This is a genomic window from Paenibacillus wenxiniae, assembly GCF_039822605.1.
Lineage (GTDB): Bacteria > Bacillota > Bacilli > Paenibacillales > Paenibacillaceae > Saccharibacillus > Saccharibacillus wenxiniae.
Genome location: NZ_JBCGUH010000004.1, coordinates 308,827 through 405,827, shown reverse-complemented (window position 1 = coordinate 405,827; position 97,001 = coordinate 308,827). Strand labels below are relative to the sequence as shown.

General features: G+C 43.6%; 70 protein-coding genes and 6 tRNA genes (1 of these 76 running past the window's edge). 21 read left to right on the top strand and 55 right to left on the bottom strand.

The window, feature by feature from the left end; translation table 11 throughout:
* Together AAHF22_RS10470 and AAHF22_RS10465 are read right to left on the bottom strand one after the other, a co-directional pair.
* The coding region (locus AAHF22_RS10470; RefSeq protein WP_347324925.1) for a TadA family conjugal transfer-associated ATPase at positions 1-784 on the bottom strand (784 nt) is incomplete at its 3' end.
* Positions 781-1,932, bottom strand: coding sequence for a CpaE/TadZ family protein (locus tag AAHF22_RS10465; protein WP_347324924.1), 1,152 nt, complete (start codon positions 1,930-1,932; stop codon positions 781-783). The genes AAHF22_RS10470 and AAHF22_RS10465, both read right to left, overlap by 4 nt.
* A gap of 432 nt (positions 1,933-2,364) precedes the next feature.
* Here AAHF22_RS10465 and AAHF22_RS10460 point away from each other — a divergent pair, with 432 nt between their 5' ends.
* Both AAHF22_RS10460 and AAHF22_RS10455 read left to right on the top strand, forming a co-directional pair.
* Complete coding sequence (locus AAHF22_RS10460) at positions 2,365-3,618, top strand: outer membrane protein assembly factor BamB family protein (protein WP_347324923.1); 1,254 nt, start codon at positions 2,365-2,367, stop codon at positions 3,616-3,618.
* Between the two features lie 352 nt (positions 3,619-3,970).
* On the top strand, positions 3,971-5,215 hold the full coding sequence (locus tag AAHF22_RS10455) for a hypothetical protein (protein WP_347324922.1): 1,245 nt from the start codon (positions 3,971-3,973) through the stop codon (positions 5,213-5,215).
* 286 nt (positions 5,216-5,501) lie between these two features.
* Here the strand turns inward: AAHF22_RS10455 and AAHF22_RS10450 are convergent, their stop codons facing one another.
* The 3 genes from AAHF22_RS10450 to AAHF22_RS10440 form a co-directional block, all read right to left on the bottom strand.
* Positions 5,502-5,981, bottom strand: coding sequence for a thiol-disulfide oxidoreductase DCC family protein (locus tag AAHF22_RS10450; protein ID WP_347324921.1), 480 nt, complete (start codon positions 5,979-5,981; stop codon positions 5,502-5,504).
* A 326-nt stretch (positions 5,982-6,307) separates the two neighbouring features.
* Positions 6,308-6,583 (bottom strand): hypothetical protein, encoded by a 276-nt coding sequence (locus AAHF22_RS10445; protein WP_188773620.1) that lies wholly within the window; start codon positions 6,581-6,583, stop codon positions 6,308-6,310.
* A gap of 763 nt (positions 6,584-7,346) precedes the next feature.
* Complete coding sequence (locus tag AAHF22_RS10440; RefSeq protein ID WP_347325012.1) at positions 7,347-7,766, bottom strand: organic hydroperoxide resistance protein; 420 nt, start codon at positions 7,764-7,766, stop codon at positions 7,347-7,349.
* A 173-nt stretch (positions 7,767-7,939) separates the two neighbouring features.
* Between AAHF22_RS10440 and AAHF22_RS10435 the strand changes: the two genes are divergently transcribed.
* Complete coding sequence (locus AAHF22_RS10435; protein WP_347324920.1) at positions 7,940-8,416, top strand: glutathione peroxidase; 477 nt, start codon at positions 7,940-7,942, stop codon at positions 8,414-8,416.
* A gap of 345 nt (positions 8,417-8,761) precedes the next feature.
* Here the strand turns inward: AAHF22_RS10435 and AAHF22_RS10430 are convergent.
* Positions 8,762-8,844 (bottom strand) — tRNA-Leu (locus AAHF22_RS10430).
* A 384-nt stretch (positions 8,845-9,228) separates the two neighbouring features.
* On the opposite strand from AAHF22_RS10430, the gene AAHF22_RS10425 reads away from it, so the two are divergent.
* Entirely contained in the window at positions 9,229-9,897 is a 669-nt protein-coding gene (locus AAHF22_RS10425; protein ID WP_347324919.1) for an urease accessory protein UreF, read from the top strand.
* 435 nt (positions 9,898-10,332) lie between these two features.
* Here the strand turns inward: AAHF22_RS10425 and AAHF22_RS10420 are convergent, their stop codons facing one another.
* A complete protein-coding gene (locus tag AAHF22_RS10420; protein WP_347324918.1) occupies positions 10,333-10,707 on the bottom strand; it encodes a helix-turn-helix domain-containing protein in 375 nt (124 codons plus the stop codon).
* 223 nt (positions 10,708-10,930) lie between these two features.
* Between AAHF22_RS10420 and AAHF22_RS10415 the strand changes: the two genes are divergently transcribed.
* Positions 10,931-11,134: a helix-turn-helix domain-containing protein gene (locus AAHF22_RS10415; protein WP_347324917.1), complete on the top strand. Its 204-nt coding sequence runs from the start codon at positions 10,931-10,933 to the stop codon at positions 11,132-11,134.
* Between the two features lie 295 nt (positions 11,135-11,429).
* Here AAHF22_RS10415 and AAHF22_RS10410 read toward each other — a convergent pair.
* The 3 genes from AAHF22_RS10410 to AAHF22_RS10400 all read right to left on the bottom strand — a co-directional run bounded on the left by AAHF22_RS10410 (position 11,430) and on the right by AAHF22_RS10400 (position 11,691).
* Positions 11,430-11,512: transfer RNA gene (locus AAHF22_RS10410), tRNA-Leu, on the bottom strand.
* 15 nt (positions 11,513-11,527) lie between these two features.
* Positions 11,528-11,600 (bottom strand) — tRNA-Lys (locus AAHF22_RS10405).
* A 19-nt stretch (positions 11,601-11,619) separates the two neighbouring features.
* A tRNA-Glu gene (locus AAHF22_RS10400) sits at positions 11,620-11,691 on the bottom strand.
* A 337-nt stretch (positions 11,692-12,028) separates the two neighbouring features.
* On the opposite strand from AAHF22_RS10400, the gene AAHF22_RS10395 reads away from it, so the two are divergent.
* The 3 genes from AAHF22_RS10395 (at position 12,029) to AAHF22_RS10385 (ending at position 15,375) form a co-directional block, all read left to right on the top strand.
* The gene (locus tag AAHF22_RS10395; RefSeq protein ID WP_347324916.1) at positions 12,029-12,814 is read left to right on the top strand and encodes a DeoR/GlpR family DNA-binding transcription regulator; all 786 of its coding nucleotides are present in this window, start codon (positions 12,029-12,031) and stop codon (positions 12,812-12,814) included.
* Positions 12,811-13,686 (top strand): Cof-type HAD-IIB family hydrolase, encoded by an 876-nt coding sequence (locus AAHF22_RS10390; protein WP_347324915.1) that lies wholly within the window; start codon positions 12,811-12,813, stop codon positions 13,684-13,686. Before AAHF22_RS10395 ends, AAHF22_RS10390 begins: the two co-directional genes overlap by 4 nt.
* Positions 13,687-13,881: 195 nt before the next feature.
* Entirely contained in the window at positions 13,882-15,375 is a 1,494-nt protein-coding gene (locus tag AAHF22_RS10385) for a cohesin domain-containing protein (protein ID WP_347324914.1), read from the top strand.
* Between the two features lie 327 nt (positions 15,376-15,702).
* On the opposite strand, the gene AAHF22_RS10380 is transcribed toward AAHF22_RS10385, so the two are convergent.
* From AAHF22_RS10380 to AAHF22_RS10370, 3 genes are all read right to left on the bottom strand, one after another.
* A tRNA-Ser gene (locus tag AAHF22_RS10380) sits at positions 15,703-15,794 on the bottom strand.
* Positions 15,795-15,800: 6 nt separating this feature from the next.
* Positions 15,801-15,876, bottom strand: a tRNA-Asn gene (locus tag AAHF22_RS10375).
* Positions 15,877-15,900: 24 nt separating this feature from the next.
* Positions 15,901-16,386: a SprT family protein gene (locus AAHF22_RS10370; RefSeq protein WP_347324913.1), complete on the bottom strand. Its 486-nt coding sequence runs from the start codon at positions 16,384-16,386 to the stop codon at positions 15,901-15,903.
* Between the two features lie 641 nt (positions 16,387-17,027).
* Between AAHF22_RS10370 and AAHF22_RS10365 the strand changes: the two genes are divergently transcribed.
* A complete protein-coding gene (locus AAHF22_RS10365; protein WP_347324912.1) occupies positions 17,028-17,390 on the top strand; it encodes a hydrolase/acyltransferase in 363 nt (120 codons plus the stop codon).
* A gap of 292 nt (positions 17,391-17,682) precedes the next feature.
* Here AAHF22_RS10365 and AAHF22_RS10360 read toward each other — a convergent pair whose 3' ends face one another.
* From AAHF22_RS10360 to AAHF22_RS10335, 6 genes are all read right to left on the bottom strand, one after another.
* On the bottom strand, positions 17,683-19,908 hold the full coding sequence (locus AAHF22_RS10360) for a Tex family protein (protein WP_347324911.1): 2,226 nt from the start codon (positions 19,906-19,908) through the stop codon (positions 17,683-17,685).
* 159 nt (positions 19,909-20,067) lie between these two features.
* Entirely contained in the window at positions 20,068-20,418 is a 351-nt protein-coding gene (locus AAHF22_RS10355) for a type II toxin-antitoxin system PemK/MazF family toxin (protein ID WP_017812889.1), read from the bottom strand.
* Positions 20,419-20,421: 3 nt separating this feature from the next.
* The gene (locus AAHF22_RS10350; protein WP_322903037.1) at positions 20,422-20,703 is read right to left on the bottom strand and encodes a CopG family ribbon-helix-helix protein; all 282 of its coding nucleotides are present in this window, start codon (positions 20,701-20,703) and stop codon (positions 20,422-20,424) included.
* A 225-nt stretch (positions 20,704-20,928) separates the two neighbouring features.
* Entirely contained in the window at positions 20,929-22,110 is a 1,182-nt protein-coding gene (alr, locus tag AAHF22_RS10345; RefSeq protein ID WP_347324910.1) for an alanine racemase, read from the bottom strand.
* A gap of 640 nt (positions 22,111-22,750) precedes the next feature.
* Entirely contained in the window at positions 22,751-23,242 is a 492-nt protein-coding gene (fur, locus tag AAHF22_RS10340) for a ferric iron uptake transcriptional regulator (RefSeq protein ID WP_371834050.1), read from the bottom strand.
* A 672-nt stretch (positions 23,243-23,914) separates the two neighbouring features.
* Positions 23,915-24,526, bottom strand: a complete 612-nt coding sequence (locus AAHF22_RS10335; protein ID WP_347324909.1) for a hypothetical protein — start codon at positions 24,524-24,526, stop codon at positions 23,915-23,917.
* Between the two features lie 428 nt (positions 24,527-24,954).
* On the opposite strand from AAHF22_RS10335, the gene arfA reads away from it, so the two are divergent.
* The gene (gene arfA, locus AAHF22_RS10330; protein ID WP_371834046.1) at positions 24,955-26,478 is read left to right on the top strand and encodes an arabinosylfuranosidase ArfA; all 1,524 of its coding nucleotides are present in this window, start codon (positions 24,955-24,957) and stop codon (positions 26,476-26,478) included.
* Positions 26,479-26,776: 298 nt separating this feature from the next.
* Here the strand turns inward: arfA and AAHF22_RS10325 are convergent, their stop codons facing one another.
* Complete coding sequence (locus AAHF22_RS10325; protein ID WP_347324907.1) at positions 26,777-27,742, bottom strand: ArsR/SmtB family transcription factor; 966 nt, start codon at positions 27,740-27,742, stop codon at positions 26,777-26,779.
* A gap of 169 nt (positions 27,743-27,911) precedes the next feature.
* On the opposite strand from AAHF22_RS10325, the gene AAHF22_RS10320 reads away from it, so the two are divergent.
* From AAHF22_RS10320 to AAHF22_RS10310, 3 genes are all read left to right on the top strand, one after another.
* Positions 27,912-29,390: an alpha-N-arabinofuranosidase gene (locus AAHF22_RS10320; RefSeq protein ID WP_347324906.1), complete on the top strand. Its 1,479-nt coding sequence runs from the start codon at positions 27,912-27,914 to the stop codon at positions 29,388-29,390.
* Between the two features lie 335 nt (positions 29,391-29,725).
* Positions 29,726-30,028, top strand: coding sequence for a hypothetical protein (locus AAHF22_RS10315; protein WP_347324905.1), 303 nt, complete (start codon positions 29,726-29,728; stop codon positions 30,026-30,028).
* A 139-nt stretch (positions 30,029-30,167) separates the two neighbouring features.
* Positions 30,168-30,698: a hypothetical protein gene (locus tag AAHF22_RS10310; protein WP_347324904.1), complete on the top strand. Its 531-nt coding sequence runs from the start codon at positions 30,168-30,170 to the stop codon at positions 30,696-30,698.
* Between the two features lie 433 nt (positions 30,699-31,131).
* Here AAHF22_RS10310 and AAHF22_RS10305 read toward each other — a convergent pair whose 3' ends face one another.
* From AAHF22_RS10305 to AAHF22_RS10295, 3 genes are all read right to left on the bottom strand, one after another.
* Entirely contained in the window at positions 31,132-34,437 is a 3,306-nt protein-coding gene (locus AAHF22_RS10305) for a S8 family serine peptidase (RefSeq protein WP_347324903.1), read from the bottom strand.
* A 696-nt stretch (positions 34,438-35,133) separates the two neighbouring features.
* Positions 35,134-38,403, bottom strand: a complete 3,270-nt coding sequence (locus AAHF22_RS10300; protein ID WP_347324902.1) for a S8 family serine peptidase — start codon at positions 38,401-38,403, stop codon at positions 35,134-35,136.
* A 368-nt stretch (positions 38,404-38,771) separates the two neighbouring features.
* The gene (locus AAHF22_RS10295) at positions 38,772-39,323 is read right to left on the bottom strand and encodes a GbsR/MarR family transcriptional regulator (protein WP_347324901.1); all 552 of its coding nucleotides are present in this window, start codon (positions 39,321-39,323) and stop codon (positions 38,772-38,774) included.
* Positions 39,324-39,823: 500 nt separating this feature from the next.
* Between AAHF22_RS10295 and AAHF22_RS10290 the strand changes: the two genes are divergently transcribed.
* From AAHF22_RS10290 to AAHF22_RS10280, 3 genes are all read left to right on the top strand, one after another.
* Positions 39,824-41,029 carry a quaternary amine ABC transporter ATP-binding protein gene (locus tag AAHF22_RS10290; RefSeq protein ID WP_347324900.1) on the top strand — a complete coding sequence of 402 codons (1,206 nt, stop codon included), beginning with the start codon at positions 39,824-39,826 and terminating at the stop codon, positions 41,027-41,029.
* On the top strand, positions 41,022-41,858 hold the full coding sequence (locus AAHF22_RS10285; RefSeq protein ID WP_371834045.1) for an ABC transporter permease: 837 nt from the start codon (positions 41,022-41,024) through the stop codon (positions 41,856-41,858). The genes AAHF22_RS10290 and AAHF22_RS10285 overlap by 8 nt, the downstream gene beginning before the upstream one ends.
* A 251-nt stretch (positions 41,859-42,109) precedes the next feature.
* Positions 42,110-43,051, top strand: coding sequence for a glycine betaine ABC transporter substrate-binding protein (locus AAHF22_RS10280; RefSeq protein ID WP_371834044.1), 942 nt, complete (start codon positions 42,110-42,112; stop codon positions 43,049-43,051).
* Between the two features lie 121 nt (positions 43,052-43,172).
* Here AAHF22_RS10280 and AAHF22_RS10275 read toward each other — a convergent pair whose 3' ends face one another.
* The 3 genes from AAHF22_RS10275 to AAHF22_RS10265 all read right to left on the bottom strand — a co-directional run bounded on the left by AAHF22_RS10275 (position 43,173) and on the right by AAHF22_RS10265 (position 45,740).
* Positions 43,173-43,337 carry a hypothetical protein gene (locus AAHF22_RS10275; RefSeq protein ID WP_347324899.1) on the bottom strand — a complete coding sequence of 55 codons (165 nt, stop codon included), beginning with the start codon at positions 43,335-43,337 and terminating at the stop codon, positions 43,173-43,175.
* Between the two features lie 55 nt (positions 43,338-43,392).
* On the bottom strand, positions 43,393-43,860 hold the full coding sequence (locus tag AAHF22_RS10270) for a NucA/NucB deoxyribonuclease domain-containing protein (RefSeq protein WP_347324898.1): 468 nt from the start codon (positions 43,858-43,860) through the stop codon (positions 43,393-43,395).
* 197 nt (positions 43,861-44,057) lie between these two features.
* Positions 44,058-45,740, bottom strand: a complete 1,683-nt coding sequence (locus AAHF22_RS10265; RefSeq protein WP_347324897.1) for a methyl-accepting chemotaxis protein — start codon at positions 45,738-45,740, stop codon at positions 44,058-44,060.
* Between the two features lie 303 nt (positions 45,741-46,043).
* Here AAHF22_RS10265 and AAHF22_RS10260 point away from each other — a divergent pair, with 303 nt between their 5' ends.
* From AAHF22_RS10260 to AAHF22_RS10250, 3 genes are all read left to right on the top strand, one after another.
* The gene (locus AAHF22_RS10260; protein WP_347324896.1) at positions 46,044-46,820 is read left to right on the top strand and encodes a sporulation protein; all 777 of its coding nucleotides are present in this window, start codon (positions 46,044-46,046) and stop codon (positions 46,818-46,820) included.
* Positions 46,821-47,604: 784 nt separating this feature from the next.
* On the top strand, positions 47,605-48,027 hold the full coding sequence (locus AAHF22_RS10255; RefSeq protein WP_347324895.1) for a LysM peptidoglycan-binding domain-containing protein: 423 nt from the start codon (positions 47,605-47,607) through the stop codon (positions 48,025-48,027).
* 560 nt (positions 48,028-48,587) lie between these two features.
* Complete coding sequence (locus tag AAHF22_RS10250; protein WP_347324894.1) at positions 48,588-49,424, top strand: HNH endonuclease; 837 nt, start codon at positions 48,588-48,590, stop codon at positions 49,422-49,424.
* A 187-nt stretch (positions 49,425-49,611) separates the two neighbouring features.
* Here AAHF22_RS10250 and AAHF22_RS10245 read toward each other — a convergent pair whose 3' ends face one another.
* The 15 genes from AAHF22_RS10245 to AAHF22_RS10175 all read right to left on the bottom strand — a co-directional run bounded on the left by AAHF22_RS10245 (position 49,612) and on the right by AAHF22_RS10175 (position 73,301).
* On the bottom strand, positions 49,612-50,904 hold the full coding sequence (locus AAHF22_RS10245; RefSeq protein ID WP_347324893.1) for a DNA cytosine methyltransferase: 1,293 nt from the start codon (positions 50,902-50,904) through the stop codon (positions 49,612-49,614).
* Between the two features lie 264 nt (positions 50,905-51,168).
* A complete protein-coding gene (locus tag AAHF22_RS10240; RefSeq protein ID WP_347324892.1) occupies positions 51,169-52,116 on the bottom strand; it encodes a HaeIII family restriction endonuclease in 948 nt (315 codons plus the stop codon).
* A gap of 94 nt (positions 52,117-52,210) precedes the next feature.
* Positions 52,211-54,148 carry a DrmB family protein gene (gene drmB / locus AAHF22_RS10235; RefSeq protein WP_347324891.1) on the bottom strand — a complete coding sequence of 646 codons (1,938 nt, stop codon included), beginning with the start codon at positions 54,146-54,148 and terminating at the stop codon, positions 52,211-52,213.
* Entirely contained in the window at positions 54,145-57,669 is a 3,525-nt protein-coding gene (locus AAHF22_RS10230) for a helicase-related protein (RefSeq protein WP_347324890.1), read from the bottom strand. The genes drmB and AAHF22_RS10230 overlap by 4 nt, the downstream gene beginning before the upstream one ends.
* Positions 57,659-59,206, bottom strand: coding sequence for a DrmE family protein (locus AAHF22_RS10225; RefSeq protein ID WP_347324889.1), 1,548 nt, complete (start codon positions 59,204-59,206; stop codon positions 57,659-57,661). The genes AAHF22_RS10230 and AAHF22_RS10225 overlap by 11 nt, the downstream gene beginning before the upstream one ends.
* Positions 59,203-60,207 (bottom strand): hypothetical protein, encoded by a 1,005-nt coding sequence (locus AAHF22_RS10220; RefSeq protein WP_347324888.1) that lies wholly within the window; start codon positions 60,205-60,207, stop codon positions 59,203-59,205. Before AAHF22_RS10220 ends, AAHF22_RS10225 begins: the two co-directional genes overlap by 4 nt.
* A gap of 375 nt (positions 60,208-60,582) precedes the next feature.
* Positions 60,583-62,211, bottom strand: coding sequence for a chaperonin GroEL (gene groL, locus AAHF22_RS10215; RefSeq protein ID WP_347324887.1), 1,629 nt, complete (start codon positions 62,209-62,211; stop codon positions 60,583-60,585).
* 96 nt (positions 62,212-62,307) lie between these two features.
* Positions 62,308-62,589: a co-chaperone GroES gene (gene groES / locus AAHF22_RS10210; protein ID WP_347324886.1), complete on the bottom strand. Its 282-nt coding sequence runs from the start codon at positions 62,587-62,589 to the stop codon at positions 62,308-62,310.
* Between the two features lie 259 nt (positions 62,590-62,848).
* Entirely contained in the window at positions 62,849-68,263 is a 5,415-nt protein-coding gene (locus AAHF22_RS10205; protein WP_347324885.1) for a diguanylate cyclase, read from the bottom strand.
* A 10-nt stretch (positions 68,264-68,273) separates the two neighbouring features.
* Entirely contained in the window at positions 68,274-69,476 is a 1,203-nt protein-coding gene (locus tag AAHF22_RS10200) for a small-conductance mechanosensitive channel (RefSeq protein ID WP_347324884.1), read from the bottom strand.
* 554 nt (positions 69,477-70,030) lie between these two features.
* Complete coding sequence (gene tatC, locus AAHF22_RS10195; RefSeq protein WP_347324883.1) at positions 70,031-70,780, bottom strand: twin-arginine translocase subunit TatC; 750 nt, start codon at positions 70,778-70,780, stop codon at positions 70,031-70,033.
* A 177-nt stretch (positions 70,781-70,957) separates the two neighbouring features.
* Positions 70,958-71,197, bottom strand: coding sequence for a twin-arginine translocase TatA/TatE family subunit (tatA, locus tag AAHF22_RS10190; RefSeq protein WP_347324882.1), 240 nt, complete (start codon positions 71,195-71,197; stop codon positions 70,958-70,960).
* Between the two features lie 318 nt (positions 71,198-71,515).
* The gene (locus AAHF22_RS10185) at positions 71,516-72,013 is read right to left on the bottom strand and encodes a MogA/MoaB family molybdenum cofactor biosynthesis protein (protein WP_347324881.1); all 498 of its coding nucleotides are present in this window, start codon (positions 72,011-72,013) and stop codon (positions 71,516-71,518) included.
* A gap of 94 nt (positions 72,014-72,107) precedes the next feature.
* Positions 72,108-72,644 carry a cyclic pyranopterin monophosphate synthase MoaC gene (gene moaC, locus AAHF22_RS10180; protein ID WP_347324880.1) on the bottom strand — a complete coding sequence of 179 codons (537 nt, stop codon included), beginning with the start codon at positions 72,642-72,644 and terminating at the stop codon, positions 72,108-72,110.
* A gap of 33 nt (positions 72,645-72,677) precedes the next feature.
* Positions 72,678-73,301, bottom strand: coding sequence for a 5-formyltetrahydrofolate cyclo-ligase (locus AAHF22_RS10175; RefSeq protein WP_347324879.1), 624 nt, complete (start codon positions 73,299-73,301; stop codon positions 72,678-72,680).
* Positions 73,302-73,756: 455 nt separating this feature from the next.
* Between AAHF22_RS10175 and AAHF22_RS10170 the strand changes: the two genes are divergently transcribed.
* Positions 73,757-75,703 (top strand): ABC-F family ATP-binding cassette domain-containing protein, encoded by a 1,947-nt coding sequence (locus AAHF22_RS10170; protein WP_347324878.1) that lies wholly within the window; start codon positions 73,757-73,759, stop codon positions 75,701-75,703.
* A 637-nt stretch (positions 75,704-76,340) separates the two neighbouring features.
* On the opposite strand, the gene tsaD is transcribed toward AAHF22_RS10170, so the two are convergent.
* From tsaD to thpR, 14 genes are all read right to left on the bottom strand, one after another.
* Positions 76,341-77,393, bottom strand: coding sequence for a tRNA (adenosine(37)-N6)-threonylcarbamoyltransferase complex transferase subunit TsaD (gene tsaD / locus AAHF22_RS10165; RefSeq protein ID WP_347324877.1), 1,053 nt, complete (start codon positions 77,391-77,393; stop codon positions 76,341-76,343).
* 7 nt (positions 77,394-77,400) lie between these two features.
* Positions 77,401-77,901: a ribosomal protein S18-alanine N-acetyltransferase gene (rimI, locus tag AAHF22_RS10160; RefSeq protein ID WP_347325010.1), complete on the bottom strand. Its 501-nt coding sequence runs from the start codon at positions 77,899-77,901 to the stop codon at positions 77,401-77,403.
* 23 nt (positions 77,902-77,924) lie between these two features.
* On the bottom strand, positions 77,925-78,899 hold the full coding sequence (gene tsaB, locus AAHF22_RS10155) for a tRNA (adenosine(37)-N6)-threonylcarbamoyltransferase complex dimerization subunit type 1 TsaB (RefSeq protein ID WP_347324876.1): 975 nt from the start codon (positions 78,897-78,899) through the stop codon (positions 77,925-77,927).
* Positions 78,896-79,393, bottom strand: coding sequence for a tRNA (adenosine(37)-N6)-threonylcarbamoyltransferase complex ATPase subunit type 1 TsaE (tsaE, locus tag AAHF22_RS10150; RefSeq protein ID WP_347324875.1), 498 nt, complete (start codon positions 79,391-79,393; stop codon positions 78,896-78,898). Before tsaE ends, tsaB begins: the two co-directional genes overlap by 4 nt.
* A gap of 114 nt (positions 79,394-79,507) precedes the next feature.
* Positions 79,508-80,938, bottom strand: coding sequence for a cardiolipin synthase (gene cls, locus AAHF22_RS10145; protein WP_347325009.1), 1,431 nt, complete (start codon positions 80,936-80,938; stop codon positions 79,508-79,510).
* Between the two features lie 1,099 nt (positions 80,939-82,037).
* On the bottom strand, positions 82,038-83,027 hold the full coding sequence (locus AAHF22_RS10140) for an endo-1,4-beta-xylanase (RefSeq protein ID WP_347325008.1): 990 nt from the start codon (positions 83,025-83,027) through the stop codon (positions 82,038-82,040).
* Positions 83,028-83,610: 583 nt separating this feature from the next.
* Positions 83,611-84,162 carry a DUF2812 domain-containing protein gene (locus AAHF22_RS10135; RefSeq protein WP_347324874.1) on the bottom strand — a complete coding sequence of 184 codons (552 nt, stop codon included), beginning with the start codon at positions 84,160-84,162 and terminating at the stop codon, positions 83,611-83,613.
* Positions 84,149-84,481: a PadR family transcriptional regulator gene (locus AAHF22_RS10130; protein WP_347324873.1), complete on the bottom strand. Its 333-nt coding sequence runs from the start codon at positions 84,479-84,481 to the stop codon at positions 84,149-84,151. The genes AAHF22_RS10135 and AAHF22_RS10130 overlap by 14 nt, the downstream gene beginning before the upstream one ends.
* 856 nt (positions 84,482-85,337) lie before the next feature.
* Positions 85,338-86,126: an ABC transporter permease gene (locus AAHF22_RS10125; protein ID WP_347324872.1), complete on the bottom strand. Its 789-nt coding sequence runs from the start codon at positions 86,124-86,126 to the stop codon at positions 85,338-85,340.
* On the bottom strand, positions 86,119-87,054 hold the full coding sequence (locus tag AAHF22_RS10120) for an ABC transporter ATP-binding protein (protein WP_347325007.1): 936 nt from the start codon (positions 87,052-87,054) through the stop codon (positions 86,119-86,121). Before AAHF22_RS10120 ends, AAHF22_RS10125 begins: the two co-directional genes overlap by 8 nt.
* Before the next feature lie 882 nt (positions 87,055-87,936).
* Complete coding sequence (gltB, locus tag AAHF22_RS10115) at positions 87,937-92,538, bottom strand: glutamate synthase large subunit (RefSeq protein ID WP_347324871.1); 4,602 nt, start codon at positions 92,536-92,538, stop codon at positions 87,937-87,939.
* Between the two features lie 933 nt (positions 92,539-93,471).
* On the bottom strand, positions 93,472-94,158 hold the full coding sequence (locus tag AAHF22_RS10110; protein WP_347324870.1) for a metal-dependent hydrolase: 687 nt from the start codon (positions 94,156-94,158) through the stop codon (positions 93,472-93,474).
* A 326-nt stretch (positions 94,159-94,484) separates the two neighbouring features.
* On the bottom strand, positions 94,485-95,303 hold the full coding sequence (locus AAHF22_RS10105; RefSeq protein WP_347324869.1) for a cell wall hydrolase: 819 nt from the start codon (positions 95,301-95,303) through the stop codon (positions 94,485-94,487).
* 299 nt (positions 95,304-95,602) lie between these two features.
* A complete protein-coding gene (thpR, locus tag AAHF22_RS10100; protein ID WP_347324868.1) occupies positions 95,603-96,187 on the bottom strand; it encodes an RNA 2',3'-cyclic phosphodiesterase in 585 nt (194 codons plus the stop codon).
* 326 nt (positions 96,188-96,513) lie between these two features.
* On the opposite strand from thpR, the gene AAHF22_RS10095 reads away from it, so the two are divergent.
* Positions 96,514-97,001, top strand: partial view of a D-2-hydroxyacid dehydrogenase gene (locus tag AAHF22_RS10095; protein WP_347324867.1) — the 5' portion only. Its footprint extends 466 nt past the window's final position; only the first 488 of its 954 coding nucleotides appear in the window; the start codon lies at positions 96,514-96,516; the stop codon falls past the right edge of the window.

Here is a 97,001-nt window from a genome sequence, read left to right as displayed (position 1 = left end):
AAGAGCGAATTAGATCGCGAATACCGATCTCTCCTTTTCCCTCCGTATTGGCATTACGAGTTTCCAGCGATACCAGATTCGGTACGGTGCGAATTTGTAACTCCGCTGAATCCTCAATCGTAATGACGCGCTCGTCCGGCGGAATATACTGGGATAATGCATTCAGAAATGTCGTTTTGCCAGAGCCTGTTCCTCCACCGATAAAAATATTGAATTTACTGCGTACTAGCGTTTGCAGCAAACTGGATGCTGCTGAATCAAGCGCGCCGATACGTACCAGATCGTCCATCGTCATCGGATGGTCAGGGAATTTACGAATGGTCATGGTCGGTCCTTTGAGCGCTACAGGTGGCAATACGACATTGACACGAGAACCATCCGGCAGACGCGCATCGACGATTGGCGACGATTCATTGACAACACGGTTCACACCTGACACAATCGTCTGAATAATATCCTCTAATCGCTCTGGCGACTCAAATACAGATTCACTTCGCAACACCTGACCATAACGCTCAATAAAAATATCCTTATGACTGTTAATCATAATTTCCGTCACGCTACGATCATCCACAAGTGGCTGCAAAATATCGAGTCCGCGAAAAGAATCAAACACCTGTCGTACCAATCTCCGCCGCTCTCCAGCCGTTAACCCAGGATAACGCGCTTCATGGAGTACCTTCGATTCAATCCTGTTCATTAATTCGCGATCATCCACTGCAAAAGTAACATCCAGCCCTGAACGAACTTCATTACGCAGTGTAATAAATACATCTTCGGTCACACACTCACCCCACCACTAGCTCGGACACCGTCATAAATACGCTCCCCTTCCAGATGACAAAGCTTCAAAATATCACGCTGAAAAATCGGTGAGCACCATAATAGCTCACTACTGGTAACCTGTTTCCATGAAGGCACATAAGGCAGCGTCGATGCTGGATATATCCCTGACGGCAATGCATTCATCACACTGCCGTTATATCGATTGATGACAAAAGAAAGCTTTGGTTCCAGCTGCTCCAGCCAGTCGCTATAATACGATTTCCAGTACGATATCCATTGCTCCGTTCTCTTCATACATGGCAGATCATCGGTAAGCAGCCAGATTACACGATCACTGCTGTTCAAAGCAGCCTGTACACGCTCTGCCCAGCCGGATTCACTATCGATAATGACATGATCGTATTGTCCACTATCCGCAATATAATCAATAAGCCGTGCCATCTCCTCGACAGTCATACGTAGCCATTCATTCAAATTCGCGGGTGGAATAAACGTCTCTGCCCGAATCTCTTCCGCATAGACGGTATAATCTGTAACGATACTGGAAAGCGCTTGTTTTTGCTCCGCAGCGGCTTGCAGATCATACAACAATCGCGATAACTCCGGCATATTCCGATCTGCTTCAAGCTGTAGCAGACTCACACTGCTTGCCGGCTCCAGATTCAGATAAAATACAGATTTCCCTTTCACCCCAAGCTGCTTCGCCATATTCATCGCAGTCACCGACTTACCACTCCCTGCCACAGCTGAATACACACAGGTGACCCAGGCTCTTCCTGCCTCACGTGGTGATTCGATCCCCGTTCTACCGATAAAATGGCATAACTGCTCCATTAAATGAGGTAACGGTTGATATTTAGCAATCGTATGTCCATCCGCTTGCTGCTCCTCCTGATCGCCCAGGCGTACCCAGCGCACGGAAGTGAACGTGCTCTGTTCGTTCACAAGCCATGACTGCAAAAATATATCCTCTGCAACGACCAATCCCCTATATCGACCCTCCTCCATCTCATTCAAAAACATTTGTACATCCGAAAATGCACGAATCGTCACACGAGCTGCATATTCGCTGGAACGGATGTAGCGCAGCAACAACTCAATATATTCTTGATCCTCAACGCATAGTATCATCTGTATAGGAGCCATCGATTTTCCCCTTTCTTGAACAACAAAAAAAGCACCGTTTAAATCGCGCACTTGAGGTGCGTAACTTAAACGGTGCTTCCGTTGTAAAAGCTATAATTTAACGTAAGGATAGCATAGAAATTATAGGTCTGCAATACTAATTTTCTGATTTTGCATAAAACCAACGAACATAGCAAACGATCCATTGTTATCCCTCACTCCATCAACCTCCCCTCTATAAAACGATGACATTTCATTCATCTTTGTTGCGTTGTTCCCCATTCAGGTTAAAAAGTATAAGGTAATCTCTACCCATCCATTTATCGTTTTCCAACCCCAAGCCGGTAAGCTTTAACCCTATGTATCCTGCATATTCGATAGCATGTCACCATGCTTGTTATACAGCTATAATCAGCTCCACTATTCTATTTAACCGAAAGGCGGAATTCACGTATGAACTCTTCCCAGCGCTCCCATCGCAGCCATGCCTGGACGTCAGCACTACTTGCAGGCGTACTCGGTATGTCTATTGCTCTGCCTGCATTTGCCGCAGAGACAGTCACCCGGCTTAACCCGGCCTCCTGGTCATCCCCACCACTACTCGCAGATGGAGTCGACAATGCGCTTGCCTCCAGAGTGACCGATGTACATGCTGTCCCATCCAAATCGCTAGTCTATGTACATACCCAGCAAGATATCCCGAACACAACTGGCAAAACGCAATATAGCTGGTATCTGGATACATTGAAGGCGTATAGCTCCACAACAGGCAAGCTACAATGGAGTTATAGCTTGCACAAACCAGCAGGCGCATACACATTGTCCACACAGTCGGTATATACTAACTACGGCACAGTGTATATGTATGCTGAATACTCAGACGGCACGTATCGATTATATTCGATCCATTCTTCTGGCAAACTAAACTGGGAAAAGCCACTTAGCGATGCAGCAACGATCACACTGATGAAAGATGGCTCACTGCTTGTAGCCAGTCGCGGCACAGTGAATACAGAGGGTGTTATCCGCTCAACACTCAGTCGTTATGATAACAACGGCAAGCTACTCAACCAGCAACCAATTCAAGGCTCTTTGCTCAAAGCAGAAGGTGACCGCATTCTGATTGCAGCTAGTAAATTAAACAAAAATACAAACGGCTGGGAAATGGTGCCCAACCCACAGGTCGATGTATACGGATTAGAACTCAAACGCCTGTACCGTTACCAGTTCCCGGCGAAGTCGAATATTTATGGTGATGGAAGCGACTCGATGTTTGTACTCAAAGACGGTACGGTATTAATCCGTGCGAATATCGATGATGTCGGCAATAAACTGTTTGGCTTTGATCCAAAAGGGAAACTCCTGTGGGGGCGTGTCATTCCAGGCGGTTCAATTACTCAATCGACTGGAACTGGCTACATTACGTATGAAAATAATAAACTACAGTTATATAACACATCATCTGGCAAAGCGCTTGCTTCCATCACACTGGAAGGCACACCAGCAGATTACACCTGGGTACTTCGCACAAGCGATGGCAATCTGATGATCAATATGGACGATCGGACATATATTATTTATCCATCTACACTTGCAATCGTAGAAACGATCGATACGACCAACTTAGGTTCGCCGATCGATTATGTGAACCGTACCGTCTACTCCGTCAAGGAGGGTACGTTGTACAAATACGCCATCAAAAAGTAATTCGACGTGCTCCTACATGAATATATAATCTAACAAAAAAGCCTGACCGTTTCATATCGTATAAGATCTATTTATGCTTGCACATTTAGCATAGATGGATCTTATACGATGATACGGTCAGGCTTTTCAGGTATATATTTAAAATTCGGTTACAGCCTGTTACGTATTTCACCTTATTATTTGCAGCGATTATCCTATAATAAATGCAGATTCACATCAACGTACATAAATAATTTCGGAAATCATCTCATGCTACTTGATTTTATTCATTACGGTTTGTCGATAAACCTACTGATATGGAATAGCGTAGTACATGAATGAGCAATCTAACGACGAAAGGTGTAATTTAATCATGAAAAGCAAAAATCGCCGTAATCCGTGGGCTATAGGACTACTTACAGCTATACTTGGTCTCTCCATGACTATGCCTGCATTCGCAGCACCAGCAGACACCGTAGCTACACTTCATTCCGCTTCCTGGTCCACATCCCTATTTGCAGCTCCAATCAACAATCCCGAGTCATCAGAAGTGGATGCTATCCAAGTTATACCGTCCCGCTCTCTTGTCTATGTCAAAGCATCGCATATAGAGCAAAATGATACACGCTCCGCCGGTCAGACTAATAATAAATGGGTGGACACTTTTCAAGCTTACAGTACGAAAGATGGCAAGCTGCAATGGAGCTATACCAATCTGGGCGAACCAGGAGATATGGGTGTCACTCAATATGCTAGTGACGGTAGCGTTTATTTTTGCAACCGATATGCAGACGATCATTATAGACTCACCTCGATCAATACATCTGGAAAAGTCAATTGGACGATCAAGCTACCACGAATGGCCAATGCTTTTCCATATGAGCTACATTTAATGCAAGATGGATCGCTACTCGTATCGGTAGCTGTTCATACAGATGAATCAGGTAATGTTCAATCGATGCTGAAGCGATACGATCCAAAAGGAAATTTGCTGCAACAGAAAATAGTAAAAGGCTACGTTATGGCTGCCAGTGGCAACCGAATTGTTATCGATTCCAGCCTCTATAAAAAGAATGAAGCTACCTTAAAAAATGCAAAAGTCGATGTGTATGGACTTCAACTAAACCCGTTATATAGCCATCCTTCTCTACTGGAGTTTGATCATTATGATGATCAGATCGCGATACTGAATGATGGTACAGTGCTAATTGGCACCTATGGAACGGATGCAGACAATCTCCTATTTCGTTTCGATCCGAAAGGAAAAATAACATCAAAGCAGGCAGTTTCAGACGACTATCGTATCCAATCCACAGGCGCAGATTATGTACTGTATGATCATAATCTGTTCAAATGGTATCATGCTAGCTCTCCAAAGCCTTTCGCTTCGGTTACATTAAAAGGTAGTGCAGGCGATGCGAACTGGATACAACGTACATTCAACGGTAATCTGATGATCAATATGCTGGATCGGACATATATTTTGGATCAAGCTAAACATACGGTCATTTCGGCATGGCATCGAAATGCTGATGATGTTACTTTTGATTACGATCATCATGCGGTTTATACGAATCAAGGTAAAGGTACGCTGTCCAAATATGTGCTGCATCCATAAACGTTTCACTTGAAATCGTTATATTAAAACACCAAAAGCCTGCACGCATTCCAGATCGTCACTACACCGTATTTGCTAGGACAGCATAAGTAACGGATTAGCGATATGCGACAGGCTTTTGTATATGTTCCATACGTAAATGGGAGTATGAATAAAACAAATGTTCATCCCACACCAATGCGGGTATACTCACATAAACCAATACATAAAAATGATTATTTTAACGTAGCTATTACATCTCTAACGTAGTCATCACATCGTTAACTCTACATCCGTTTAGCGACAATCACTCTATAAAACGCTCACGAATCTCTGGTGTTGGCAGCATACATTGATCGGACTTACCGAACCAGCGATAACGATTACGCGCGATCACATTGTATACACTATCGCGTAGCATACGCGGAATAATAATGAACGCATACAGTAGCGGCCAGGCAAAACGCAATTTGCGCGCAATATGCAGTGCAGCTGTAGAACGAGTATAAAACGTTCCCTTTTCAATCAATACAAACGTATCCATCTGATCGGTTCGCATGCCGCCTTTTTCAAGCAACTTCTGCCCTACCTCAGACTGCAAAGAAGCAAAATGGAAAATTCCCTTTGGATCACGTTTGATGATAAACTTGGTTGCTCCCTGACAAAAATGACAAACTCCATCTACCAGTACAATCGGATGATCACCTTGAATTAAAGCTTCAATCTGTTGATCCGTCAGTTCGGTTGGTTCGCCCGGTCTGGATACCGGTGCATGTGCAGTTACCATTCTCGCCACTCTCCTTTATACAAGTCGTTTGCGATCATCTATCTTCACACAATCGAAAGGTTCAAAACTATTGCTTCCTACAGTTACGATGACCTATAACTTCACTCTCTTTATTTTTATAACCTAAATTGATCTCGTTATTCAAAAAACGTAATATTTCGTTCAAAAAACGATGTGGATATTCGTAAAATGGTAGCAAAAACAACTATAGCTATACCTCAATCTATCGCTGAATGACTTCGATACACTTCTAAAAATAGCAAAAAAGCACGAAGGCCATCCTTCGCGCTCTGCATATCATCGTTATGGCATTATGACAAAATAGTTTATGCCAGTGCTTCGTCAATCAATTGACGATCTTTAATTTGCTGATCAATTTCACCTGCAAACGCATTGAAACAGTTGCAAATAAAGTCTTTGCGGCATACAGGACATGGCTTGGTCAGCAGTCGATTAATATAAGTCATTTTCCACTCTGGAAAACGATTGTAGAACATGCGGCACTCTGTTCCATCTACCAGTGTTGCCGTAAATTCGTACAGTCCTTCTTTTTCATTGATACCGGCTTTTTTGAGCGTCGTAATCGTCGGTCTATATGCCATTTTATCATCACCCGTTATCCTTAAAATTTCGTAACAAATTACAAATCACCTATGACATCTTAAAGAATTTTATGGTATGTGTCAACTCCGTACTTGTGCGGAGAAGCACAAATAAGGAATCGAACGGTTCATTGTTTCGTTGATTGTCACGATCTGCCACATCAACTATTGGAGTTTACTGTACAGGAAGAACGCTAGTTTTACAACTAGAATATGTTGGACGGAGTGCTCTGTTATGTTAACCTTACCCGTGTCGTATCCATTTAATCGAGTTTTGGACAAAAAGTTGAACGATAGATGTAATCTGACATTAAACTTCGTTCCTCAAAGTTCCTCAAAAAAGCTAAACTACGGCGTGTACGCAAACTTTTTTGCTGGCACAGACACCACTCCGGCAAGCAATAAAGGGACAAACTTCAGTATCGCACAGAAATCTAGGGAGTGAGGCTACAATGTAGATTACTGTGCTCAAAGCTCGTCCTTTTCCCTTATTTTCCTTCATCCGTTCCGTATGGCTTACATGTATACAGGTTTACGTACACATTAGATTGCAGCATCGTAAGGTATATATTCCCGTATACTATACCTACTTCTTTACAGCATACACAGCCATAAAAATACCCCCTTTGCCTAGACAAAAGGGGTATCAATTCGCATCATTCATACAGCAACTGCACCGGCTATCACTTTATATTCGTGCACAACATAATACACATATAAAGCACTAAACAGCTAAAGCACTATACAGCGCCAGTCGCTAGCATTAGACGATATTCAATTCTACATCGATATTGCCGCGCGTCGCTTTGGAATACGGGCAAAATTCATGCGCTTTTTTTGCAATTTCCAGTGCTTCATCATGCGATAAGCCTGGAATGCTTACATCCAGACGTACCGATAGCTTAAAGCCATCGTCTGTCGGATCTTTATCGATCATGACGTTACTTGTAACGAGTGTATCGGTTACGTTCACTTTTGCTTTACGTGCCACATTCGCCAGCGCGCTCTGATAACATGCGCCATATCCAGCAGCGAACAGCTCCTCTGGATTGGTGCCATTACCGCCACCGCCGCCGAGTTCTTTCGGCATCACCAGATTCACATCTACAGCACCTGTGCTGGATTCTACTTTACCTTGACGTCCACCATGAACTTTCGCTATTGCAGTATATAATGCCATTATCATTCAGCTCCTTCATACGTCATATATTTTGAACCAACACTATATTTGTAAAGCACTCTCTTTTAATTGAAACGCCATTCTTTAAATTACATAGGTAAACTAAAATTGACTTTATCACTTTAATTTCCTAAAATTAAGTTGATATCATTATAATAAAGGGGGCTGTGTAACGAATGAATGTGTATGATTTTAAAGCGACTACGATGCGTGGCGAAGAGGTATCACTGGATCAATACGAAGGTAAAACACTGCTTATCGTCAATACAGCGAGTAAATGCGGATTAACGCCACAATTCTCCGGTCTGCAAGAACTGTACGACAAATTTAAAGATCAGAACTTTGAAATTTTAGGCTTTCCGAGCAATCAGTTTGCCAATCAAGATCCTGATAGTAATGAAGAAATCTCTGAATTTTGTCAGCTTAATTACGGAGTTAGCTTTCCGATGTTTGAAAAGATTAATGTGAACGGTTCGGATGCACATCCCCTTTTTAAATATTTAGCAGAACAAGCGCCCGGTATTTTAGGTTCTAAAGCAATCAAATGGAATTTCACTAAATTTTTGATTAGCCCTGACGGTACACCGGTGAAGCGTTATTCTCCGCAAACGACACCGGATAAGATTGAAGATGACATTCGCAAACAACTGTAAAAATTATCTTCGCAGGCGATCTCAATATGCTTTTCCCTGGGATTATACTATGCATTATTTTAAATCTAATAAATGGACCGAATCGATAGTCAAGTCACTCCAGCCCGTGTAAAATCCCGGCTTAAATCCAAATGCAAAACACCGTGATTGCGACGAGTTTAAACACCAGCACCTATAAAAACACGTATACAATGCCTATGACTATATGAAACAATAACAATACAAAAACAATGCTACATGCAAAAACAATGCTATATGCAAAAAAGCAAGCAACTGAAATCCTAATAGGATCAATTGCTTGCTTTTTCTTTTTACAGAAGTAAGTCTGTACGCTTGTTACATTAATGCGGTCGAGAGGACTCGAACCTCCACGGGTATACACCCACTACCCCCTCAAGATAGCGTGTCTGCCATTCCACCACGACCGCGCAGACAATATCAGCTGTTGAGTTGTTAATGGTGCTAACAATCCGCAACAACTTTTATAATATACCATCTTCTTTTGCAGTTGTAAATCCTTATTTTAAATCATAGTATAAACTATCATATATATTACATATCATGTTATATATAATCCTGAAAACCCAATTTACTTTAGCTCTTTTTATAGTTTCACCAGATAAAATTACATTTTTTAACTTAAATCATTTTAATTAGGTTAATATTATTGACATAGTGGCTACAATTATGTAACTATTATTAACAAAAACATTCCTATTCTTTATTCCAATGGCTATAATCACATTAGCTATGACAGATAAACAGACATATACACAAAAAGTTTAACCCTACCTTGCGGAGGAGGATTTAAAATGAAAAGCAATCAGAAGTTGCTTGTGTATGTGCAACTACTGGAAGCTAAGCTGCCAACAGCTAGCTTTACTCATGCTCATAATCTGGAACGGTATGTGCAGGAAGGTAAGATTACTAATGTAGCTGAGCTAGAGCATCATATTCACCATCATTTGCAGCCTCATTTGTTTCGCTGGGAAGCGCCGGCGATTTATAATGTCTATCATGCAGAAACAGAACAGGATGCTCATACTATTGCCCGTATGGATCGAGCAATTATGGAACAAATTATCGAGCCGGATCATATGGAAGAAGCAATCAAAACAGGGAAACGCTTACTGAAGCTAGCCCGCAATTTATATCCGTGGATGCGTTTTGAACTATTGGAACAGGCGATGAAACAGCATGGAGCCATTCTTTCTCTGACCGTCCTTCATGCCTGGATCAATATCCAGCTTGGCATGCAGCGCGAACAGGCCATCGAGTGTTACTTTTATACTTTATTGTCCTGTTGTATGGGCAGAGTCGCCCGTCCGCTTGGTTTAACGATACGAGAAGCTCAGCAGCTTACTGACCAATGGTCTTCTACGATGAATGAGCAATGGTTAGAGCAAGTTTATAAAGCACGTCCTAAACAGGAAAACGATCCGCTTGCTCATTCGTTTCCGCCCCCACTTCCATTATCGTGAAATATGGCAGGTGGCAGGTCATTGAGATCTCTTTTCCATCGTTATCATTCGTCATTCGCTGTACTCCATGCTTATCTATTCAATCGGTCATGATGATAGCAAATTTAGCCAAACAGGCAGGTACTCTCGTCTCGTTACTAAAGGAGAGTACCTGCCTGTTTTTATAAACGTACATGGACGTATGCCATACTACGATAAATCTGTGCCCGATCACTAGCGTGTAAAACACCACTAAATCCATCGTGATTCGAATTACACTTATTTATTGTAGGTTGCGTCATACTATGCCACTACTCGTTTATCGCCCTTCACAACCTGTATCCTATCAAAACATTCCCCAAGCTTGGCATCCACTTCATATCACCTTGATTGACTATAGTTACATGCTGCATGTCAATTCCGATTCAAGGCAAGCCGACGTTATAAACCTAGCAATTAGCGATTACTGCCCTGCTGCCTGGATTTACGATATACCGAAAACTCAATATATTCTTTAATAAAATCCTTTTCGCGTTCAGACAATATTTCATCCTGGCAATTCAATTGCCCCATAAGTTCAAAAAAATACGGGCTGGATTGCTCGTTCACTGTTTGTGTATAACGTTCTTTGCCTGTAAGCAACCAGTCCAGACTGACATCAAAATAAGCTGCAATTTCAATCAGCTTGTGTGTACCTGGTGTCGACTTGCCACGCTTCCAGTCTCCGAAGTTACCGGTACTGATTTTGAGTTGTTCACAAAAGGACTTTTTCGTAATGCCTTTATTTTTGATCAGTAATTCAATGCGTTCATAAATGGATTGCGACTGCATATGATTTCAACTCCCCGACCATGTCATCTAAAGCTTCTAATAACACTTTTATAAGTAATTTAATATTGATAAAAATCGCATTTAAGTATATACTTTATCTAACGACATTTTTTTACTTCTTTTCCTGAATCATTATACCATAGAGCCTATAGAAATCGGGAACCGGTACCGATGATATAGTCCTATAGTACGTTATACTTTTAGCAAGCAAGGGGTGATACCGTTGAACCGCAAGCAGCCTGTTACCTCCTTCGGTTGGGCTATTAAACAAAGGCTGGCAGAGCTACAAATGGATCAAAAGACGTTTTGCGAGTGTTACGGGATTCCGCCATCTCGTTTATCCAATCTGATCAATGGCACACGCAAGGCGACTCGATACCGTAAACAAGTCGCTGAACTACTCGATATTCCTGAGTATTTTCAATAAATGGCTGTCTACGTTCGATTAAGGGCGTACATAATCAAGCAACACAATCGGCTTCATAACTACCCATTCCAGCTTTTCGGATAAATACTGATATTCCGCCTGCCATGAGAATTATGTAGTCTGTCTAGCTTCAAACCAAAACACAATTATGATTACTAATATAGTATGGTTTGGAATGGAATTCAACAAGGTTATGCGCAAGATCACCTTATTTATTCAAATTATTCCATTTTATTCTACAAATTGCAAACAAAAAGTCCCTGTTATAAAACAGGGACTTTTACGTATTGCAGAATGCGGTCGAGAGGACTCGAACCTCCACGGGTATACACCCACTACCCCCTCAAGATAGCGTGTCTGCCATTCCACCACGACCGCATGGCATATAAAAAGTGAGCCATGAAGGACTCGAACCTTCGACACCCTGATTAAAAGTCAGGTGCTCTACCAACTGAGCTAATGGCTCTCACTCATAAAATAAGGGATGACCCGTAGGGGATTCGAACCCCTGTTACCTCCGTGAAAGGGAGGTGTCTTAACCCCTTGACCAACGGGCCACATTTTCTCAACAACAAAAATGATTATATCAAGTACAGAGTTATATTGCAAGCATTTTTTTATTGTTTTTTGATATGCTATGTTCCAGCCTGCTTGAAGCTGAATTTCTAATCATCACTTGTAGTTTCACTTACGAATACTTATAATAACTTATATAAACTTAAATATGCATGATAAATACTGCATTATACTTATTTCAACTTATTTCAACTTATCGAGTTGCTAAATCAATTGTTATCTGCTGTGTATCTACTTGTTGTGCTTACAATAACAAGTAACCTATACCTATGATCTCAGTTCGATTTAGTAAATCCCTTCTTCCAAAGGAGAATACTTATGTATCAGGAAGAACGTATGCTTCATATTTTGGAGTATCTGAGTAAACATCAACGAATTACAGTTGAAGATATCTGCCGTATATTTCAGGTGTCCCGTGATACTGCCAGACGTGATCTTGTACGGCTAGAAGAACAAAATGCGATCGTGCGTACTCGTGGCGGTGCCTTACTTTCAGCTGGCCCTATCGTCATCCCAAGTTATAATGATCGACTGAACACCGTATCCGCTGAGAAAAAGCTCATTGGTCGCCGTGCAGCACAGCTCGTTCAGAGCGGACAGCGCATTATCCTCGATTCTTCCACTACCGTTCAGGCATGCGCCGAATTTATTGAAGCACCTGGCTGCACGATCGTCACTAACTCGATCAATCAGGCAGATATTTTATCCAACAAGCAAGAGATTTCCGTTCATCTGCTCGGTGGGCAATTACAGTCACAGCATCGTTATGTGTACGGCTCGGCTGCCGTGGAAGCTTTATCGCATTATTTTGCGGAGCGCGCCTTTATCGGCGTAGGTAGTATTTCCAGCAAAGGGCTTACTTCGCTCACGGTGGAAGAAGGTCGAATCAAGCACAAAATGATGCAGCAGGCTGAGATGACGATCGTACTTGCCGATCATTCCAAGTTCGGACGTGAGTTATTTTACAAGTTTGCCGATCTATCAGAAGTCGATCTGATCATTACCGATCGCTCCCCTACTCCCGACATGCTGGAATTGTTAGATCAGCACGAAGTTGAGCTGTGGGTCGCCGATCTATCATTTTCTAAGGAGCTGAGTGTATGAGTATCAAATTAATCGCGATCGATCTGGATGGTACGCTACTGAGTGGCCATACGTATATTAATGATGTGAATAAAGCAGCGATTCGTGCTGCACAGGCAGAAGGTGTGATTGTCGCCATTGCTACAGGGCGCGAGCACAATAATGTACGTTCATTTTTGGAAACGGCTGAGCTGGTTACACCGGTAATTTCTTCGAATGGTTCGGTTATCCATAACGAAAACAAACAACCGATGTTCTCACTTCCATTGGAAAATCATCAAGCGATGGAAGTATTGGACTGGTTAGAAACGAATCAGTACTATTATCAGGCGCATACGAATAAAGGTATTTATACGATCAGTACCGGTCATCAAGTGCTCGCTGTAGAGGTGGATCGTCTGCTAAGCACCAATCCAGATCCAAGCTATCTGCAAATGTTAGAAGCTATGCAGGGCATGAGTGCCAAACTGAAAATGATTCGGGTGAATACGTATCAGGAGATTCCGAATGATACAGAGTTTTACAACATTCTCGCGCTGTCGTTTGAGCAGGAGAAGCTGGAAGTTGGACGTACTCATTTTGCCGATCGTGAAGATCTCACGATGGTCGTATCCGGTCATATGAACTTTGAGATTGAGCATAAGCAAGCGTCTAAAGGAACCGCACTCCAACATCTAGCCGAGCATTACAATATCCCACTGGAGCAAACGATGGCGATTGGTGATAATTTTAACGATGTGTCGATGATTCAGCTTGCTGGACTGGGTGTCGCGATGGGGAATGCAGAGCCGGAAGTGAAGGCGATTGCCGATGAGGTTACATTGACGAATGAGCAGGACGGTGTCGCTCATGCGATCTATAAGGCGCTGGGGTTGAATGTGCCGTTGGTGTGATTTTAATTCGTCAATAGAAATAGCTAGAAAGACTCCTTATTAGAAGGGAGTCTTTTTTGTTATGTCGTACACTAAATTAAATGTATATATTTTACATAAAATACTTTATATGTATATTTTTAACTGGATACGCTGTTTATTACTGTGTAGTATTCACTTTGTAAGAAAAATTCACTTTAAGGGAGTTATGAGAAAATGAGGAATTTAAGGTACATAAGTTTTCTACTGGTTTTAGTATTTTCAGTAATTGGCTTCAACAACGTTTCACACGCAGCAAATCTAATTACATGGGCAAGCAAAGGAAGTTTGACGTATCAAATTAGTGGATCTGCTGGAACAATTGAAAGAGCCACTGCTGGTAAAACTTCTGGTAAATGGTATTGGGAAGTAAAAGTTAACCAAGAAGGTGCAGGAGATGGCGTGAAATGGATAATCGGAATTACAAATTCAGATTCCTCAAAATATGCTGCATACTTTGGGTTCGACGGTCAGAAATATGATAGCAAAACGGGCATAACTAAATATGGAGCAGCTTATAGCGTAAATGATATCATCTCTGTTGCTTTAGATATCGACAATCATACAATTGAATGGTATAAAAATGGCGTAAGTCAGGGGAAAACTACTTATACAGCTAGCAACTTCCCAACCTCTACATTTGCAGCTCTAGTAAGTGGATCAGATAGTAATACACGAACAGCTACAGCAAACTTCGGCGCTTCACCTTTCAAATACAGTATTCCAGCCGGATACAAAGCTTACGATGAAGACAACTACGTCCCTGTTATCGGTCAATCCACATTGAAAGCTACTGCCGGAGATAGTCAGGTCAATCTGAGCTGGACTCCAGCCGATCAAGCAAAAAGCTATACGGTTAAACGTTCTACTACAGCAGGCGGTCCATATACTTCTATCGCACAAAGTGTTACTGCTAACGTATACAACGAGTTAACTTATACCGATACGAATGCAACAAACGGCACTACGTACTACTACACCGTAGCTGGAGTAGCCAATTCATCCGAAGGTCCCGCTTCCAACGAAGCTTCAGCTACACCGGTAGCAGCGATTAAGCCAAATGAACAAGCAGTGTTAGACGTAGCGATTGAGAAAGAAAAAGCAAAAGTCGGCGAGGAATTCACAGCAGATCTGTCACTCAAAAATGTGAATGATATCTATGCAGAAGACTTTGTTATCAATTACGACAGTAAGCTTATGCAGTATCTTGGTTATACCGAAATCGCGGGGTACAAAGTGTACAATGAAACGAACGATAATAAAGGTACGCTTCGCTTCATCGTGGCAAGCCAGGGTAAAAATCATGGCATCTCAACTGACACCCTGTTCTTGAAACTTAAATTTAAAGCGATCGCAGCAGGTGAAGGCAAAGTCGATTCACTCACAGGCAGAATCGCTGATACGAAGCAAGAGTATGATATTAGCGCAGCCAATGCATTGCAGGATACAATCCTTATTGAACAACCTGCTTTTTTGGACGTAAATAGATCTGGTGAATATACATTACTCGACCTTTCTATCGATGCATTCTACTTCGGATTAACAGCAGCAGATACAGATAAAACATTGTATGATGCTGACCAGACTGAAGATAGCAAAATTGGCGACGACGATCTGGTGTATATCGTGAATCAAATGCTTACAAACACAAACTACAATCCTCATAAATAAATAACAGCTGTACAAACCAACCACGAAGACGATCCTGTCTGGTGGTTGGTTTTTTTATTGATTTGTTTGTTTGTTTGTTTTGAAAACGATAATAAACTATTCATTAATAGCACATGGACAAGGGGCTGCTCTGTTTACACTATCATCTGCTCGATTATAAATAAGATTTCTAACCGTATATATGTCTTTTTCTAAACGCTATGTAAATTACCGCTCATTACACCAATTTAAAAGTCAGGATAACAATAAAAAAGAGCCGACTATGCCGACTCTTCACTTGCTTATGTATGCTGATTGCTAAAGTTGCTACATGAATATAAATTCATATGGCGGAGAGAGAGGGATTCGAACCCTCGCACCGCTTACGCAGTCTAACCCCTTAGCAGAGGGTCCCCTTATAGCCACTTGGGTATCTCTCCAAGAAATGGCTCCCCGAACAGGACTCGAACCTGTGACAACTCGATTAACAGTCGAGTGCTCTACCAACTGAGCTATCAGGGAACATTGATCAATCTAAAAAATAATTTACCATGTTTCTCTGGGCAAGTCAAGCGATTCCAATGTAAGTTTTCCTCCGCATTTGCCACAACGATATTTGCCAGGGTCCATACGACGTTTACGTAAATATTGTGTGCTGCAATCGTGGCAAACAAGTCGGTAACGGTATAGCTCTTTCGGCTTGCTTTTCAGCATATCCGGCGGAATCTGGCAGTACCGCCCCCCACCTACACGCTGAAGCCAGTATTTAAATTCGGCATCCTTATGCTGATAACCTTTACCTAAAATGTGAAGATGATAATGGCATAGTTCATGCTTAATAATTTTCTCTACCTCATCGCGACCAAAAGCAGCGAGCTGATGCGGGTTAATCTCGATATTATGGCTTTTGAGAAAATAACGTCCTCCTGTTGTGCGTAGGCGCGCATTAAATACGGCATGGTGCACAAATGGACGTTCAAAATGCTGTAAAGATAATTGTTCCACCCATGCCTGAAGTTCTTCGTTCGTCATGAAACCCGCTCTGCTCCTTTGACATGATTGTTCCGAATGTATACTGCTTTCCTATACGGCATAGCCCTTTTCTAAAAAGCAGCACAAGTCAGTATCTTCTAGTGTTAACCATTTTCTAACATGTGGTGCACCAAAAAAGATTCCTATGAGGCAAAATATCATTCTGCTTCTAGTGTTAGCGATCTTCTAACACGTGGTGCAACAAAAAAAGATTTTTGCAAAGCAAAATATCATACCTCTTCTAGTGTTAGCGATCTTCTAACACGTGGTGCAACAAAAAAGATTTTTGCAAAGCAAAATATCATACCTCTTCTAGTGTTAGCGATCTTCTAACACGTGGTGCAACAAAAAAGATTTTTGCAAAGCAAAATATCATACCTCTTCTAGTGTTAGCGATCTTCTAACACGTGGTGCAACAAAAAAGATTTTTGCAAAGCAAAATATCATACCGCTTCTAGTGTTAGCGAACTTCTAACACGCGGTTCAATAAAAAAGATTTTTGCAAAGCAAAATATCATTCTGCTTCTCTTGAATTTTAACTTTGTTATGCGCTACACTTCAAGTACAAACTGCATTTTCGATCATTTTTATGACGAACATGTATACCGGACTTCCGGCAATTCGACTGAAGGAGAATGATGATGAGTACCTCACCTATGCGCTATGTGATTTTACAGCAGGATACTGAGCTTCAATATGTGGAGATGCCTGCGGATTATGCTTACCAGCTCAGCGCGCTTCATTTACGATTACATAAGGAGATCGGCAAATTAACCGTCTCTGATGTGCCCAAGCTTCCCTATGCCGTTGCCGAATGCAACGATCTGGAGCTGCTACAGGATGGTGCACAAACGATTGGCGGATTGGATTATATTAATGCACTGGAGCAGTCGTTTGCACGTTTACAGGAGCAGGAGTACCCGTTAGTGTCCCTTCTGACCGAAATACGTGCGTTACAGGCGCAGCTTGAGCAATGGGTTGAAGAATATGCTGAGCAGCAATGAGCTTGTGTTATAGCGGATGTGGCTGTCTGAACTGAAGACCCCGTTCCCTTTACTCTAACTATCATCATATGCAAACAGCCCTGTAGATTACTTTACAGGGCTGTTTCTTTTTATTCTGCTGCTGACTTATTGTTTTGTTACGAGCCTATTCAGTACATATTGTTACATAGCAGACGACGATATCGCGTACATATACCATCATATGGTTCCCCGCCGAAACAATGTTATCACATTCGCACTACTCTACTAACGAGACTAGCGAGCCATTCATATTGACTTAGATACAGATCATTTAGTGGCCGGCTGCTTCCTGAGCAGACGATGGGCGCATCGTTAGTCCAACGCGACCTTTTTTCATATCTACATTCAGTACCCATACCGTTACATTATCGCCTACCGAAACGACATCCATCGGGTGCTTCACAAATTGCTCGCTCAGCTGGGAAATGTGCACAAGGCCATCGTTTTTGATGCCGATATCGACAAAGGCACCAAAGTCGATCACGTTGCGTACCGTTCCTTGCAGCTCCATCCCTGGCGTGAGATCTTCGAGCTTCAGCACATCGGTACGGAAAATTGGCAATGGCAGCTCATCACGCGGATCGCGTCCTGGACGCTGTAAACTGTCCAAAATGTCGCGCAGTGTGGGCACACCGATATCCAGCGCTGCGGCTGTCTGTTCGACGTCTACACCTGCAAGCGCAGATATGGCTTCCGCACTACCTAATTGTGCTGGCTGAATGCCGAGCGATTGCAAAAGCTTGGTCGTCGCCGCATACGATTCCGGGTGAATGCCAGTGTAATCAAGCGGATTGTCTCCACCTTTAATACGCAGGAAACCGACGCATTGCTGAAGCGTCTTCGCACCCAAACGCGGCACTTTTTGCAACTGCTTGCGGCTGATGAAGCGACCATGTTCTTCACGGTATTTGACGATGTTTTTGGCGATTGTTGCATTCACGCCTGCGACATAGGAGAGCAGCGATGGAGAAGCGGTATTCACATCGACGCCGACATGGTTAACTGCGGATTCGACAACGCCTTTCAGCGAGCTTTCCAGATGTTTTTGTGATACATCGTGCTGGTATTGTCCGACACCGATCGCTTTGGGGTCGATTTTGACCAGTTCAGCCAGCGGGTCCTGTATACGGCGTGCGATGGACGCTGCACTACGCTGTGCGACATCCAGATCAGGGAATTCCTCCTGCGCTAGCTTGGAAGCGGAATATACACTCGCTCCTGCTTCATTCACGATCAGGTACGCCAGCTTGCGATCCTGAATCTCCCCAATCAGATCGGCTACAAATTGCTCGGTTTCACGTGATGCGGTACCATTACCGATGACAATCAGCTCGATTCCATGCTCATTGATCATACGCTGGAAAATTTCAGCCGCTTCACGCTTTTTGTTGACCGGTGGTGTTGGATAAGTAACCGCCACTTCCAGCAGTTTGCCTGTCTCGTCGACAGCGGCCAGTTTGCAGCCTGTACGGAAAGCTGGGTCAACGCCGAGCACTCTCGTTTCCTTGATCGGTGCTTGCAATAGCAGATTGCGCAAATTACCAGCGAAGATCGAAATCGCCTGGCTATCGCCCTTTTCGGTCAGTTCTGTACGTACTTCACGTTCGATCGAAGGTGCGATCAGACGTTTGTAGGCATCCTCAATCACTTCACCTAGTAGCTTTTGCACGGCAGATGGACCTTGAATGAGTTGCTTTTCCATATAACGATAGATCGATTCTGGTGCGACTTCCAGCTGTACTTTGAGTACATTTTCGCGTTCACCGCGATTGATCGCTAGAATACGGTGAGGTGGCATTTTTTTCGCCAGCTCCCGATAGCTGTAATACATTTCGTATACTGATTCTTCATTCGCATTGCGTGCTTCAGTTACGAGCATGCCGTGATCGAAGGTGTAGCGTCTGATCCAGGTACGAATGGTCGCATCATCGGAAATATCTTCTGCAATGATGTCCATCGCTCCTTGTAGCGCCTGAGAAGCGTCTTCTACGCCTTTACTCTCGTCCACATACTTCGCAGCCTCGACAAGCGCTTCTGGCGCTTTCGGCCCACTGCGTATCCATTGTGCGAGTGGCTCCAATCCTTTTTCACGGGCAACGCTGGCACGTGTTTTACGCTTCTGACGGTAAGGACGATACAAATCCTCCACTTCCTGCAACTTGCTCGCCTGTTGAATCGACGCTGCCAGCTCCTCAGTCAGCTTGTCTTGCTCACTAATGATGCGCAGCACTTCTTCCTTACGTTCCTGTAAGTTACGCAAATACTGATGGCGCTCTTCAATATCACGAAGCTGGTTTTCATCCAGCTCTCCGGTCATCTCTTTACGGTAACGGGCAATAAACGGAATCGTATTGCCTTCAGACAACAGATCAATCGTCGTACGAATCTGCTTTTGTGAAATATGCAGTTCATCCGCAATTTGACGTACGATCCGCTCGCGTACCTGCTGCTCGCTATCTTTCGCTTGCGCTTCATGGATTACTTTTTGTTCAGACAATCTGATCCCTCTTTCCATTCTCTGTACATGCAGAGAACCTATATCAATAGCTATATTATCTCAAAAGTTGGGCATGATCTCAAACGATATTGCAAACCTTACCGATTAGACGCAAAAAACCCGGTGCAGTCACCGGGTCCACTTGCTCGCCGAAAGCCTTTAGAAGTCCACGAGGCCGAGGCTGATCTGGAGAGAATCATGCACCCTACGCATGGTCTCTTCATCCAGATGTGTGATTTTGTCAGTCAAACGTTGCTTATCAATGGTACGAATCTGCTCTAGTAAAATGACGGAGTCTCGGTCAAACCCATGAGACTTCGCGTCGATCTCCACGTGCGTCGGCAATTTGGCTTTTTGAATCTGTGCCGTAATCGCCGCCACAATGACCGTCGGACTGAAGCGATTACCGATATCGTTCTGGATCACCAGAACCGGTCTCACGCCACCCTGCTCAGAACCGACGACGGGCGATAAATCTGCAAAAAATACATCGCCACGCTTTACGATCAATGTCTACACCCCGCTAACTAAGCGGTCCAGAGTGATGTCCGCTTCTTCCTCCGCATAGAATGCTTCACAAGCGATTCTCAGATTGATCTTGGCCATTTCCATATATCCGCGCTGCATCGATTCACGGACAATCCGTTTCTTGCGCTCCGTCAGATACACTTTCGTTGCCTTTCTGATTAACTCGTTGCGGTCGGAATTATCCAAAGCTGCGATCCCATCGATTTCCTGCAAAAGCTGATCCGGTAAATGGACCATAATCCCTTGCACGTTCTGCATGTTGTCCAACTGTCCAGCACCCCCAAAACCTTTTCAGCTATACCCCTTAGCTGTTGTAACGGCATTTTTTCATAATGCGAATCCAAGTTTATGGTCTGACCTCATGCACAATACATGGAGCCACTTTGCTGCCCTCATTATAAACTACAACAACAGTATGAGTACAGACTTTTCATCACATTATGTAAGATTCGCTCAACATTTTCCGTTTCCTTCCACTTTGCGAAAAATATTTTACCGCAAAAGGGGGTTTAAACAGCTAACGATTTCGCCGTCACGGTAATAGAGACGAGGGACACGGGAAGCGATCATGCAGACCACTTCGTAATTGATAGTACCGAGCCAAGAAGCAAGCTCATCAGCCGGGATGAATTCATCCTGCTGACGGCCGATTAAGACAACCTCATCGCCGATTTGGATTTCTTCTGCCTCCTGGGCAAAAGATTTAAGTGATACCATACACTGATCCATACAGATCGTTCCAACGACAGGAACTCTACGTCCGCGAAGCAGCACTTCGGCTTTTCCGCTAAGTAAGCGTGAATATCCGTCGGCATAGCCGATTGGAAGCGTAACAATCACTTCCGGCTGCTCGGTCACATAACGAGTGCCATAACTTATACCCGAGCCTGCTGGCAACGTTTTGGTATAGACAACCTTCGTTTTTACAGCCATGACCGGGGCTAATGCTATCGCCTGCTGGTTCACTTCGGTCGAAGGATACAGCCCATACAGTGCAATTCCTACCCGAACCATCTGTGGAGACAATTCAGGAGCATCAATCGCGGCAGCACTGTTCCCCGTATGTATGACAGGGATAGTATAGCCCATGCTTCGCACTTCGCGGTTCACACGCTGGAAATTCTCGTATTGCATCAGTGTATAATCTTTATTGTGCTCATCCGCTCTTGCAAAATGGGTGAACATCCCTTCCACTTCCAATGTCGGTACCGCAAACGCCTTAGCGATCAATGCAGGTGCCTCATCTGGAAACAGACCCAGTCGTCCCATTCCGCTATCAATTTTGATATGAGCTTTGAGCTTGCGACCGGAAGGTTCCACAGACAGTCCGGCAATCGCTTCAAGCACTTCTTCTGTAAACACATTTAAAGTAACATCATACTCATAAGCTGCTGCTACCGCCTCTGGTCCTGTATAGCCCAGTACGAGAATCGGCAACGAAATACCGTGCTGACGCAGCTCAATCGCTTCGTCTAAAAAAGCCACGCTCAGATAATCCGCGCCAAGTTGTTCCAGCTCACGGGCTATCCCTACAGCACCATGTCCATACGCTCCTGCTTTTACACAAAGCATCAGTCTGGTTGTGTGCGGCAATGCACTCCGAAAAGCTTCATAATTCGCTCGCAGCGCATCCAGATCAATTTCCGCTCTTGTTGGTCGATATTGCTCTTGCAATTACAGTCACCTTCTATCCGTTTTTGCCCATCCGGGCAATACAACTATGTTAATGCGGAAGCCGGATAACTGTCAATTACAAGCGACCTGCAAGATGCTATCAAATGCGATGTCAAGGCTTCGGAACAGAACGATCCAGCGGACGAATCCACCGCTTTCCAGTGAAGAATATTCGGCATGGAATGACAGCCGACATCAACGACATCATCCTATTATATCTAATCTCACCCTAAAAAGGCGAATAGCCGTCCAGCATTGTCTGTTCGGTTTCGCCTTGTTTGTAGTATTTACCCTCTTCTTTCAAAATAGAAGCGGATCGATTGCAAATTAAGAAATTTACATTAAAGTGTTAAAGTGATCCTGAAATCATTTGTAAACTACTACCGTACCGCAATATTCGCATTCACGATTTTGCTGGGGTGCCAGCGTCTGGGGCGCACCACAACCTGTAGGATCTAATTTATAATGTCGGCTAATCGAGTCTGAAAAGTAACCCACACAACAAAAAAGAGCCTTTTCAGGCTCCTTAATGTCGCAGATTTCTAGCTACCCGTGCCCTGCATGGCTAATTTTTATTGCAGCAACTGAGCGCATATTCACGCTCAGCTTCTTAACGGAAAGGCTTCGCAGTCTTCAATGCTTAGGAAACTGCCTGGCAGTTCTTACCGCCTTTATTTTTCTCACGTTCTTTCGCCTGACACGCAGAGCACACACCTTGAAAATCCAGTCGGTGATCGGTCACTGTAAAGCCGTATTCACGTTCCACACGCTTTTCCAGAGCGAGCAACCAGTCTTCCATAATCTCTTCCACATTGCCGCAGCGTGTGCAGATGAGATGGTGATGCAAATGGGGGCTATTGGCTGCACGTAGATCAAAGCGTGCCGCTCCATCGCCAAAATTAACCTTTTGTACAATCTGTAGCTCATTCAGCAAATCCAGCACCCGGTACACGGTCGCCATACCGATTTCCGGAAATTTTTCTTTGACGAGCAAAAATACTTCCTCTGCGCTCAGATGATCCTTTTCATGCTCCAGCAATACCCGGATTGTCGTTTCACGCTGTGGCGTCAGCTTGTAGCCTTTGGATTTGAGACGTTCCTTAATCCGGTCTACCTGTTCCGTCAGCACCATCATGTTTTTCACACCTTCCGGTTAATTTGATTCTTCCTGTTCAAGTAACGTGTTCATATTGTCATTTCGGTGGAATCGTTCATCTTCGTCATCTATTCCAAATGGTACGGTGTAGCTAACATCTCGACACGACGTACACATTCATGTCTGCATCTACCGAGCATAATATAAATGGAGACCGATATCTGTATATTCACGCACACGGTACGATACCGTGTCTGACTGTAAGAGAGACCATCAACATACGTAACTTGTATTTATATTTAGAATAATTATAAATATATCATATCGGAACCGATTGTACTTGTAAATAGGAAGAAAAAAATTCGCTAACCGATGAAGCTATGGACTGGGATGATTCACATTTGAAGATGCCAGTGCATGTACACCAACTGTTTTACTAGGTAGACACTACTGCTGCTTACACGTATAGAAGTTTGCCTATACGCCCTAAACCGGATAATCCACATTTAAAATGATTACAAGATGGAGATTAGAGTTAGTCATTCCAGACAATAGGCGATGTGTTGTTGCCAATATGTGTATGTGTATGTGTATGTCTATGTCTATGTGTCCATGTCTATATTTATTACCGAGATCACTACCCCTGCCGTCTTACATAAGTATCTCAGTACAGCCCTGCTCCTCTACAGCATTACAACTATAATACGATCAATTGCTTTCCACTCGCTGCGCATAGATAACAAATTTACCTTCATCCGGTAACTCACTTCCAACCCAGCCCACTGGCATTCCCTGATTGCGATAAATGTGAAACATTTGTTCAAAGTAAGGATGTGGTTGTTTCATTAACAGCCGGGCTGTCGCACAATGATACAGGTCGCCACTAATAATATCAGCTACCTGATCAACATGTTCGCTCTCTATATGTAATTCAGTAGCAAGCGGAGTCATTCTTTCCTTAATAAGACGATAAAAATCATGTTCTTCTTCATACTCAATCAATGCACGTTGAAGTTGTCGCTGCTCATCATCCGTTGCTGCGGGAATATCGCCTAAAGCTTCTGCCGTAATATCCAACAAAAAATAATACGGAGGCTCCACATCTTCATCCCTGTAAAACTCCAGCGCTTCTTGCAGATCGGTAAACAAGTGGTTAGACGTATGGATTTCGATCATTTTGCCGTGACTCTCCTCTGGTAGCTGCGTAGCAACATGGATCGACTCTACAGCTGCCCTATACGTACCTGTCAGTACATCGCCTTTTTCAATAAAATCGATCACTTCTTGCACTTGTGGAGGAAACATATCTTTAGCAGGCATCCGCTATTCAACTCCTTATGTGTATAATGATCGCTGATCGCTCTACATCGTTATACAAGCGATTAAAGCGCGAATATGTTGAAAATTATAACAAATCTCCAAGCGGAAAAGGTTACGTTTACAGCAAATATAAACAGAGATGGAGCAACACAAAGTAAGCAGAGATGAAGCAACTAGAAGTGAATTGAAAAAGTGAGTAGCCAGCATGGATGAGATCATAACCGACGATAATTCAAACGGTCATTCCCTATAGTCATTTTTATATAGTTAACAAAAACATTAATTATTAATATTATAATTGACCTATCTATGAACGTTATGATACATTCAAACTATAAACGATAGCATCTTGCAGCTGCTTGTTTTGCTGTATACATATAGCTGCAACGTTTCCACTCTTGCATCAACTCTATTTTGAACATGAAAGGATGAACACTATGTCTCAAACAAGCATCAAAGCTAGAATGATTGTTGACAAATCCTTCCGTATCGCCGAGGTAGACAAACGAATTTACGGCTCTTTTATCGAACATCTGGGCCGGGCTGTATATGGTGGTATTTATGATCCAGGGCATCCGCTCGCCGATGAACATGGCTATCGCAATGATGTCAAACAATTGATTCAGGAGCTGCAAGTTCCGATTATTCGTTATCCTGGTGGTAATTTTGTATCCGGTTACAATTGGGAGGATGGTGTAGGTCCTGTCGACCTGCGTCCGAAGCGTCTGGAACTGGCATGGAGAACGATTGAGCCGAATGAAGTCGGTACAAATGAATTTGCACAATGGACGCGCGAAATTGGCTCCGAAGTCATGATGGCGGTCAATCTAGGTACGCGTGGCATTGATGCTGCACGGAATCTGGTCGAATATTGCAACCATCCCGGCGGTACATATTATAGCGATCTGCGTAAGCAGCATGGCTATGCCGATCCACATGGTATCAAAACATGGTGTCTTGGTAACGAGATGGATGGCCCGTGGCAGATCGGACACAAAAATGCAGAGGATTATGGCAAGCTGGCACTGGAAGCAGCCAAAGCGATGCGTCTGGTCGATTCATCGATTGAACTTGTAGCATGTGGCAGCTCCAATACTAGCATGGCGACATTCCCACAATGGGAAGCAACAACGCTTGATTATACGTATGATGAGGTTGATTTCATTTCCTTGCATCAATACTATGGCAATCAGGAAAATGACCCTGCCAACTATTTGGCTCGCTCGGTCGATATGGATCATTTTATTCATACCGTAATCTCAACCTGTGACTATATCAAAGCAAAGAAACGCAGCAAAAAAGATATGTATTTGAGCTTTGACGAGTGGAATGTATGGTATCACTCTAACGATGCCGATAGCAAAATGGACCCGTGGAGCATCGCGCCGCCACAGCTTGAAGATGTGTACAATTTTGAAGATGCACTGCTCGTTGGCAGTATGCTGCTCACGTTCCTACGTCGTGCAGATCGCGTGAAAATGGCTTGTATGGCACAGCTCGTGAACGTGATCGCACCGATTATGACCGAGACAGGCGGGCGTTCCTGGAAGCAAACGATCTTCTATCCGTATATGCATGCTTCGGTGTACGGTCGTGGCATATCGCTGAAGCCAGTTATCGATTCCCCAGTATATGATGCAAAAGATTACACTGATGTTCCTTATCTGGACAGCGCTGTGGTGCATGACGAAGAAAATGAACATCTGACGATCTTCGCGGTGAACCGCCATCTGACCGATGCGCTTGATCTGAACTGTGATGTTCGTTCCTTTGAAGGCTATGTGATCGAGGAGCATATCGTACTAGAAAATGATGATCTGAAAGCTGTAAACACAGCCGACAATGAGCAGGTTAAACCGCATAGCGGTGGTAACTCCACACTGGATGGCGGCATGCTGACTGCACGTCTGAGCAAAGCTTCATGGAATGTGATTCGTTTACGCAAAGCGTAATTCTGGCAGTAGTTTTTCATCCTGTTTATCTTGTCTATAAATAGCAAAAAGGGAGCGAAGCGATCCTTCGATCACCTCCTCCCTCCTGTTGCTATACTATTGCTCTAACTGAGCAATATCGTTGTTTACAGCATGCATACGCGAATACGCCAGCATCTATGTAGGCTGCGAAGCGATGCGTTGTCGCAATATTTGCAAGCGCTATCAGCATCGTCATAAACCGAATGATCGTGCAATCGAATCAGCAATAAATCATACGCGGATCATCCTGTTCAATGGTGCATCCCATTGGTCTTGCCTAATGCTGTTCTTGCTTTTCCGGCTTCGGTTGTTCAACCGATGGTGTTGTTGGGCGAACACGCTTGTCATAATACAAACGGAATACAATATCCTGATTGTAATTACCAAAGCCGCGTCCAAACAATGTCAGCCCACCCACATGCTCAGCCGAAGATTCAACAGCCAGCCGTAATGTCCATTGCCGATCACGCACATTCACTTGATCCAGCGTCACATCAGACAACTGAATACCGTCCATAAAGGTGCCCTGACGCGTCACTTGCAAATGTTTGAGTAGACCGTACTGGTTAATAATTTCTGGCCACCATGCCGGATTATACTTACCGCGCTTATCGCCATAGTCACCTGGACTTGTCCATGTGCCAAGCTTAACATCATTCAGGTAAAACGTAATATCAGACGGGAAACGATCATCTGTCATCGGAGCTTCCGAGGAAATTTCCATCGACATCATTAGCTCCAGCGGATTTTCAGTGGATAGCAGAAAATTCGGGATTTTATATTCAATAAAACCTTCGCTAAACCATAAAATTTTCGCCTGAAAACGCTCAGCATCGAAAAAGTAGCGTGTATCGTCAACCTGACCGATAAACTTTTCAGTTGAAGCCAGACCACAGGTCGGTTCAGCTGCCAGATCAGTATAATGTCCGATCGAAATCTCACTTTCGTGATAGTTGCGCACATGCTCTACTTTATTAGGGAAAGCGATATTCGCCTCTTCCACTTGAAGATAGCATACCTTTTGTACGCCGCCTTTACCAGGCTGCATATTGGTTGAAATGATGGCTGCTTTCTCCAGCTTTTTGACATGCATCGATACGATGGCGCTAGTCAATCCAACCGCTTCTGCCAGTTCGCGAATATTCATCGGTTTGTCGGCAAGCAGCTGAATAATTTTGTGCCGTACACTGCTGGCAAGGGCTTCATACACAGGCAATGATTTGTCCGAAATATCGAGATTCATGGGCAAGCTCCTTCATTAGCGAGTGTGTAACGTTTTTGTTTATATTTTCACTATATCCTTAGGTTAACAAAAATACAAACGTTTCCGCTTGAAATGTGGAAATATCCCCATTCTGTCAGGCAAAATCCCACTTTAACTTCGCTTTTACTATCAAAGGAGGCATTTTACTATGATTAATATGAATGTGAACACAACGGTAACAACAGGCACATTGAGCCGTCATCTGCATGGACAATTCGCTGAGCATCTCGGTCGCTGTATTTATGAAGGCATGTGGGTAGGTACCGATTCACCAATTCCGAATACAGACGGTATCCGCAATGATGTACTGGAAGCGCTGCGTGAGCTGAATATTCCCGTACTGCGCTGGCCGGGCGGCTGCTTTGCGGATGAATACCACTGGAAAGATGGCGTAGGCAAACCGGAAGAACGGGCACGGATGGTGAACAGTCACTGGGGCGGCGTTGAGGAAAATAACCATTTTGGTACACATGAATTTTTACGTCTGTGTGAACTGCTGGAAACGGAACCGTACATTAGCGGTAACGTAGGTAGCGGTACGGTACATGAGATGCAGCAATGGGTGGAATATATGACACAGGACGGTACGTCTCCAATGGCAGACTGGCGTCGCCAGAACGGTCGCGATGAGCCGTGGAATGTGACTTACTTCGGTGTTGGTAACGAAAACTGGGGTTGTGGCGGCAATATGCGTCCTGAATATTATGCAGATCTGTATCGTCATTATGCGACTTATGTGCGTAACTATGGCGATAATCAAGTGTACAAAATCGCCTGCGGTGCGAATACAGACGATTATAAATGGACCGAAGTGCTGATGCGCGAAGCAGGTCATCTGATGAACGGCTTGAGCTTGCACTACTATACGATTCCATCTGGTAATTTCTTTACCGGTAAAGGGGCTGCTACTGGCTTTACGACAGAAGAATGGTTCAGTACGCTGAAAAACACGCTGTTCATGGAAGAATTGATCGTGAAGCATTCTCAAATTATGGACAAATATGATCCAGAGAAAAAAGTCGGCATGATCATCGACGAGTGGGGCATCTGGACCGAAGTAGAACCAGGTACCAATCCAGGCTTCTTATTCCAGCAAAACACAGTGCGTGACGCGATCGTAGCTGGCGTGAACTTGAATCTGTTCTACAAATACGCAGATCGGATCAAAATGGCGAATATCGCGCAAATGGTTAACGTATTGCAAGCGATGGTATTGACCGAAGGCGATCAAATGCTGCTCACACCAACATACCATGTGTTCAATATGTATCAGGTGCATCAGGATAGCGAGCGTCTGGAACTGCACTGGGAAAGCCCGGAATACGTGCTGGGCGCACAATCGATTCCAAAAATCAGCGCTGCCGCATCGAAGGATGCACAGGGTCAGGTTCATATTACCGTATGTAATCTGAGCCACAATGAATCCGAAACATTCAGCTGTGCGATTGAAGGTGGCTCTTATACGGCTAACGGAATCGTACTGGCAGGCGATGCATTGGATGCACATAACACATTTGCACAGCCAGATCGTGTAGCACCAACTGAACTCAATTTGACGCTGTCAGCAGAAGGCGTGCTGAGCTTCGAGCTTCCACCTGCTTCGGTTGCGCGTATTACATTGTCTTAATCGCGAGTGTTATACACATGACATGGATGCGATATAGGCGGATAAATACAGGCGATGCACTGAAAGTAAGAAATCGAGCACGATGACTATAGCATTGATCAGCTTTAGCATTATAAATACCACAAAGTAAGTAGAAATAGGTTTAAGGAGTTATAGGTTTACGGGTTTACGGGTTTACGGGTTTACGGGTTTACGGGTTTACGGGTTTACGAAGTTACAGAGTTAGGGATTTATGAACCTGTCGTTCTATCAATATACGAAACAGATGAAGTTAATAAACAGCTATAATCAATGAAAACAAACAATCGTTTTACTTGCAGAAAGGGGCATGAACCATGAGCGCAATTCATCGGATGCAGCCTGCTGTCGATACTAGCAATGGCTGTAAAGGCTGCAATCGCAGTCCTGTACTGTCAGAGGAAAGAATCGAGCAGCTTGTTCAGCTCGCTATGGCAGGCAAGCAGGCGGATGAGCTTGCGTCCGAAACAGTGCAGCAGGAGCGGTTTCAGCGTTGCATGGTCTGCCCTTCTCTCCAATTCGGTACGACCTGTAAACATTGCGGCTGTCTCGTGCATATTCGAACGCGTTTACAGGCAAGCCATTGTCCTGCCCCTGCTGGATCGCATTGGGAGCTATAACGTTATACGGGATATGTATACGATCAAATAAAGCAAACAGCGGACAGCATCTCTGCATGTGGTGTATAATCGTTACGGATTGAAATCAACAACGGTGAGGCAGCCCCATAGCTGACAGCACCGAAACCGGAGGATAACGATGTCACCACATAAACTGGAACAATGGTTTGCCACAGGAACACTTTCAGAAGATACACTTATTGATATTTTGCATCAATGCTCTGTCGTACCGTTGCTTTATGATGAAGGCGGACAATTAAAATTACAGGATTTCCATGAGCAGTTAGAGACACCTTTGACAGGGGATCTCGCTGCTGCGGCAGATGCACTGTATACGATTGTCATTGCCGCTTTTCAGCGTTATAGCGAGCCGGAAGCGTATGAGCAGCTACAGGATGTTATCAGCTTGCAGGAAGATCTGTGTATGAGCGGCGTGCTTGCCGTTTCGGATTGGATCGACTGGATGACACGCTGTGCTGAGGGTGAACAATCTTTGCCAGAAGTCGACTTCCACAGTCTGTTTGAAGATTTGCCAGAAGGCTATATGGTACAGGATTTTCATGATGACCTGACATTTATTTTGCAGCAACCGGATCATGACAAATATGATGAAGCATTGCGACAGCAGTCTTTATTGTACGGTCAGCTCGGCGTGAAGCAGAGTCATTAATATGGGTTTGAGCAAAAAGGTTTGCATAGTTGCATGCAAACCTTTTTGTATGAATATGGATACCTGGCTGTGCATGGTTAGGCTGTTGAATGATTGACGCTTGTAGCTGTATACTTGTCATTATGCTGTTTTACGATTTGCTTTGTACTGCTACACGCTACACGATTGCCATTATACTTTTATAAAATCACCTTTTACTTGGGTACGATTCCATCTGGCGAACTATAATAAAGACAGCTTCCTATGTTCAAGGAAGCTGTCTCTTTGCGTTTGTATTTTCTTTTACACGGGTTGTGTTTCATTCATATTGTTGTACCTATCGTTGTGTGTATTTGTGTTTGCATCTCTATGACATGATACGAGTGCGTGCTGGAGCAGTTAGTTTACGATACAGCTACAACGTATCCTTCATCCACATGCACACATGCAAACACTACTTTTGACGTTGAATTTTGATTGATGCTGTAATCGTCGTCGATACCGAAGGATCGCTGATCGAACTAATTTGCAGTTGCAAACGCACGATGCGGTGTGAAGACTGTGGCAATTTTAACAGCTTACCAGTATTGTCTACGTATTCTGGATCGCTGCTGGACAATATGTTGTAAGTCAGACGATCACTTTGCGGTAGTGTGATGATCGGCTCGCCTACGACCGTATTGCCAGTTATCACTTTATGGAATGCACCCGCAGCAGCCTTGACACGATCCTGTTCGGTACCCGCGATACGATAAATACTATTGGCAATTTTCGTATCGCTCTGCACCACATTTCCATTCTCATCTAAATGATATGCACTCAGATGAAGCTGATAGGTGCCTGGCTGCAATACTTGAACTTTTGAGCTACCGTCATCCCCAAGGAAAGTGACGATATTGTCTAATCCGCTCAATGTATAATAGCCCGGTTTAAACGTGTCGGACGATGATTTGACCTGCTGCACCAGTGTACCCATATAATCACCATTAATCGTATACGCATCCAGCTCCAGCGCATTGATATTATCCGACATTAAGCGGAATTTCAGTGCTGCTGCGTCCTCCTTACCGTTTAAGCGTACAATTGGATTCTCAATCTGTACTTGCTGAATACCTAAGCCTGTATCAGGTTGATCTTTACCAATATGAAGCACAAACGGCAGATGGAGTGATGGATAACCGTCGGCTGTTAATTGCACATCGCCTTCATATACGCCATCTGCTGCCGCCGTAGAAGGTGTAACCGAAAGTGTAAACGTCGTCGCTTTATTCGGATCAGCCGTAATCGTTCCGTCCGCCCCGATACCTTGCAATACAGCCCCAATATTGTTCACATCTGGCGTTGCGATTGGTGCGCTTGGATCGGAGGTAACCGATGGATGCATATTGACCTTTGCATGATACGTTATAGCTGTGCCTGACGTATTTTTAAGTTGTAACAATTGATCATGAGGCGTTCCATCTGCCTCTATCACACCAAACGATGCAGACGGATTATAGTTCGTTACCGCTTTGGCGTTAAGTTTTTTGTCCAAAATAGTAATATTCTCGATCGCTTCCAGCACAGCTGGTGTATTTACAGCAGCACCGATATCTGCTCGTCCTGCTCCCTGCGAATACACATCATAACGCTGACCGGACTCATCTACTAATGGCACCGATGTATTGGCAAGCGCGGCTCGAATGTCAAATGGTGTCCAGTCTGGATGCTCTTGCTTGAGCAAAGCCGCCATCCCAGTCACATGTGGAGTTGCCATACTCGTACCACTTTCACGTGCGTACGCAGTAGCATAATTTGCGTCTTTACTATATTTTCCATACGCAGGGAATGTAGAACGAATCGACAATCCTGGTGCAACGAGATCCGGTTTGATACCAAGATCACCATCCAGATTCGGACCGCGTGAGCTGTAGGAGATCAGATGATCACCAGGCACATTTTGCGCTGGATAATTCGCCCCAAATGTAAATGTAATCGGCTGATCGGCATGTTGTAGTGCAGCACGGGCAAGCGCGCGGCCTTGCGCACCTTTCATATCAAAGGTCGGAATATAATCAAAGCTATCGCGCAGAAAAGCATTATAACCAATATATCCATCCCGACCGCTGATGCTGGTAGACAGATTGGCTTTGCTGGAATCGTTAGCATCTTCATTGCCATTAAAAATAATAAGCGCTACTGCTCCGTGTTCTTTTGCATTGGCAATCTTTTGTACAAATGTCAGTCCACCACGCGAAACAAGCACAACTTTGCCATTCACATTTTTACCATCATAATCCGTTTCCGCGCCTAAACCTGCATATACCCCTTGCAGCGGCTTCGTACCGAGAACCGAAGCGAACTGGTCATGAGCGGTCTCCCAGGCAAGCATATGCAGATCATATGCTTGGTCAACTGCATTCGTTGATTGGGCGGTAGTTGGTTCGCTGGTAGTTGGTTTGGTTACTGCTGTAGAATCCGTCCCATACGTATCGGTTGTTACACGAGCAGGCATTGTATTCGTCGCTGTATCCGTACCATACACATCTGCATGGACGGTAGCACTGTAATAGGTAACCGGTACAGTTGAGGCACCTACCGAGATCGCTAATGGTGATGTTGCTGGCTCACCGAGCGAATAATAATAAGAACCTGATGAAGCTGCATTCCCATTAGCAATGACAACGGTCGTTCCACTTAATACAGCGTTGTTAACCGCAATCGTTTCCGGGGCATTGATGTCTTTATCTTCATCGGTGCCGATCGACATGTTAATAATATCCATATGATCTTTGACCGCATGCTCGATACCATCAATGATCGTCGCTGTATCACCTGTATCCGCATTGGTCTCCGGGTCACGTCGCATCACACGATACATATACAGATCTGCTCCATAAGCTACACCCTTTTGCACCACATCACTTTGAGTGTTAGCTGCGCGTCCGGCGATCGTGCCGGATACATGCGTACCATGCCAGCTTCCGGCATAGCCTGTACCGTATACATCGTCTGCAACCGAGACAGGTGGGTTTTCATATGGATCGCGATCATGATCGACCGAGTCGTAACCGCCTTTGTAGGCGCCTTTCAGATCGGGATGATCGTAATCGATACCGCTATCCAGTACACCGACTCGAACTCCTTTTCCAGTCAATCCTTTCGCCCAAGCAATTTGTGCACCGATGACTGATAGGGGCACCGCATCATACGTAGCGCCGGTTACTGTTGTAGCCGTTTGAGGTGCTGGCAAAGTAGTATATGTTTTATTTTTATAAATCGATTTGACGCCTGGCAGCTTGGCAAGCTGTGGAATTTGATTCGCTGGCAGCGTCATCTCTACACCATTCAGTACGGTATTGTAGCGATAATTTACTTTATACGCAATATTTTGGTTGCTTGCCTGTAGTAAAACGTTGTTTTGCTGAGAAGCGACGTTGTTTTGCGAAGTTTCCAGTTTGCTATCGGAAAATAAATTAGACTGCGCTGAACTTGTTTGATCATCTTGCAATTGAATCGCCACAGGTTGATCGGTCATTTGTACGATAACGGATACCGGCTTGCTGGAGGAAGTATCAATATCCGGTGAAATCATATGCTCCTGTTGATGAATCAATCCTGACATGGAAGCCGTTAGATTACCACGTTGAATCACGTAAGGTGATTGTGCCGTGCCTGGAGTAGCAGCACGAGCGACAAAAGGATCGCCGACGATGCTAATGCTCAGAATTGTTGTAATAGACCAAATCCATAACCGATTTCGCTTGCTCCCTGTGTTCAATGTTCTCTCTCCATTCTATAGTTTTGTCATGAAGCAGTGCTATAGTACCACCGCTGCTAAATGACTGAATAGAGACTTTTTTCACAGATAGCATTTTTTTTGCGATACCTATTTATTGAAAAACGTTTTTTATTAAACAACATTAACTTATTAAAAATCACCTTTATTTATCCATTCAAAGTAATTTATATAGATGATATTTATTTTTTACAAACTTGATTATCTTTGAGAAAAAGACTTTAGAACTAGTTGAAAAACATATCAATAACATATTTATGCAAGTTATAACATCTAAAGTACTAAAATAAGAACATAATGATAAGCAAAGCACCCTTTGAGGTCAGTACACCAATCTATACATGCTTACCTTAAAGGGTGCTTCATCTTGTTGCTTGTTATCTTATTACATTTCATCTTGCTATGCTTTGTCTAACTGACAGCTATACTGTATATCTTCTTTAAGACCGAGATGGAAGAGACAGTGGTAATGACAAACACCCTTTGAATGGAGCTTCCCGTATAGGGGATTCGCTCTATTTCAAAGGGTGTTGTTCACTTTTTTTTATTCTGACGATACGTATACATACGTTTCATGCTGCATATGCGATCATACAGACATATAGAACATGGCATCAAGCCATATCGATGCATGATCCATTCTTCTTATCGCTTAGAGTATAAGGAATGAACGATCACTTATTTCTTCGGCTTCTCGATCTTCACCAGTGCATGTACGGTACGCTTCACAGTTGGATCATTCAACGAACTGATCTGTACTTGCAAACGAGCAATACGATAGCCTGCCGCTGGATATTTGATCAATGTACCAGCGTTGTCCACATATTTTACATCACTGCTGGACAGTACTTTATATTGTACGCGTCCATCCTGCGGCAGATTCAGTACCGACTGACCGATTACCGTATTGCCATCGAGAATGTAGTTAAATGCACGCGCTGCTGTATTCACGCGATCCTTCTCTGTTCCATCCACACGATAAGAAGAATACGCACGCTTGATGGAGCTTTCAGCTACACTACCATCAGCCGCCATATGATACGCGACCAATTCCAGTTTGTAAACGCCTTTATCCAGTACTTTGTAGGCCGGTTTACCATTAGCGTCCTTACCGATATAAATATTATCGATACCGCTGAACGCATAGTATCCTGGTGCAAATGCTGGATAACCGTTGTCACCTGGTGGCTGCACAATTTGTGCCAGTGTGCCTACATATTCATCATTCAAATCGTATGCGTATAACTCCAACACATTGGTATCGTTCATGAGCAAGCGGAAACGAACATCGGTAGAATCCTGCTTCCCATTGAGACGGACAGTCGGCTCAGTTACAGATATTTCTTGCAGACCGAGTCCGCTATCTGGATTGCTTTTACCGACCTGCGCTACGAATGGCAGATGCAATGTCGGATATCCAGCTGCCGTCAGTACCACTTCACCTTCATAAGGTCCTTCTATTGCATTTGCCGATGCTTTTACCGACAATGCAAATTTCGATGCTTTACCCGCTGTTGCCGTTACCGAGCCATCTGCCCCTATACCTTCTAGTACCGCCGTAATATTGCTCACATCCGGCGTAGCTACAGGATTGTATGGATCAGAAGTTACGGATGGATGCAGCTTCACGCTTGCTTTATACGTCACAGTCGAACCTGATCCATTTTTCAATTGGAGCTGTTTCGTTACCGCATCGCCACCAGCTGCGATCAAGCCGAAAGCAGCGGACGGATTGTAATTGGTTACTTTCGTTTTGTTCCAGTTTTTATCAAGAATCGTGATGTCTTCTACCGTTTGCAGTACAGCTGGTGTGTAGACCGCAGAACCTACATTGGCACGACCTGCACCTTGCGAATACACATCATACGGTGTGCCTTCCTGATCAGCAATCGTATCTGCTGTATTCGCCAGTGCTGCACGAATATCAAACGGTGTCCAGTTTGGATGCTCCTGCTTCAGCAAGGCAGCCATACCGGCAACATGCGGCGAAGCCATACTTGTACCATTTTCACGCTCGTAGGCTTGACTGTACGAAGCATCTTTAATGTATTTTCCATAGGCTGGAATAGAGGAACGAATGCCTACGCCCGGTGCAGCCAGGTCTGGCTTAATGCCCAGCAGACCATCCTGGTTCGGACCACGTGAGCTAAAGTCAGCCATATTGTCGCCTGCTACTACTGTTTTTGGATATTCACTACCGAATTTGAAGGTCAGCTCACCATTCGCACTGTCCAGTGCAGCACGTGCAAGGGCGCGTCCTTCTTTACCAGACATATCGAAGGTTGGTACATAATCATAGCCTTCTCCGATAAATGCAGATGGACCGATATGACCATCGCGTCCACTAATGCTCTCGGACAGATCAGCCTCGTTCGGGTTACTTGTCTTTGCATTACCATTGAAAATAATCGCTGCTTTCGTGCCATTTTTGCGAGCAATCGACATTTTATCTACGAATGCCAGATTACCACGAGAAATCAGCACCACTTTACCTTTAACATCCTTACCAGCATAATCTGCTTCTGTACCCAATCCTACATAGACACCTTGCTGTGCGGATGTACCGAGAATGGAAGCAAAATTCTCCTGCCCTACATACCAGCCCATCAAGCTCAGTCCATACGCTTGATCGCCGTACACATTATTACTCACCGTTGGTGTATTGTCATCCAGGTAACGTACAGACGATGCAGGCGCTGCTGTAGCACCACCATACACAGAAGCCGTTACACTTGCTTCATATAAATTGTACGGTGTGGACGAAGCGCCGACCGAGATGGCCAGCTGGGCGCTTGCTGGTGAACCCATTGAGTAGTAGTAATAACCAGCTTTGGCTGCATTACCGTTAGCGATCACTGCGGTTACTCCGCTCAATACCGCATTGTTGATCGCTACCGAATCAGGAGAGTTTACGTTTTTCTCCGCATCCGAGCCGAGCGACAGATTGATCACATCCATACCATCTTTGACCGCGTGTTCAATGCCGTCGATAACCTGTGCAGATGAACCGGAAGCACGACCTGTTTGTGGATTGCGTCCGAGTACACGATAGACGTACAGATCGGCATCATACGCGACCCCTTTTTGCACAACGTCACTCTGCTTGTTGGCAGCGCGACCGACAATCGTACCGGATACATGCGTACCATGAGATGTACCGGCAAAACCGATACCGTATGGATCATCCTGTACCGAGATTGGAGGTGCTTCATACGGATCATTGTCTTTATCAAACGAATCGTAGCCGCCTTTATACGCACCCTTCAGATCTGGATGATAATAATCGACACCGCTATCGATAACGCCCACTTTCACGCCTTTACCGGTCAAACCTTTTTGCCATGCCTTTTGCGCACCGATGAGTGACAATGGCGAAGCATCATATGTAGCCTGACTCGCCGTTAATGAAGGAGGGTCCTGTACCGGAACCGTGTAGTATGTATTATTTTCAAATACGGAGCGTACCCCTTCCAGTTCAGCCAGCTTGGGCACCTGGTTGGCAGGAATCGTAATTTCCAATCCATTCAGTACCGTATTGTAGCGATAATTAACATGCAGATTAATTCCTGCCGCCAGTGCGCGCGTAACAAAGTTATTTTGCTGGTTGTTAACCGCACTCTCTGTAGATTCAGCAGCAATCGACTGCAAACCGATTTGCGCTGCATATTCACCTACCGCTGCCGGTTGATTCGTCAGCTGTACGATAACACGAATATTCGATTTGCCACTTGTATTAATATTAGGCGAGATCACATGCTCCTGATCTGTACCCTGTAAACCGATCAGACGATCAGGCAATGTTTTCTGTTGCAAAATGTAAGGTGATTCTGCTGTTCCTTCATTTGCAGCATAAGCAGCACCGGGTGCCCAGATTGTTCCTGCGGTAAGCAATACAGCCAGAGAAGCGGTAGACAGCTTGCGTAAAACGTGAAATTTCGTTTTCGTCAAATTACGTCCCTCATTTCAAATAGTAGTGTATACTTCCGATCTTCATACCCCTGTTGTAAGCAAAAAAATATATATGTTAGTTTTATTAACCTCCTTCCCCATTCGTCATATGTTTAGGAAGATTTTGTTACATAGGATTATATTATCACCTGAATTAACCACTGGCTAGATATTTTATCCATCTATAGATTATTTTTGCGTTACGTATAAATTAAAAGTATATTTTTATCAATCCGTCCAAAACCTATCCCAAAAACGCCCTGTACCAGTCTTTTTACCTATACGGCCAAGCAAAAAAAGCATTCATCTGCCTGCATACTTATAAATGCAGTGAATGAATGCTCCATCATGATGCCGCTATTCCGTTCCTACTCTTCACGTGGTACAAGATCGAAAATGGTCCCGTCTTCCATTGTATCAATCAACCGATCCAGCCATATATAATACTTGATCGACTCCTGCATCTTCTCCTTGTCGCGAATCAACACGTCGCGGATCGGCGATTGCTGCTCATCAGCGATAAGCTTATCGATCTCCTTTACCGATTTGCGCAAAATTAACAGATTACTTTCCACCGCTTTGCGCCATTTGATGACGAAAAAGTCGGTAAACGTCTGATACCAATCGTACTCTACTTCATATAAATCTTTGCGCGAGCCTTTCTCCCATACTTTGTTGACCATATGAAGATCAAGCAAATTCCGTACCCCGGTGCTCATGCTTGTCTTACTCATCGCCATCTCGCGCCCCATATCATCAAGTGTCATCGGATGATCTGCGAAAAAAAGCAAGCCGTACAAATGACCGGTGGAATGTGAAATTCCATATAGATCCATATTACGACCGATCACCTCAATGACTCGCTTTCTTAGTTTTTGCACGATTTCCAGTTGATTTTCATCTAATTCATTCAAGCTCATGCTTGGCAACTCCATTCTATATATACAGTTTATCCAAAACGTTCTGAATATTATTTCAACTTTTTCCATTTTAAAAAAATTCTCACTAAATGTAAAGACGAGCATTTGGGAGTATCATTTAGGATATGGCAGTATTTACTTTATAAATATCGTACAGTTTTTTCTGTACAAACTTATTATACGGATTTTACGGTTGATTTGCAAAATCGGATTTGTTACAATTAATCCCGTTGTATTGAAAGTAATGAAAATTATTCATTCGCGTGAAAACAAATTTAGTTTTCATTTAGTGAACAACTGGTTAATAACCTTACTGTCAATAAAGCAAGCGAATGAGCAAATGCGCTGCTATGCTCCAGAGGCTTCCCATACTGCGGTACTATCGTCAACACATCGTTATATGGAAACTGTGCAGCACGGCAGACAGTATCACAATGTTTGAAGGACGAACGCTTGAAAGATGAATGATGTTTCTACTATTAATAAGGGGTGACAATAGAATGTCTACAATTTTGGAAATTAAAAATGTCAGCAAACTGTTTGGCCCAAACGCAGAGCAGGGCGTCAAACTCGTTGAACAGGGTTGGACAAAAGAAAAAATGGCGAAAGAAAAGCAAATTACTGTCGGTGTTAATCGTGTCAATATGGAGATCAAGGAAGGCGAAATTTTCGTCATTATGGGTTTGTCCGGTAGTGGTAAATCGACGCTGGTGCGTATGTTTAACCGTCTAATCGAACCAACATCCGGTGAAATTCTCGTACACGGTAAAGATCTTCGCAAAATGAACAAAGAACAATTACGCACCGTGCGCCGTAAAACGATCAGTATGGTGTTCCAAAAATTCGCACTGTTCCCTCACCGTACCGTACTCGACAATGTAGAGTATGGACTGGAAGTACAAAAAGTAGCTAAAGCACAACGCCGCGAGAAAGCATTACAATCACTCGAACTGGTGGGCCTGAAAGGCTGGGGTGACAAAATGCCGGATGAGCTGAGTGGTGGTATGCAGCAACGTGTTGGTCTGGCTCGTGCACTGGCGAATGATCCAGAAGTACTGCTGATGGACGAAGCATTCAGCGCACTTGACCCACTGATCCGCCGTGATATGCAGGATGAACTGCTAGAACTGCAAGAGAAAATGCGTAAAACGATTATTTTCATCACGCACGATCTGGATGAAGCATTGCGTATCGGTGATCGTATCGCTCTCATGAAAGACGGAGCTGTCGTACAAATCGGTACACCAGAGGAAATTATGATTCAGCCTGCTAACTCGTATGTGGAGCGCTTCGTAGAGGATGTCGATCTGTCCAAAGTATTGACAGCTGCCCATGTGATGCGCAGACCTGAAACGATTACGCTGGATCGCGGACCTCGTGTCGCACTGGAGCTAATGCGCGAACGTGGTATTTCGAATTTGTTCGTGATCGATCGCTCGAAAAAATTGCTCGGTATTATTACAGCTGAAGATGCTGCTAACGCTGTGCGTCAGCAACAAAAGCTTGACGATATTTTAATTAAAGATGTTCCGCATGTCGAACCTGAACGTATGCTGAACGATCTGTTCGAACTGGTAAGCACTGCTAAGTTGCCTGTTGCGGTTGTGGATGAGCGTGAACGTCTGACTGGCGTTATCGTACGCGGCGCACTGCTGGGCGCACTTGCCGGCGGAGTTGAAAATGAGGGGGTTGCTTTAAATGCCTAAGATTCCTGTAGCAAGCTGGGTTGACGTTATTGTAGAGTGGCTCAGCATTCACTGGGCAGCATTTTTCAAAGGAGTTTCTAACATTATTACTTACGTGGTAGACATTTTCACCTGGTTGTTTATGCTACCCCATCCGTTTCTATTCGTTATTATTGTCGCCCTACTCGGTTATATGGCAGGACGATGGACGATGGCGCTATTCTCTGCACTCGGTTTCCTGCTCATCTATAATCTCGGCTATTGGACTGAAACGATGAATACGCTCGGCCTGGTTGTCACATCGGCTCTAATTTCGATTATTATCGGTGTTCCACTCGGTATCTGGTGTGCTTCAAGCAAAATCGCTGCGCGTATCGTTACACCGGTGCTTGACTTTATGCAGACGATGCCTGCGTTCGTTTATTTGCTTCCAGCTGTAACGTTCTTCAGTCTGGGTGTTGTACCAGGGGTAGTCGCTTCGGTTATCTTCGCACTGCCACCAACGATTCGTCTGACTCATCTCGGGATTACTCAGGTGTCCAGTGAGCTGGTTGAGGCTGCGGATGCATTCGGTTCGACCGGTGGACAGAAGCTGTTCAAAGTACAGCTTCCACTCGCACTGCCATCCGTTATGGCGGGTGTGAACCAGACAATTATGCTGTCACTATCGATGGTCGTTATCGCGTCCATGATCGGTGCACAGGGGATCGGTGCAGTCGTATACCGCGCCGTAGGTCAGTTGAAAATCGGTGAAGGTTTTGAAGCCGGTCTGGCTGTCGTTGTCCTCGCGATCGTACTGGATCGTCTGTCCCAAAGCTTCTTTAATGGTAAAAGTAAAAAAGCGGCTTAATTCAGCCGCTTTCCCTTTGTCCGCATGTATGGTGCTAACCACAGGGTACTCACCATACGATGAGTACCCTGTGGTCAGCACATCCTACACCTGATCGCCTGACCACATCATCCGTATCAAAATATACATACGGATCGTTATCAATTAAACCGTATACCTACTTATTTAAAAGTAAACCTGAACCACATTGATTCATTTCCATTACGACTACACATGCAAATACTACGAAGGCAAAAGGAGCGAAATCACTCATGAAAAAATACAGAAACTGGCTTCTCTCTGGCTGTATCGTGCTGATTCTGATTATTTCGGCATGTAACCCGGAACGTCAGCCATTTCCATCATTCCCGGGTAGCGGCGAAGCTGCCACTAGCTCTGATCCGATCGGTGCACAGGTGAATCACCAGATTATCGGCATTGATGCGGGCGCCGGTATTATGAAGGCGACACGCAAAGCGATCGATGATTATGGTCTGAACGATTGGACGCTCGTTGAAGGTTCCAGTGCTGCCATGACCGCTACGCTTGCGAAAGCGATTCGTAATCAGGAGCCGATTATCGTAACCGGCTGGACACCACATTGGATGTTCAGTAAATACGATCTGAAATATCTCGCAGATCCGAAAAAATCATACGGTGATGCAGAAGAGATTCATACCCTGGCACGTAAAGGCTTAAAACAACAAGATCCAACCGCATATCAATTCCTCGACCGTTTCTCCTGGACTTCCGATGAAATGGGCGAGATGATGGTTGCGATTCAAGATGGTGCTGACCCGGCTGTTGCAGCCAAAAACTGGGCGGAAGCTCACCAGGATCGTGTTAATGAATGGACAAAAGGCTTGAGCAAATCAAGCGGCAAATCCCTAACACTGAGCTATGTCGCCTGGGATTCTGAGATTGCCAGCACAAATCTGATCAAATACATTTTGGAAAACAAGCTAGGCTACAAAGTAACCGCACTACAGGTTGAAGCCGGCCCAATGTTTACCGGTGTCGCTAATGGGGATGCAGATGCAACTGTAGCTGCATGGTTACCACTCACCCATGCGGACTACTGGGCAAAATACAAAAATAAACTGGAAGATTTAGGCCCGAATATGGAAGGTGTCAAAGTTGGCCTGGTCGTTCCATCCTATATGAATGTTAGCTCGATCGAAGAGCTAAAAGATCAGCAATCCGCAGCAAAATAACAGCCTTTCCTTATAAATAAAAGACGCTTCCTGCTTAGGAAGCGTCTTTTATCATTTACAAGATCGTCGATTAAAACGATCCTGTCGTATCATGTGGTGCACATACATATCGTTTGTTGAGTTACATGCCGCTGTTTGAATCGTCTTTGTGATCATTCAGCTTTTTGATCCAAATTCCGAACAAAATGGCCGCGCCTACGATCATGACCGCATACAACAAAATGTAAGGGGTATGTGCGTTAAACTCTGTAAATAAAGGCAGTAGAGCCGTCATCGCTGTTTCCACACTCGTTCCTCCTTCACCGATTTACATCATTTGATTATAAATAACCATACTCTAGCTATTTTACCTCAAATAATACGCGGGTGCCATCAGGATAATTGTCTAATTGGTTACTAATCCATGAACCAGCCCCCCGATTGTCGGCTGGAGTGACATATTTTATATCCGCGCCTGTTCCGCCCTCCTGACACATCGCCATCGGCCATTCATCACGGTCATAACCTTTACGCGTCGGTATCCCTTTGAGCGATGCTTTACGATTGGCTTCCGCACCGGAACGATCGATCGTGCACACCGCCGATTTGCCCGCAGCAATCGCTTCGCGAATATGCGCGCCTGTCTCTGGATAACGACTCAGCGGAAATTGCAGCGTGTAATCCGTATGCCCCTGTTGTTGTTTTACACTTCCTGTGTCGGTTTGAAGCTGCCCCAGCACATGGGATAGGTCCACCTTACCTGTAATTAGATAAATAAGGATTGCTGCGATCAATGCCGTGACCGCAGCCCATTTTTTTTTGGATGACATTCCATTTCCTCCCCCTCGTGTCTGGCTTTGCCCAAGCCGTGAATCAGACACTTCTATACTGTACAAGTATAAACGGGTTTGCATAAGATGGGAACATACGTTTAGTGTGCAATGGAATAATCGATGGGATAGGATGACATATTACATCATCTCACTACCATATCGTCACATGATTTTACTGTCATCCCATCCTATGATCAAATGCGGAATTTACGAATCTCTTCCTGTAGCTCAAGCGAGATTTGACTGAGCGAATCGGCTGCGGCGGAGATATCTTCCATCATGCTGACCTGCTGATTCGATGCATCTGTTGCTGTACGTGAGTTATCCATAATCGTATCTGCCATGCCAACGATCTGATTCTCGGCCTCCATAATGCTGGATGCAGAATGGGACAAAACATCAGACGCCTGCAATGCTTCCTGCACCTGAATAGAAACGATCTGTATCGTTTCCTGTACCGTATCGAAAATCGCCCCCATCTGCTGTACCGCTGCTGTTCCACTCTGTACCTGACGTGCGCCTTCTTCCATTTTAGACACAGTGTACGACATATTTTGAATCATATCTTCAATCTTGGTAGTGATCTGTCCAGCCGATTGACTTGAATAGTCGGCAAGCTTTTTCACTTCACTAGCCACAACGGCAAAGCCGTTACCATGCTCGCCTGCACGGGCAGCTTCAATCGAAGCATTAAGCGAGAGCAAGTTCGTTTGACTCGCGATATCACGAATGACCTGTACAATCGCAGCAATCTCCTGTGAATGCTCGGCAAGTTTATATAATGATGCTGCTGTTTCCTGTACGGTGTTATCAATGACGCTCATCTGCGTAACAGTATGCTGTACATTACGATTGCCCTGTTCTACCTCGCTTATAACTCGTTCGGAAGACTTGGACACCTGTGAAGTGGCAGTTACGATATTAGCAATACTACTAGCATTCTGATCCAGTCGCTGCTTGTTCTGATTAACCTGAGCACGCTGTTCTGTCGCTGAATCGGACATACCGCTCACAATAACGGCGGTATTGGATGAAAGGCTAATCCCTTCTTCCGCATTGGCAAACAATTGCTCTGAAGCTGCGGCCATCTGTTCCGAGCTGCTGGCAATCATATTCATCAGCTCACGCAGCTTATGTTTCATCGAATTAAATGAAGTTGCCATTTGCCCCAGTTCATCTTTGGACTTCAGTTCAATATCTGGAATAGTCAGATTGCCGCTAGCAATTTCACTGGCGGAATCGGCTACCAGTTTGATCGGTCTGGAGAACATACGTACAACGAATGTAGCAATAATAATACCGAGCAATACACCTATAATGCCAGCGATAATTAACGTCCAATGCACCACATTAACGGTATGAGCATTTTCTGCCCGCTCTTGCAATAGCTGCTGGCGCTCATAATCTTCCATTGCTTTTGCTTTTTCTGCCAGTTCCTGTGCCATTGGTACGCATTTGGTTGCTACTAATTCATTGTAGGTCGCTGCATCGCCTTGTTGCTTTAAAGCAACCAATTGCTCTGTCAGAGCCGCATAGTCCTTTTGTACAGCTTTGAATTCACCAAGTAGCTGTTCGCTGTTGCCAGATAAGATCTGCTCTAGCATCGCGATCTGCTTCGTTGTAGTCTGCTTAGCATCCTGCAATTGATTCAGTTGATCTTGCATACCTGTTAATAAATAGCCCCGCATATACTTCGTTTCGTCTGCCGCAAAGTATTTCAAATCTTTTATTTCTGAAATATTTTCGACATGGCCATTGAGCAACGTATCGTAACTATTATTCAAATAACGTGCAGCATAACTACTTACACCAGCCACAATGAGCACAATCAAAATCATAATCGAGAAAATGCTGTATAGCTTCATTTTAATATTCATGTGTGTGCCTCCTGGCCATGTTCATTCATAATTTAAGTTTCTATGTTAGCTATATCGGTTGGTTAGGTCATTTTGAATAGGTAATCGAGGTAAAATTCGACAATTTTCTACTAAATTTGCATCAAACATTTTTGTATATAAAATTTCTGGAAACGGATACCGTTTCTACTGCGTATATTCACCATAACAAGATGATCATGGCGCTGAAGAACAAGCTTTGATTTCACCTATACAGTTCGTTCTTAGCTGCTGTATGATCGTGTTTAATTGGAAAACATTATATGACTAAAGGGGAAATGGACAATGTCATTCTTCAACAAAATGCTTGCACGTGTCGGAGTAGGCGCGGCTAAAATTGATACTGTATTGGAGAAAAACGAATATGTGCCTACTGGCGAAGTACATGGAAAGGTTTATATTCAAGGTGGAAATGTCGATCAGGAAGTAGGTAGCATCTATATTGAAGTGATGACTCGTTACATTCGTGAACAGGATGACAAAAAGAATGAGGTCAATTACGCGATTGCTCGTCATCGTGTATCCGATAAGATGCTCATCCAAAGCGGCGCAAAAACCGAAGTTCCTTTTGCCTTCTTATTGCCAGCACAAACGCCGCTTACGATCAGCAATCAAAAAGTATGGTTACATACTGGACTCGATATCGAAATGAGTGTGGACCCGACCGATCAGGACTATATTTCAGTACAGCCACATCCATATATGAGCACAGTACTGGAAGCGGCTGAAATATTGGGCTTCCGCTTCAAGGCATCAACAGTCGAATATGCCTCCCGTGCTCCATTTGGCGTCCCATATGTGCAAGAAATTGAATTTCACCCAGGACCACAGTTTAGCGGTCGTGTAAGCGAGCTTGAGCTGATGATGGCTTTCAGTAGAGATGGCTTGCAAGTGCTAGTTGAGGTAGATCGTCGTGGACGGGGATTGGGCGGATTTTTCGCAAATGCCTTTGATATGGATGAGCGTCGTAGCTGGCTTGATCTGAGCAGTAGCGAGCTGCATCGTGGTTCGAATTATGTCGCAGATCGGCTGGCTGAATTGATTCATCAGAGCAGCCGTTAAGGATGATTGGCAGCATAGACTGGATGAACGTTGTGCAGTTGAACTGAAGATGTACAGTTAGATTATTGATGTATAGTTGTATGATCGAACTACAGCCTGATTTTTGATGTACAGTCGTATGATTGAACTACAGTCTGGTTCTTGATCGACAATCGTATGTTTGATCTATAGTCTGATTCTCGATCGACAATCGCATGTTTGAACTACAGTCTGATTCTTGTTCGACAATCACATGTTTGATCTATAGTCTGATTCTTGTTCGACAATCGCATGTTTGAACTACAGTCTGGTTCTTGTTCGACAATCGCATGTTTGAACTATAGTCTGGTTCTTGTTCGACAATCGCATGTTTGATCTATAGTCTGATTCTCGATCTACAGTTGCATTATCTAACTCATCATCTATCTATAAATGGGATGATTCAGCACGTCATTGTCGATAAATTAAGTACATTTATCTTATGTTGACATATGATCGACATATTACTTTTGTATCATGGGGATACACCGTTAAGCAGGAATCAGCAAGTGTGGACGATAAGCACCGGATATGTACACAGCCTGCACCTTTGATGATGAAGGTGCAGACTTTTTTTGTAATATATAGATATGATGTTTTACTAATAAATAGTGTATTAAATAAATAGTTTAGCATTTATTTAGATTTACTTTTATTTAGTATTGCAATCATCTTTAATCTATGTTATATTTAGTACATAAAGAACAGCACGGTATTACTACCATGAGAACAACAAAAATCATTTAACAAAGAGGAGCCATTACTCATGAACAACAAATTTACTAAAATCCTGATGTCCGCCACTTTAGCTGCAACCCTGGGTGCAGTTGCTATCGCCCCAATCGGAGGCAGCCACGCCTACGCTGCAACAAACGATCAATCGAACCACGAGAAACGTAAAGATAAAGAAGATCGTATCGCGAACAATGCCGCTTTCTTGGCTGCACAAGAAGCACAATTCCAAGCACTGTTCGGTACGGATGAAGAAGACAGCACAACAACAACACAGGAGCCTGCCAACTCCCAAACACCAGCTACCAATGCAACAAACAAAACGATCACTGTTGTCGTTCCACAAGGTGCCAGCCTGACTGATCTTGCTGCTCAATACGGTGTCACTGTAGACGAACTGGTTGCTGCCAACAACCTGCTGCCTGCTGGTTTTCAACTGACTGTTCCACAAAAATAAGCCGTTTGGTTTAAAGTATTGTCGTTGTATGTAAAGCAATCATGATTAAAATGATATAGATGGATTTAATGTAATACTCGATGTTATTCGTCCCAGCTTGCTCCCCATCAAGCTGGCATCCAAGGGCTAACATTCGAAATCGAAGTAACATGATCCAACACGATTGAAAGTCCCCCTTTCAAAATCGGCCGAATTTCATAGATCGGGTGCGTATCTGCCAAATATGCACCCAAAATAAAAAGCTGACATTCTCCCCTGAGTGTCAGCTTTTGTTTGATTATCTTTTTAAATCTTAAAATCTACTCAAGATATCTTTTTTCTCTATCTATTCAGTCTGCATCCTTACAAAAATAGAAGTATTAATGACTATTCATTTCTAATTGCTGCTAATTGCCAATAATTTATGGCGAGTCATCTTTTACTAAATACATAACATTATGTATATTTAATACAAATAAAGATCTACAAACTAATCACACTCACTAAATTAGTGTATAAAGGTATTGTAGAAAAGATGACCATCATTCAAAATTAAAAAGTAACAGAAAGGAAGTTAAACCGTGTTTCGCAAAATCCCAGCTACAGATGCTAAATACATTAAACTCAAAGAAAAGTACCAATATACTTATAATGATTTTCAGAAATTTGCCCAACACCTTACAGACCAAGCAGGGAGATCATTAAAAAGTAGTGGCAAAGCGAGTTCATACGCGCGTTACTTGATTAAATTACTAGTGCTGATTGAAGAAGAAGATGGCGATATTATTAATGAGTTAGTTTCAAATGAGAGCGTTATTCGACTCCAAGATTTAGGAAGACATAAAAATTTTGAAGTCTATAATAAAGATGAAGCACGATTTCCAAGTGCTACAATTCGTTGCTTTGTGGAGTATGTCAACTATAAATACAATGAAAAAACTGAACAATTAATTGATATAGAATTTAACAATAAACTAAATGAGGTAAAAGAAAATAGATCATACTATGGTAGCAGCGAATTGATACAAGGCCCACGACCAAGAAAAGAAAAAGAGATGAGCAGATATGGGGCAAGTTATCCGAGAAACCCTACAGAAAGCATAGAGGCTAAAAGACGAAACAATTGGACATGTGAAGTTGATGTTTCGCATGTTACCTTTCAGTCCGCAAGTGATAACAACCCCTATGTTGAAGCTCATCATCTTATTCCTATGGCAGCGCAAGACTTTTATGAAAACACAATAGATTTTGCTGATAATATTGTAGCATTATGCCCTAACTGCCATCGTAAAATTCATCATGCTATAGAAGAAGAGAAAAGAGACATGTTGATGATTTTATTTAATAAGCATAAGGCAATGTATCCTAGCTATGAAATTGAAATTGATTTTGACACTTTATGTGCTTATTACAGCTAATAATAAATTTTATAAAATCGTGACTGATTTTCTATATTTCAGTAATATTGTATATAGATAAATTAAAAAGCTGACGTTCTATCTATATAGCACGTCAGCCCTTTCTTTTTCTGAGTATCCTTAAATAAAAACCTCTTAGCGCTTTAAGATTTAGATTACAGTTCACTAAGTTATCACAGCAATTTTATTAGAAAAATTCTAATTGAAACTCTTCATTTTCTCTTCGAATATGCTCGTTAGGGTATTGTTTCAAATACTCTACAGCCCAATTCGCAATAGGCATTGCCACAGCTTTTGCCAGCAAAACAGGTACAGCATTTCCTATTTGCTTATATTGCTTATCCAGCTTATTATTCAGCGATGCTTTCTCGCTTGTTCCCATACTAAATTCAAACCAATCGGGAAATGTTTGGATTCTTGCTATTTCCTTTACAGACAGCCTTCGGTTCTTTTCTTCCCCATCTGTGAAGCTCCATTTGTCTGCTCCTTCTTTCTGCATTGGCAAACCGCTTGGATGAAGCGGAGCTTGTCTACCAGATGCCTGAATCGTAAAACTTTGGTCATCCCATCCCTTTTTTCTATTTCGAGACATGTAAATTGATGAGTACGAGCCTGTATAATACAGACCTGGATCTTCTTCTAAGTCACTGATAGCATCGCGCAATGTTTTAAAGGGGAGCAGGCTTTCTGCTTCTCCATGTGTAGGGTCAGAATATGCGTAAGTAAAATCTATATCTTTTCTTACTCCAACAATAATAACACGTTCACGCAACTGTGGAACACCGTAGTCCCTGGCATTTAACAGCTTAAACTGCACATTATAGCCTGCAGAAGCAAAGTCCTCTATAATTTGTTTTAAAACTTCCCCTTTACCCAATGTCATCATGCCCTTTACATTTTCTGCAACAAATATTTCGGGCTGCACTTGCACTAAACTTCTTATAAAATGTAAATATAAAAAATTGCGATCATCATCTATCAACCGCGGTCCAGCTTCACTAAATCCAGGGCAAGGAAATCCACCTAAAACCAAGTTGCATTTTGGAAAGTATTTAACTTTCCTTATATCTTTTTCAAGTTGGACAATATGAGAAGGAGCATTCATTTTATAAGATTGGTTAGCTTCTTTGAACATATCGTTAGTATATATTGTATGGAAAATGCTTTGTTCTCTTAATTGATTAAATCGGTCTCTATCTTTAAACGCTTCAAGAGCTTCTTCTTCACCTATAACAGCAGCCAATCCTGCTAATTCGAAACCAAGATCAAGACCTCCACAGCCTGAAAATAAACTAAGGACGTTTATTTTATCATTACGGAAATCTACTTTTTTAATAACTTCGAGATCTTCATGAGAGTCTATAATTCTAAAAGATTCCTCAAGTATTTTCTCCATGAGCACACTTTTTACATCATCTATAGAATAGTCTGGGGTTGGTTTGAATCTTCCTCTTCCTTTTATATCAAGTTTTACAGTCATAATTTAAATACCCTCCTATTACCTATTTTCTATAGTAACAAATTTAAAGCAAAAAGGCCAGCGCCAAATTCATATATTAACAGTATTATTTCAAAACGCTTAATAAAACTTATAACCCCTTAAAAAATCCTGTTATAGCATCTTAGATTTTAGCTTAGCTAAATTATATAGCACCTCATTAAAATAAAAGATTATTTAAGTTGAACTTATAAACTCGACAGAATAGACAAAAGAAAGAGAGTCCTCTAAGGACTCTCAACTTTTTTACCAAGCTAATGTCTGCCTAAATAAATTTGGCGGTAGTCCAACAAGTTGAACATCCAACTTGAGCGATCCTTCAACTGCTGAACTTGCATTGTGAATACGAGCAGAGATTGTCCAACCTTCGTCGCAAACGATAAGTATTGTGTTATCTGATCCAGATTTGAAGTGGATATCGTAAAATCTGGTTGGTAATCTAAATTGCTGCATTCTTAAAACTGGTCGTTTTCCTTGTGAAACTTGGTTTAGTGTTCCTTGTAAATTGAAACCTTGCAGTTCAGTTGTTTTTCGACCAGGTTTTAAAATAGCTTTATAAAAATCTGATCGTCCTAGCAAGTAGGTTAATAATCTTTGCGGAATTTGACCTGGATGCATTCTGTCAAGTCTCCATAACTCCTCAACAAGTGCATTTAAAACAGGAATATAATAACGTTCGGCTTTGTTAGAGATTTGATTCCATAATACTCCTGGACCTTTTAAATCACTTAATTCGCTAAAAATAGGAGTGATCTGACTAAAATAATCGACTGTTGAGTTATAACCAAACCAAGAATATCCTATATCAATAGTCGCTGATAAGCGGGAGTGCTTCAAAGCTGTATGATTATTCTTACATGAAATTCCCAATTGCCAACTTTGTGCGCTTCTTACAGCTAATACATCTCGTACATCTCCAGCTTGGCCTGCCGAATCGGGAAGTATTGAGAGCTGCAAAGTACCATTTCCATTTAACAGACATGGTTCTAATTGAATAATAGTATTAATACCTGCGTTAGCGCCTGCAATCATCTTTTGTTGAACTTCCTGGGAGAGTGATAGGTATGCATTTTTTGCTGTGTGCAGTTGTGGCGAATCAATCAACTGAACATTAGTTTGACCACTTAATGAATGGTTTAAAGATTGCAAAAAAGCAAACTCTAAAGCTTTTCCATTTACCGTTTGAGTTGCCATAGAATCACTACCTTTATTTTATCTATACTTTTTTTCTATATTATTTCATACCAAAGTTATTTCGTATACGAAGCATTGCTTTGTTCAATTCGCTTTAGGCCTCTGATATAAAAGCAACCTCCAAATCTTTGAAAAATCCAATTTTTTCATCTATTAAGAAAGTTCTATCCAGTAATAAGTTGTTATGCTCACAAGAGGTCTCTGGCAAATGCGAGCAGCTATGGCATGCTGCCCCGTTTAACCTCCTTAACCCTTGCCCTTCTTTTGTACCAATCTCAGTACAAACTGGGTCAGAGCTACACCAAAGAGCTTTATTCAGAGCAGCGTACAAAGTAGATGTAAAATTCTTAGTCTTTCCCATCCTCACAAGCCCCCCAAATGTTCCTTCCGAATCTCCAGAAGCTGTATATATAAGGACTCCTGATTGAATCGGCTCTAAATAAAGCCTCTCTTTAAGAGAGGTCGTATTGTAACCGCACTTTAAAGCCAGTTGATCAATCAAAAGATGGGATAATGTATGAAGAAGAATAGATCTTGGTAATAACTCCCTGCCTTCATTGTTAGTTGCCTTTTTGTATCTCTTAATATACTTTTTGAAATACTTATCGACATCTGAACAACTTTCCCATTCATCTAACTTTTCTTTGTTTAGCGTAAAAAAGATACCCTCACCAAAAACTTTAAAAGCTGGTAACCAATTGTTTTCAGGCGCCTTAAAATTCTTGAAAAGAAGCTCACGACCATTCCTTAGTTTTTGAAGATTTTTGTCATTATCCGAAAAAGGCTTAGAACGTGTGAAGCCTGTCAATACGACTGTTTCTTTTAATTTAGTTACGCGATGCAATAGACCTAAGTATGAAGAAAAGATTTCTTCTGCTTCTTCGCCGTCTCTATCTTTATCCCATTCTTTTACAACTTTTAAGCTTTCTGTATCAAGCTCTTTAATAAGAGTCTCATATTCTTTTTTCCTAAGCTCAATCTCTACGTTTTGATTCTTCTCTTGATTCTCCTTGTATTCGGCTCCTGATTGTAAATACAAAATAGCTTGCTCAATATCATCATCTAAAAAACTTTTGATTTCTGGCAGAGCGAGAAGCTTAACCATTTTAATTTTCCCATCTAGCTGATCGTGAGTATTAAGGATTTCGGTAGTTATTTTATATTTTTCAAACATATTAATAATTTCGTCTACTTGTTTGTTTTCTCCAGGCAAAAAAATAGCGCTTATAGTATTTGAATAATAAACATTAATTGAATTTTTAAGAGCTGCTATTGGATACGCATTGCAAATTTCTTTATCATTCATTGAACCAAACCAAGGTTTTGTACCAGGGCAAGTGTAATAATTCCCTTTTTTATCTTCCCTCGATTGATTCAGCGAACGACTTAACTCACTAACTCCATCATCGTCTTCTTTAAAATTCCTCCTACTCATAATGCCTCTCAAGCTCCGTTCGGCATTACATTCACAAACAACTTTAAGGGAATCAAGTGTAGCACCACCTGTAGACCTTAATGACATATCTTTTTCGCAGACTGCCTTCTCACTTTTATGCACCCATTCTCTCCAAGGAAAGTCTGAGATGTGTCCATTTTCGCAAATCATGACAAAGGGTACTTGAATCATTTTGACTGTTCTTTGGCATTTTTTGCAGTCAATATTATTTGTTTTTAAAGATAAGGATACTTGATACAAAGTCTTGCAATGCAAGCAATAGTGCCAAGATGGATACCTTAATAAAGGGATACAAATCTCTATATTATCTGGAGGTATACTAATCCCTTTATATGATGCGCTGTACATTTTTCTGAAATCTGGTGGGGCTAATAATTTATTAACATTAAGCAAGGATTGTAATCTTGGCTCGAAAATCTCATACTCTCCAAGCGATCTGAGAGGAATACCGTCTTGATCGTGATACCATTTATCTAAAGATCCAACTAGCATCGTTTCACCATCTGTACTTACGACAAGCGATCCTGGACCGAATGTAGTAATCAACTGGCTTCTTCTAAGTGGTATACCATTCATATAAATAGACCTCCCCAGCCATTGTTATCCTCTTTTTTCATTTCTTCTGCGTAAAGCGTTGAAATCATGCCACAGCACTGGGCATCCACATTTCTCATTGTATTTATCATAGGTTCAGGTTTTGGAGACATATGTTGCGGACTAGGCGAGCCCATAGGATACATAAACCCACCTGGATCTCTTCCTACTTTCCAAGAAGCATAATGACCATGCTCTAAGCTTTCTATTATTTTCTTGAAATGTTTTTTTACCGATTCCACTTGTTCTAGATCAATCAACTTGGTTCGTTGAATGATTCGTTCATAGAAAGGAACGATTTTAGAATTCAAATGTTTTTCAATATAGTCAGGTTTAGGAGCACGAGAAATATCTGCTGTCAATGCTTGACGTAAATAACCTATAATTATTGCCTTTAGTCCTCTTTCTAAACAAAAGTCAGAAAAAGGGGTAACACTGGTTGGCTCGACTTGCGCATATAATTTTTGATGATATTCTTGAAAATGCTCAAAGTGGGATTTATCCCTTGATCTTGTATTTAAGTATAAAGTGAAGATCACACCTGGTCGTTCCCACCATTTTCTCCCTACCCGACCACTAACTTGAATGTATTGAGCAGTCATTTTCGGCTGACCCACAATAGCCATAATAGAAAGTCGTTCAATATCAACACCAACTTCAATAATATTTGAAGCCAGACATAAATCTAGCGCTTCCTGCTTATTTTGATTCGGCTCAAATTTCACTTTCAAATTATCGATTATTTTAGAAATCTTGCCGCTTTGATCCCTTGAAGTGAGTTCAAGCACATTTCCAACATTACGAATAGAGTTTTGTGTCCCCTTCCGCTGTGTCATCGAAGTCATATATTGAGGAATATCTGTCTGGGTTAAGGTTAAGGCTGCTCCTAAATCGCGAAGGCTATTATAAAATGCTAGAAGAGTCCAGTATGGATCACGTTCCTCCCTTTCAATTTCTGCTGCAGACTGAATAATAGCTGAGAATGTCATAACTTGGCTCATCATGATTTTGACAGAATTAGTATACACTCCAACGTATTTTCTGCCTGGCATGAGTTTTTTATGCTCATTGTCTCGCGCAGGTTTAGCAAAATAAGAATCATCATGATCTAACCCTGGACTAGGGAAAAGGCGCGCTTTATCTTCTCCTCTCCCAAAAAGAGCTAAAATCTGTTCTTCAAACTGAGCAATTGTTGCCGTTGCCGCAATAATTTTAGGTCTAATTCGATGTCCTTCTATCTCCTTTGTGCATAGCTCTTCAATTAAAATTTCAAAAAGGCCTGATAGAGACCCAAGCGGACCAGATATAAGATGTAGTTCATCCTGAATAATTAGTGCCGGCGGGCTCGCAAATCGTCCTCCCTCTGAATCAATACCAAAAAGCGATCGGGCATGCGGCTCCCAGACTAGCTGGACAAACTTGTCAATTGTTCCAATCAAAAAAGTCGGCTGTTTTTTATAAATAGTCTCATCTACGATATAAATAGGAAGCTCACTATGAAAAACACAATGGGTATCAGGACAATAAATTCTTAAGTTTCCATTCTCATTTGCATATCCCAGATATAATTTATTTTTGCTGTCTTTGCCCTTTTTCGTAGAATAATATCCTAACTTAGCACCGCACCAAGAACAATTGCCAATAACGAAGTCCTTGGTTTTACTTTTGTTTTTTTGTAGTTGTAAAAGCTGAATATTTGCTGCCGAGTTATTGTTAGGCGTTGTTTCTCCTCCCACCCATATTCCAATAGAGTAAGGAACTGTTCCTAGTTCTATTTCTTTATCCTTCCGAATATACTCTAATGCACAAATTAATCGAGAAGACCTCTGAAATTGGTCGGCTGTTAAAAGCCTTAATGTATAACGCATAATGATGTCTACCCCTGCGTCTGACGGATCTTTTAACCTTCGCAGTAACATTTGAAAAGCAGCTACAGCTAGATAAGCTTCGGTTTTTCCACCACCGGTAGGGAAAAAGATTAAATCAACGATCTCTCTTGAATCGTCCATTTCGTCTACGAAAGAACCAATAGACATCAAGAAGAAAGCAATTTGAAACCCACGCCAAGCATTTTTCGCATCGTAAAGACTTTGAGGTTCTTTTACAATTTCTTTATATTTTAACTTGTAATAAATTTCGGTTTGCCCCTCATCCTGCTGAATAATTCCATCCCTTTTGACAGTCCCGTTTTCTTGCTGAAGTAGAATAGCTAAATTGGCAAGCTGAAATGCCCGCATTGCTTTTTCATCATTGAGTAATAAAAGACCATGTTCCATTCTAGCTAAGCTGGAGCGACATAAAGAAATATGTGTTTTTGCAGCAGTTTGAAGCTTAAGAGGAAGCTGTTCAACTTCGCTTTCTTTCTCACTTATCCATTTTTCATAGCCTGTTAACAAGGGTTGGAGAATTTCCTTTGGGTCACTTTGCGATGATAAGCCAGCAAGGTCACTCATCCTAATTTGCAAAGGGATACCGTCTTCTAGAACAATATCAGGTGTCATACTTTGTGTTTCAAATTCTGGAAGAAACGTTGATCTGATCGATTGCACAATTGAGTGAGGCGTCCAAGTTGCAGCACAACCATGTCCAAATGCAAATGTACCTTGATTTCTATATAGCAATTCTGTAGAAGCTTCTTTTGAGTTGAGTTCTCGTTTAAGCTGATAAGGTTTAGGATACGTTGAGAACTTGTAACCTTCTTCTGTTTTTATTTCGAGATCAGCTTGAAAAAGAGTCAATTCGTCTTTGGAGAATGAAGGAACAGAAGAACGGTTTGTAATACTAACCGTTACAATATAGAATCCCTGTACCTTACGGATTCTTGCCTGTAACTGTATAGAAATATAGCTATTTTTTTCTTTTTTAGAGTTTTTCAATTCCACTGTTTCTATAAAATATTTCTTTGAAAATAAATCGCTTACTTGAATTGTTATTAAACCTTCCATAGACTCTCGCATCCACCAGGTTTTTAGATGTCCGTCTGCGTTAATCTTTATTTTGTGGGGCGTATAGATCCCCCCCCGAACTATAGCGTTTATACTTGGAACTGATTTATCTAAGCAAAAGGTCAAGCCCATTGTGGATGGCTTATAATCGTCTCCTTGAGGTAGCAACTCCATCTCTCCATCTTCTTCTGTCTGCTCGCCTGCATCTTCAGGTTCAATAGGATCTGATTCTGTTTCTTCTTGAATAGACTTCAATACTTCTAAAGTCTCTGGATCATCTTCGATTTCGCTATCAAATGTAATAGGAAAAAGCTGTCCACTTACATAACGACGAGATGGGGTTTCACGTTGGAGAATCTCCTCTTTTTTATTTCCAACTTTCCAATAATAAGGCTTGTATAGATCTTCTTCCTTATCAAAAGCTGTATCCCCTTGGGCTTGAAATTCTATGAAATTATCTTTAATCTGTTGAGGACCTATCATTTCTTCTTTTACAGAGGCGATTACATATTCGCGATTTTTAAGCGATTTTTCTAGCACTTGATTCTTAATAGACATCTTTGCTGTCCTCCTTATATCTATTCGCATTAATAGGTTTCATCAAATCATAATAAAAGATAGAATACTTTGTATTATCAATAGAGATAACTCTTTCAATATTGAAGGATGCTCCGTTAAAAGTATTAGAGTTAAATGTGTAATATCCTTGTTCATTTAATTTTTCGAATATATCTTCCTTCAATTCGTTCATTAAGCTACGTGTAATGATTCTACCAGCCTGCCTATGGGCATTTTGTATTTCCTTCATTGCAGAGTATATATTCTCAATTTCATTATTTTTATATTTCAATGCTTTTAATAAAGCAGATATTTCTTGGGGACAGATACTTTCTTCAGTGCACCAATTGCGGACAGATACACTTGAAGCGGTTTTCATGTTATATTTCTGGCTGAGAATTTTACTTACTCGTTGTGCTCCTAATTTATTAACGTGATTCCGCAATCTTTTTTTCCAGTCTTCTTGTAATCCCCTGTATTGAGTTGCATTATCTTTTAATACTTTCTTATCTGCAACTTCTGCAATCAATTTTGTATCCCAGTCATTTCGAATAATAAGATAATCATCTTCCTGTAAATCTTTGAAATGAATTTGTTTCACAAATTCGTTCCTATCATGTAAGGATAAAATACGAACATTAGCATCCCTAGAAACAAACAAAAATCGATCACTCTCTATAAATATGATACTAGCAACCACTTGGCGGTGATTATCTTCTTGATCTATGTTTTCTTGTTCTTTTATGATGCTTTTTATTACTTGATGGATAGTATTTTCTTCTTTTATTTCAATAATTTCTTTATTAAATGTTTGATTATTAAAAATGATTCCTTTTTGAATAGTGTTAGTTAATTCTGTGGTAGGCAGATGTGGAAATGCGCTTGTTTTACGATTTTTATGAAGGAAAAAACTGTAAGAAATAAAAATAGTTTGATACGACTTAAATACTTGGCTAGAAAAAGAGCTAAAGAAGTTGCTGCTTCCTAAAAAGATTGTTTCATCAAATATCATTTGGGTTTTTCGATATCCATTTTCTGTGTAAAAGCTAATGTTTAATTCAGGGTTTATTCTGTGCAAAATATGTTCTTTTTCCGAATAGTTCAGAGAACGTTTTGTAATAATTGAGATTTTTTTACGTTTTTCAGGATTTTCATTTAAATAAGTGCATATAAAATCGTACAAAACATTCTCATCATCCCTTCTTAAAGCATCTACCGTTTTCACAATGGGGATTATCATTTTCTGGAATAAATCGGGATACCCAAGTTTTGCTTGTTTGAATTTATTCAATAACATATCAGAAAGATTTTTATCCAACAAACTAGAATAAGGCATGATGCTGTGGCACAAATTGAATAAAACTCTATTCACAGAGCTATATAAATCTAAAAGAAATTCTTCTTCTGCAAAATTCCGCGTTAAATCTAATTTGAAATCATATAATTGTTTAGCTAATTCGTCTACAAGCTTATACTCAACATGCCTAAATGAAATTTCTTTTCCCTCAAGTGTATATGAGAAGGTAATATTCTTCATTCTATCGTTTCCCTCCATGCAACAAGTTCAACTCCATCTGGCACCAAGCAACGGTATTGATTCTCTATAGAGTTTAGAAGATGATTTGTAAGATAACGTACATCCTTACCTTGTATAATTGATCTGGTGATTTCAGAAGTGACTTCATGTATTAAGTCCTCATAGTCGGAACGGCTGATTACTCCCAAAAATGGATTTTTTTTAAAATTAATCCCCTGCTTTCTAAAACTAAGAGCATCTGAATAGAGGACAGGCGTGTTTGGTAAAAGTCTGTTTTCTGATTTTCTCGCTAGGGAAGATATAAACTTACCATTGCTGTAACTACTATTGTTATTAAGCTCTTCTACAAATAGAAAATTACGAATAGATCCTTGGATTTCACCAGAAAAAAAAATCCTCTCATTCATTTGGTTAATTAATTTATTTTTATTACCTACCAATTGAAATGCTTCTATCGGAAAAAAAGTTGTACCCCTTAACTGTTGTTTAGTATAGAGACGGTTAAGTAAAGGACTGTCTATACCTATTTTCTCTCTATCGCTCATAATCCTAGTGCGTTTTATTACTTCATATTGTTCATTTAAAAGGAAAATTTTTTCTTGCCATTGACGCTCTGGGATTCCTTGGGTAAAGTTTTTATCTTGTATATGCAACATCATCTCGTTATTATCAATTGGGCTTTCGCCGATTGATACCACTGATACCTTTCTCGCTAAATTACCTGTTTTATAAATGATTCTATTTCCTTTTTTTAATTTCAATATATGTTCGCGCAATGAGCTACTATTGTTATTCGATGAATAGATTGTTTCAGCAATTCCCATAGCTGCAAATAATGCAAAATATTCATCATGAGGCACTGTAATAGCAATATTGGTTCTTTTTCCATTTTCTTTATTAGATTCAACTAAATAATAACCAATGGCAAAAGCAAACTTAATCCACATTGGAAGTGCGACAGCCTTTTCTGAATATATTATTTCTAAATTATATAAATGCATCTACAAACCTCTTTTAATCTCATATTTTTTATTTATTTGATCAAATTCCACATTATTGAATATAATTTAATTATATAACATATTTTTGCCATCTGCCTAAATCATCTAAATATATTCATCTTTTAGACCCAGAAAATCTTCTTGCTTTGATTATGTGATTTTAGATTATGCAATCATACCCTCTAATTAAAAGAAAAATTGATACTATGCTCATTTTTAATTTTCTTAAGTTAATATTTATACATATTATTTTAAAGTTAATTAATCGTAATAATAATTTGACAATCTAAATGCAATATTAAGTAACTATAAATTTCCAAAAAAAAGCGTCAAACCTTGGATTACCAAGGTTTGACGCTTTTTAGGGGGATGATCTTACATCATTCCGCCCATACCACCCATGCCGCCCATATCTGGAGCTGCTGGGGCTGCTGGTTCTGGTTTGTCTGCTACTACGGCTTCAGTAGTCAGGAACATTGCTGCTACGGAAGCTGCGTTTTGCAGTGCGGAACGTGTTACTTTAGCAGGGTCAACGATACCTGCTTCGAACATGTTTACCCATTCGCCGGAAGCGGCGTTGTAGCCGATGCCGACTTCTTCTTTTTTCAGGCGCTCAACGATAACAGAGCCTTCCTGACCTGCATTGGCTGCGATTGTGCGGATTGGCTCTTCCAGAGCACGCAGAACGATGTTAACGCCTGTTTTCTCGTCGCCATCTACCTCTACCGCTGCTACTGCGTGGTATACGTTCACGAGTGCAGTACCACCACCGGATACGATACCTTCTTCAACTGCTGCACGAGTTGCGTTCAGAGCATCTTCGATGCGCAGTTTGCGCTCTTTCAGTTCAGTTTCTGTTGCTGCACCGACTTTGATTACGGCTACGCCGCCAGCCAGTTTAGCCAGACGCTCTTGCAGTTTTTCTTTATCGAACTCGGAAGTCGTTTCTTCCAGTTGGGAACGAATTTGGCTAATACGTGCATCGATGTCAGCTTTGTCGCCAGCACCGTCTACAACGATTGTATTTTCTTTTGTTACGCGTACTTGACGTGCAGTACCCAGTTGATCGATTGTAGCGGATTTCAGATCCAGACCGAGTTCTTCTGTGATCACCTGTCCACCTGTCAGTGCAGCGATATCTTGCAGCATCGCTTTACGACGGTCACCAAAGCCAGGAGCTTTAACCGCTACTGCATTGAATGTACCGCGCAGTTTGTTCACTACGAGCATTGCCAGCGCTTCGCCTTCGATGTCTTCAGCGATCAGCACAAGCGGCTTGCTTTGTTGTACAACTTTTTCCAGCAGCGGCAGGATTTCTTGTGTGCTGCTGATCTTTTTGTCAGTGATCAGAATGTATGGGTTGTCCAGGACAGCTTCCATTTTATCTGTATCTGTGATCATGTATGGAGAGATGTAGCCACGGTCGAATTGCATACCTTCTACAACTTCCAGTTCAGTCGCGAATCCACGGGATTCTTCAACAGTGATCACACCGTCATTGCCGACTTTTTCCATAGCTTCAGCGATCAGTTGACCGACTTCATCGTCAGCTGCGGAGATGGCTGCAACTTGAGCGATCGATTGCTTGTCTTCCACATGACGGGAAATTTTTTGCAGTTCTTCTACCGCAGCGCGAACCGCTTTGTCGATCCCTTTACGTACGACCATCGGGTTAGCACCAGCCGTTACGTTTTTCAGACCTTCGCGAATCATCGCTTGAGCCAGAACGGTTGCTGTTGTTGTACCGTCACCGGCAACATCGTTTGTTTTGGTAGCTACTTCTTTAACGAGTTGTGCACCCATGTTTTCGAATGCATCTTCCAGTTCGATTTCTTTTGCGATGGTTACACCATCGTTTGTGATGAGTGGGCTACCGAATTTTTTCTCCAGTACCACATTGCGGCCTTTTGGTCCGAGTGTTACTTTTACTGCGTTTGCCAGTGCATCCACACCGCGCAGCATGGAACGACGAGCATCTTCACTGAATCTAATGTCTTTAGCCATTTGAAAAGTACCTCCTCAGTATGTTGGAAATTCATGTTTGGAACAGCGTTGCTTAGACGTTGAGCGTCCAGGCGATGTATGGGCAAGATCGCGGAATTAACCGATAATTGCGTGAATATCGCTTTCTTTCATAATCAGGTATTCTTTGCCTTCGAATTTGATTTCTGTACCGGCATATTTGGAGAACAGCACGCGATCGCCTTCTTTTACTTCCAGCGGAATACGAACTCCATCCTTCAGTTGTCCGCTACCCACAGCGATAATAGTACCTTCCTGTGGTTTTTCTTTGGCGGAATCCGGAAGCACGATACCGAATGCAGAGGTTTCCTCCTGCTGGCTCGCTTCTACCAATACACGTTCACCTAAAGGTTTGATCATGAAAAATAGCCTCCTTAATTTGAATAATTGCATCGTACAGATCATCTGCACGCTTGTGTTAGCACTCAACCACGTGTAGTGCTAACAACCAACTTTATGATACTCAACTTGGACGATGATTTCAAGTCCCTTTATGTAAAAATCGTACAGCAGTCATAGAAAAAGAGCAGAGAACCATTTCTCATGCAGTGAAACCGATAGACGGTCACTTCTGAAAAACACCTCTCTGCTCTTATGTTTGCACTCATACTAGCTGCTCTCAACGTTCTGCCTCAGAGTAATCTGCTTGCTCTGAGTATGATGTGTCTGCCTGGTACGTGTGAATGACGACACAGTTTCGTCGATTCGCTTTCGCTTGATACAGGGCTTCATCTGCCAAACGATACAGCTTCTCTTCTGAAAGATCAGCGATCGCCTGTTCAACAAAACCGACTCCAATCGACATCGTCACATAAGGCGCTGCATCACTCTGTGCGTGTGGAATTTGTAAAGCTTCAATACTTTGACGAATGCGCTCTGCATACTCACTAAGCTGATCATACGTACCGCCGATATGCAGAATGGCAAACTCTTCCCCACCCAGACGGAAAGCTTTACTCTTATAGCCTACCTGCTCCAGCAAAGTAGCGCCAATGATCCGAAGTACATTATCACCTTCGTAATGACCGTAGGCATCATTGTATTTTTTGTAATGGTCAATATCCAGCAAAATAAAAGTGATGCTCGCCTGCTGAATGACTGCCTGCTCCAACTTGTGTGGCATCTGGCTGTTAAAATAACGACGATTGTACAAACCCGTCAATTCGTCGGTAATCGATAAATGCTCAATCTGCTTTTTGTCTGTAATGTTGTGGCCGATACACGTATAACCTATCAGCTTATCCTGATCAAATTCCGGTTCAATGACCATATCGAGCCATAACTTACTCTGATCACGGCAAAATTGCACCAGCTCGCCATGCCATGTTCGATTTTCATTCATTGTAAAAGGTTCTACAATGTCTCCCTTTTGCGACGAAGGCGGCTTGAAAAATTGATGCGGCTTACCGATCAATTCCTCCCGTTTGTAACTTGTCAGAAAGCAAAACTCTTCGCTCACATGAATGATACGACCATACATATCGATATTGGCAATGATGACATTTTTATCGACGATATCCAGATACTTGAGCAATTGATCGTTTTTGATCTCCAGTTCCTCTGTACGCTGTGTGACCAGATTTTCCAGCTCGCTATACAAACTGGCATTTTCAATCGCATATACCATCTCGCGTGATAATAAATTGATCATATTCAATCGCTCACGTGTAAATGCGCCGGTAATAAGATTGTTTTCCAGATAGATCACCGCAATCACGCGTTCCTGATTCACAAGTGGCATACATAGCACCGACTTGGGCTGATGCTCAGTCATATAGCGTACATCTGATAACCGATTACTCAAACGTGCATCATTGTAAATGAGCGTCTCCTGTCCGGCGGATACTTCTTCCAGCGTCAACCATGGAAATTCAGTTCCCATCGTTTGCTGATCACGATGTACACGTACATGGACCTGATCGGTCGATTCATCATATTGACCTTCTGCCCATAGGCTCGGTCCGGACTTCATAATCATACAGCCACGCTGCGCTCCTGCATTAATGAGCACGACATTCATAATACTATGCAACAGCTGGTCGATTTCAATCTCACGCGAGAATGACTGCGAAGCTTTAAGCAGCAGATGGATATCGATATTTTCCGTCGAAATGCTCATCGTCTGATCGCCATGCAGCGGCAGCCATTGAATATGTCCCATTAATTCCTCGTACGCTTCCTGAAGCTGCACTACTTTCGCTTTGGCACCCCAGACGGAATAATAGTAGGAAGCCTGCTTCACATAGTAGGCGGCAATTTCCGGCAACTGGCGCTCCAGATAAAAGCGTCCGGCTAACTCGCTAGCAATGGCTTTGTAACGTGTAAATCGCCCCTGCTCACTATGACGCAATGCCCCATGATAATGCTTCTCTGCTTCACGATAATTCAGCCCAATACGATACCACTCCGCCTGCATCATCTCGTATTGAGACAGGAAATTATGCGGATGATAGGCAGCGAGCTTCTTCATTCTGCGCAGTTCACGCTTCATTCTCCGCCGTACTTTGCGCTTCTCATGAATACTGTACAGATCATAATCCGATGCCAGACACATGAATGTATAAAAGATCGCTTCTTCCATAAAAGCAGAGCCTGCCAGCGTCGGCATCACACGATCTGCCTGCTCCAACAGCTCTCTGGAACGACCGCGTTGTTCAAATAAGAAAGCAATCTGCAAATGGGTGACATAATAGATAGCGATGCCCGAGTAATACCGTGCATTCTCCAACAGATCAAGGTATTCCTTTTCGCTGAATACGCCTTCATCCAGTGAATCTGTATTGTCCAGCTTGCCTGCCAGCAGTCTGAATTTTTGCTGAGCTAAACGGGCGGTAGCGAGCGCAGGCATATAACGCGTATTTTCAATCTTATCCAGCATAAAGTCGCTCTCTTGCAAGTACGTTTCAATCTCCATGTCCGGATTCCACAGGTTCATATAATAACAGGCATGGGCTAAATACAGCATATCCCCGGATTGAAGGCTGTAATCCATCGTGCGGCTGTACTGCTCCTCCAGTGTCTCCCAATCATGGCTCCAGCTGTAACAAAACAGACTGTACAACACATGAATCTGGCTGCGCCACTGCAAGTCTTTATAATTGCGATTAAGCTCTACAGCCAGACGACCGTAGTCTTCAGCCCCTTTAAAATCGCCAAGTCCTGACAGTAACATCGCATAGCCCACATAAGCGCCTGCCGACTCTGGCGAGTTCCCATAACGAACAGAAAGTGCCGTTTGTCTAAGCACAGACCAGGCGAAAAGTTCCTTCTTTCCTGTAATAAAGGAGGGGGCTGCAAATCCGCGCAGAAGACGCATAATCATCTTCATTCTCGGGTCTTGAACTTCCGGTCCTTCCAGCAACTCCTGTGCTTTGCGTCTGCCCAGTTTAATTTTGACAGCGATCAATTCTTTACCGACTACCGCCATCGTTAATCGTTTCGGTACAGCAAAGTTCAGACAATGCAATCCCGCGACACCAGCAGCAATCGCTTCCTCCATCATACCCAGATACATATAATGGCTGGAGCGCATTTCATAAATGGTTGCACATTCCATGTCCGTATGCGCACGTTCCAACAGCAACATACTCATCTTATCGCCTTGATCTCGCTTTTGGATCAAATAGGCGCATTCGCTGTACAAGAAATGCAATTCGTACATACGTTCATACTGTTCAGACCAATGTCGATGATTACATAATTCCATCGCCGCTTCCAGAAACTTTAAAGCCGCGGCATAACCAAATGCCTTTTTCGCGCGTCGTCCAGCCTGCATATTCACATCGATCAGACGTTCTTGCTCGATCGGATTGGAAATTAACTTCATGCCTTTATTCAAATGGCCGGCGATATCCATAATATCCGTCTGAACATTCTGTTCACGCTGTTGATCCAGAAGCAGCCAACCGAGCTTTATATGCAGCTGCTGGCGTAATTCTGGTTCAATCATTTGATATAACGCCTGCTGAAGCTTATCATGCTGGAAGGCAAATTGAATATTTAGCCGTTCTAGCTCATCCTCAGACAGTGTCGAAGCATCAAGCAAATGGTAACTTGATTGCAGCGGTACTAAAATATCCTGCTCTACCGCCAGCAATAATGCAGACAATAGCTGATCTTTCTCCGCATACCCAATCAGTTTCAGTACGCGCCAGTGAAAACTGCGACCGATTAGTGCAGCAATACTTAAAATCAACTGCGTTTCTTGGGACAGGGTTTTCATTTTCTGGATCAAATAATCGATCAGATCTTCATTCGAGGTCAGTGCACGAATCTGCACCGCATTTAATGACCATTCTCCGTTCATATGATCAAAATAGATCGCACTCTGCTTGTACAAGTCTTTCAAAATCTCCTGTACGAAAAATGGATTGCCTCCCGTTTGACGATGAATTACCGGTGCAAGCCATTTCAATTGCTGTACATTCAAGTCGACCGTATCTTTAATGAACTGTCGAATAACCGGCTCACTCAGCGGCTGCAAATGCATCTGATGAATGAATTCCTGCTCATGCACACGCTCAATGGCTACTGTGAGTGGATGAACCTCGTTCACTTCATTAGGTCGATACGAAGCAATGATCATCACTCGCTTTAACGTCTTGCTTTCCAGCAATCGAGTGAATAGCTGTACGCTGGAACTATCTGCCCACTGCACATCATCCATAAACAATACAATCGGCTTTTGTTGACTTGCCAGCGTTTCCAATAATCGTAATACAGATTGGAAAAATCGGTTATTTTCCTCTACGGGTAGCAGCTCTTCAGGCTCGCGCTGTGATCCCATTAATTGTTCCAGCTCTGGTAGCCAGCGGGTCATCAGACCCGCATTGGTACCAAGATTGAGCTTTAATGCATGCTGTAAGCTGGTACGCTCTTCATCAGGGCTATTAAACCACTGACTCAGCAGTGCGCGTAATGCTTCGATAAACGCGCTATAGGGAATGTTCTTGTTATACTGCTCAAACTTGCCCTGTACAAGATAGCCTTTACGTGTAGATACGGTAGCCTGAAGCTCATTCACGAGTGCTGTTTTGCCCACTCCAGCCTCACCCGCAACTAGCACCAGCTGTACACGTTCCTGTATGCTGCGATCCAGTGCTTGCTCCAGCATACCCAGCTCTGCATCACGACCATACAATCGCTGTGGAATACGGAAAAAGGTCATCCGATCTTCCAAACCGACTTTAAATTGATAATTCATCGGCGAAGCGAGACACTTCTTCAGATCGGCCCGAATGCCGTAAGCACTGCGATAACGATCTTCCGGTGACTTTTCAAGCAGTTTCATGACGATATTCGATAGCGTTCGCGGGACTTTGCCACTTGTCTGATCATAGGGAGATACCGGTTTTCTGGCGATGATCGCATAGATCTGCTCCATCGTCGTATCTACAGGATGTGGACGACTACCTGTCAGCATTTCGTACAGCGTTACACCGAGCGAATAAAAGTCAGACCGATAGTCGATCGTTCGATTAATTCTGCCCGTTTGTTCTGGAGAAATGTAACCGAGACTCCCTTCCATCACACCGGTCGCCACATAATCTAGCTTCTCATTGCTCCAGCGTACAGACAGATCAAAGTCGATCAGGCGCAGCTCATCCGTTTCGCGGTTCCAGATCAGATTAGCCGGCTTGATATCTTTATGGATAATTTGCCGATCATGAATACTGCCGATAATATCGGTTAATTTGATCGCTAGCTGTAACACGGTTTGCGTATCAAGATGCTGCTGCTTCATGATGCTTTTCAGCGAATCCCCAGAGATATCCTCCAGCGTCAAAATCATATAACCGCCACGTTCCTCTAACTGGATCGGGCGAATAATGCCTGAGATGGTCGGACTCAGCTCTGACAATAGCTTATATTCTTTTTTGATACGCATAATTGATTCATACGTGGATACTTTAGCTCCAAGCACTTTAGCAATTACGCGTTCTCCGGAAAGATTATTAATGCAGCGATAGATGGCTTTATTGCCATGATCAGCAATTTCCTCTATCACGGTGTATTTCTGATCTTTCCATATCATTAGCGTCCCCTCATTTCATCCTGTCTACCTGCTTACCATCCAGCTCAAAGTTAGGGTTAAATTTGAAAATATACGCTGCGGTCAACCACAAGATCCAACAGTTTACACCAAAGAACAGATAGCCGAAATAGCCCAGAATCGGCATTTCCGAGAAAATATGGAACTTATCCAGGTAAGGAACAGAATACTTCCAGTAGTTCGGATTGGCAGGATAGCCTGATTTAAACCATTCACTACCGAAGTTCCACATTTCCCAGAAGAACCCATTCAACACCGTAGCAATCGCAATCAGTAACAGCGGTGACCAGTTTCCTTCACGAATCGGATGGAATGGCGTCCATAGACGAGATAAGCCCATTGCAGCCGATAATAACGGCACGAGCGCCACCCACAGCACCCAGAACAATTGATACGGAAAATAGCCCATTAACAATGAAAGTGCCAGCCCTAGAATATACAGTATAATGAGCCAGCTCTTATTCACCTTCAAGCGAGGTCCATTGCTGTACAGATCGCGCATGAGTGGGAATGTTTTGAGCAGTAAATACCACTCTACAATAGCAGGCAATACCGTCGTATACGATAGTGAGAACCAGAATACATTACCAAAGTCAGACATGACTTTATTGTTAGGATAATACCAGTTCTCCATCACGAAAAAGTTAAGATATTCAAAAGCAAACCAGCTATAACACGATACAACAGCTAAAATCTGCATCACACGTGGCTTTGTTGATAATAACGATACCGCGTTATTACGTTTATATACAATACCATCCAAAATACAAATAAATGACCACCATAGTGGCACAAAGGTATAACGTTCAAGAGAGAAAGAAATCGGGAGAGATGTAATGGATTCCAAATCAACTGGAATCTTAGCACGTGTCCACATAATGATCCAGCAAATGATCAATACAGGTAGCGCTCCCCAGAACCAGTATGGAAACTTCACGTTTTGACGCACAACCGGTTGTGGAGCCGGCTTTTTAAAACCAAATAAGCGTGGGAATAAAAGAAAAATTAAAATAAACGCAGCTACGACAGAAGCACAAATGAAATACGTTAAATTAAAGCCAGGATCTGTACCTGCTTCCTGTGCAGGAAATAGACCGTAGCCTTCTGGCAACCCTCCCCATCTTACAATACTACCAAGTGTAGGCAACAGGAAAATCAGAACGGATGTGATGATTAAAAAGACTATTTTTTTCAACGTCGTAACCCCTTTGTTTATATACTAAAAATGTTAGCTTATTCGCTTTGAGTCCATCCACTGCGAGTGGAATCATTTCATCACAAAGCTAATATTAAGAAGCTATCGTTTACAGGCTTACCTCTCTCTATCTTTGCATTCCTCCTATTTAACCGTTCAATTCCAGTAACCTGCGTTTGTCGTGTTTATTCTACAAACGGTCACGTTTAGTATCAGTCCTTATTTACTAGTTATAATCGGCTAGGCAAAAAAAAGATAGTGTTTTGGTAGATAATTAAGTAAAAAAAGTGCTTTTCCAGTCAGTACAGGCGTTGACCTGCACGATCCATTACAACTGGAAAAGCACTTTGAACGATTGGGGATATCGTTTACATAAAAAATTCATTAAAATATAATCTTATATTCTCGATTTTATTCTGTGAATTTATGGTATATACTATCTAAAATTCTTTACTTATTTGGCTTTGTCGACATTTTTTATCAAACATCTTAACTGTTAAACTAATTCGTGATGATGATCGATTATTCCTTCATTGTTTCCATAATTATTTGCTCTATTCTTCCAGTTTTTCCCGATCGCTTGCCTGCTGCTTACGGTAGACGATCGAGGACAGGAATACACTCAGCTCGTACAGACCAAGCAGTGGAATGGCAACGAGAATATCAGAGATAAAGTCGGGCGGTGTGACAACGACCGCAATAAATACTAGTACAAAATAGGCGATGCGCCGCATCTTGCGCAGTAAAGCAGGCGATAGGATACGAAGCGTGGTCAAAAACATAATGATCAGCGGTAGCTCGAACAGCGCCGCGACGGGAAAGACGATATTGGACATAAACGTAAAATATTGCACGACACCATACGTTTCTTCCAGCCCCATGCTTCTCGTCACCTGCGATGTGAACGTAAGTGCCATCGGAAAGACAATATAATAGGCAAATAACACACCGATCATAAACATCAAAAATACAAACGGAATATAACGCAGTGCAGCACGCCGTTCTTTCGGCAGCAAGCCCGGACTGACAAATGCCCATAACTGAAATAATGCACATGGCAACGTTAATGCTAAAGCGACGATCATCGCAATTTTCATATATAATCCAATGCCATCCCAGAAAGAAAAAACATGGAATACTAGATGACGCGCGGTTTCAGCCGACACGAGATATTGATAGACAGGCTGAGCCACGAATAGACCAAGAACCATGCCTAGAAATAGCACCGCAATAATTATAATGAGTCTACGCCGAAGCTCGGTCAGATGATCAAGCAACGACATTTCTTTTTCCAATTTATTCATGGATTCCCTCACTTCTGCATGCCCCTGATCGTGCACAGGACAGATTCCGACCGGCTACCTTTCGCCCTATACGAAAAGAATCCCTTCCGAAAGGAAGGGATTCGGAGACTTTTCAATATAGCCTCCGGCATAGTTGAACGGTGACAACGTTCTGTTGTAACGAAGCACCTGGTATCATTAACGTTTGTCTTCTAGCTTGGATTCCTGTGGCAGTGGAGTCGATTGAACAGGCTCTACTGGCGCTTTCGTCTTCTGATCTTCTTCTTTCATCATATCACGGGTACCTTCTTTAAATTCGCGGAATGTACGTCCTACCGCACGCCCAAGTTCAGGCAACTTGTTCGGTCCAAACAAAATAAGCGCCAATATAATGAGCAAAATGAAGCCAGTTGGGCCAATACCCATACCGTTTAACATTGGAACTCCTCCTTCATTGTACGACAGCATCCGTCTATCGTGCTCCTATCATAGCATAACTACGCACTTCGCTTCACTATTGGATCACGTAAAATGTTTTGTTATTCGCACACAAATACACACAATTCCTCCATTGGAAAAATTGCGCTGCACGATAAACGTTATACTGTATAACAGAAGTTATACTGCATAGCACACTTGTATACAGTCATTGTGTATAGGTTACGATCAGATGTCGTTTCCGCTCAACGGTGAATACGTCCAGCATATACGTACTATTGTGGAATCCGATCTTCCACAAGCCAGACCTGGCTGGAGTTAGCGCTCATCAACCGGACGATATTGTCCTGTAATCATAAGTAGCGCCTCAGGCAACTGATCCATAATCGCTGCCAGATGCTCATGTACCCCTTTTGGTGTGCCCGGCAAATTCACAATCAGACTGCGTTCACGAATGCCGCAAATTCCGCGGAATAACATAGCGGAGCGGTTTTTCTGCATAACGGTAGCACGCATCGCTTCTGCCATACCCGGTACTTCACGCTGAATGACGCGCCGCGTCGCTTCCGGTGTAACATCACGCTGGGCAAGCTCGGTTCCGCCAGTCGTCAAAATCAAATCTGCATTAAAATATTCGGTCATTTCAATTAGCGCAGCAATAATCTCATCCGGCTCATCCGGTACAACACGATATTCCACAATCTCGCCGCCAAGTTCCTCTTCTACTAGCTCACGGATGACTTGCGCGCTTGTATCCTCGCGTTCACCGCGAGCTCCTTTATCACTGGCGGTTAAAATAGCTGTTCTCCAAACCATACGCTCACCCTCCCATCTCTATGTCCTGTTTGTTTCGACTGTTACGTATATGATAGATTGCTTTGTCCTGATCTTGCTGATGGTATTGTTGTATTTAGCTTCTGGTGAAGTCTCCGCTTTTACCGCCACTTTTGGATTGCAGTAGCGTCGGGCCGATAACCATATCTTTTTGTAACGCTTTGCACATATCATAGATCGTCAAAGCTACGGCAGAGGCAGCGGTCAGTGCTTCCATTTCAACACCTGTCTTGCCTTCCGTCTTCACTTTCACTTCAATGTAAAGCTCATCTTCCCCATTATCATCAAAGGTAATGTTTACGCCAGTTAGCGGTAAAGGATGGCACATCGGAATCCAGTCGGATGTACGCTTGGCTGCCTGTATACCTGCCACCTGAGCGACTGCCAGCACATCTCCTTTACCTACTTCACCGGATCGAATCGCTTGCAGTGTCGAAGGCTGCATCGTTACCTGACTGGTAGCTACTGCGATACGCACGGTTTCTTCTTTGCCCGAAATATCGACCATACGTGCTCTACCCTGTTCATTAAAATGAGTAAGCGGCCCACTCACAGTCGGCAGCCCTTCATATTCATTATGCCGTTCATGGCTCAATGGAATCCCAACTTTCATCGCGTGCTTAATCTATAAGATGACGGTACACCGTCATTCATGCGTAATCACAACCCCGGAAGGTGTAAATAATAAATGAATCCGAAAATCATGCGGCTCCATCGGAATATGTGGCAGCAATTGCACATCAAATGCCGGTGCTGCCAGCAGTGGGGCAGTATCACCGGAAACGACGAGCTGTGCCATAAAGCGATCATAATAACCACCGCCATAGCCGATACGTCCCCCAAGTCGATCATAGCCAAGACCGGGCACGATGACCAGATCAATCTCATGCCAGCGTTCGACTGGATAATGCGGCGTATGTTCCTTCGGCTCAGGAATACCGTACATGCCCGGTTCCACATCATCAATGCCACCGATTTCATACAATTCAAAAATGCCCTGTTGCTCTCGCTGAATACGAGGCACCAGCACACGATCGCCGTGCTTCCAGCAATCCTCCAGCAAAGGTAATGTATCCGGCTCGTCCCGGTAAGCCAAATAACTGAACACCGTAAACGGCCGTTTGCGTGCCCGCTGTCGCAAGTGCTGAATATACGTTGTCGCAACCGCACACAGCTCTGCCGATTGCTGAACACGCAGCTCTGCAAGAAGCTGACGTCTTCGCTGCTGAAGCTGTTCACGAAGTAGCCGTTTATCGCTCTGGTGTTCCATCAAAAGCCTCCCGTACATCGACCCGGCGAATCATAAGCAAAAAGCACGAGTCATTCATATTGACAGTGTAACACTTTCCTGTCAAAAAACCAATTTCCCTTTCTCTTCTTATGTAACCTTCATATCAGGACTTGTATACGCTGGCACGGCACTATTTTGCAGACATTGTACCGGATTAAATCATGCAAAATAGCAGCATTTCATGTACACTAGACAGGATGGGCTAATTGCGGCAGAAGGGTTAGTTTCCCTCTCCGTATAACGTACAACGATAAACGACAACGCTGTAAATATAGGCGACACCATTTCGTTTTATAAAATGCTCCATACTGATCGTGAGCATGTTCCTGTCTAGCATGAACTGGCAGAGCACTATGGATCAGGATATGGCTCGTATACTAGGCAAATGAACCGGACAGCGACTGGCTGTTCATATAGGAAAGGATGGATTGACTGTGTTATTGCAAGCAAGCGGCATTACTAAATTATATGGCATTACTCCGGTGCTGGAAGGCATCAATTTACAGATTGAGGAACGCGAACGGATCGGTCTCGTTGGTGTGAATGGCGCCGGCAAATCGACATTGCTCAAAATTATCGCTGGCGAAATGTCGCATGATGGCGGACAAATTTTCCGTAGCAAGGAAGTGACCCTGGGCTATCTGGCACAAAATAGCGGGCTGCATCACGGCAATACGATCGGTGAGGAGATGCGTTCGGTATATGCCGAGCTGATTGAGACCGAGCGTGAACTGCGCGCGATGGAGCAACAAATCGCCGATCCGGCACATATGGATGATGAAAAAGCCTATGCTGAGCTGCTAGAACGCTATTCACAGCAGTCTGAATGGTTCCGCGAACGCGGCGGCTATGAGATGGAAACGCGGATTCGTAGCATTTTGCACGGAATGGGCTTTGCAGACTTTTCACAGGATACGCTGGTGTCCACGTTAAGCGGCGGTCAGAAAACAAGGCTGGCGCTCGCTCGCATTCTGCTGCAAGCACCTGATCTGCTGATGCTGGATGAGCCGACCAACCATTTGGATCTGGATACGCTCGCCTGGCTGGAAGATTATTTGCGTGCTTATTCTGGCGCATTGCTCGTTGTATCGCATGACCGCTACTTCCTTGATCGACTGGTCACAAGCATCGTTGAGATTGAACGTCACCGTTCCAGACGGTATACCGGTAACTATAGCCGTTATATCGACATTAAAGCGGCAGAATACGAATCGTCCATGAAGCAATTTGAAAAGCAACAGGATGAGATCGCGCGTATGGAGCAGTTTATTCAGAAAAATATCGTGCGTGCTTCCACGACCAAGCGTGCTCAAAGCCGCCGACGTGCACTGGAAAAAATGGATCGTATGGATCGCCCTGCCGGAGATTTGAAAAAGGCAAGCTTTACGTTCGAAACGTCGGTCGTATCCGGTAAAGATGTGCTGCGCGTACACAATCTGACACTGTCGTATGAAGATAAGCAAAAGCTATTTGAACCGATCTCATTCGAACTATGGCGCGGTGATATGGTTGCTCTAATCGGTCCGAACGGAACGGGTAAAACGACACTGCTCAAAGCGTTAATCGGTGATCATGCACCAGATGGCGGCAAAATCGAATGGGGCGCCAAAACGAAAATTGGCTACTATGATCAAGAACAGGGACATTTGAACCCGAGCAATACCGTATTGGAGGAAGTGTGGAGTAGCTTCCCACATCTGGAGGAAGTACGTATCCGCACGGTGCTTGGCAACTTCCTATTCAGTGGTGAAGATGTGCTCAAAAAAGTAGCTGCCTTGAGCGGCGGCGAAAAGGCACGTGTATCGCTCAGCAAGCTGATGCTGCTGGAAGCGAATGTACTCATTTTGGATGAGCCGACCAACCATCTGGATCTGGTGAGCAAGGAAGTGCTGGAATCTGCGTTGATGGATTATGAAGGCACATTGCTGTTCATTTCCCATGACCGTTATTTCCTGAACAAAATGGCTGAGCGTATTTTGGAGCTGCGGCCGGATGGTTTGGCAACGTATCTCGGTAACTTTGATGATTATACAGCTAAAAAGCAGGAACTGCTGGAGATTGCGGCAGAAGAAGCGGCAAATGCACTAAAAACAGCGAAGCCAGATGCAGGAGCTAATGACCCTATTCGCCTGGCAGCGATGTCGTTTGAGGAGAGTAAACAGGCGAAACGTGAAGAGCGTAATCGCAAGCGCCGTCTGGAGCAACTGGAAGAAGAAATTGCAAACTGTGAGGATCGAATCGCTGCACTGGAGCAGGAATTGACGCTACCAGACATTTATCAAGATTATGCAGCTGTTCAGACTCGTCAGGAAAAGATTGCGACCTATCAACAAACGCTGGAACAAGCGTATGAGGAATGGGAATTGTTAGCTGCCGAATAAGCACCTGTCAATACCTGTTCATATCATTGTAAAAATTCGTACTTTTTTTGTAAAATAATCTGAGCGATGTTGTGAACAGACTTATCCACAAAACGCAGCGCTTAAAAAGCGAAAAAATTGCGTGAATACAGCTAATTTTTATTGCTAGAATAGCATTTTTCAGAAAAATCCATATTTATCCACTAAGTTATGCACATTGTCCACAGATTGGGGTGTGAAAGCTGTGCCTAACTATCCCCTAAACGATGATTTTAAAAAACACAGATATAGCAAGCATTTTGCAACTTGCCCACATTTTTCAGGGGATATGTGGATAACTTTGTTAACATCTTGACAAAACTACCCTTGAGATGCATAGCATTGTAAAATCCATTATTAGTAAAAATCCCATTGCTCCTTGTCGATGAGAAGGATAGTGCTATCACAAATAAGGCTGTATCTAGCAGCATGTTCCTCATATAGCAGCATGTTCCTCCCTGCTATCACAAATAAGACCGTATATAGCAGCGTATTCTTCTTTACTATCAAAAATAAGACCGTAATAGCAGCGTATTGCTCTCTGCTATTACGGTCTTATTTGACATGGTTTATGATCGTGATTTAATACCCGTATATGATTTAATGTTGAACGCTGCGATTAACCGATCGATACGGTTGACCACTTTTCAAGTGATAGCGACGGATCGCCTTTGATGCGCAAATCGGAAAATTCGCCAGTTTTCCATTTTAAATAAGCAGCAGCACCGATCATCGCCGCATTATCGGTACAATATTCAAATGGCGGAATGAGCAGTTCAATCCCTTCATGATGGCAGCGTTCGGTTAATGTACGGCGCAGTCCTTTATTCACAGCTACACCACCGCACAGCAGCAATTGACGCACATCGTACGCTCTCACCGCGCGAATCGCCTTTTCGACCAGCACTTCCACGACCGATTCTTGAAAGCCGCGCGCAATTTCCGCAATCATCGGCTCCTCGCCACGCATTTTTTTCTGATTGACTACATTTAAGACAGCAGACTTTAAACCGCTCAGGCTAAAATCATACGAATCCGGTTCCAGCCATGCACGCGGAAGCTCGACTGCTGACTCTGCCTCCATCGCCAATCGATCCACATAAGGACCGCCTGGATACGGGAAGCCCAGCGCACGAGCAACTTTGTCATACGCTTCGCCTACTGCATCATCACGAGTGCTGCCGATCAGACGAAATTGTCCTTCACGCTCCAGCAGTACTAGCTCGGTATGTCCACCGGACACGACTAGCGCCAATGCTGGATAGACAATATTTGCCGTCAAATTGTTAGCATAAATATGTCCGGCAATATGATGTGTACCGATCAGCGGTTTATCCAGCGCAAAAGCTACACTTTTCGCTGCCATAATGCCAACGAGCAGTGCACCAACCAGTCCGGGACCTTCTGTCACCGCTACGGCGGAAATATCGTCCAGTGTCAGACCAGACTGCTCGACCGCTTGCTCAATCATCAATGTGATCGTCTCTACATGTTTACGTGAAGCGACCTCTGGCACAACACCGCCAAAAGCTTTGTGCGTCTCGATCTGGCTGGATACTAGATTGGACAGCACATGCTTCCCATTTTGTACAATCGCGACCGACGTTTCATCACAACTCGTCTCAATCGCCAGTATATTACACACCGATTCCTGGTGTTCCTGTTGCATCATCTATCGTTCACGCTTCCTTCCCATTTCCAGACTCCCCATCCACAGGGAGTTCACACCACATAATCAGTGCATCTTCATTATTGTCCGAATAATACGCCTTGCGCACCCCTGCACTGGTAAAGCCTAGCTTACGATACAGATTTTGTGCCGGCTCATTCGTTACCCGTACTTCCAGCGTCATTCGAATCATACCTAGCTCGATTGCCCATTCCATCATCCGCACCAGCAGTAGCTCGCCCAGCCCTCTACCACGATAGGCTTCACGAACGGCAATATTCGTCACATGTGCTTCATCCATAATCGTCCACATGCCTGCATAAGCGACAATATAACCGTTTAGTTCCAGCACCATATATCTGGCAAAATGGTTCATCGTCAGCTCATTGCGAAACGCCTCCTCTGTCCAGGGAAGGGTGAACGCTTCATGCTCAATTTCAATAATGGCGGGTAAATCGTCCATACTCATCTGGCGAAGAACCGGATGTTCTTCCCCCTGCTCCGATAACATGGCCACAGCAGCACGTCCTTTCATTATGAATGACGCAGCAGATTGGCTTCCGCCTCTGACAGCTGCGTATAATTGGGCAATAACGTATGCGCAGGCTCACTTTGCCCTGACAGCAATGCTGCCGCTCCTACCATACCTGCATCTTCCGCTTCCAGACTGCAAGCGAAAAGGATTACACGATCCCCTGCAAGCTCAGCCAGCTTCGCCGCACGCTGCTCATGCAGCGCTGTATCGCCTACGATATATATAGAGGATGGACGTTCTTGCTCGGATAGCGCATCATAACGCTCAATCAGTTGATCCATCCAGTCGTCCATCAGTACGATCCGATCGGCTTCTACACATACCAGTACGCCGGTGCCGGTCGTGGTGAATAGTCCGGTATACACCTGACCTCGACGTGCATCCATCAGCGGTACGATCCAGCTTGTGGTAACGGCTGACGGCATCTGCTGCGTATCGGTAGTCAGGTGAGCTGTATGCCCTGTAGTTTCAATAGGTTGTGTTTCAGTTTCATCATACTGTGCATTCGCAATTGTAGAAGATTGCTCGCCAGTATGATGAATGGCATCCTCAGTAGATCCGTGATCTAGCGCCTCCATGCGTGTAGAAGATTGCTTTACCGCTGTCGTAGATTCGCTACTGCTCCCTGCCTGACGATATCCGCTCAGCGCCAGTGCTGCCAGACTGGAAAAGCCGGCAACCGGTAATTGTAGCGTCCATGCTAGCGTTTTCGCTGTAGTAACAGCAATCCGAATCCCTGTATACGAGCCAGGACCCACGCCAACGGCGATGCCATCCAGCTCACGGCGTGATACCGATGCTGCATCCAGCATACGAGCGATGCTATCCATCAAACCTACCGAATGGTTACGATCCGCATTACTGCTTTCCGCCGCCAGTACATTCTCTTCATCCATCACAGCAACTACTTGTGCGGCTGTTGATGTATCCAAAACTAAAAACCGCTTACGCGGCTGTTCGTTCATTTCACTCATGAATTGTCATTGACTCCATTCTGTTTTAACTCGGTGCACCAGTCTCCATAAGGGTCACCATATCCTTCGCACACGATGGTGCGGCTATCATCTGCATTAACCGTAATATGAAGTGACAATCGCTGCTCGGGCAACAGGTCTTCAATTCGGCTCGACCACTCCACCAGCGTAGCGCCCTGTCCGAAAAAGTATTCGTCCAGTCCCAACTCAGCCGCCTCGTCTTCATGAATACGGTACACATCCATATGGTAAAAGGGCATACGACCCTCGTACTCCTTAATAATCGTAAACGTAGGGCTATTGACCATGCCAGCAACACCCAGATGCTTCGCAAACGCTTTGGAAAAATGCGTTTTACCTGCACCCAGATCACCATCCAGCGTGATCATTGTGCCCGGAAACGCGCGACTTGCCAGAAAAGCAGCCAGTCGCTCGGTATCCTCCAGACTGCGGCTCGTAAAATCTGCCGTCTGCTGAGGCAATGATTGTGCCATATGACCCTCCATCATGCAACACGATCACAGCAGCGATCGATCATGCATCTTGTTTATTGATTCTTATTCCCAGTATACCACATTCACCGCTCACTTCAGCCCTCTGCTGCATTTTTACAGTAGGGGCGACAGCATACGTGATAAGGTTTCCATCGTTTTCTGTGTACGAGGGCGGCGGATAAATTCATGATAATTAATTTTACGACTTGCCTGCAAATCACGACGAAAATCGTCCATCAACCGCTCAATCGTCTCCTGCTCAAATAGCACTGCCGACAATTCAAAATTGCTGTAAAAGCTACGCATATCCATATTGGCGGTGCCTACCGAAGCGAGCAGATCATCGATAATGACAATTTTGGCGTGCACAAAGCCTTTTTCATATTGATGTACACGCACACCGACACGCATTAGCTCTTCCAGATACGATAGGGACGCATACTGGACAACTTGAGAATCGGACACTTTCGGAATAATAATATCGACTTCCACGCCGCTAATCGCTGCTGTTTTCAAAGCGGCATAAATACTCTGATCAGGGATAAAATAAGGCGTCGTAATACAGATCCGTCGCTTCGCTACCGCCAGCGCGCTAAAACACATTTCCTGAATCGCATTCCAGTTGCGATCCGGCCCACTGGCGACGATTAGCGCACGCTCACTACCGGCACATTGATGCGCAGGAAAATAGATCGAATCTGTAATTCGCTGACCGGAAGCAAACTCCCAATCTTCCAGAAACACAATTTGCAAAAAGTACACCGTATCTCCACGCACTTGCAAATGCGTATCGCGCCAGTAACCCAGCTTCGGATCGTGACCGAGATAATCGTCCCCGATATTCAAGCCACCGATAAAGCCGATCTCACCATCGATCACGAGTATTTTGCGGTGATTCCGGTAATTGACTTCGCGCTGAATGAATGAAGTAAACGGTGGCAGGAAAAAGTAAAATTCGATGCCTGCCTCCTTCAGCTGACGTACAAAACGATCTTTTAAATGATAGCTACCAAGTCCATCACACATCATACGCACCTTTACACCGGCTTGCGCCTTGCGCACGAGAATATCCGTAAACCGCTGACCGATATCATCCTCGCGGAAAATATAAAATTGAATATGAATATGATGCTGTGCCTGCTCCAGTGCATGCAGCATTGCCGTATACGTTGCCTCACCATCGGTCAGCACTTCAATTTCACTGCATGCAGTAATTGGATTTTCGGTCAAATGCGACAATAACGAAAACAGTCTGCTCTGCGTATGAAATTCGGGATTGCCCATCATATCTACAGACTGGATCACAGCTGCCTGACTCCATAAACGACTGCGTAATTCACGGAATAAAATAGTTCCCTTTTTACGAATGGTACGCCTACTCCGATAATTCCGTGCGACAAAATAGTATATAACGAATCCTAAAAAAGGAACGCAATATGAAATAAACAGCCAGGCTACCGCCTTCGTAGGCGAATGGAACTCTAATAACAATATAATGCCGCACTGGCTAATAAATACAATACATAATAATAACAACCAGATCATACTCGGTGCGCCTTCCTTTCTCCCTTTCACCCGTCCAACAGGCATCTTCTCTATGCAAACAATATCATATCAGAAACGAAGATCAAACTGATGGTGATTTGGTGATCATTTATCATTAACATATAACCAACTTGGCAAGCTAATGATACATTGGGATTGTTTGTAGTGTTTGAAGGGAAGGTCAAATGAAATGATAGGGCGTGTATAAACTTGTGCTGGGATGCTTCAACCACTCCGGCAAGGAATAAGGGACGGACTCTGGTCTTACATAGGAATCTACGGATTAGGAGTACATGATAGATTCCCGTGTTAGAAAATCGCTAGTACTGTAAGTCGTCCTTTACCTTATTTCCTTCCCGCCTTTCAGCATGGCATCCAAACATGTACAAGCTTTTATACACTATTGAAGTGATATAAGTCCTTATCCGTAGCGATCGTTCAAGTTACGCTTGAATCATCCCTATTTTCTAAAGGTTACTATGTAAGCAAACTGCCATCGTTCTGCACCTCAAACCTAGATCAATATTTAGAGCGAATGCACGTCAGTTCAAAACGACGGATTAAGCGCACATCCACTTTTTAAAATGGGGCTGGTCACTTCCATTTTGGATATTTTTCTGAGCAAGGCTATTTTGTGTGCAGCTAGCACCACAAGGTAAGCCTTTTATGAAAAAAGCATCAGCTTCCCTTTAGTGGGCAAGCTGATGCTTTTGAAGTGATATTTTGCGTTTAGAATTATGCTTCATTTTTAAAATCATATCTGTGCTTTTTTCATTTAAATCATGTATTGAATTAGACAGTAGCACGAGCGGCAAGGACATACGATAGACAATAGGATACATGGCATCATAGGAGAAGCGGTTGATACCCTGCTGTGAATGATCTTCATCATCGTCGTTTACCCTGTAGTTGTTTATCCTATACATGCAGTTTTCTATTTACTTGTAGTTTTTGAGGGGGATCGAACGACAAAGTAGATAGACCTACAAGAAGGTATTCATTTCGCAGTGGATCAACGATGATGCTATAGTATTCATTTCGCAGCGGATTAACGCTTATGCTATTGCATTCCTGTCTGCATAGTACCGCCGCAATGCCATTATTGCTGTACGGTCTCTTCAGCGGGTTGCATGCTGTCTTTTTCCAGCATGACGGATTGGCCTTCAGCCATGACCGATTGACCGAAGAACTGTTTTAGCCATTTAAGGGCTGGGCGTTCGGTGCCGTTACTGTTCAGCAGATGGGTGTTTGGCTCCCATGTTTGGTTCTGGATGTACCCCCATAGTGTTACCCCTTTAACGGAAGGATGGTTCCAGAGAACAGGGAATTTTTCTTTGTAGCGTGCCAGTTGAGTAGCATCGTCACCGGACATATCCAGTTCGGATACGTAGATTGGCAGTCCAGTTGCGCCTAATTTGTTCAGTACCGTAGTCATCGTGCTTGTCGATACGTTATTCATATTAAAGTGGTGACATTGAATACCGATTCCATCGATCAAACCGCGACTTTTCAAAATGTTAATGATGTTCACATAGCGATCAGCCAGCGCAGGATCGCCAATGACACCATATTCATTAATTAATAGCTTAGAATTAGGGAATTGCTGTCTCGCCTGCTGGAATGACCAGATGATCCAATCCCAGCCTGTCGCACCGTCTCCACCGATCGCATTGCTATACGATGGCTTAGCATGAAATGGCTCGTTGACTACATCGACAAACGCAGATTTGCCATATTTTTGACCGGCAAGCTGAATCCATTGCGTCACTTCGGCTTTCTGCTCGGATGCGGACAGATTTTTCACCCAGCCTGGTTCCTGACTGCCCCAGACCAGTGTATGAAATTTGAACGGATAGCCTTTGCTCTGCGCATAGTTATACGCCATATCCGCCTGAACCCAGTTCATTGAATTACGAGTACCTTCCACGGCTCCCCATTTGGTGGAGTTTTCTGGAGTCACCTGATTCCAGTATGTACCGTAGCTGGACGGGACACTGCCTGCAATAATATTCCCTAGAAACTTACTGCCATTCGTAAGACTGGCATAGCTATACTCCGACATGAACGTGGTGCAGAGCACCCCTGTCATGGCTACCGTTCCAATCACTTTCCATAACTTCGACTTTTTCGACACTTCATTTCCTCCTCCAGGTATACTGATGATCCATGTAGACTTCACAATAATTACCAAAATATGAGATAAGCGCTTACATTTGCAATATTAGCATCTCAGCTTCTCAATTTCGCTATAAACATAACGACATATATAGAGCGATTCTATATGTATCGTATAGAACAAAGAAAAACGTCATTTATGCCTTAAATCAGATAATATGGAAGGTCGATTTTCGAGTGATATGGAGGGGATGTTCAGACTTTAATTTGTGCCTATATTTCAAGATGAAAAAGTGAACAATCCGGCTAGTTTATTTCGGATAGGTGTATCTGTAAACATCGACATGTTTGTATTTGAAAAGGATTTTATATCATCCATTGTTACTGTATGTACATTGCCTGTAGCGTCGAACTATAAAAATAATGAAGTACAATTTGTACTGCCTTTTCTTATAAAGTATCGGCTATTTATATAATAAAATGAACAAGCTACACTCCGTTTACACGTGAGCGTAGCTTGTTTTGTTAATGTTAATGCTCCGAAAAAGCATGTTTATCTACCGATTAGACGAAATTGATCGTGAACGCAATCTACGATTTTGAGCACCTAGACGATTGATTCCATACACAAATATAAGCCAGGTCAACGCATACGAGACGATCAAAGCTAAACGAACCTGCCATAACTGCTGCGCAATCATATTGATGACCAGAATAGGAACTAGGATGAGACCGACGGTAATTAATGTTTTCTTCATACGATCATTGCGCTGAATGACCGACTCGATATCCGAATAGATTTCCGGGCGAGCGTCCGGCTGGTCTGCTGGATACGACTTTCGCCATAAATACCAGTTGTTGCGACCGTTATTCAATCGTTCCCAGCCTGCATCCTCATATAACGCTGTATAATCCTCGTTCACTTTGTTCTGATAATCAAACACATATCGGATCGTACGCGGATTACCCTTTTCAAAATAAAACGTCATTAAGCTTGGCTTTACTTTGACGAGATGCCATCCCTGCTGTTCTTGCGCTTCGATCCATTCTTCCATCTTCTCTGACTGCCAGATCCACCACCAGCGAAAGACACGTTTAGTGCTGCTCATCATTCATCCCCTCCATTTGCATCGCATTATGGTACTGCTCGCTAATACGAGCTATTTCCTGTCGCAGTAGTTCGCTCCCCAACTCTGTCGCTATGTATGATTTACGTCGATTTTCCTCCCCGACTACCTTGATCAGGCCATCCTTTTCCATACGAGACAGACTACCATAAATTGTGCCTGCGCCTAGTTTGATGCGTCCTTTTGTTAAAGCTTCGACATCCTGCATAATGCCATAGCCGTACCGAACCTGTTGCAAAGTAAGTAAAATGTAAAAGGCTGTCTCAGTCATTGGCAAATAACTTCGTATTTTGTCGTTCATCCGTTTCACCGCTTTCTTTCACTCAACTATATCGTGACGCGATATAGTGATCTGAAACAACTATATCACGGCTCGATATAGTAAATCAAGAGAATCTGTATGAAATCACCGTATTCGATAGTAAATTAGCACTCAAATTTGAGCTGTTTACGATATTAGAGTCGTTACGATATTAGGATCGTTACGATAAGATGTAACGCATGATCGTTGCATCCGATCAAAACACAACATCAACACAATATAAAAAACCTTCTGTACAAGAGACAGAAGGCTTAACGAATATAAATTCTAAACCGTAAACGTATACCAGTACCTTGACCCGCTTAAATTAAAATCTAACCGACTCCACTTTATGCAAAATACACTTGTATCCTAGCATGAACTTATGTTTGCTGTAGCCTAGCACAATCCATATTTAACGCGGTCAACTTACTAGCACTGTGACCAAGTTAAATATGATTTTTGCTCGTGTGCTGGCATGCTTATAGATCAAGATTGGAAGCAACTTTAAACGTTATTTGTGTACGAGCATCCTTTTGAATAAGCGCTTAAACGAGCTTTAACACGCAACATAATCTCCGCCCAGATACCGGGTTGTGCACGCAAACCGAGTCTATCGAGCACCGATCGCTGCGAACAGAATAAGAAGATAAATACGATAAGCGATCACAGAAAATGAGAGTGAGCAACTGTGTCCATTACGAAATATTTGAAATGACGAATAGGAACGCAGACACCATACCCTAGATGATAACTACCGTCTCTCCATCATAGGCCTGTCTGTCCAACTGTCACTCATCCGCCTGTCCAGCTCTTCCTCGTCCGTTTGTTCAGCTGTCACTCATCTGTCTGTCCATTATGCACGCACATCTCGTTTCGAAAAGGACACCCACGAAATGAGCGCGAAAATTACAAAATACACCGCCATAATAAACAGCGACCATCCTACCGATGTTACACCAAAGCTACCGGTCGGATTAGAGAAATACTGCGTTAGATCGAGATTCGTAAACAGCAAATATTTCGTAATCCAATAATCTTCCGGCTTTAACAAGAAACGTAGCAGGCTGTTGGTGATCGTTCCAGAGAAATATAACAGCATCGATAATGTGATCGCCACCGCGGATGAACGGAACAATGCAGACAACATAAAGGCAAAGCTTGCCAGCATGAGCGCTCGGATCAAGGCGTATACGATTTCTAACATCAGATTACTTTCCAGTGCCGTTGCTGCCCCATACGGCAGACTAGTCCCATTTTTCGAAAATAGCATGTATGATACTGCCAGATTTACCAGTGAGAAGATGATCGTTAAGATGAGTAGAAATATCGCCATAGCTAGAAACTTGGAGCATAAAATTTTCCAGCGTTGCCACGGGCGAATGAGCAATAGCTTGATTGTACCGCTCGTAAACTCACTTGCAACCGATTCCGAGGCGACAATAAGCATGAACAGCACCACCAGAAAAAACATCGCAAATGAATCCTGAAAGGCCATTAATGCATGGTTCGGATAATCGCCTAAACGCAGCAAAATTAACAGCGACGGTGACAAAATGAGCAATATAATTAGCATCACCCAGTTGGAAATACGTAGTACAATTTTGAGCATTTCATTCCAGATGAGCTGGATAAAATTAATCATGGCGCACACCACCTTCACGTGTCATCGCCAGGAATTGATCTTCCAGCGTCTGACGCATCGGAATGATCCCGTATACGGCAACACCTTGCTGTACGAGCTGTGCGTTAAAGCGCGCAATGTCAGCACGAGTCGCCCGAGCCACACAACTGCTTCCTTCGACATAACTACCCGGTATGAGAGCATGTACCGTTTCCGCCTGATCGGTTTCAAACCGAACCGTAATCAATTCTTCCGTAGCTGACGTATGCGCTGTAGGCTGTCCATGCAAATGACGCACATCCACCAAACGCCCGCCATTAATTACCGCAACGGTATCACACATTAGCTCCATTTCCGATAACAGATGACTGGATACAAACACCGTCGTCCCCTGCTCGCGACTAAGCGCGCGTAAGTAATCACGTAGCTCCCGGATGCCCTGTGGATCAAGACCATTGGTCGGCTCATCAAGCACGAGCAAGCGTGGACGATGCAGCAACGCCTGTGCTACGCCAAGACGCTGCCTCATACCGAGCGAATACGTGCTCACGCGATCACGGACACGTCCGCCAAGTCCGACAAAATCAACCACTTCGGCAATCCGCTCCTTTGTCACACCAGGTGACATGCGTGCATAATGCATTAGATTTTGGTAGCCAGTCATATATTTGTACATTTCCGGATTTTCGACGATTGCGCCTACTTTGCTGATCGCTTGCTCAAAATGCGTCCGAATGCTCTGACCTTCAATACGAATATCGCCTGAGGTGGGAGACATCAGGCCGACAAGCATACGGATGGTCGTTGTCTTGCCTGAACCATTAGGTCCCAGAAAGCCAAACACACAGCCTGCGGGTACATCCAGCGTTAAATTATCGATAATCGTTTTAGAGCCTATTTTTTTCGTAACGCCGCGAAATTGTACGACCGGCGCGGCAAGACGATCGATCGTGCCATTTGATGTGGTGTCATTGGATATATTTTCATTAGATATAGTGCCATTCGATAAAGCGCCATTAGACATCGCGTTAGCCATGCCTGTATTCTTCTCATTCATGCCTGTAGTGGAAGAGGAGTGTAGAGAACGTGCTGTATACTGTTGTTCTGTATGCTGCTGTTCGCTCGTAGGAGAAGACATTGCATTAGCCTTCTCCAGTTGGCTGTACGGCGTGATGTCGGCGTCGTTTGGTTGGTTATGGGGCGTTGTATCAGCGTTGTTTGACTGATGATGAGACGTGGTGTCCGTATTCTTTTGCCCTGAATATGAATTACCTTCGGGTCTACCATCTGGCTGCTGACATAATGTGCGTGGCTGCTTAACATGTACGATCATCATCTGGCCCCTTTCGAATACGTGCTGCATGTTCATTACAGCGCTAAATATGTACATAAAACGATACGACTGACTTTTAACGAACTTGCTACTTACGGCTTTCTGTACGGCATCTTGTCTATTGCATAAGGTGCAATTCTACCTCTTCTTACATTACAGCACCGGACACTTGGCAAGCGAACAACGCTTTGCAGTAGCTTTGGCGGTATGATGTGTTGATGTATTAAAGAGAGTCATTCATTTGCATAGACGAATACATCTTCATTTGTATTTGTATCCACATCTTCATTTCTGTTTACATCTCCACTTCCGCTGTAGCGCCTTTATTGTAACATACCCTACGTTTGATACAAAAAGAACCCGTCTCTACACAGCAGCTATCGTGATGACAACTACTGCATAAAGCGGGTTCCACATGTAATGCTATCTAAGGTCGATGACCAGCACTATTCAAATACTTCAAACAATGCCAGCAGCATGCCAAGAGCTTGCAACAGACTACGCACCGGAACGTGCCAGTTCACGCATATTAGCCTCAAACGCTGCGAGCAATGCCGCTTCGCCTGTTAGACCTTTTTCGTGAACTTTGCGGATTTGTTCGAGCATCCGTTTGTAGTCTTTCGGAATGATACGAACGAAATCCTTCGATTGGTGTTCCCAATCTTCCAATACACGCTTCCCTGCTTCACTGCCCGTATAGTTCACATGTTGCTCGATCAACGTGCGCAGCTCTGCCAGCTCGTCTGCATCTTCGATATCTTCCAGCAACACCATTTCCAGATTGCAACGACCGACAAAGTCGTGACTTGGATCAAGCACATACGCGATTCCGCCGGACATCCCTGCGGCAAAGTTACGTCCAGTCGAGCCAAGTACAACGACACGTCCACCGGTCATATATTCACAGCCGTGGTCGCCCACGCCTTCAACAACAACTTTCGCACCGGAGTTACGTACAGCAAAGCGTTCACCAGCGATACCGCTAATATACGCTTCACCACTTGTCGCTCCGTACAGTGCGGTGTTACCGATAATAATATTGTCTTCAGCGGCGAATGTCGCTGCCGCATCGGGTTTCACGATAATTTTACCACCCGACAGACCTTTACCGACGTAGTCATTACAGTCGCCTTCGACACGAAGTGTAATCCCTTTCGGTACGAACGCACCCAGACTTTGTCCAGCCGAGCCTTTGAATGTAAACGAGATCGTATCATCCGGTAAACCAGCTGCACCGTATTTGAGCGTCACTTCGCTACCGAGAATCGTACCAACCGCACGATCGACGTTGCAAATATCCAGTTCAGCTTGCACGGCTGTACCATTTTCCAGTGCAGGTGCTGCCAATGGCAACAATTGACGCAGATCGAGCGTTTCTTCCAGCAGATGGTTTTGCTGCTGTACGTTGAAGCGCTCGCTGCCTTCTGGAAGCTGTGGCTGATGCAGCAGTACCGACAGATCGAGACCTTTTTTCTTCCAGTGTACGTCTGCTTGAGAAGCATCCAGACAATCCAGACGGCCTACCATTTCTTTGACGGTACGGAAGCCAAGTTCTGCCATAATTTCACGCAAATCCTGTGCAACGAACTTCATAAAGTTCACGACATGCTCTGGATCACCGGTGAAGTTTTTACGCAGCTCTGGATTCTGTGTTGCTACGCCGACTGGACAGGTGTCCATTTGACAGACACGCATCATAATACAGCCGATCGAAACGAGCGGAGCCGTTGAGAAGCCATACTCCTCTGCACCAAGCAATGCAGCGACTGCAAGGTCACGACCACTTAACATTTTGCCGTCTGTTTCCAGTACGACACGGTCACGCAAATTGTTCATAATGAGCGTTTGCTGCGTTTCCGCCAATCCAAGCTCCCACGGCAGACCCGCGTGACGGATCGAACCTTGTGGCGATGCACCTGTACCACCATCATATCCACTGACGAGGATCACATCGGCACGGCCTTTCGCTACACCAGCAGCGATTGTACCTACACCTACCTCGGATACGAGCTTCACGTTGATGCGCGCACGACGATTGGCATTTTTCAGATCATAGATCAATTCTGCCAGATCTTCAATCGAGTAGATGTCATGATGCGGAGGCGGCGAGATCAGACCGACACCCGGAGTCGAGTGACGAACTTCCGCTACCCACGGATATACTTTACGGCCAGGCAATTGTCCACCTTCACCAGGTTTCGCGCCCTGTGCCATTTTAATTTGAATTTCATCCGCATTGACCAGATAGTTGGACGTTACGCCGAAACGACCGGAAGCGACCTGCTTGATCGCACTACGACGGGAATCGCCATTTGCATCTGGAATAAAGCGTGCAGGGTCTTCGCCACCCTCACCGCTGTTACTTTTACCGCCAATACGGTTCATCGCAATCGCGAGACTTTCATGTGCTTCCTTACTAATCGATCCGAACGACATTGCGCCTGTTTTGAAACGTCTCATAATCGATTCGATCGGCTCTACTTCTTCCAGTGGCACCGGGGCACCATTCGGTTTCAGTTTGAGCAGGGAACGCAGTGTCAGATGCTTCTCATTCTCCCCATCGACCAGCGCAGCGTACTTTTTGTACAGCTTGTAGTCGCCGGTACGGACGGAATGCTGGAGCAGGTGGATCGTTTGCGGATTGAACATATGCTCTTCTCCGTCATTACGCCACTGATAATCGCCACCAGAGTCAAGCACACGGTCATTGCCGTCTTTGTCTGTAAATGCACGGTTATGCTGAGCTAGCGCTTCTGCCGCTACTTCGTCCAGACCGATGCCGCCGATACGGGATGGTGTCCACGTAAAGTATTGATCGATAAACTCTTGCTTCAAACCAACCGCTTCGAAAATCTGTGCACCACGGTACGATTGGATCGTGGAAATCCCCATTTTGGACAGGATTTTAACGACGCCTTTCGTAACTGCTTTAGTGTAGTTTTTCACAGCTTTATCATGCGAAATGCCGCGCAACATGCCCTGTTTAATCATATCCTGCATCGTTTCAAATACGAGATACGGGTTCACCGCACTGATACCGTAACCGAGCAGCAAGGCGAAATGGTGAATATCGCGCGGCTCGCCGGATTCCAGCAACAGGCTGACACGTGTACGTGTGCCCTGACGAATCAAATGGTGATGCAGACAGGCAACCGCCAGCAATGCTGGAATCGCTGCATTTTCCTTATCCATACCGCGATCGGATAGAATGAGGAAGTTATGACCTTTAGCGATCACACGATCTGCCGCCTGGCACAGATTCGCCAGTGCAGCTTGCAATCCTTCTGCACCTTTAGCCGCTTCGAAGAAAATTGGAATCGTCATCGCCTTAAAGCCAGGACGACGCACATGGCGCACTTTGGCAAATTCTTCGTTGGACAAAATTGGTGTATTCAAAATGATCTGACGACAGCTTTCCGGCTGCGGATCAAGCAGATTGCCTTCCGGTCCAAGCGATGTCGCAGTCGACGTTACAATCTCCTCACGAATCGCATCGATAGGCGGATTCGTCACTTGAGCAAACAGCTGCTTAAAGTAATTGTACAGACGTTGCGGCTGTTCAGACAATACCGCCAGCGGTGCATCATAACCCATCGAAGCGAGCGCTTCTGCACCTGTCGATGCCATCGGCTCGATCACTTTGCGCAGTTCTTCAAACGTATAACCAAATGCCAGCTGTAACTGCTGTACATTATCATGATCCGGTTGAATCGCTTCCGGTGCGTCGGGCACATCGTCCAGATTCACCAGATGCTCTTCTAGCCATTCCGCATAAGGATGCTCTGAAGCGATCTGTTCTTTAATCTCTTCGTCGGAAATAATACGACCTTCCTGCGTGTCGATCAGCAGCATACGGCCTGGACGAAGACGATCTTTATATAGTATATTTTCCGGTGCAATATCGAGTACGCCGACTTCAGAAGACAGAATAATACGGTCATCCTTCGTTACATAATAACGTGCCGGACGCAGTCCATTACGATCCAGAATCGCGCCGATCTGGATACCATCGGTGAATGCCATAGCGGCAGGTCCATCCCACGGTTCCATCAGGCAGCTATGGTATTGGTAAAATGCTTTTTTCTTCTCATCCATCGTATCGTGGTTACTCCACGGCTCGGGTACCATCATCATGGCTACATGCGGCAGGGAACGTCCATTCAAGTACAGGAATTCAAGCGTGTTATCAAACATCGCTGTATCTGATCCATCCGGGTTAATAACCGGACGTACTTTGTCCAGATCGCTACCAAATACTTCGCTCTCAAACAGTGATTGACGCGCATGCATCCAGTTCACGTTACCACGCATCGTATTGATCTCACCATTGTGGATCATAAAGCGATACGGGTGAGCACGATCCCAGCTTGGGAATGTGTTCGTACTGAAACGGGAGTGCACGAGTGCCATCGCCGATTCAAATGCATCGTCACGCAGATCAAGATAGAACTGGCCTACCTGGATCGTCGTCAACATGCCTTTGTATACGACCTTACGACAGGACAGACTTGGTACGTAAAAAGTTTCGCCGCCTGCTGCTTCCGCATAACGGATCTGACGCTCTGCTACTCTACGAATGACGTACAACTTGCGTTCAAAAGCAAGCTCATCTGCATGACGCAGCGTTTCGCCACGTCCGATAAAAAACTGACGCACGATAGGCTTTGCCGCCTTCGCGGATTTGCCCAATGTGCTGTCATCGGTAGGCACGGTACGAGCACCGAGGAAAACTTGACCTTCCTGCTCGACAATGTCCTTTAGCAACGCTTCATGACGTTCACGCAGTTCCTCGTCACGGGACAGGAATACCATCGCTACGCCATACTGACCTTTGTCAGGCAATTCAAATCCATTAGCCTGTGCTTCCTTTACAAAGAAGGAATGCGGAATCTGTACCATAATCCCGGCTCCGTCACCGGAATTCGGCTCACTTCCCTGGCCGCCGCGATGCTCCATGTTTTCGAGCATGGTCAGTGCTTGACTGACAATCTGGTGACTAGGTGTTCCTTTAATATGCGCGGTAAATCCCATACCGCAGGCATCTTTTTCAAACTGCGGATCATAAAGACCCTGCTTCGGAGGTAAACCTGTAATGTTCATAATACGCAACCTTTCTATTATGAAGTGACTGTCAAGAGATGAGCCAGAGGACGGCCGGACGAAGATACATGCTTCTAAGGATAGGGTATACAAAACAGGCTGCTCATTCCATACAGTATCATCTACAATATTTGTACATATTGTACAGGACGGTGACGGAAGCAGCCTATGTTTGGATATAGGTTAGAAGTAACAGGCGAAGAATAAATATCCACTTTGATGAGATTCAAGCAACTTATTTAGCTATGTGATATTGCTGTAACCTTCGTTAGTTTTATACATTTTAACACTGACCTTACATGATGGCAATTCAAACTTTTTATATATGCGATAAATTATTATTTTGCGTCAAAGCATTAGTGTGATAACGTAACGCATTACATATAGTGTATGATTATACATTAAAGTTTATAAATAATTCAATAGGTTTGTCTATAATGGTTTTTGACCTTCATCCAAACTGAGCGAGCGGACATAGCTTTTATTCATAAATATAAAACATCCAAGCAAAAACGGACAGCCCTGTAAAGGACTGTCCGTTTTGTGTATAAAGCAAGCTCACATTATATTCGGTTCAAGCTACGTGCGTCATGCACGCATTTATTTGCTAATCCAGCGGCTCTATAGGAATGGTCGACTTGATAACATCCATCGCCATCGTTCAAAAAAGGCAGCGCGCATTACGATATAAGATCGGTACAACAGGCAAGCTATATGTGGACAGCTTACGCTTAGCTTAGACCATTTGTTACCTGAGTGCTCATACCTGTCTACTCATCTGCTTACAGCACGATAACTTAGATCTGCAACGCCATGAGTTTACAGTTCTACTCGATCCTACTTGCAACCTGTCTACTTATAGCTCTACAGCGTACACTTACTTGTAGCATGCCAGCTTATATTCATCCAGCGTCTAGCTGCTATTCCATCAGCTTACAGCTCGATGCTTTCGCCAACTTTCAGTGCAGTTCCTTTGATCCCTTTAGCATCCAGTGCGGCAACAAAGGCATCGCCATCCTGTTCAATCGGTGGGAACGTATTATAATGCACCGGAATGATATGCTTTGCCTTTACCCATTCCGCTGCATATAACGCGTCCTCAGGTCCCATTGTGAAAAAGTCACCGATTGGCAGTGCAGCTACATCGATATGGTTCATTTCACCGATCAGCTTCATATCACCGAACAATGCTGTATCGCCGGCATGGTAGAGCGTCTTGCCGCCCATCGTTAGCAGGATACCTGCTGGCTCACCGAGGTATACATTTTGTCCGTCCAGCTCGTTAGAAGAAGAATGGAAGGCCAGTGTGTATTTTACTTTGAAGCCGTCAAACTGCTTGGAGCCGCCCAGATTCATACCGACGGTGTCTGCTGCACCTTTTGCTGCTGCGTACTGTGCTAGCTCAACGACGGCGATTACCGGACAATTGTTGTTTTGCGCGATTTCGACAGTATCTCCAAAATGGTCACCGTGTCCATGCGTCAAAATAACAGCATCCACTTGAATATCTTTTACATCAACATCGACCTGCGGATTGCCGGACAGAAAAGGATCGATAATTACCTTTTTGCCGCCTTCTTCCACAAGCAGACAGGATTGTCCATAGTACGTAATTTTCATCGATAAAGCACCTCCGCAATAAAATGAATAGTATAGCCACCGTTTATTTTATCACCAAAATACATCTATTTGTAACTTTGCAGGTGCCAGGTTGCTTACAAATCTCGAAATTGCGCAAAGCCGAATATAGATGAAATGCGCAGTTATAACAGAATAGCTGAGTCATTCGTGACACGATTAGCGGCAAAGGAACTCATCCACTATACTTGTTGCTACTACATTTATACATGATGAGCAACATCGTTATTTGTGTCATCACGATCTACATGACTATCACTATGCTAATGGCGTGTATTGCCTATGACGCAGCTTATGATACAGCGATATTATTTGTAAAACGTATGATGTCCAATCTTCTTCACTACAGTCTGAGAATTTGGAATCGCAAAATCAGTCGCCAATGATAGCGACACAAAATAATACGTATTATCCGGCACTTCCTTATGTCCTTGCAACGCTTCGCGGACAGCTTTAATGGAATCGGCATTAGGCGTCACACGCTCAAAGCGACCATTGGATACCGGTGAAAATTGATATTTTTGATACAGCACACCTTTAATCGTGTCGGGGAAATTAGCGGACCGTAGCCGGTTCAAGACAACGTTGGCAACTGCCACTTTGCCTTCGTACGGTTCACCTTCAGCTTCTGCCATAACAATTCGTTCCAGCATCAGCCGTTCTTTATCAGACAATGCGTAGGTCCAGGTTGCCTGGGAATGGTTATCCTGGGAAAGCAGCTTTGTCCGAGTAAAGTATAATTTGGTGGGGGTGGTATTGCCGATAGATGCACCTGCTGTGATCGCTACGGCTTTGTTTGCCTTCGCTTGTGCAGCTGCTGTACGTTCGTGTTTTGCCTGTGCAGCCTGTTGCTGCTTGGTTGCTGTTGCTTTGTTTGCTTTTGCCTGTTGAATCAAGTTACGTGTGTGCGTTTGGTTCCAGTCCATAAACGTACCTGCCGTACTGCTCCTGTCTTTTTGTGCATACGAAACAGCACCTGCTGGCTGCGCACCCCACGCGGGCAGCTGAGTGAATGTTTGACTATGTGTCGTATGATGATTTGCCATCCAAAACGGAAGGCACATCACAAATATAAAAAGCACGCCGAGCAGAGGCGTAATCCACTGATTGCGTCTAATAAAATCCATGTTTTTCCTCCAATAACGTTGGCATACTCCATTTCCTATGTAACCGATTGACCCTCCATTTGAATACACCAACATCCAAATTTTGAATCATAAGCAATTACATGGGTTCTCAGACACACCCCGTATCCGAAAAAAGAGCCAACTTGATAATCGATATCCGATCAATGGATACCCGGACAATAATCCATGTCCGTGATGTAAAAATACGTATCGTTTCCCCTAAAAGAACACTGCCTTTTGCAGCACGGAGTATATTATTATAGTTCCATTACTTTTGTCAAATTGACAAAAACCAATTTTTAGAGTAGTCGATCTTTTGTAAGCGGAAAACAACCTGCTAATTCATACATCGGAATCTGTCCCATTCGTGTACAATACAGAACGACCTCTTCCACCTGCCAGGCGATTCCATCCAAATGGATGTCTTCGGTTGCAAGAGCTTCAAATGGCTCTGATCCGGCATATTTGCGCGCTATCGTTATATGCGGATGATAGGGGCGTTGTTCCGCCTTATATCCTATCGCTTCACAGGCATGTACGATGTCGTGTTGCAACGCGTTCAATGCCGAACGATCCCCTTCAGGGTCGATCCACCACACACGCGGACGTTCGGGCAAGCCAAAATAGGCTGGACGACCAAGTTGCAGCTTGAATGGTGAATGTCCTGCTACTGTAGCTGCAAGTGTGTGTGACAGCTCAGGCAATTTAGCACGATCTACATCCCCATAAAACTGAAGTGTAATGTGAAAGTCAGCTGCGGCTGTCCATTTGCGAAATGCGTACTGCTGCTGCATCAAATGACTCCATGCTGCCAGGCGCTCCTGCGCCTCCCCTTTTACAGCAATTGCAGCAAATACACGCTCCTGATCCATACCGGTTGCCACTCTCCACACTCCTTTCAGTTTGTCCAATTCTCTTTATTCGTCAATGATGTTGTACACTAACAAGCACATAAAGCGGCTGTTGCAGTCATTGCTATCAACTGATCATTCATTTGATCTTCTATTATCCGAACACACGTTCTTGACGAATGCCAATAGTATACACCAATCTGACGTTAAGTGCAAAGTTTTGAAAAGGCCTTAAACGGTGTAATCCATTCTGTTTGGTTCGTTTCGCCAAATTTGATATCATTAAAAACGTAGCTGATTTCATGCACATGCAGACGCATGAATCGGTAGGGTTCCCAACACGAGGAGGAGATTATGCAATGTCCAAGATCGTTTTCCTGCAACATTTAAGTGAAGAGCAGAAGCAGCAAGTCCAGGAAGCCGCTCCTCATGATGAAATTGTCGCTATTCCTGTAAAAGAGGCTACCGAGCATGATCTGGCAGACGCTGAAATTATCGTCGGCTGGTCACGAAAATTTCAAGATTTTATACTGTCGCCAGATTGCGCTGTGAAATGGGTACAAGCATGGTCTGCCGGAGTCGATAAAATGCCATTGGCTGAACTGGAGCAAAAGCAAGTGCTACTCACTAGCGCTAACGGTGTGCATACGATTCCGATTTCCGAACAAATTTTTGCGTATATGTTAGCCTTTAGCCGCAATTTGCACAAAGCGATTCGTAATCAAACCCAGGCACGCTGGGATGAGAGTGGATCATTCAGTGAACTGCATGGCAAAACGATTGTCATCGTTGGTGCAGGTAATATCGGTATTGGTACTGCGCGTCTGGCACGTGCATTTGGTATGAA

Excerpts from the sequence above, each read along its gene's own strand:
- AAHF22_RS10465 (WP_347324924.1), bottom strand. The coding sequence starts at position 1,932 with ATGGCTCCTATACAGATGATACTATGCGTTGAGGATCAAGAATATATT.
- AAHF22_RS10460 (WP_347324923.1), top strand. The coding sequence starts at position 2,365 with ATGAACTCTTCCCAGCGCTCCCATCGCAGCCATGCCTGGACGTCAGCA.
- AAHF22_RS10455 (WP_347324922.1), top strand. The coding sequence starts at position 3,971 with ATGAAAAGCAAAAATCGCCGTAATCCGTGGGCTATAGGACTACTTACA.
- AAHF22_RS10450 (WP_347324921.1), bottom strand. The coding sequence starts at position 5,981 with ATGGTAACTGCACATGCACCGGTATCCAGACCGGGCGAACCAACCGAA.
- AAHF22_RS10445 (WP_188773620.1), bottom strand. The coding sequence starts at position 6,583 with ATGGCATATAGACCGACGATTACGACGCTCAAAAAAGCCGGTATCAAT.
- AAHF22_RS10435 (WP_347324920.1), top strand. The coding sequence starts at position 7,940 with ATGAATGTGTATGATTTTAAAGCGACTACGATGCGTGGCGAAGAGGTA.
- AAHF22_RS10425 (WP_347324919.1), top strand. The coding sequence starts at position 9,229 with ATGAAAAGCAATCAGAAGTTGCTTGTGTATGTGCAACTACTGGAAGCT.
- AAHF22_RS10420 (WP_347324918.1), bottom strand. The coding sequence starts at position 10,707 with ATGCAGTCGCAATCCATTTATGAACGCATTGAATTACTGATCAAAAAT.
- AAHF22_RS10395 (WP_347324916.1), top strand. The coding sequence starts at position 12,029 with ATGTATCAGGAAGAACGTATGCTTCATATTTTGGAGTATCTGAGTAAA.
- AAHF22_RS10390 (WP_347324915.1), top strand. The coding sequence starts at position 12,811 with ATGAGTATCAAATTAATCGCGATCGATCTGGATGGTACGCTACTGAGT.
- AAHF22_RS10385 (WP_347324914.1), top strand. The coding sequence starts at position 13,882 with ATGAGGAATTTAAGGTACATAAGTTTTCTACTGGTTTTAGTATTTTCA.
- AAHF22_RS10370 (WP_347324913.1), bottom strand. The coding sequence starts at position 16,386 with ATGACGAACGAAGAACTTCAGGCATGGGTGGAACAATTATCTTTACAG.
- AAHF22_RS10365 (WP_347324912.1), top strand. The coding sequence starts at position 17,028 with ATGAGTACCTCACCTATGCGCTATGTGATTTTACAGCAGGATACTGAG.
- fur (WP_371834050.1), bottom strand. The coding sequence starts at position 23,242 with ATGGTGCTGACGGAACAGGTAGACCGGATTAAGGAACGTCTCAAATCC.
- AAHF22_RS10335 (WP_347324909.1), bottom strand. The coding sequence starts at position 24,526 with ATGCCTGCTAAAGATATGTTTCCTCCACAAGTGCAAGAAGTGATCGAT.
- arfA (WP_371834046.1), top strand. The coding sequence starts at position 24,955 with ATGAACACTATGTCTCAAACAAGCATCAAAGCTAGAATGATTGTTGAC.
- AAHF22_RS10325 (WP_347324907.1), bottom strand. The coding sequence starts at position 27,742 with ATGAATCTCGATATTTCGGACAAATCATTGCCTGTGTATGAAGCCCTT.
- AAHF22_RS10320 (WP_347324906.1), top strand. The coding sequence starts at position 27,912 with ATGATTAATATGAATGTGAACACAACGGTAACAACAGGCACATTGAGC.
- AAHF22_RS10315 (WP_347324905.1), top strand. The coding sequence starts at position 29,726 with ATGAGCGCAATTCATCGGATGCAGCCTGCTGTCGATACTAGCAATGGC.
- AAHF22_RS10310 (WP_347324904.1), top strand. The coding sequence starts at position 30,168 with ATGTCACCACATAAACTGGAACAATGGTTTGCCACAGGAACACTTTCA.
- AAHF22_RS10295 (WP_347324901.1), bottom strand. The coding sequence starts at position 39,323 with ATGAGCTTGAATGAATTAGATGAAAATCAACTGGAAATCGTGCAAAAA.
- AAHF22_RS10290 (WP_347324900.1), top strand. The coding sequence starts at position 39,824 with ATGTCTACAATTTTGGAAATTAAAAATGTCAGCAAACTGTTTGGCCCA.
- AAHF22_RS10285 (WP_371834045.1), top strand. The coding sequence starts at position 41,022 with ATGCCTAAGATTCCTGTAGCAAGCTGGGTTGACGTTATTGTAGAGTGG.
- AAHF22_RS10280 (WP_371834044.1), top strand. The coding sequence starts at position 42,110 with ATGAAAAAATACAGAAACTGGCTTCTCTCTGGCTGTATCGTGCTGATT.
- AAHF22_RS10270 (WP_347324898.1), bottom strand. The coding sequence starts at position 43,860 with ATGTCATCCAAAAAAAAATGGGCTGCGGTCACGGCATTGATCGCAGCA.
- AAHF22_RS10265 (WP_347324897.1), bottom strand. The coding sequence starts at position 45,740 with ATGAATATTAAAATGAAGCTATACAGCATTTTCTCGATTATGATTTTG.
- AAHF22_RS10260 (WP_347324896.1), top strand. The coding sequence starts at position 46,044 with ATGTCATTCTTCAACAAAATGCTTGCACGTGTCGGAGTAGGCGCGGCT.
- AAHF22_RS10255 (WP_347324895.1), top strand. The coding sequence starts at position 47,605 with ATGAACAACAAATTTACTAAAATCCTGATGTCCGCCACTTTAGCTGCA.
- AAHF22_RS10245 (WP_347324893.1), bottom strand. The coding sequence starts at position 50,904 with ATGACTGTAAAACTTGATATAAAAGGAAGAGGAAGATTCAAACCAACC.
- AAHF22_RS10240 (WP_347324892.1), bottom strand. The coding sequence starts at position 52,116 with ATGGCAACTCAAACGGTAAATGGAAAAGCTTTAGAGTTTGCTTTTTTG.
- drmB (WP_347324891.1), bottom strand. The coding sequence starts at position 54,148 with ATGAATGGTATACCACTTAGAAGAAGCCAGTTGATTACTACATTCGGT.
- AAHF22_RS10230 (WP_347324890.1), bottom strand. The coding sequence starts at position 57,669 with ATGTCTATTAAGAATCAAGTGCTAGAAAAATCGCTTAAAAATCGCGAA.
- AAHF22_RS10225 (WP_347324889.1), bottom strand. The coding sequence starts at position 59,206 with ATGAAGAATATTACCTTCTCATATACACTTGAGGGAAAAGAAATTTCA.
- AAHF22_RS10220 (WP_347324888.1), bottom strand. The coding sequence starts at position 60,207 with ATGCATTTATATAATTTAGAAATAATATATTCAGAAAAGGCTGTCGCA.
- groL (WP_347324887.1), bottom strand. The coding sequence starts at position 62,211 with ATGGCTAAAGACATTAGATTCAGTGAAGATGCTCGTCGTTCCATGCTG.
- groES (WP_347324886.1), bottom strand. The coding sequence starts at position 62,589 with ATGATCAAACCTTTAGGTGAACGTGTATTGGTAGAAGCGAGCCAGCAG.
- AAHF22_RS10205 (WP_347324885.1), bottom strand. The coding sequence starts at position 68,263 with ATGATATGGAAAGATCAGAAATACACCGTGATAGAGGAAATTGCTGAT.
- tatC (WP_347324883.1), bottom strand. The coding sequence starts at position 70,780 with ATGAATAAATTGGAAAAAGAAATGTCGTTGCTTGATCATCTGACCGAG.
- tatA (WP_347324882.1), bottom strand. The coding sequence starts at position 71,197 with ATGTTAAACGGTATGGGTATTGGCCCAACTGGCTTCATTTTGCTCATT.
- AAHF22_RS10185 (WP_347324881.1), bottom strand. The coding sequence starts at position 72,013 with ATGGTTTGGAGAACAGCTATTTTAACCGCCAGTGATAAAGGAGCTCGC.
- moaC (WP_347324880.1), bottom strand. The coding sequence starts at position 72,644 with ATGAAAGTTGGGATTCCATTGAGCCATGAACGGCATAATGAATATGAA.
- AAHF22_RS10175 (WP_347324879.1), bottom strand. The coding sequence starts at position 73,301 with ATGGAACACCAGAGCGATAAACGGCTACTTCGTGAACAGCTTCAGCAG.
- tsaD (WP_347324877.1), bottom strand. The coding sequence starts at position 77,393 with ATGATGCAACAGGAACACCAGGAATCGGTGTGTAATATACTGGCGATT.
- rimI (WP_347325010.1), bottom strand. The coding sequence starts at position 77,901 with ATGTTATCGGAGCAGGGGGAAGAACATCCGGTTCTTCGCCAGATGAGT.
- tsaB (WP_347324876.1), bottom strand. The coding sequence starts at position 78,899 with ATGAGTGAAATGAACGAACAGCCGCGTAAGCGGTTTTTAGTTTTGGAT.
- tsaE (WP_347324875.1), bottom strand. The coding sequence starts at position 79,393 with ATGGCACAATCATTGCCTCAGCAGACGGCAGATTTTACGAGCCGCAGT.
- cls (WP_347325009.1), bottom strand. The coding sequence starts at position 80,938 with ATGATCTGGTTGTTATTATTATGTATTGTATTTATTAGCCAGTGCGGC.
- AAHF22_RS10140 (WP_347325008.1), bottom strand. The coding sequence starts at position 83,027 with ATGACAGGGGTGCTCTGCACCACGTTCATGTCGGAGTATAGCTATGCC.
- AAHF22_RS10135 (WP_347324874.1), bottom strand. The coding sequence starts at position 84,162 with ATGAGCAGCACTAAACGTGTCTTTCGCTGGTGGTGGATCTGGCAGTCA.
- AAHF22_RS10130 (WP_347324873.1), bottom strand. The coding sequence starts at position 84,481 with ATGAACGACAAAATACGAAGTTATTTGCCAATGACTGAGACAGCCTTT.
- AAHF22_RS10125 (WP_347324872.1), bottom strand. The coding sequence starts at position 86,126 with ATGATTAATTTTATCCAGCTCATCTGGAATGAAATGCTCAAAATTGTA.
- gltB (WP_347324871.1), bottom strand. The coding sequence starts at position 92,538 with ATGAACATTACAGGTTTACCTCCGAAGCAGGGTCTTTATGATCCGCAG.
- AAHF22_RS10110 (WP_347324870.1), bottom strand. The coding sequence starts at position 94,158 with ATGAAAATTACGTACTATGGACAATCCTGTCTGCTTGTGGAAGAAGGC.
- AAHF22_RS10105 (WP_347324869.1), bottom strand. The coding sequence starts at position 95,303 with ATGGATTTTATTAGACGCAATCAGTGGATTACGCCTCTGCTCGGCGTG.